We start from the raw sequence: 80,782 nt of genomic DNA on the forward strand, positions 1-80,782 counted from the left end.
ACCAGGACAGACAGGGAAGACCGTGAGTAGAGAGCAACTGCTGGACCAGCCCGGAAGCCGGGTGATCGAGCTGGACATCGAGGGCATGACCTGCGCGTCCTGCGTCAGCCGCGTCGAACGCAAGCTCGGCAAGCTCGACGGCGTCACCGCCACCGTCAACCTGCCCCTGGAGTCAGCCCACGTCACCGTCCCCGCGGCCGTGACCGACGACCAGATCACCGAAACGATAGCCGCCGCGGGCTACAAGGCCACGATCCGCACCCCCCTGTACCCGGCCACCGTGATCGAATCAGGCGCCGCCAGTGCGCCGGATGTAACCGCCGGTGAGGGTGACCACAGCGTCGCCGCCGGGGACACGCGAAAGCGTGCGTCTAAGGGAGGGCCCCGCCGGCAGGGTTCCCTGGCCGAGCTTGCGAGGTCAGGGGGCCGGCGGGGAGGAACGACCGAGCACGCGGAGCGTGTCTTCGGTGGAGTCGCGGTTGGTGACCACACCGCGAGCCACCCGGCGTCGGCGTCGGCCAAGCTCCGCCCGCGCCTGATCGTCGCGGCCATCCTCACCGTCCCGGTGTTCCTGATTTCAATGTTCCCGGCCTTCCAGTTCGCCAACTGGGGCTGGGTCGCAGGAGCCCTGGCCCTGCCGGTGGTCACGTGGGCGGCCTGGCCGTTCCACCGGGCCGCGGCCGTCAACGCCCGGCACCTCGCCTCCACGATGGACACGCTGGTGTCCATCGGCGTGACCGCGGCCTACGCCTTCTCGGCCTGGCAGCTCTTTGCTGACCCGCGGATGACCGAGCATCCGGGCATGGAGGGTATGGGATCCGGCGGGCTGTACTTCGAGGTTGCCGCCGTCGTCACCACCTTCCTGCTGCTGGGCCGGTACCTGGAGGCCAACGCCAAACAGAAGGCCGGGGACGCCCTCAAGGCGCTGCTGAATCTGGGCGCCAAGGATGCCACGGTCCTCCGCGGGGGCCAGGAGCAGCAGATCCCGGCCGACCAGCTGGGGGTGGGCGACCTCATCGTGGTTCGCCCCGGCGAGAAAATTGCGACCGACGGCGTCGTCGTTGAAGGGTCCTCCGCCGTCGACGCCTCGCTGGTGACCGGCGAGTCCGTGCCGGTGGAAGTCGGACCGGACAGTCCGGTCACGGGCGCCACCATCAACACCTCCGGCCGGCTGCTGGTCCGCGCCACGCGCGTCGGCGCCGAAACCACCCTCGCGCAGATGGGCCGGTTGGTGTCCCAGGCCCAGACCGGCAAGGCGCCGATCGCACGCCTCGCGGACCGGATCAGCTCCGTGTTCGTGCCGGTGGTCCTGGCCATCGCCGCGGCCACCTTTGGCGCCTGGCTGCTGGCGGCCGCCCCGGACATCAGCGACGCCGACCTGCGCGCAGCGTTCACCGCCGCCGTCGCCGTGCTGGTCATCGCCTGCCCGTGCGCCCTGGGCCTGGCCACCCCCGTGGGGCTGCTCACCGGAACCGGCCGCGGAGCGCAGCTGGGCATCCTGATCAAGGGGCCGCAGGTCCTTGAAGACACCCGGACCGTTGACACCATCCTGCTGGACAAGACCGGCACCGTGACCAGCGGACACCTGGCCGTCGACGGCACCGAGGCGTTCGGCACTTTCAGCCCGGCCGAGGTGCTGCGTCTGGCCGGCGCAATCGAGGCCGCATCCGAACACCCGATCGCCCGCGCCGTCGCCGCGGCGGCACTCTCGGCGGAGCGCCGCGACAACGACGCCGGCGCCCTTCCTGTCGTCGCCAGTTTCCGCTCCGCCCCCGGCGGCGGAGTCCAGGGGACCGTCGAAGGCCGGCTCGTGACGGCCGGCCGCACGGGCTGGCTCCAGGAGAACGGCATCGTTCCCACGCCGGCGCAGCTGGAGGCCCTGGGCAAAGCGGAGGGCTCCGGGGCCACCGCGGTCTGGCTCGCCGTGGACGGGGAGCCGGCCGGAATCATCAGCCTGCGGGACACACTCAAGCCGGGCTCTGCCGCCGCGATCCTGCGGCTCCGGGGGCTCGGGCTCCGTCCGATCCTCCTGACCGGGGACAACGCCGCGGTCGCCGCGCAGGTGGCAGCCGCTGTCGGCATCGCTCCGGAGGACGTGTACGCCGGGGTGCTGCCGGAGGGCAAGGTCGAGGCCGTGCGGAAACTGCAGGCCGCCGGCGCCACCGTGGCCATGGCCGGCGACGGCGTCAACGACGCCGCGGCGCTGGCCCAGGCGGACCTCGGCATCGCCATGGGGTCCGGGACTGACGTCGCCATCGAGGCCGCTGACCTGACAGTCATGGGCAATCAACTGGGTCAGGTCGTCCAGGCGATCGAGCTGTCCCGACGGACGCTCACCACCATCAAGACGAATCTCTTTTGGGCCTTCTTCTACAACGCCATCGGGATCCCGGTGGCGGCCCTGGGCCTGCTCAACCCGATGATCGCCGGCGCCGCTATGGCTGCCAGTTCCGTGCTGGTCGTGGCCAACTCGCTGCGGCTGCGCAGCTTCGGCAGGTAGGTCCCCCGCCGGACGCGCCTCAGGCCGCGCCGAAGCGGACGGCAGCCCTGGCTTTCGCCTTGGCGGCTTCCTCCCCGCGGTCCCTTGCCGGGGCGTGGGTCACCAGGGAGTCCAGCAGGTGCTGGGTGGCGTGGGCAATCTCGTGCACCGCCCGGTTGAAGGCCTCCTCGTTGGCCTTGGACGGCTTGGTGCTGCCACTGATCTTGCGCACATACTGCAGCGCGGCGGCTTCCACCTCGGCAGTGGTGGCGTGAGGCTCGAAATTGTGGAGGGTACGGATATTTCGGCACATAACTCCATGCTAGGTGCCATGGCGCCCGGGATCGAGGGCATGGGGAGGCCTGCCCATCGACACTATTTCGCCGGGCAGGATAGTTTGGGTGCATTGGATCTTCCGGAGCAGCCGGGATCCGCCGGGGGGAGCCCACAAGGGTCCGGGTCCGGTTCTACGACTTGAGGAGATTTTTCGAATGGCTATTTGGGGTGCAGACATTGCTCAGCTCAAGACTCTTGGGACGAAGCTGCAGGCGGGTTCGTCGGAGATCGACAAGCAGAAGTCGCTGCTGACCAAGGTGCTTGAGGGCACCGACTGGAAGGGTCCGGACGCCGACAAGTTCCGCAGCGAATGGAACGGCCAGCACGTTGCCGCCCTGGCGAAGGTCTCCCAGGCGCTGCAGGAGGCCGGCAAGCAGGCCAGCCGCAACGCCACCGAGCAGGAAAGCGCTTCGCGCTAGGCAGAAGCCCGCAGAATCGAACCGGCCCGGACGCTACAGCGTCCGGGCCGGTTTCGTCGGACCCCGCCTACGGCACGGGTTCGACGTCGTTCGCGTGGTCGAGGGCCGCCGGACCGGCCCCGGAAGGGGTCCGGAGCTCGTCCAGCCGGACCAGGACGACGCCGCCGACAATCAGCAGCCCGCCCATGAGCTGGATGGGGCCCGGCAGTTCACCCAGCAGCAGCCACGCCCAGACGACGGCGAACAGGACCTCGGTGAGCGAGACGAAGGATGCCACTTTGGAGCCGAGTGCGCGCGCCGCCACAATGCCGGACACATAGGCGAGCACGGTGGCCAGCACCACGAGGCCGCCCAGGGCCACCCACCAGGGGGTGACCCAGGGGCCCAGCCGGGTGTCGGCCGTGCTGAAGCCCATCGGCAGCAGGCCGGTTGCCGCGGCAAGCCACATGGTGACGGCGCCGACCATGAGCCCTCCGGAGGCGAGGACGATCGGCGGGAGGGTGTCGTTTTCCCTGGCCGTGATGAAGAAGTAGATCGCCAGGCAGACCGCGGCCGCGATCCCCCACAGCACGCCGATGAGGTCGATCTTGACAGCCCCCGTGAGGTCCAGGACCAGGACCAGCCCGCCCAGGGACAGCAGGGTTCCGGCGATCGTCAGGGGACGCGGACGTTTGCGGCTGGCGGCCCAGAGCCACAGCACGATGATCACAGGAGCCAGATATTCCAGCAGCAGGGCGACCCCTACCGACAGGCGGGCCACCGCGTTGAAATAGAACAGCTGGCAGGCCGCGACCCCGATGAGGCCGAAGAGCAGCACCGTGAGCCAGTTGTCCCTGAGCTGGTGCCAGCGTCCACGCAGCGCCGGAATGGCGGGAACCGCCAGGATGATCGCCGCCCCGGTGAGGCGGGCAGTGACCGCGGCCCCGGGGGTCCAGCCGGTCTCCAGCAGTGCCTTGGCAAAGGAACCCGAGAGACCGAACACGGCCGAGGAAAACAGGGCTACTCCCAGGCCCGATGCCATAAAAGCAGATGCCGCACGGGGCCTGCCGGCACTGGGTTTTCCGGGGGCGCGCATTCCGGACTCGGTTGTGGCCGGTGCTTCGGCGGTGCGGCGTGCGGCAGACACGGGCTGCCTCCTGTCAGGAGTAAAGTAGGGTTATGCTCATGACAGTACGCCACGCCGACGTAAGGAGTCAAGATGCTTTTTGCCCCTGACACAGAGGTGGCCCTGCGGTCCGTGGTCAACCTGATCAACTCGGCGGCCAACGGGGATGAGCACCTGTCCACGACCGAGGACCTGGACCGCTTTCTGGAGGCCGAGGGATTCACCGGTTCCCGGACCCGGGACGCGGCCGAGCTGGCCGGCGTGAAACGCCTTCGCGCGGAGCTTGCCGGCCTTTGGCTGGCGGACGAATCCGCCGCCGTGGATACTGTGAACCGGCTGCTGCGGGAGGCGCGTGCGCTCCCCCAGCTCGTCAAGCACGATGAATGGGACTGGCACCTGCACGCCACGACCCCGGATGCACCCCTGGCGGACCGGATGAGCACGGAAGCCGCGATGGCCCTGGTCGATGTCATCCGCAGCAAGGAAATGGACCGCATGCTGGTCTGCGCCGCCGAGGACTGCGACGCCGTCGTGCTGGATCTCAGCCGGAACCGCTCCAAGCGCTACTGCGACACCGGGAACTGCGCGAACCGCGCGCACGTGGCGGCCTACCGGGCCCGGAAGGCGGCGTCCTGAGCGGCACGAAGCGCACTGCCGCGCCCCGGACGGGCCCTCCCTGCGGGACGAGTGGGTAGGGCGGCGTTCGAGGCTTAGCGGACGTCGTCGCCCGACGCGCGGGGGCCGGCATCCGGGGTGCCGGCGTCCGGCCGGGGCTGCGCCGGGTGGCCGCCGTGGCCGGAGTGTCGGGAGCTCAGGTTGACGCCGGACCCCTTGCCGAGCTGTTCATCGTTGGGCTTGTGGCCCATCGAAAGCATGGCAAGAACGACCAGGATCACAATGAAGGCGATGCCGGCGGCGGTGAATGCCAGGTCAAAGCGCGGGGTCTTGGCGCTGCCGCCGGAAGCGAACATCAGGGTGGCAACGAAGGCCAGCACTGCCCAGAAGGCGGAGAACATGAGCGGTCCCTTGACCGAGGTGCGCAGCTTGCGCGGTTCTCCAGATTTCTGCTGTGCCAAGGTGCTTTCCTCCTGCAGCCGACGCCGCCAGGCGTGGCAGTTGTGATGCCGCGATCGTTCTACGCAAGGTAGAACCTGTCGGTACTAGTTTACGGCCTTCGCGGATTCGGCCCGTGCATCGTGCCGCAGGGTCAGCCCGGCCAGCATCCAGAGCACGCCGCTGATGATGGCACCGCCGCCGGCGACGCCGAGGAGTGCATGCGGACCGAGGTCGATGAAGAACGGCAGCAGGCCGGCGGTGCCCACCCCGACGACGCCGGAAGCGATCCAGTCGCGGGCCAGCACGGACCGGCCGCGGTTGGTGATGCCGAGGTAGAGCTCGGCCGCTCCGGCCAGGCCCAGGCCCAGGGCGGCGAGGACCCCGAAGAGCAGGTTGCCGGACATCAGCCCGACAGCGGCGCCGGTTCCGGTCAGCACGGCGCCGGCGGCTGACAGGACCTTGCTGGACGCGGACCCGGCGCGGAGTCCGGTCATATTCACACTCCAGAGCAGCACCACGCCGGTGGCCAGCAGGTAGATGCCGCCGGCCCAGCCCATGCCCGCGGTGGAGGGCGCGGCCCAGAATACGGTCACAGCACCGAACGCCAGCGCCACGGCGGCCCGGACCAGCACCGGCTTCCAGAGATCCGCCGCGGCGGGCTGGGCGGTGGAGGCGTCGGGGTCTGCGGGAAGAGTCACCCGACCAGTTTAGTGCGAAGCCGCACCGGCGCGTGCCGGTATGCCGTGCGGAGCCGGAGGTACGGCGTGAGGGCCGGGCGGCAGGACTCAGTGCGAGCCGAGCACCATCCACCGGTCCGTCCGCGCGCGGAGGCCGAGGGTTAGAGCCCTGGCGGCCATGTAGCCCAGCGAGAACGCCGCCCACAGCCAGAGCAGGCCGGCGCCGCCGTCGGCCCCGGACTGACGGACGGCCAGCAGCAGCGGCAGATACACGGCAAGATTCACGACGCCGGCCAGCGCCAGGTACTTCGCGTCGCCCGCGCCGATCAGCACGCCATCGAGGACAAAGACATAGCCGGCGAGCGGCTGCCCGGCAGCGAGCACCCACAGCGCCAGCGTGAGGGCGGCCCGGACTTCGGCGTCGGACGTGAAGAGTAGGCCCGCCCACGGCGCCGCAACGGCGAGCAGGATCCCGGCGAGCACCCCAACACCGAGACCCCACCGGACCATGGTCCCGGTGAGCTCGCGCACCGCCGCGGGGCGGGATGCGCCGAGTTCCTTGCCGATAAGCGCCTGTGCGGCAATGGCAAGGGCGTCGAGGGCGAAGGCCAGGAACGTGAAGATGGTCATGGCGAGTTGGTGGGCGGCCAGGTTGACCGGCCCTTGGGCCGTGACCACCACGACCGTTGCGAGGATCGCAATGCGCAGGCTGAGCGTCCGCAGCATCAGCCACGAGCCCACTTTGGTCAGGGCCCTGATGCCGTGCCAATCGGGCAGCAGGGACACGCCATGATTGCGGGCATTGCGCTGGACCATCACCACGTAGACCAGGGCCATGGCCCATTGGGCGATGCTGGTGCCGATGGCGGAGCCGGTGACGGACAGCTGCAGCCCGTAGACCAGGATGAGGTTCAGCACCACGTTCAATGTGAAACCGGCAGCCGCGACGAACAGCGGCGTGCGCGTGTCCTGCAGGCCCCGCAGCACGCCGGTGCCGGCAAAGATGAGCAGCATCGCGACCAGCCCGGGCATCGACCAGCGCAGATAGTCGACGGCAAATGTCCGCACGTCGCCGGTGGCGCCCATCAGGTCCAGGAGCGGTTCGGCGGCGAGGAACCCGGCGGCGGCGAGGACGATTCCGAGCAGCAGTGCCAGCCAGACGCCGTCCCGCCCTGCGGCCAGCGCCCTGGGCAACTGACCGTTACCGATCGCCCGTGCCACGGCCGGGGTGGTGGAGTAGGCCAGGAACACCATGAGGCCGACCACGGTATGCAACACTGCGGATGCTAGTCCGACACCGGCGAGCTGGGCCACCCCGAGGTGACCGACGATTGCTGCATCCGCGAGGAGGAACAGCGGTTCGGCGATGAGCGCACCGAGGGCAGGGACTGCGAGGCGCAGAATTTCCCGCCGGCGGCCCGCCGCGGACGGGATGGCTGCGGGAGTCGGGACGGAGGCTGGCACGGAACCACCCTAGCGCCAGGGCCGGCGTCGCATGGCTTCGCATTAGTTGACTTTTCAACTACGTGGCGGAAGACTTTAGGTTGAATCTTCAAGTAAATCCGGGCGGTACGCACACCGCCGCGGCCCCCACGTCAGAACGGCACCCCCATGAACCAGCCCACACTCACCACCACGGCCCGCACCATCCTTCGCATCGTCACCGGCTTCCTCTTCGCCGCCCACGGCTGGCAGAAATTCAACGAGTTCACCATTGCCGGCACCCAGGCCGCCTTCGCGCAGATGGGCGTTCCGGCCGCCAACCTCGTCGCCCCGGTCGTCGCAACGCTGGAACTCGTCGGCGGCGTCGCGCTGATTCTCGGCGTGCTCACGCGTGTGTTCGCCGCCCTGCTCGCGGTAAACATGCTCGGCGCGCTGTTCCTGGTCCATGCCACGGCGGGAATCTTTGCCGCCACCGGCGGCTATGAACTGGTGCTGATCCTGGCTGCCGCTGCCCTGGCCGTGGCCCTGGTCGGCGCCGGCAAGGTCTCCGTGGACAAGGCCGTCTTCGGCCGCCCCGGATCCAGGCTCAGCGTCCTGGCCTAAGGACCTCTCCGCGCCAGGCGGCGCGTCGCGGCGGGCGGTCACCAACAGGTGGCCGCCCGCCGTCGTTGCCTGTGTGGCGTCCCGGACAGCGTTTGTGTCCTCGCCCGCGACGCTTCGGCGGCCCGTCAGTAAAATCACACCATGAGTGAGACTGCCGCCAATGCCGTGACCCTGCGTTTCCTCGCCGCGCCCACCGACGTCGGCCACAGCGGTTCGGTCGACGCCGGCACCGTGCTTGAGTGGGTGGACAAGGCCGCGTATGCGGCCGCGGTCGGCTGGGCCAAGTCCTACTGTGTGACGGCCTACGTGGGGAACATCCACTTTGCGGACCCGGTCAACAGCGGAGACATGGTTGAGGTCACGGCCACGATTGTCTACACGGGCCGGTCCTCCATGCACATCCGCACGGTGGTGTCCTCGGGCGATCCGAAGGGCGGCCCGGCCAAGATGCGCAGCCAGTGCATGGTGATCTTCGTGGCCGTCGGCGCGGACGGCAAGCCCATGCCGGTGCCGCAGTTTGAGCCGACCACGCCGGAGGAGATCGAACAGCGCGACCATGCGCTGGCGCGGATCAAGGTCCGCGAGGACATTGTCCAGGCAATGAGCGGGCAGGAATATACCGACGCCGGAACCGCCGAGAATGTTGTCCTCCGCTTTGTGGCCGCGCCCACGGACGTGAACTGGGGCGGCAAGGTGCACGGCGGCATCGTCATGAAATGGATCGACGAAGCGGCCTATGTCTGCGCCTCGCGGTACTGCGGAATGGACACGGTGGCCGTCTTCTCCGGCGGTGTGCGGTTCTACCGTCCGCTGCTCATTGGCCACGTGGTGGAGGTCGAGGCCCGGCTCGTCTACACCGGAACCAAGGGCATGCACATCGCGGTCCATGTCCGCTCGGGGGACCCCAAGGGACGCGAGCTGGACCTCACGACCTACTGCCTGACCGTGATGGTGGCACGCGACGAGCACGGCACGTCCGTCCCGATCCCGCAGTGGGTGCCGGTGTCCGAGGAAGACAAGCGGCTGCATGCCCACGCCCGCGAACTGCTGGAGATCCGGGGCCGGGCACCGGGGAACCGGCTGCCCAACCACCTGCTTCGGTCCGGCGGCGAGTAGCCCCTAGAAGCCGCCGCCCCCGGCGTCGGCCGCCATGTTGGCGAACCGGGAGTAGTGGCCCTGGAAGGCGACCACGATGTCCTTGGTGGGCCCGTTACGGTGCTTGGCGATGAGGATGTCGGCCTCGCCGGCACGCGGCGATTCCTTGTCGTAGACGTCTTCACGGTGCAGCAGGATGACCATGTCGGCGTCCTGCTCAATGGAGCCGGATTCGCGCAGGTCAGAGACCATCGGGCGCTTGTCCTGGCGCTGCTCGGAGCCACGGTTCAGCTGCGACAGGGCAATGACGGGGACCTGGAGTTCCTTGGCCAGCAGCTTCAGCGCGCGGGAGAACTCGGACACCTCCTGCTGGCGGGACTCCACTTTCTTGCCGGAGCTCATCAGCTGGAGGTAGTCCAGGATGACGAGTTTGAGATCGTGCTGCTGCTTCAGGCGCCGGCATTTGGCCCGGATTTCCATCAGCGACATGTTGGGGCTGTCGTCGATGAAGAGCGGGGCGTCATTCATCCGGCCCATCGTGGTGGCGATCTTGGACCACTGCTCGTCCTTGATCGTGCCCTTGCGCAGATCCTGAAGGCCGATCGTGGCCTCCGCGGACAGCAAACGCATGGCGATTTCGTTCCGGCCCATTTCCAGGGAGAACATCACGGTGGCGAGGTTGTTCTTGATGGCCGCGGAGCGGGCGAAGTCCAGCGCGAAGGTGGACTTGCCGACGGCGGGGCGGGCCGCGATGACGATCATCTGGCCGGGGTGCAGGCCGTGCGTGAGCTCATCAAGTTCGTAGAAACCCGTGGGAACGCCGGTCATGCCCTCCTCACGGTGGCCGGACGCTTCGATCTCGTCCACGGTGGACTCCATCACGTCCTTCAGGACAACGTAGTCCTCCGCGGTTCGGCGCTCCGCCACAGCGTAGATCTCGGCCTGCGCCTGGTTCACCAGGTCTTCGACCTCGCCGTCCTGGCCGTAGCCGAGCTGGACGATCTTGGTGCCGGCGTTGACCAGACGGCGCAGGACCGCGCGTTCGCCCACGATTTCGGCGTAGTACCCGGCGTTGGCGGCGGTGGGAACAGTCTGGATGAGCTCGTGAAGGTAGGCCGGGCCGCCGATCCGGTTGATCTCGCCGCGCTTGGTCAGTTCATCCGAAACGGTGACGGCGTCGGCAGGTTCGCCGCGGCCGTAGAGATCGATGATGGCTTCGTAGATCGTCTCGTGCGCCGGGCGGTAGAAGTCCACGCCGCGCAGGATTTCGACGACGTCGGCGATGGCGTCCTTGGACAGCATCATGCCGCCCAGCACGGATTGCTCGGCGGGAATGTCCTGTGGCGGCTTGCGGCTGCCTTCGGCTCCCCGAGTCCCCTCGACTGAGTCCAGATGCGTAACTGACAAAACTGCCGTCCTCCATTGTGTGCCTCGGCGGATGTCCGTGCGCCGGCGACGCGTGTGCCATGGGCCTTGGTGCCCGCTGGCGTCGACCCCGGCGTAAACCCGACAGGTTAACTACTATCAGCGGGCCCCGACACTCTGGCCGCCTTCCGGAACTGCCGGTTTTCCACAGCCCGGACCCAGGCCTGAGGGGCCGGGGTTGGAAGGGAAGCCAGCATCGGATTTCGGTATCCAAGGCTCGATATCCAGCAACGTTATCCCCCGCCGGGGCAGGCACCAACCCGGCCGGCCACCCCTCCTGTGGATAACCTGTGCACTACTGCCCCCTGCTTGTGCACAGCCTGTGGGAACAGCTGTGGATAGAAAGTTTCTTGTCCCCACAATCAGCGCCTGACGTGGGGAAACGCTGCTCTTACCGTGTGGACACAAAAGAATTTCCGGCCGCGTTCATCCACAGCGGCCGAGTCGTGGCTGGGGATAGCCGGTGGCCAGCGAGGGCACACAAGGCCGGAAATATGCACATTTCGTGATGGTCCTCACGGGGATTGGCCCGGCATTGACGCCACCGGCGCCGCACGGTATGCCGATCGCAGAATGTGCTGTGGATAACTGTGATCTGGCATAAGCTCTTCACATGGGCGATGTACTGCTAGTCATACTGCCTGCCCTCATCCTGGCAGCAGTCCTCTGGGCGTTTGCCACGGCCCTGAGACCCCGCGACTTCGGCATGTCCGACGCGGAGCGCTACCAACAGGAGCTGGCCGTCCGCTCCCAGGCCCACTATGCGGCCCAGGTCCAGGCCGCCACCGCCGCCCGGGCCCGCGTGGACGCCGTCACCCGTCCCAGCCAGAATGAACAGCAGCAGTCGCAGCAGGCGGACCATGCCCGCAGGGCGTTGCGCGCCCAGGTGGGTTCCGCGCCTGCCGCCGGGCAGCCCGGATATCAGGGGCACGTGCTCCCCGGCGGCCAACTAAACCCACAGTTCGCGCTACAGCTCCAGTCGATGGCACGAAACGGCAAGAAGCTTCAGGCCATCAAGCTGCTGCGGCAGGCGACCCATTCAGATCTTTTGACCGCCAAGAAATATGTAGATCGGCTGTAGTTTTCATGGAATCCCTGCTTATCCCCCTGCTAATTCTGGCGCTCGTCGGTGCCGGTGTCCTGCTCGGCGCCCGCGCCCTCGGCCGCCGCGACACGCAGCCGCGGCGGGAAGCCGCCCCCCAGACGGGGCGCGATCCGGTCGAACTCGCCCGCGCCGCCGCGGCCAAACTCACCCAGGAGCAACACCGCCGGCTTTACGCCCTGATCGCCCAGGGGCAGGCCATGGCCGCCATCAAGTTGTACTTCGAGGCCACTGGAGACGGACTGCGGGCCTCACGGGATGCCGTGGGGGCCCTGGCTGCCCACCCGCAGCCCTTCCGGCCCGAGGCACCCGAACAGGGTCCCGGGGAGGACGACGACGATGCCCCGCAGCGTTTTGCCTACCGCTACCGGGCGATCGCCAGTAAGGGCGATGTCACCCGCGAGGTGAGCAGCAACATGCTCAACGACGAGATCTACGGCAGGATCCGCACCCTGGCCAGAAGCGGCCAAACCGAGGCGGCGGCGGAGGCCCTCACCCGCCACTCGGATATCTCCATCAAGCAGGCGCGCGAGTTCATCGCCCTCCTCGAGGACTGACCCGGCCCTTGGGGAATTAGAAGTCGAACAGCTCCCCGAGCCAGCCTTCCTTCTTCTTGGGACGGCGGCGGTCGTCATAACGCGGCTGGTCATAGCGCGGCCGGTCACGCCGTTCGTCATAGCGGCGGTCATCCGGACGCCGCTCGTCGCGGCGCGGGTCCACGTTGTAGAGCGGCGGCGGGATGTGCCCGGGCGTCACCGTCGGCAGGGGCGGCGGCGGCGCCGAGACTCCCGGGCCCATGGTCTCCGCCACGCGGTCCAGGATCTTGTCCAGCTCGCCCCGGTCCAGCCATACGCCGCGACACTGGGGGCAGTAGTCGATCTCGACACCGCTGCGTTCGCTCATGATCAGGTCAATTGAATCCACAGGACATTTCATGTCCCGCACAACGACCCGGCGCCAACAATAGTTCGAATGTTACGCAGGCGCGTGAAACCGGGTGTTGGTTCCAGGACTCCGATTGTCGCCGTCCCAGCTTCGACCCCTGTCGGTCCGCGCACGTCATCCCAGCGGCTCCCCGGGATGCGGAGGAGACTTTCCTGCCCTGCCGTCCGCCGCTGCTTCATGGGGCCGCGTGCCGTGCGGCGCCGTCGTCAAGTGCCGGTCCGGCCCGTCTGCGCCCTGCCACCGGCCGGGAATTGAAATCCTCGGCTGGAGCGGTCCCCAGGACCCGACGTACCCGCCTCACCACCTCGTACGAGGCAAATCTGGCGAGAGCTGCCGCCTCCGGACCGGCGGAGACGTCCACGCCCGCTTCGGTGGCCTGTGAGTAGAAGTCCTCGAGCACAAGGGCCCCGTGCGTCAGCGAGAAACGTTCCTGAACCGTCGATAGCCCGAAACCACCAAGCGTCTTCCGGCGGGACTCGTCCGGCAGCAGGCCGCGCAGCAGCTGCGCCAGCCGCTCTGCCCCGCCCTGCGTTCCGGGTCCAACCCCGTACCATCCCTGTTCGAGGAAAAGGGGAAGGCTGTGCGGAGTTAGAAGTTCCCAGAACCCTTGTTCGCCTTGAACGATAAGTGGTTTTGCAAAGGCCAGCGCCCGCAGGGCCGACCCGCCCATTCCGAGGGCAACATCGGCCGCAGCATAGGCCCCGCGAGGATCCTCGAGCTCGCCGGTAAGCACAATGGCCTGCCGACCGCTTGCGGCGTTGACCCTTTGGGCATGGCTTTCGACGATCCCCCGCGCTGCGCCGTCACCGGCGATGACAAGTTGTACGCGGAGTTCCGGGGACAGCAGTCCCACGCATTTGATGGCGGCCAGGATGCCCTCGAGTTTCAGCTCTTTTGCCAGGCGTGACACGAGAACCACCGTGTAGGCTGCTGGTTCGAGGCGCCACGAAGCCCGGAAATCCTGCTTCTGGTCGTCCATCAAGGGATTGTTTGCATCAAGGTCCACCGGCGGCTCGAGCAACGCAGCCTTGGTCCGGCCAAACTCCAGTTCCGCCTCCAATATCTCCTGGGTGCCCACGAGAGTTGGCATTGACTTGGGAATGAACGGTGCCACCGCCATTGACATCACCGTTGCCACGGCGGCAGTGCCTGGAGACCGTCGGGATGCGATGAGGCCTTCCAGCGCCGGAGGCCATTCGTAGCCGTGGATGAGGTCGATCTTCCGCTCCCGGGCCAGTCGGACCAGTGCCTTCACCACTGCCGGGGACGGCCTGCGGTGCGGTTGCGGAGACGGAATGAACTCCAGCCCCAATTCCTCGATGCGCCGGTTTAGCGGCCCAGGCTGCCCGAAGACGATAACCTCGTGACCCAACCGCTGCACGGCTGCCGCGAGTTCGATGGCGTTGAGTTGGCTGCCGCCGATCCCCAAGTCATGCGGGTAGACAAGGATTCTCATGCTGCCGCCTCCACCGCGGAGGCCGCGCCGATGGACCGGAGCTCCCGGATGCTGTCCCGCTGCAGGTACAACAACCAGGCTGTCACCAGAGCCGCAATCGTCCCGGCGGCGAAAAGCGCAAGCAAGTGATCGGCCACCGTGATTGCCAGGATGCGCGCTGCCACACCCGTCGCAATTCCCGCTGCGAGGGGTAACCGGATTTTTGCCAGTATGCCGCTGAGTGGCAGTCCATGCTGCCGGAGTTTCCATACGTACAGAGGGAGGACCACGCATCCCGTCACGGCCGCCTGCGCCGCCGCGAGCCCACCAAGACCTCCCCAGGATGCACCCGCCACCAGTGCGGGAACCAACACCAGCAGACTTCCGGCCTGCACCGTGAAGACCGTCCCGGACCGGCCCAGGACAACGAGGTAGTCAAAGGCAAGATCGCAAAATACCTTGCAGGTCGCAACGATGACCAGCCAGGAAATGGCGGTCGCTGCTGCCACCCAGGCCTCACCATAGACGAATTCCACCAGTGGCACCGCGATCCCCGCCAAGGCGAGGATGATCGGGAGTGCTGCTGCTGCTAAAACCGCCACAATGGCCTTCATGGCGGAATTCATGCGGGGCCGGTCCCCCTGCAGCGCGGAGAAGGCGGCGGGCGCAACCCTGCGGAGCGGTTGGGCCAAGATGCTCACGGGCCAGTTCGAGAGGTTGAAGGCCAGCACGTAGAACGCCAGAACCGTTGACCCCAGGACCGCCCCGGCCGTGACTTGATCCGCGTAGGCGACCGCGAAGAAGATGATGCTGGTCCCCGCCAGCGGCAGCCCGAAGCGTAACAGGGGGCCCAGATGCGAGCGGTCCAGTCCAAAGCGGTACGGCAACGGCGAGGCAGCCAGGAACATCACTCCGGAGACCAGACTGCCCGCCAGCCGGCCGATCGCCAGCGCCATGGCACCCATGCCCGCGAGGGCAAGGACGACGGACAGGATGGCGCCGATCCAGACATTGGCCTGGTCGATTCCAAGGCGTTCCTTCTCCCGGAAGTCGCGCTGCAGCAGGGCCGCCGACGAGGCGACAACCCCGTTGATGAAGACGCTCAGAATCAGCATTCGCACCACATCAGTGGCGCCCGGATCTCCCATGGCTGCGGTGAAGACCGGGGCTGCGACGATGGCGGCAGTGCAAAACAATGTGCTGCCGAGGACGGATATCGTGTTTACCGTCGGCACGATCGTCGCCGGGTCTTCGGGCCAACGGACAATGGCGAGGGAGACGCCGAGTTCGTTGAAGCTCAGTACGGCCATGAGGGCAACCATGGCGACGGCGAAAGTGCCGAAGGACTCGGGACCCAACACACGGGCCAGGACTATTCCGATACCGAGCGTCCCGAGCCGTGAGACGACCGTATTGAGCAGGCCCCAGGCGAAGGCATTCGAGGCGCCGTCTGTCCGACGCATCCGGGGGGCTGGCATCACTGCCGTCCCGCTGCAGGCGCTAATTTTCGGCCAAACGAAATCAAAGGTGCCTCATTTCATCCCAGGTGACCATTCAGCCAGGCTTTGCACGTTTGAGACGGGAAAACAGCGGGTCCCGAACGGGCAAATTCATTCCCCACGCCGACACTTATTGCAAGACTCATGCCTACAGCAGGACAAATGCCTACAGCGAAGTTACGGCCCAACTGCGCCCCGGCTTGGAGCGAAACCCTGACTACGTGGCTGTGCTTTTGCAAATATAGGCCGGGGTTTTGCCGGGGGCCTAGGCCGCGTGGATAGTCGAGTAGGCCGTCGACTGAAGTCGAGTAGTTTGCGTGTCCAGTACTCGGATTTCGCCCCGGAAAGCCACCAGGAAACGGCATCCTGCGGGTTAGGGAGGGGCTGTCCGGCCCTCGCGTCTAGAACGCCAGGCTGATAATGAGGCTGATCGTCGCGGCCAGACCAACGGTGCCAAAAGCCGCAGAAGCACTGAGTCGCAGCCGGTTCAGCGCTGGCCCGAAATGCCAGCCAGCAACTGCTCGAAAGGCAGCGACTCCGGGGTGGCCTGCCGCTGGCGCGGCTGCGCACCCTGCAGCAGCGCGGCAAATTCCCCAGCGGCCCGGTCGATCCGCGTCGAGAGGGGCGAGCCGCCGTCGTCGTTATTGCCCCAGTCCTGCGGGCCAGCAAAGACGGCAGTGCTGGCGATCCGGGTGCGGAGGTAGCTGAACAGCGGGCGCATGGCGAAGTCCAGGACCATCTGGTGCCGGTCGGTTCCAGCGGTGGCGCCGAGCAGGACTGCCTTGCCCTCGAGCGATTTGGGGTCAAGGACGTCGATGAAGGACTTGAAGAGGCCGCTGTAGGAGGCGCTGAAGACCGGGCTGACAGCGATAATGCCGTCCGAGGCCTCGACACCGGCGATCACCTCGGCCAGCTTCGGCGCGGCGTAGCCGGTCACAAAGTTGTTCGCGATATCCACGGCGAGGTCGCGTAGTTCCAGCACCTGGATATCGACGGCGTAGCCGGCCGCGGCCAGGTGGTGCTCCGCGGAGGCGGCCAGCTGGTCCGCCAGCAGGCGGCTCGACGACGGGACGCCGAGTCCGGCGGAGAGAACGGTGATGCGGCGGGATTCCACGGGGATGCTCCTCAGGTTGTGCCAGGCCACAAACGCTAGTACATGCGTTTGCATCTAACTAGTGAAGCGCGGGCCCGTGCGGTTTATTCCCGGCCCCGGTTGCGCTGTCACCTTTGGGCCCCAAATGGACGGAATAGCCACCAGACCTGACAGGGCAACGAGACCGGCCGCTCAGAGCAGGACAAACCCCTCGATGCAGCTCACCGAGCTCCCGCCAACCCAGATGTCGTCCCCAGCCGCCTCGATGTGCACGCGGCCGGCACGTCCCAGCGCCCTTCCCTGCGCCGCCACGTAGGATTCCGGGGCCCGGCCGCTGCGGATCAGCCATTGGGCCGCGCCGGCGTTGAAGCTGCCGGTGACGGGGTCCTCCGCCGCGGCGTCGCCCGGGATGAAGGTGCGCACCTCATAGCCGACCTCCGATCCGGCGGGGTGGGGCCCGATCACGCCGACCTTGAGTCCCGCCATGGCCGCGTAGTCAGGCCTGATGGCGAGCACCTGCTCTGCCGATTCCAGCAGCACGCCGATCCAGTCCGGGCCGTTGACCAGCCAGGACGCGTCCAGCAACGCCTCCCGCGGCATTCTGAGGCCCGCGGCGATGCGCGCGAGGTCCTCCTCCGCCACCGGGCCCGAGCGGGTCAGCGGCGGTGCCGCGAACGCCAGCCGCCCGCCGTCGCGCTTTACCCGCACGAGTCCGGCCCCGCACTCCTGGACCAGCATCCGGTCCTGCCGGGGGATGCCGCCGGCTTCCAGCCAGGCGTGCGCCGAGCCGAGGGTGGGGTGGCCGGCAAAGGGGAACTCTTCGCTGCCGGTGAAGATCCTGACACGGTAGTCCGCCCCGGGGTCGGTGGGCGGCAGCAGGAACGCGGTTTCAGCGAGGTTGGTCCAGTTGGCGAACTGCTGCATCCCCTCCGCCGTGAGGTCCCCGGCGTCGAGAACAACGGCCAGCGGGTTGCCCCGGTACGGCTCGGCCGAGAAGACGTCCACCTGGGCGAAGGGGCGGAGGCGGGGTGCGGGTGCGGTATGTGAGGTCACTGCCGCAGGCTATCACCGGCGCCGGTGCGGCTGACATGGCTGCCGCGGTCTGCGAGACTTCCGGCATGGCTGTGAACAAAACCGAAAACAAGACCGCAAACAAGACCACCGCGACCGGTGCGTCGGTCGAGGAGTTCCTCGCCGCCGTCGAGCATCCCGTCCGGCACCGGGACGGGCTCCGGCTTATGGAACTGATGGCGGCGGCCACCGGGCAGCCGGCAGAGATGTGGGGGCCGACGATTGTGGGCTTCGGCCGGTATCACTACAAGTACGCGACCGGCCGGGAGGGAGACGCGCCTGCCGTCGGCTTCTCCCCACGGAAAGCCAGCCTGTCCCTCTACGGGCTGAGCTACGGGCCGGAGTCGGCAGGGCTGCTGGCGCGGCTGGGAAAGCACAAGACCGGAGCGGGGTGCGTCTATGTCAACAAGCTCGACGACGTCGACGAGGCGGTGCTCACCGAGCTGATCCGGAACGGCTACCGGCACGTGACAACGGTCCTGCACCACGCCTAGGCAGCTGGCAAAACCCTACCAACGCCGGTCACTTCGAGCCGGCGGCACGTCCCGCGGTGGGCCGTGGGGGATCCCGCGGTGGGGTTAAAGCAGAAGGCCCCCGCGTCCGGTTCCTCAGAGAAATCCGAAGGCGGGGGCCTTCCAGCAGTACAGGACTGCGCAGCCGGTGAGGGCTACTTGCCTGCGACTACGTCGAGTTCGATCACAGCGGCAACGTCGGCGTGGAGGCGGACGTTGGCCTGGTAGGAACCAACCGACTTGATGTGCGTCGGCAGTTCAACCTTGCGCTTGTCGATGCGGCCAAGGCCAGCGGCCTCAACTGCGTCGGCCACGTCGCCCTGCTTGACGGTGCCGAACAGGCGTCCGGTCTCGCCAGCCTTGACAACGAGCTTGACCGGCTTGGCGGAGAGTGCAGCGGCCTGCTTCTGAGCGTCTTCCAGGGAAGCGTGCTCGCGGGCGGCGCGGGCAGTCTTGATGGACTCAACCTGCTTCTCGCCACCCTTGGACCAGGTCAGAGCGAAGTTGCGGGGCAGCAGGTAGTTACGTGCGTAACCGTCCTTGACCTCGACAACATCGCCCGCAGCACCGAGACCGGTTACTTCGTGGGTCAGAATGAGCTTTGCCATGTTAGTTAATCCCTTCCTTAGCCGCGGCCAGCGCCGGAGTAAGGCAGCAGAGCAACTTCGCGGGCGTTCTTGATTGCCTGGGCGATCTTGCGCTGTTCCTGCACCGTGACGCCAGTGACGCGACGGGCGCGGATCTTTCCGCGGTCGGAGATGAACTTGCGCAGCAATGCTACGTCCTTGTAGTCGATGACAGTGATGTCAGCGGCCTTCAAGGGGTTGGACTTTGGTTTGGGCTTACGGAGTTCAGCCTTAGCCATCGTGGAGCTCCTATTCGATGGAGCCCGTGGATATTGATCCACGGGATGGTGGTGATCCGACGCCGGTCAGCGCCCGTCCGCCTTGCGGCGTTCCGGCGGGTTCCGTCGTCGAACCTTAGATGTTGTTTAGAAGGGAGGTTCGGAATCCGGGCCGTTGCCCCAGCCGCCGCCTGCATTGCTGACACCGGGCGTGGCCCAGGGGTCATCCTGCTGTGCGGGCTGGTTGCCGCCCCAGGTTCCGCCCGAGTTGCCGCCCTGGTTTCCACCAGAGCCGCCACCGAAGCCGCCGCCGCTGTTGCCGCCGCCGCCACTGCCGAACCCGCCCTGGGCGCCGTTTCCGGCACCCCCACCGCCGGAGCGCTGGGTGCGGTTGACCTTGGCGTTGGCGTAGCGCAGGCTGGGGCCGATTTCATCGACCTCAAGCTCGATAACGGTGCGCTTCTCGCCTTCTTTGGTTTCGTAGGAACGGCTCTTCAGCCGGCCGTTAACGATCACACGCATGCCCTTGGTCAGGGATTCGGCAACGTTTTCGGCTGCTTCGCGCCATACCGATGCGCGGAGGAACAGGGTTTCCCCGTCCTTCCACTCATTGGACTGGCGGTCGAAGGTGCGGGGAGTAGAAGCGATGGTGAAATTCGCTACTGCCGAACCTGACGGTGTGAACCTCAGTTCGGGGTCACTGGTGAGATTACCGATGACCGTAATAGTGGTTTCGCCTGCCATCTACTGCCTCCTTGTGCGTTCCTGCGGGGTGAAGAGTGAAAACCGGGAGCTGAAATTACTCAGCAACGACCTTCTGTACTTCGGGGCGGGTGATCTTGGTGCGCATGATGGTCTCATTGAGGCTCAGCTGGCGATCAAGTTCCTTGGCGGTAGCCGGCTCAGCGGTGAAGTTCACCACGGCGTAGATACCTTCAGACTTCTTCTGGATTTCGTAAGCCAGGCGACGACGGCCCCAGATGTCAACCTTCTCGATGGTTCCACCATCGGTCGTGATGACGTTCAGGAACTTCTGAAGCGTTGGCTCAACGGTACGCTCTTCGACCTCGGGGTCGATGATTACCATCAATTCGTAAGGACGCATATGTGAACCCACCTCCTTTGGGCTAAGCGGTTACGGCATTTCCGTAACAGGAGGTTCATTTGCGGTGCCATGTGTCCGCATCACCCCCAGGAACGGGGGCAGGGCGCAGCACAGACTTCAATAGCTTAGTGCATCGGGGCAGGATTCCGCGATTCCAGGCCTGCCCAGCGTATGCACGGCCGGCAGGGTCCGGGAAGCGCCGCCGCCCTCCATGTGGGCAACCCTGTGCCAAGATCGGGGAATGAACAACGGTTCCCCGGCCCGCGGCGACTCCCGGCCGGTCCGGCGCAGCCGATTGCGCCTGGCGGTCATGCTTCTCGCCGGGGTGCTCGCGGCCACGGCAACCGCCGTGGGCGGGTACTGGGTCGCGGCCCCGGCTGTCGGCTGGGGGACCGCTTCGCTGACCTACGTCGTCTGGGTCTGGCTGGCTGTCGGCCGCTTCAGCCCGGCCGAGACCCGGGCGCATGCCACCGCGGAGGATCCGTCCCGCAGCATCACCGACCTGCTGATCCTGGCGGCCAACGTCGCCAGCCTCGGTGCGGTGGCCGCCGTCGTCGTCGATTCCCATGCCGGCGGCGGCGGGTCCCGCTTCGGCGGCGGGCTCCTGGCGCTGGCGTCGGTGGCCCTGTCCTGGATGCTGGTGCAGACCCTGTTCACGCTCCGGTACGCCGAGCTGTACTACGGCACGGGCGGGAAGGCCGGGGCGGCGGTGGGCGGTATCGACTTCAACCAGGAACGCCCGCCGCAGTACACCGACTTCGCCTATCTCGCGACGAGCCTCGGCATGACCTACCAGGTCTCGGACACGGCCCTGCAGAGCCACGGAATCCGGGCCGAAGCGCTCAAGCACAGTCTGCTGTCGTACCTCTTTGGCACCGTCATTCTGGCCACGACGATCAGCCTCGTTATCAGCCTGGCGTTCTGAACGCGAGGGCCGGACAGCCCCTCCCTAACCCGCCGAATTCCGGTTTCTGGCGGCATTCCGGGACGAAAAACGAGTACTGGACACGGAAACTACTCGACTTCAGCCGATGGCCTACTCGACTATCCACGTGGCCTAGGCCCCCGGCAAACCCCCGGCCTATATTTGCAAAAGCACAGCCACGTGGTCAGGGTTTCGCTCCAACCGCGAGCGACCCGGGCCGTCGTCTTTCAGATGAGGCGCGGGCGTGCGGCATTGAATACGTCAGTCAGGGTCTGTGTTTTCTCACTGAAAACCACTCCCGCTGAAGAGTCTCTTTGGGATGGAATGGGGACACCCATGGTTTTGTTCGGCCGCAACAAGGAACTTGCGCGCATTCATGCTCTGATCCGGAGCCGCAGCGAAGGTGCGCTGACGGTTACGGGAGGTCGCGGGAGCGGCAAATCATCATTGCTCGCGGAGATACCGAACCTGCACGATCACCGGACAGTTTTGCTCCGGGCAAATTCGTCGGAATCCAAGTGGCGTTTTTCTGGCATCACCGCCCTGCTCCATGGCATCGATGACCCCGCCCTCGCACCACTGGTCGACTACATGGCATCCTCACCGCGCGGAGACCTTGACTCTGCGGAACTGTCAACCATGCTGCTTGGCGCGCTCCGACAATGGTCTGCAGACCGGACGGTTGTAGTTATTGACGACGCTGATGAACTTGATCCTGCCAGCCAGACTGTTCTGGGCTTCCTGTCCCGTCGCCTCGCAGGCACAGGCCTCGTCCTGATTGCGGGCATGCGGGATGAGGCGCCGGGAAGCCCTTTTGCGCGACTTTCCAGCCTTCGGCTGGAAAATCTGAACGTTGGCGACACTGTAAAAATGCTCGACTCCTTGACGCAGGGCCACGGAAGCAAAGCAACGATGCATGCTGTTGCAGCGGCTACCCACGGCAATCCGCTGGCATCGATTGAACTCTGCAACCAGCTGACGGAACGGCAACTACAGGGGCAGTGCACCCTCCCCGTCCCCCTGCACTGGAACGGAAGCTTCGAACCTGACCTTGCGGCATCGGTTTCGGCGCTTTCACCACACGCACGGCGGGCAATCAACCTCCTCTCCCTTTCGTGCAGAACTAGCACAAGTCTTCTGAAGGAAATACCGGGGGACGTCTGGGCAGGGGTGGATGAAGTTGTGTCAGTCGGGATGGCCGTCCGTTCCGGGTCGCACGTCAGAATCCAGAATCAAATGCTTCGTGCGCACGTTTTTTCAGCCATGCCACCGACGGAAAGAACCGCGCATCACCACGCGTTGGCTGCTGCTGCCGAAACTGTGGATCGTCAGGCGTGGCCGTGGCACTTGAGTTACACCGCGGCCGCGCGGCGCGACACCTCCTTCAGGCTGCTCCGCCAGGCCATTGAACTTGTGCGGGCGGAGGAAACCCCGTCTGCGGTCGAATACATTGAGCGGGCCCTCGCCATTAACCCGTGGGAGGCGGAGACGGCTGCCCGGCTCGGCACGGTCGCGGAGGTGCTGTTCAGCAGGGGTGAATTCGTTCACGCGAAACGCTATCTGGATTGGGCACTACGAATCACCAAGGACCGGTCCCTAACCCTTCGCCTTACAGGGCTCGATGTTCAATTGGAGCTTCTGCAGGGCAATGCGGTGAGGCCGAGCTTGATGGCCCGGTTAGTCGAGGAATTCGGGCATCACGATCCTGGACTATCAGCCTTTTTTCTGTCCATCTGCGCTCTCCACCTGGCCGACCGCTGGCAAGTTGGAGACGTTGAGCAATTGCTGGAGTCGGCGGAGCCGTTCCTTTCCGGGGCCCCCGGCGGGGCCTTGGCCGTAAACCAGCGCGCAAGACTCCTGGCCAACGCCGTCAAGGGGGTCGTTGGGCGAATCTCTCAAGCGGCCGACGGCGGCAACAGTTCCCCAGCGTCGCTGCTGCTCCGCGGGCGTGCCATGACGTATGCCGAGGATTACGAGGGGGCCCGCGACCACTTTGCTCTCGTCCATAATCTGAGTGCCGTCAGCGACACGAACTGGAGTGAGACCGCCCGCTACTTCGCGGCCGACAACGAAATCCGTGCCGGAAACTTTCGTTCCGCCTTTGCACTCATAGCCGAAATTGCCGGTTCCGCGACCAGCCGGCAGTATCACCGTGGGATGCGCGAATACTTGCTCCTCTGGCGGGCCCACTCAACCGGGAACGTCCAAGAGGCTCAGGCTTGCCTTTCAGAGGCCCGGAAGTTCGTCGGTGTGGGCGCGCCGCCGCAGGTTGCAGCGCAACTGCTCGCCTGCGAGGGGCATTTTGCGCTGATGCGGGGCGACCTGGAGGAGGCCTGCACACTGCTTTCCAGGGCCGCCGAGTTCGGAATGGACTTCGGCAACCCCGCCCTGCTGCGCTGTGAGTCGGATCTGGTCGAGGTCCTGGCTAGGTTGGGTCGCCGACGCGAGGCCGTCCGCGCCCTCGCCAGGATGGAGCAACGGTCAGCCGGGCTGACATCCCGATGGCTGCTGATGGCGGTTTCCCGTTCCCGGGCGCTGGTAGCGGGTGGCGATCATTCCTTGGAACTCTTCCACCAGGCCCTTGATTTGTGGCAGAAAGGTGATTCCTTGTTCGAACGGGCCCGGACATTGCTTTGCTTCGCGGACCGGCTGGAGACCTCCGGCCGGTCCAAAGAGGCCAGGAACTCCAGGCTGCGAGCAAGGGCGCTGTTCGAAGAGGCCGGCGCCGAGTCGTGGACACAGCAAGCAGACGCACTACTCCTCGGCGACGGCGCGGCGGATGTTTCGGAGATCCAGAGCCCGGCCCTGCTGCTGCTCTCGAACCAGGAGCGCGAACTCGTGCAACTCGTGGCCCGTGGCTGGCGCAACAAGGAAATTGCGGCGTCACTGTTCGTATCGGTGAGGACCGTCGAAGTGCGCCTGACTGCCATATATAGGAAGCTGGGCGTCCAGTCGCGTTCCCAGATGACCTGCCTTCTATCCACCGGTGCATCCGCGGCATCTGGGGTGCTGGACCGCGCGGCCACCCCCCTGGCGGTGAGCTGCTGATTCCGTGGCGGACATTCCGCGCGGTCATCAGGCCCACCGGCGCCTACTAACCACTCTCCAGGCCTTCTAATCACACACCAGGAAAAGGAAGAATCATGAGAGCCTTCCCCCCTCCGTTCCACGGCGCCACCCACCGGCAGCCCACAAACAAATTGAAGATTGCGGTCGTCGGGGCCGGGTACTGGGGGCCCAACCTGGCCCGCAACCTGCAGGAAAGTCCGGACTGGGACCTGGTGGCCATCTGCGACCTGGACATCGAGCGGGCAGTCAGGCTGGCCGCCATGCTGGGCGACATCGCCGTCGTCGAATCCCTCGAGGAATTGCTGGATACGTTCGACCTGGACGCCGTTGCGATCGCGACGCCGGCCCGCACACATCACAGGACGGCAATGACGGCATTGCGCGCCGGTAAGCACGTTCTGGTGGAAAAACCGCTGGCCGACAGCCGGGCGCACGGCTTGGAAATGGTGGCGGAAGCCGAGACAAACGGCCTGGTGCTGATGGCTGACCACACCTACTGCTATACACCTGCCGTCCAGAAAATGCAGGAAATGGTGGAGGCAGGATTATTAGGTGAAATTCTCTTCGTGGATTCCACCAGGATCAATCTGGGCCTGGTTCAACCGGATGTTGACGTGTTCTGGGACCTGGCCCCCCACGATCTCGCGATCCTCGACTTTGTCCTACCCGGCGGTCTGAACCCAGCCGAGGTTTCAGCGTCCGGGGCGGACCCGCTGGGCACGGGCCGGGACTGCGTGGGTCACCTGAACTTCAGGCTTCCCAACGACGCTACAGCGCACTTGCATGTGAACTGGCTGAGTCCCACCAAAATTCGCCAGATGGTGATCGCTGGATCGCTGCGGACCCTGGTGTGGGACGACCTCAACCCGCAGCAACGACTCAGCGTCTATGACCGGCGAGTGAGCATGGACCGACAGGCTAGGTCGACCGGCGAGAGGACAGCGTGCGCCGTTTCGTACCGGCTGGGCGACACCTGGTCCCCGGCGTTGCCCGAACGGGAAGCCCTCGGCCAGGTGGTGGAGGAACTGGCCTCTTGCATCCATAACAGGCGCGAAGCCCGCACGGGGGGTGCATCCGGCCTGCGGGTCCTCTCCGTGCTGGAAGCGGTATCACGCAGTTCGAGTAACGATGGCCAGTCCTCCCCTGTGGGCGGCGACGGCCTTACGGGAACCGGAATCAGTAGCCTAGGGGTCCAACTGGAGCGTGCACGGTGAGCGATCTCCAGGGGGCCAACGTCCTGCTTACATACGGTGCGGAAACCATCGGTTCACCGTTCGTGGATGCATTTCCAGCAACGCCGGCGGAGCCGGCGCCATGACAGCGACTGGCGCCATCGTTTGGATAGCCGGAACCAGCTGGGATGGAGTCTCGGGGACGGACAAATGTCTGGTTTCGGAGATCGCACGCTCACGTCCCGTGCTGTGGGTGGACCCACCGGAGTCTCTTACGCTGACTTCGGCGAGGGATTCGGTATTCTCGTTCGTCTCCGGCCGCGTCAAGGCACGGGACCGTGCACTTTCCCAGGTAACCAAGAACTTATGGCGGCTCAAGGTTCCACCCATGAGGGGAGCCGCGCGGCCCGTACTCCGCGGAGTCAAGGCGGCCCTACTGAACCGAGCAACGAGTGCTGTTCTAACGGAGCTGAATTGGGCTCCAGCGGCAGTTGTCGTTGCCCACGCGTTCACCCCGTTCCCGCGGGGTCTGGGCGGGCGCCGAGTGTTTTTTGTTACGGACGACTGGCTGGAAGGATCTGAGCTGATCGGTGTCCCGCAGCCGGAACTGCGGCGCGTGCTTCAACTGAACCTAGCCCGGGCCGATGCGGTTGCAGCCGTTTCCGACTCACTGCTGGTGCGGCTGGTAGAACTGCTGCCGGACTCACCCGATTCATCGTCCGGAGGCCCTGTTTTTGAGGTACTACCCAACGGGTGCGCGCAAATTTCACCGGCGCCGCCTTTCCTGAAACGAGGGCCAACCGCTTGCCTGGTGGGCCAGCTAAACGAACGGTTGGACATCGGGGTGTTGGAGGCTTTGCAGGCCTCCGGAGTGCCCTTGGTCGTGATCGGACCACGGACCGACCGTGACCCGGTTTTCGGACGAAGATTGGATTCCCTTCTTGCGGCCGAGGGCGTCGACTGGCTGGGACGACTTGAAACTGACGAGGTGCAGCAACAACTTGGGCTTGCGGGGGTGGGAATAACCCCGTACGCGGATACCCCTTTTAACCGCGCCAGTTTCCCGCTCAAGACACTGGAGTATCTTTCCGCGGGACTGGCTGTGGTCTCCACCGAAACGCCGTCGGCTCACTGGCTGAATACGGACCTCATATCCCTTAGCCCCACCCCCGAAGATTTCGTCAGCAGTGTCATCAGTGCCTTGGCTTCGCGGGACAACAAGGATATGGACAAGCTCCGGCGGGACTTCGCGTCCCGTCATTCCTGGGCAGCACGTGCAACACAATTCCAGCAAATGCTAGCTCGGTAACCAGAAGGAGGAACCAAATCGTGACTAATCTGAACGCTGGCCACAGCGACGAAGTTGTCGGAGGAATGGGGGTCAACGAGTACATCCGCGTAGCCCGGATCTACTGGAAGTCCATTGCCGTGGTGACTATCATCGTCACCTTGCTGGCTACGTTGTGGGGTGTCCTTCAACCGCGCATCTACGCAGCCGAAGCCAGCGCGATTGTGCTCACGGTGGGATCGGAGAATGTTGACGTACTGCTCTCCGGCGACACCCTGGCAAAGTCAAAGATCAAGAACTACGAGTCCATAGCTGAATCCAGGCTCCTGGCCGACCGGGTCATTGAAACCGCGAACCTGGACACTTCAGCGGATGCGCTGCTCAAAACGATCACGGTGAGCGTCCCTTTGGAAACGGCTGAGATTCGTATCAGCGCAAAATCGCCGGATCCGGCGACGGCTCAGCGCGTGGCGGACGCCTGGATCACCGAACTGGCGAAGCAAGTCCAGCAGCTTGAGACGTCCGCGGCTGTGGGGGCCCCTAGAGCTGTCCCACTTCCCGCGGTGGGCCTGGTTGCGTTGGATATGGCCACCCTTCCCACCTCCCCCATTTCGCCGAACGTCGGTCTCGCGGCGCTTTTCGGAGTGGCCGGGGGACTGTTGCTGGCATATGCCGCCGCACTCTTTCGTCATCACCTGGATCGTCGCCTGCGGAGCGTGGCGGAGATCGAGCGCCTTTTCGACGTACCCGTGATTGGCAGGCTTCCCCTCGATGAAAGGCTCAGCAGCGCCGGCGCAGCCACCTTGCTTGATACGGAATGCCTCGAACTGCCGGTATCGGGCGGCCGGAACCATGCTTTCACAGAGGCCCTCCGCGCGCTGCGCACCAATATGAAATTCCTCGACGTCGACAATCCCCCTCGGGTCATCGTTGTCACAAGTTCGGTGACCTCTGAAGGCAAGTCAACAGTCGTCGGAAACTTGGCCCTTACCATGGCCGCTGCGGGGGATCCTGTGGTCGTCGTGGACGGAGATTTAAGGCGTCCCAGGCTTGCGGCGATTTTCAATGTGGTCCCCGGGGTCGGCGTCACGAACGTACTCAGTGGGCAGGCAACGTTGTCCGAAGTCCTTCAGGACTGGGGCGAACTTGCGAACCTGTCCGTTCTGGGCTCTGGCCCGACCCCGCCAAACCCAAGCGAACTGCTCGGCTCCGAGGCGATGAAACAAATGCTTAAGACGCTTTCGGCGCACGCTACCGTGCTCATTGATGCACCGCCGCTGCTCGCGGTGACCGATGCCGCGATCCTGTCGCAACTGGCTGATGGCGTGATCGTGGTTGCGAGGGCGGGCCGCACAACCCGGGACGAGCTGGCACAGGCGTACGCAAACCTGCGGAGAGTCAAAGCTTCGATTCTGGGCACGATTGTGAATTGCGTCCCAACAAAAGGCGTGGATGCCTACCCCTACTACGGAGCGTATATAGGTGAACCTGGCGACGTCAGTTCCACGGCGTCGGAGGAGTCGTCCCAGTCGGAACTCTCGAATGCCGTCACAAGAATCGTCGAGGATAAGGCCCATGCCCGGTCCGCACATCTCGTTGGGAAACCTGCGGACGGCGCCGGCCCCGATACAGGTCCCGCCGCGGATCACCTAGAGGCCTCCAGGCAGCACTAATTGAGTGTTTGGCACTGAACTGGCTTGAACATGCAAGGAGGATGAGATGGCCAAGACTGTCGCTGTTATTGGTACGCGCGGTTACCCAAGTTACTACGGAGGATTTGAGACTGCCGTCAGAAAGATCGCGCCATTTTTGGTCGCGGCGGGCTGGGATGTCAACGTCTATTGCCGGGCTGGTGCGACTAAAGACAACGATGAGTCACGGGACCACCGCATCCGCACGACAAATACCGTAGGACTGGAAAGCAAATCACTCAGCACTCTCTCGTTCGGTCTCTCCTCAGTGCTTCATTGTCTGTGGGAGAAGCCTGACGTGGCGCTTGTCATGAATGTCGCGAACGGTTTTTGGCTCCCGTTGCTTCAGCTCCGCGGAGTCCCGAGCGTCGTAAATGTCGACGGCATCGAATGGGAACGCGCCAAGTGGAATCGCTTTGCGAAATTTGTGTTCAAGTTGGGCGCACGCATGACGGCTCGGTTTGGCACTGTCCTGGTGGGCGACTCTGTTGAGATCCAGAGACGATGGAAAGAGGATTTCGGCAGGGACTGTGTCTTCATCCCGTATGGTGGGGACGTTTCCCGTCCCCTCGAGGTTGTTCCAGGACTGGAACACGATTCCTACGTCCTGATGGTTGCCCGATTCGTCCCCGAGAACACCGTCACGGAGTTCTTTGAGGCAGCGGACCTCCTGGCCGATGACTATCCAGTAGTCATTGTGGGATCCGGTGGATATGGGGGGGTCCTGGACGAGAAGGCCAGGGAGTTGAGTGAGCGCCATACGAACGTCACCTGGCTCGGACACCTCAGTGACGACAATAAATTGCACTCCCTCTGGCAACACGCCGGAGCCTACTTCCACGGTCACAGTGTAGGTGGAACAAATCCTGCACTGGTCCAGGCAATGGCGTGTGGGGCTCCCGTCGTGGCACGCCTCACGCCGTACAACGCCGAAGTACTCAACAGCCAGGAACACTTGGTCGCTCCGGATTCAGCTGCGATTGAGCGCGGACTCCGCCGCATGTTGACCGATGCGGACCTGCGGGCAAAAGCGCGGACAGCAAACAAGGCACGCGCGGTCTCCCATTACGGCTGGGACGGCGTATGCGGCAATTACGAACTGGCCCTCGAAGCGGCCATTGATTTGGCTGGCAAAACGACGGCTCAGGTCCCCAGCGGGCATCCCTCATGACTTTTTCGAATCTTCGGTAATCGTCTGGACGATGTGACCGGAGGGGCGCCGGTGTGGTCGCTGGTTCCCCTGTAGTTCGGGACGGAACCGGACCGACGGCCTGGTGCGGTTTGCCCGGGGTGTGGTCCGTCAGGGCGCCCCTGTTCCTTGGTCCCGGCGGCGACGGTCTCCGCCGGAGGGACGGAGCGGTTGTGGGCCGCCGGGGCCATCTCGCGCCAGACGTCCGGATGCAGGGAGGCGGTGCGCGCCAGCCCGGACATCGTTCCTGCGGGAACGCAACCGGCGTATATGGTCTGACCAGGCTGTCGCCCGCGACATCGTGGGCCCCCGAACATTCGGGCCGGGGAGGGGGCCGGTCAATCCGGCCCGTGGCCCACGCCAAAGATCTGCCCAGCTCCAAATCAGCCCAGGGCTGCTTCCGTCCGTCTGCTTGAGAGCATCCGCGACAAGTTAGGATTCGGGTGGGGGCCAGCCTGCAGTTTGACCGCCAATGGCACGGTGTTCCATTCTGTGCCGCGGCCGTTTCTTCAGTCGGTCCAGGGGTCGCAATATCGCTGCCCCGGAACCGCGTAGAAAGCTTGAAACTTGGCCGGTGCCAGTTGTCGTGGCACGGATGAGAACCGAAGTGGCCGTGAATCCTCCGACGGGATGGGGATCGGGAGTTAGTGCCGGCAGGGCAGGTGCCTCCGGCAACTGGCTGCGTCCCGGTGGCCGGACAGCGACGATCGCCAACCCCACCAGGAACCAGGTGACGGGAAAGAAAAAAGCATTGGAGAACAGGCTGCAGACGAGGGTGAAAAGTAGGAGCTGCCCAGGGATGGTCTGTACGCGTGCCAACGCAAGACCCATGAGATACACAACCAGGGGAACGGCGAACCAGGCGCCGTCGACCCACATTCCCAGTACCCAGTTGCTGGCGACATTGTTCTCAGATGCACCTTCGGTGTTGAGCTGGCCCCAGACCCCGACTCTTCCTGCGGCGCTGAGTCCATGCCCGTAGACGGGGACCGACTCGGCCAAAGCGAACAGGGAGTCGTTTTGCCTGATGCGTGCCTGCCCGGAAATATCGTCCGCTTGGACGGTCCCCAGCAGAGTGGAAACCCTGACAGAAAGGTCTTCCTGCAGCTGAGGAACGGCCGACAGCACGATGAACGTCGCCAGCGAAGCCACCACCACGGCAGGGACACGTCCACGACGCCCGCCCTCGCTGCCGCTCAGGGGCAAGTTCTCCCGCTTGAATATGGCTGCCGCGATCCAGGCGGCACAGATGGACACCAGGAGCGCCACCCATGATGCCCGCGCCATGGCCAGGACGAACACGGAGAGGTTTATGACAACGAAGCTGACTTTCAGCGGCCGCGACATGGCTAGGCGCCAGGCCAGGAGCACCCCGATTCCAGAAAACATGCCCAGCCAGTCTGGCTCCGGATAGATACCGGTCGGACGCCCGACTGTACTGACGTCCAGATGCCAGAGATCCATCGGGATGATTCGGAACACCTGTAGCAAACCCACAGCGCTTCCGATCGTCGAGATGACTAACAGGCCCCACAGCATGGCCTTGGCATCCCGGCGGCTGGCCCTCAACGCCACTATTGCAGCTGACCCGGCGAGCCCAAGGAGCTGAAGACCAAGCGTCGGACTGTTGACGAGTTCGCCGAGAAACGTGGTTGACGCGAGCAGGAGCGCTGCGACTGCCAGCACTGCAACATGCTTCGGAGCGCTCTTGTTCGTAGTTTCCTGGGGAAGGCAGGCCCAGAGGACAACCAGGATTGTGAAGGCGTGGATTCTGAAAATCTGGAATCCCACAAGTCCCGCAGAAACCCCTAGCAGGAAGGACAATATGTTCCGGCGATTGGGATGGGTAAGGACCGCGACGAGACCGAGCACGGCTGCGGAAATCCCCAATCCCACGCTGAGAGTGTCCACCCGCTTCAGCCTTTCTCCGAGGTTCCTGACAGGGTGAAAACGGGGACGCCTCGGCGTCACCGGTATTCTCCCCTGCACTCCAAGCAGGTACGGGGAAGCTCACTCCCCTATAGGCCCCGAACCAAGGGCCCCATAACTGCAGAGCATCCGATGCTTTCAACCGTAGGCGCGGCCCAGCGTCGCCAGTACCGAGGGGGCGTGACTATGTGGGTATCCGCACCAGTTTTGTGGTGCCCGCCAGTATGCCGGGCTCCGCGCTAGGCTGCGGTCCGGAAGAACAGCTCTGTGACTTTGGCCAGCCGGTGCGGGTCGTCGACGCCGCAGAGCTCGCGTGCGGAGTGCATCGACAGCAGGGGCACGCCGACGTCGACCGTCCGGATGCCGAGGCGGGTGGCGGTGAGCGGACCGATCGTGGAGCCGCAGGGCATCACGTTGTTGGAGACGAACTCCTGGTACGGGATGCCGGCGTCGGCGCACAGCCGCGCCCAGAGGGCGGCGCCGGCGGCGTCCGTGGCGTAGCGCTGGTTGGCGTTGATCTTCAGCAGCGGGCCGCCGTTCAGGGCCGGCCGGTTCGCCGGATCGTGCCGTTCGGCGTAGTTGGGGTGGACGGCGTGGCCGGCGTCGGCGGAGACACAGAACGACGCCGCGAAGGCCTGCCGCCGCTGGCTCTCCGAGGCGCCCAGGCCGTCGGAAATGCGCACCAGCACGTCCTCGAGGACGGGCCCGCTCGCGCCGGAACGGGAGGCCGAACCGATCTCCTCGTGATCAAACGCGGCCAGCACGGCAATCGGAGTCCCGGCCGGAAGCGGCGCGGCGGCGTGCGCGATCAGTGCGGTGAGCCCGGCGTGGGTAGCCGACAGGTTGTCCAGCCGGCCGGACGCGAAGAACTCGCCCTTCGCGCCGAACACGGCGGGAGGCTGGGTGTCGGCGATGACGACGTCGTAGCCGCCGATCAGGGCAGCGTCCACATCCGCGCCGGCAACCCGGTCCGCCAGCAGGCCCAGCAGGTCTTCAACCGCCGGATCGCCGAGGCCGTAGACCGGGTTCATGTGCTGCTGCTTGTCCAGGGTCAGCCCCTCGTTCACGGCGCGATCCAGGTGGATAGCCAGCTGCGGGAACCGCAGAAGCGGTCCGGTCGCAGTGAGGTGCTGGGTCCCGTCCCGCATCACCAGGCGCCCTGCGAGTTGCAGTTCGCGGTCCAGCCAGGAGTTGAGGAGCGGACCGCCATAGACCTCGACGCCGGCCTGCAGCCAGCCGAACTTGCCCGTGGTGGGCCTGGGCTTGAGCTTGAATGACGGCGAGTCGGTGTGGGCGCCCAGGATGTTGAAGCCGGTGGTGGGACCGGCCGTTTCCGGTGTCACCCAGGCGATGATCGCCCCGTCGCGGACCATGTAGAACTTCCCCGTCCCGGCGGTCCCGTGCCAGGGTTGCAGCTCGTCGAGGGCAGTGAATCCTGCCTCGTCCAACCGTCGGGCGGCCTCGTGGACGGCATGAAAGCTCGACGGCGACGCGGTGACGTACGCGCCGAGGTCCTGGATGTGGGCTGCGGCGTTGGACTCTGAAGGCATGGCTCCGAGTCTAGCGCCGTGCCGTCGGCCGGAGGGCTCCTACACGGTGACGTTGAGTCCGGCCGTGTACCCGCCGGACACCGACCCGGACATCGTGGCGAGCTGGTAGATGCCGCCGTCGTCACCGAACACGTTGTCCGACATCAGCGTGGTCCGGGGGAAGTTCCGGGCGCTGGATTCGTAGCCGGCCGAGGCGTAGACCTCCTTGCAGGCGGCGTCGGTCAGAGCGATCTGGGACACCGCGAGGACCTGCCCGGCCGCCGTCGCGTTGCCCATGGACTCGAAGACTTCGAAGTGGATGTGCGGCCAGCGGCCGCTGTAGGCACCCGGGAAGATGGTCTGGAAGGTGACCTGGCCGTTGGCGTCTGCCTCCTGGACGCCCCGGAGGTAGTTCTCGTTCTTGAGTCCGGCGTCGTACATGGAGTACTTGCCGTCCTTGTCGCAGTGCCAGGCGTAGACGGCGGCCCCCGCCAGCGGCGCGCAGCCGTTGGCGTTGTCGAGCAGGGTCAGGGTCACGGTGAGCGGGACGCCGTCGACCTTGGTACCGGACGTGCCGAAGCTGGTGGTGATGTCCTGCCGGACCACGCCCGAGGCCGCCAGAACGTTGGGCCCGTTGGAGCCATCGCCGGGATACGGTCCGGCGGTTTCCGTCGGGATTTCGACGCCGCATTCCGCGATGGCGCGGGTCAGGGTGGGCGAGGCGGATGAGGGCGTGCCGGTGGCCGCGGCGCTTCCGGAGGTTGCCGCCGTCGACCCCGCCGAAGCCGTGGCGGACGCGGCACCGGTTGAGGAGCCGCCGGGGGTGCAGGCAGCCAGGGCGGCGGCCGTGCCGGCCCCGAGGAACATGCCCAGCGCCCGGCGGCTCATCAGGGTGGAAAGGTCGAACTCCAGGCCGCGGTCGTGGTTGGGGTGCGGCTCATGCGGTGGCTGCGGGGAAAGGGTCATGCGTCCATGGAACCCCGGGGCACTATGCCCTGGCTAGGCCCTCCCTGTGAACCCGCTGTGGCCTGCGAGGAGCGGGCCCGGCGCGGACGGGGCGGGGACATGCGCCCCGCGGGCACCTAGGACCGGGCATGTGCCACCTGGGCCGCTGGACATGCCCTCCCCGCCGGCCCAGGACTGGGCATGTCCCACCTGGCCCGCCAAACATGCCCTCCGCCGGCCGCACCGAGTGGACACAATGCCAGTATGTCCACTGCAGCGCGGGTGGGGAGGGCATGTCCCGTGGTGCTGGAGGACCCGGGGCCGGGCGGGAGTTAGGAGGCCGGGCCGGCACCCACGGTGGCTTCTTCGGCGGCCGCCACAGTCCCGGAACCAGCAGTGGCACCGGCGTCGCCGATTGCCGCGGGCTTCCCGCCGTTCTTGCGGTAGCGCCAGACGCCGATACCGACCACGACGGCGGCGAGGGCCAGGGAGAGCAGCAGGGACTCCCGGGTGGACTCCAGGACCACCATGCCGATCAGCAGCGCGACGATGCTGATGATGGCGACCCAGGTCAGGTAGGGGAACAGCCACATCTTCAACTGGAGGTCCTTGGCCGCGGCGCCCATCCGGCGGCGCAGGATCAGCTGCGAACCGGCGATCACGAGCCAGACGAACAGGGCGATGGCGCCCGAGGTGTTGACCAGGAACAGGAACACGGTGTCCGGGGCGATGTAGTTCAGGCCGACGGTGATGAAGCCGACCACGGTGGAGGCCAGGACGGCGGCGGCGGGAACGCCGCGCTTGGAGATCCGCATCCAGGACCGCGGCGCGTCGCCGCGGCGGGACAGCGAGAACAGCATCCGGCTGGCGGTGTACAGGCCGGAGTTGAGGCAGGACAGCACGGAGGTGAGCACCACGATGTCCATGATGGTGCCGGCGCCGGGGATGCCGTACAGCTCGATCACGGCAACGTACGGGCTCTTGGCCACGGAGGCGGAGTTCCAGGGCAGCAGCGTGACCACGATGGCAATGGAGCCGATGTAGAACACGAGGATGCGCCAGACGGTGGACTTCACGGCTTTCTTGACCGCGTCGACGGGGTTTTCGGATTCTCCGGCCGCGATGGTGGCGATCTCGGCGCCGAAGAAGGAGAAAACGACCACGAGGATGCCGGCCAGCACGGCACCGGGCCCGTTGGGCATAAAGCCGCCGTTTTCCAGCAGGTTGCTCACCCCGGGGGCCGGGACGCCCGGGATGAGGCCCAGGATGGCAGCGGCGCCGAAGAGCAGGAACAGCACGATCGCCGCGACCTTGATGGAGGCGAACCAGAACTCGAACTCGCCAAAGGACTTCACCGAGCTCAGGTTGGTCAGGGTCAGGACCACCATCAGCAGCAGTGCCCAGATCCACTGGTCGATCCCGGGCACCCAGCGGTGCATGATCGCCGCACCGGCCGTGGCCTCGATGCCGAGCACAATGATCCAGAACCAGGCGTACAGCCAGCCGATGCTGAATCCTGCCCACCGGCCCAGGGCCTTGTCCGCGTACGTCGAGAACGATCCGGTCTCCGGATTGGCCGCCGCCATTTCGCCGAGCATCCGCATGACCAGGATGACCACGAGTCCCGCCGCCGTGTAGGCGACCAGGATGCCGGGACCGGCCTGCTGGATCGCCGCGCCCGAGCCGACAAACAGGCCGGCACCGATCACGCCCGCGATGGCGATCATGGACAGATGCCTGGGTTTCAGGGATTTCGAGAGCTGCTGGTCAGCCTGCATGAAGCGCCGTCCTTCGTGGATTGTTCGGGTCCGCGGATAAACCGTGAAAACTTGTGCGGCGGACCACATTGACGTTTCACCCTAGACCGGGCGGGGAAGCGCCTGTTCTGTGCAATCCCACAAATGACGGAGCACGAAGAAGGGCACAACTCCAGCAAAGAGGCCCATAGAGCAAGGGAAGTTGCCTCACGGGCAATTCGGTAATGTGCCTGAAACCACTGCTTCGGACTCCGCGGGCCGGCCAGCCCGTGGCCGGGCTAGTAGTCCGGGTTGCTGGGAACCACGAGCCCGGTCTCGTAGGCGTACACCACGGCCTGGACCCGGTCGCGCAGGTGGAGCTTGGTGAGGATCCGGCGCACGTGGGTCTTGACCGTGGCCTCGGAGAGGAAGTACCGGTGCGCAATCTCGGCATTGGACAGCCCCTCGGCCATCGCCCCGAGCATCTCGGTTTCGCGCGGGGTGAGGTCCTCCAGCAGCGGATCCCGGGCCGGCCGGACTCCGGCGGGGGTGCCGCCGGACGCCTCCTGACCGGGGGCGCCGCCGCCGGCCGGGCCATTTCCGTTGCCCCGGACATACGTTTCGAGCAGCCGCCGGGTGATGCGCGGCGCGACCACCGCGTCACCGCTCGCCACAACCCGGACGGCACTGATCAGTTCGGCGGGTGCCACGTCCTTGAGCAGGAAGGCCGAGGCGCCGGCCTGGAGCCCGGCGAACGCGTATTCGTCCAGGTCGAAGGTGGTGAGGATGATGATCCTCGCGGTGGCCCCCGCCTTGGTGATGGCCCGCGTGGCCTCGATCCCGTCCAGCACCGGCATCCGCACATCCATCAGCACCACGTCGGGCGTGAGTTCGCGGACCTGGCGGATCGCATCGGCACCGTCGGAGGCCTCGCCGACAATCCCCAGATCGTCCTCGCCTTCCAGGATCAGGCGGAAGCCCATCCTCAGGAGCGGCTGGTCATCCACCAGCAGGATGCGGATCGGTCCGGTCTCGCTCATCGGTTCCCCTTGACTCATGTGCCCTTACTTCCGTTGTCGCCGTTCCAGTGCAGCTCGGCGTGCACACGCCAGCCGTGATCCGCGATCGGCCCTGCCTCCACGGTGCCCGCGTAGATTCGTGCCCGTTCCAGCATTCCGGCGAGGCCCCGGCCCGTGCCCACGGATCCGGGGGATTGCCGGGCCGCCGCTGCGGAGCCGCCGGAGTCCACGGTGCCCTTGCCGTCGTCGACGACGTCGATGCTGACCGTAGGGCCCGTCCGGGCAATGGCCACGTCCACCCGCCCCAGCGATCGGCCGTAGCGCAGCACATTCGTCAGGGACTCCTGCACGATCCGGTACACCGTCAGCTGGAACGCGGCGTCGTCCGGCAGCGAGGGGCCGGTGTGCGTGTAGTGCAGCGGGAGCCCCGCTGTGCGGAAACCCTCCAGAAGTTTGCCCAGGCTGTCCCCGCCCGCGAGCGGTTCGCGCGGAGCCTGCCCCGGGGCCGAGTCCTCGCGCAGCACGCCCAGGACGCGCCGCATGTCCGCCAGGGCGGTGCGGCCGGTGCGGGAGAGTTCCCCGAGGACCTCCGCCGCCCGCGCGGGGTCCTTTTTGACCACGACGGCGGCCCCGTCCGCCAGGCTGACCATCACCGTGAGCGAATGCGCCACGACGTCATGCATTTCGCGCGCGATGCGGTTGCGTTCGGTGACCGACCCGAGGCGAGCGGCCCTCGCGGCCCAAGCGGCAATCTCGTGCTCGTGCTCGCGCCGCTGCCGGACGGAGACGCCGAGGCCGGTGGCGATGACGTTGGAGAGGGTGATGCTGACGGCGGCGGCGATGCTGGTGATCAGCTGGAAGTTCTCCGGCGTGTTCACGCCCATGTCCGGCAGCCGGCCGTCCAGCGGACCAACGGCCAGCAGGAAATACAGGAACACCAGCGGTGCTGTCGCCGCCGCCAGGCAGACCAGCGCGAACCCGCGGCTGCGCGCCGCCGCCACGGCGTAGAGCGCAAACCACAGCCCGGCGGAGACGCTGGAACCCCAGGGGTGCAGCACGGCCACGCCCAGCTCCAGCACCGCCACGACGGCGACCACCTGTACCGGACGGCTCCGCCGGAACACCAGCGCCGCCGCGGCCAGGACGAGCAGCACAACGACGGGCCACACGCCGTCGCGCACGGCTTCCGCCGCGGCGGGGGTCACCAGCAGCAGGTAGCAGGCCACGACCACGGCATCCATGGCCCGCGGGTGCTGGAACAGGTAACGCCGGATGCGCCCCCGGCGTCGGGCGGTGATTTCCGCGAAGGACGCGTCAGCCTGGCCGGCGGGCGCGTCCTTCACGGGAACTGCATCGATCATGCTCTGAGCCTAGACGGGGGCCGGGAGCCTAGATGTCCCGCTTCTTCAGCAACACGGCGGCCAGGACCACCGGGATGACGACCCAGGCGCCCAGCACCATCGCGGCCTGCCAGGCCTCCAGTGTGTCCGGGACGTGCTGCACGGCTGTCATGGGTTCGACCGTGTTGCCCGGCAGGTATTTGCGGGCCTCGACGAAGAAGTCGCCCGGGATCAGCTGGAAGGCGATCGGTGCCACGAAGAACAATCCGACAAGGCTCATGATGCCACCGGCGGAATTGCGGATCAGCGAGCCCAGGGCCATGCCGATGGCGGCAACGGCGGCAACGTAGAGGCTGTTGACGAGCAGCATCTTCACCGACTGGGAGCTGGCGAGGTCCAGGTTGAGGTTGTAGTTGTCCAGAATCGGCAGCGCCACCAGGCCGGCCAGGTACACGGAGGCCGCGGTGAGGACGAACGCCGTCACCATGACCACGAGGAGCTTGGCGGCGTAGGCCGGGATCCGCTGGGGGACGGCCGCGAAGGTGGAGCGGGCCATACCGGTAGTGAACTCGGAGCTCATCAGCAGCACCCCGAGCGAGCCCAGGATCAGCTGGGCGAACGCGATGCCGGACGTGGGGACGCCGACGGCGAGGTCCCCGCCCTGGGCGGCGAAGGCAGCGGCCGCTTGCGGATCAGTGGCCGCGGCCTCGGCGAACTGTCCCGTTCCCCAGGCGGAGAGGGCACCGAAGCCCACCACGACCAGGACGGTGCAGCCCAGCAGGATCAGGGTGGACAGGAGCGTGCGGAACTTAATGAATTCGGAGTTCAGCACCCGAAAAAAGCTGGGGCCCGGGCCGGTGCTGGTGCCGGACATCCCGCCGGCCGGGGCGCCACCGGTGCCGGCGTGTGCGCCGCGGCGGGAGGGATCGAGAGTGGTTGAGCTCATGGCTTAGTTGCCTCCGGACTGGACGGGGGCGGCAGCGCCCGTGGTGATCAGTGAGTGGTATTCGACCTCATCCTTGGTCAGTTCCATGTAGGCCTCCTCGAGGCTGGCCTGAAGCGGGGTGAGTTCGTAGATCATGACGTGGCTGTCGAGGGCTGCGCGGGCGATCCGGCGCGGGTCGAGGCCGGTGACCTCGAGCAGTTCGTTCTCCTGCAGCTCCACGGAAACGCCGTCGCCGGCGAGCAGGTGCATCAGCCGGTCCGGCTGGTCGGTGCGGACTCGGGTGCGGATCTGGCCCTTTCCGGTGATGATGTCCTGGATCGGCGCATCGGCGATGATCCGGCCGCGGCCGATCACGATCAGGTGGTCGGCGGTGACGGCCATCTCGCTCATGAGGTGGCTGGAGAGGAACACCGTGCGTCCCTCGGACGCCAGGTACTTGACCAGGTTGCGGACCCAGACGACGCCCTCCGGGTCCAGCCCGTTGACCGGCTCATCCAGGATGACCGTCTGCGGGTCGCCGAGCAGCGCGGCGGCGATCCCGAGCCGCTGTCCCATGCCGAGGGAGAATCCGCCGACCTTCTTTTTGGCCACGTCGGCCAGACCCGTCATCTCGATGACGTCGTGCACGCGTTTTTTCGGGATGCTGTGCGTGGCGGCCATTGCCAGCAGGTGGTTGTAGGCGGAGCGGCTGGTGTGGACGGCCTTGGCGTCCAGCAGCGCGCCGACATCGCGCAGCGGCGCGGCGTGCCGGGCGAACGGGGTGCCGTTGACGGTGACGGTGCCCGACGTCGGCCGGTCCAACCCCATGATCATGCGCATGGTGGTGGACTTGCCGGCTCCGTTCGGGCCCAGGAAGCCGGTGACCCGGCCGGCTTCGACGGTGAAGTTGACTCCGGCGACGGCGGTCTTGTCGCCGTAAACCTTGGTCAGGCCTCGTGCTTCGATCATGGAAGCGTTCCTTTACCTAGCAATGGGGGTTGGTGTACACACCACGCTACCGAGGCGGGGAGCCGGTTTCGCCGGTCTCAGGGATGATTCAGGGTCGAATCAGGGTAGTCCGGGAGGATGACGATGCCGGCGTCAGGATGCCGGCGAGTAGTAGGTCAGGGCGCCGGGCGTGACCGAGAAGACGACACCGCGCACCCCGGGCATGACCTCGCCGTCCACGGCCAGGACCATGCTGGTGTCCCCCGGTTCCACCCGGATGCTGCTGGATTCGCTGAGGTGGGTAATCCGGGAGGTGGCGACGGTTCCGGTCAGCACGGACCACAGCAGCCGGAGCCGGGCGAAGGATTCGTCGGCGGTGATCATCCTGAGGTCGAACACCCCGTCGTCGAGCACCGGGCGGACCAGCGGGGCGTGGTCGCGGGGGTAGTACCGTCCGCGGCCGATGTACAGGATCCACAGTTTGTGCCGCACCCCGTCGACGACCAGGGCGGTGGGCGTCCCGGCGGCGAACGTCCGCAACATGGCGACCACGCCGGCCAGGGGTTTGCCGAGGGCCGGCTGGAGCAGTTCGCGCCGACGGACCAGGTTCGGGTAGAGGCCGATGCTCGCGGTGTTGAGCATGGTCAGGTGCAACAGCTCGGGGCTGGCCCGCAGTCCGCGCTCCACGGACACCCTGCCAACATCAGCCCGCGCCGCTTCGCCGCGCGTCGCGGCCTCGACGGCGGCCGCGAGGTTGGGCGTTCCGGCGTCCCGGGCGAAGTGGTTGAGGGTGCCGCCCGGCAGGACCAGGAGCGGAAGGGAATGCTCGACGGCGGCCGCCGCCGCCGTACCGACCGTTCCGTCGCCGCCCCAGACGCCCAGGGCAACAATCCCGGGCCGGCCGGCCACCCGGGCGATCTCCTCCGCGAGGTCCTCGTCCGGGGCAACCTCCTTTATATACGCCTTGGGGAATACTTTTTGGAGCGCGGCTGCGGTTTCCTCCGCGTAGGAACCACCCAACGTGTTCACTGCAATGCCGAGGCCCTCACCCTCCGGGAGCTCTGCGGCTTTCACCGGAGTGCGGCGGAGCTCGGGAACCGGCGGCCGGACGGGCCACCACTTCCGGGTGACCAGGGCAGCCCCCGCGCCGATCGCCGACCCGAAGAACACATCCGAGGGCCAGTGGGCTCCGGTGTGGACCCGGGAGTAGGCCACACCCGCCGCGAGGGGGGCCAGCGCGGCGCCGAGGGCCGGCCGGACAAGTCCGGCGCCGAGGACGAACGCCACGGCCGAGGCGGAGTGCCCCGAGGGCATGGAGGAGCTCTTGGGCTGGGGGTGGACGAACCTGAAGACCGGCAGGTGCTCCGGCAGCGGGCGGGCCCGCGGCAGCAGGGTTTTGAACCCGAGATTCGTGACCGCGGAGGCGACAGCCTGCGCCAGCACGCCGTGGAGCGCGGCGCGCCGCGTCCTGCCGGGAAAGAGGGCCATCACGGCGGCGATGCCGAACCAGAGCTTGCCCTTGTTCGCCGCAGCGGAAAGCCGCCGGAAAAAGTCGTCATGAGTGCCCCCGGGGAGGCCGGACACGGCGCGTACGAGTTTCCGGTCGAGTTTCCCCACCCGACTCGGCGCCTTCCTCAGCATGCTGCGCATGCGACCACCTTACTGCCGGATCGGGACGGCGCGATCACGTCCCTTTGCAGTCCGTTCAGCGACGCCTCTACGACGCCGCCGCCTGCTTAGCTGGAGCGCAAGGGCTTCGCGGCGCCGGCGAGCAGGAGCGCACCCAGGATCGGGATCATGATGGCCAGCAGGGCCAGCCGGATTCCGATCAGGTCGCCGAGGTAGCCCAGCAGCGGCGGACCGGCCAGGAACGCGACGTACCCGATCGTGGAGACCACCGAGACGCGGGCGGGTGCGTGCTTGGGGTCGTCGGCCGCTGCCGACATCCCCATCGGGAATGCGAGGGCGGCCCCCGCTCCCCAGAGCACCGCGCCGGCCGTGGCCGTCCAGATGTCACCGGCCAGGACGAAGAGCCCCAGCCCTGCGGCGGCGGCAGCCATGCTGGCACGGAGCACAGGCACCCGGCCGTAGGCGTCGATCGCCCGGCCGCCGAAGAAGCGCACCGCGGTCATGGCCAGGACAAAGGCCGCGAACAGTAGTGCCCCGGTCGATTCCGTGGCGTCCAGGCCGTCCACGGCGGCTTTCGCGATCCAGTCGTTGCCGGCGCCTTCGGTGAGCGTCGCGCCCAGCACCACGACGCCGATCAGCAAAGTCCGTCCGTCCCGCCAGGCCGAGCGGCCCTTGGGTTCCCTGGTTTCGCCGGCCACCGGCACGGGCGCCGGGAGGTGCGGCAGGAAGTAGCGCGGCGCGGCCAGGGTCACGACGGCAACGATGGCGGCGATCACCAGCAGGTGCGCCGGGAGCCCGACGCCGAGGCCCGCCAGTCCGGCGCCGATCAGGGCGCCCAGGAACGCACCTCCGCTGAAGGCGGCGTGGAACTGCGGCATGATGGTGCGCCCGAGCTGGTGTTCGACGTCGGCGCCTTCGATGTTCTGGGACACGTCCCAGAGCCCGATGCCCATGCCGAAGAAGAACAGCGCGACGGCGGTCGCGGGGACGGACTCGGCCAGCAGTGCCAGCGCGACACCGACGCCGGCCAGGGCGGCGACAAAGCCGGCGGCCCGCACCGCATTGGCCGTCCCGATCCGGCCCACTACATGGCCGGCGGTGGGCAGTGCGATCAGCGAGCCCGCCGCCACGCACAGCAGCAGGGTCCCCATCTGCCCCGAGGAGATGTCCAGGATGTCCGTCACCGCAGGGATGCGGGCGGCCCAGCTGGCGAACACGAGCCCGTTGATCCCGAAAATCAGGAACGTTGCCGCGGCTGCGGCGTTGAGCTGCGGGCGGGTTGCCGTCTTGGTCATACGATCACTACTTCCACCGAGTGTTGGGTGAGCTGGGCAAGTTCTTCGGTACTGAGCTGTTTGTCGGTGACCAGGACATCCACGGCATCCAGCGGCGCGACGAGCGCGACCGCGCTGGCGTTCCACTTGCTGCCGGAGCAGGCGACGATCACCCTGCCCGCGGATTCCAGTCCGGCACGTTTGACGGCCGCATCGTCGAGGTCATGGGCCAGGAGCCCGTCCCCGAGGTTCAGCGCGCAGGGCGTGAGCACGGCTGTATCAAACCGCAGCGAACGGATGTTGGATTCCGTCATGGGCCCGCGGAAGGACAGCTCCCCGGCGATCAGGCTTCCGCCGGGCAGCAGCAGTTCGGGATGCCGGCCGGCGGCCGGGCCGCCCTCGGTCAGCGCGTTGACGGCCCGCAGGGACATCGGCATCAGGGTCAGGTCGCGCTGCCGCAGCTGCCGGGCCACCTCGGTGGCCGTGGTGCCGCTGTCCAGCCAGACGTGGCGGCGGTCCTGCAGCAGGGCGGCGACGCCGGCCGCGATCCGGATTTTGGCGTCGTGGTCCTCGATCTCGCGTTGCCCGTATTCCGGGTTCTCGCCGCGCAGCACCAGGCTCCGGGCCCCGCCGTGGACGCGGCGGAGAACGCCATGGAGCGCCAGGACCTCCAGGTCACGACGGATCGTCGCGCCGGAAGCGCCGCATTCGGCCATAAGCTCATCCACCGACACCTGTTCCCGGTGGCGCAAAAGCTCGCCGATGCGGCGGTGGCGCTCCTCAGTGCTCATGAACAAATGCTAACGGATCGTGATCACTTAATCATTTCCTGCGCGAATGTCGCCAACCCTCTCTCATCAGCTGAGGGAGGGTTGGCGTTTTCCGTGCAGGATCTGAGGAAGCGTCCGGTTTCAGCGGGTGACTTCCTCCAGCAGTTCCAGCACGTGGCGGTACTGGGCGCCCGTGGCCCGGGTCATGCCCAGTTCGCACGTCCGGTTGCACGAGGCGTGCGCGGCGGCGCCCATGTCCGCTACTTCCGCGGCCTGTTTCGCCGTGGCCGACGCCGTCAGTTCGGGGTGCAGCATGCCCCGGTCGCCCGCGAACGCGCAGCAGCCCCAGTTTTCCGGGACCTCGACACGCTCGGCCACGGCCCCGGCGACGGCATCGAGGGCCTCGTTGAGGCCCATCCGGGTGGAGGAGCAGGTGGGGTGGAGGGCCAGCGACTCCAGCTTCCCGTGGGCGGGAAGCCGGGGCAGGATCCGTTCCGCGGCGAAGTCCACCGCGTCCACCATGCGCAGGGCACGCTGCCCGGCCGCGGGCACGTCCGACTCCACGGCCTGGCGCAGGCCCTCGGTGCAGGAGGACGCGTCGCAGACGATGGGCAGCTCGCCGCCCCGGGTTGCCACCCGGAGGGCGGCCAGCGTCTTCTCCCGCATGGTCTCCTGGCCCGCGGCCATGCCCTTCGAGGACCAGGGTGTGCCGCAGCACAGGCCGTCGATGCCGTCCGGGACCAGGAGCGTGAGCCCGGCCCGGGCACAGAGCTGTTCGAAGCTGTACTGGACGCCGTGTCCCCCGGCGCCCTGGGCTGCCCCGGCGGGCCCGAACATGGTGCCGACGCAGGCCGGGAAGTAGACAGCGTCAACCGCGCCTGCCGGCGTCGGACGCTTCCGCACGGATCCGCCGCCCGGCAGCTCGGCGGAATACAGCGGCACGGTGTCCGCTCCGAGCACCGCCCGCGCGGCCTTGTTGGGCGGGGCGACGGCGGCGATCGGGAGCTTGTCGATGACCGTCAGCGCCAGCGAGGCACCCCGGGTGACGCCTTCCCAGTACTTGGCGGCGGCGTTCCACGCCCCGTTGGCGACCGGACCGGCGTCGGCCTTCCGCAGACGCTTCACGAGCGACCCGGTATTGATGTCCACCGGGCAGGCGGTCTGGCACATCCCGTCCACGGCGCAGGTGTCCACGGACTCATACTCGTAGTCCTTCTCCAGTTCCCTGACCAGCGCCGTGTCCCCGGCCAGCCGGGCCGATTCGATGGCGCGCAGCGTGACGATCCGCTGCCGCGGCGTGAGGGTGATGTCCTTGCTGGGGCACACCGGCTCGCAGTAGCCGCAGGAGACGCAGCGGTCCACTTCCTCGGCGACGGGCGGCGCCGTCTTGATGTGCCGCAGGTGCGCCAGCGGATCCTCATCCATCAGGACACCCGGGTTGAGCATCGCGGCAGGATCGAAGAGCCGCTTGATGCTGCGCATGACGTCGTAGAGTTCGTCGCCGTACTGCCGGCGGACATATGGGGCCATAACGCGCCCGGTCCCGTGCTCGGCCTTCAGGGATCCGCCCTCGGCCAGGACGAGGTCCACCATGTCCTCGGTGAAGGCGCTGTAGCGCTCCAGCTCGGCCGCGGTGGCGAACCCGTCGGTGAGCATGAAGTGGACGTTGCCGTCCTTGGCATGGCCGAAGATCACGCTGTTGCTGTAGTTGTATTTGTCGAAGAGCCGGATCAGTTCCCGGCACGTGCGGCCCAGCACCGGGACCGGGACCACGATGTCTTCCAGCAGCGCGGTGGTGCCCTGGGGCCTGGCCCCGGCCACCGAGGCGTAGAGGCCCTTGCGCAACTGCCAGAGCTGCCCCCGTTCCCGGGCGTCGCCGGTGAACCGGGCCGGGGCGGACAGCCCGAGGCCCGGGAGGATGCCTTCGCCGTGGCCCCGGAGTTCCGCCAGGTGTCCGGCGCTGCCGGCGGAGTATTCCACGAGCAGGCCGGCGTGGTCCCGGACCGCGAGGTCCTGCACGACGGCGGGCGTTCCCTTGAGTGTCTGGCCCACCTTCAGTGACAGGGCGTCCATCAGCTCGATGGTGGCGGCTCCGGTTTCGACGAGCGCGGGCAGGGCCGCGTTGGCGGCCTCCAGGTCCGGGAACACGAGCAGGCCCGCGGCCGCGTGCTGCAGCCGCGGAATGGTGCGGAAAACCGCTTCGGCCACGAAGCCCAGGGTGCCTTCGCTGCCGACGATGAGATGGGCCATGATGTCCACCGGGGCCCGGAAGTCCAGCAGGGAGTTCAGTCCGTAGCCCATGGTGTTCTTCATGGAAAACTGCTGCCGGATCCGGTGCACGGAGTCCGCGTTGGCCCGGACCCGCGCGGCCAGCCGGGCCAGTCCTTCGTAGAGGTCCGGCTCGAGGGCGCGGAGTCTCTGGTCGGCGTCCGCCGCCCCGGTGTCGATGACCGTGCCGGAGGGCAGGACCACGGTGAGCGACTCCAGGGTGCGGTAGGTGTTGTCCACGGTGCCGCAGTTCATGCCGGAGGAGTTGTTGGCCACGACGCCGCCGACCGTGCACGCCGCCTCGCTCGCCGGATCGGGGCCGAACTTGCGGCCGTAGCGGGCAAGCCTGGCGTTGAGGGCCCGCACGGTGACGCCGGGCTGCACCCGGACCCGGGCGCCGTCGTCGAGCACCTCGATGTCCCGGAAGTTGCGGCGGACGTCCACGAGCACGCCGTCGGTGACCGCCTGGCCGCTCAGGCTGGTCCCGCCGGAGCGGAAGGTCAGCGGCACGCCCTGGGCGGCGCTGGCGCGCAGCAGCCCGCCGACCTCGGCGGCGTTCCCGGCCGTGACGACGGCCTGCGGGATGAGCAGGAAATGCGAGGCATCATGGGCGTTCGCGTGCAGGTCGATGGCCCGGGTCTTCACCTGGGCGGGGTCGTGCACCGCCGAGCGGAGGGCCGCCAGATCCAGGGGGGCCATCAGGGGACCATCCAGCCCAGGACGGGGGTGGACTGCAGGAAGATCAGCACGGTGATCAGCGCCAGCAGGCCCAGGCTCCAGCCGATCAGCTTGCGGAACAGCGTGCCCTCCGCACCGTCCAGGCCGACCGCGGCGGCGGCAACGGCCAGGTTCTGCAGGGACAGCATCTTGCCCATCACGCCGGCGGAGGAGTTGGAGGCGGCCATCAGCACCGGGGACAGGCCGGTCTGCTCCGCTGCGGTGGCCTGCATCTGGCCGAACAGGGAGTTGGAGGACGTGTCGGACCCGGTGAGTGCGACGCCGATCCACCCGATCAGCGGTGAGAGGATGGCGAAGAAGCCGCCCGCGGAGGCCAGTGCGAAGCCCAGGGTGGTGGTCTGGCCGGAGAGGTTCATCACGAACGACAGGCCCAGGACGGCCGTGACGGTGACGATCGTCCAGCGCAGCTGGACCAGGGTGTCCCGGTAGATCCGCAGGCCCTGCGACGCGCTGACCTTGTACAGCACCATGGTGAGCAGCCCGGAGAACAGCAGAAGGGTGCCGGTCGCCTTGAGGTGGTCGAGCTTGAACTTGGTGGCCGCGACCGGCTTGCCGGCCGAATCGGTGATCTCCAGGCCGGGCCAGGCGAACGTCACGCTGCCGACCTGGCTCAACCAGGTCTTGACGAACGGAAGCTGGGCCACCGAGAACACCGCGATGATGATCAGGTAGGGGGCAATCGCCATCCAGATCTGCCGGGGTTCGGGCCGGGAGTTGTCGGTGGGCACCGTGGTCCCCGCGGCACGTCCGGCGTCGGCGCCGGACCCTGCGCCGGAGCCGGAAGTGTGTCCGGCGGACCCGCCGCCAGGCGATCCGGCCGTCACGGCGACGGCGGCGTGGGCAGCTGTCGGGGCGCCCTCGACCGCACCTTCGACGCCACCATCGACCCCTACGATCTCCTTCGGCTGCCAGACTTTCAGCATCAGCAGCACGGCGGCCACGGTCACGACGGCGGCGACAACATCGGTGAGCTCCACGGCGAAGTAGTTGGAGGTGACAAACTGGGCCACGCCGAAGGCGACGCCGGCCACCAGGGCCACGGGCCACGTCTGCTTCACGCCGCGCCGTCCGTCGACGATGAACACCAGCAGCAGCGGAACGATCAGGGCGATGAACGGCGTCTGGCGTCCGGCCATGGAGGACAGATCCTGCAGCGGCAGGCCCGTGACACCGTTCAGGGCGATGATGGGCGCGGCCATCGCGCCGAAGGCCACAGGTGCGGTGTTGGCCAGCAGCGAGACCACGGCAGACTTCATGGGTTTCATGCCGGCAGCCATCAGCATGGCGGCGGAGATCGCCACCGGGGCGCCGAACCCGGCCAGGGACTCCAGCAGGGCGCCGAAGCAGAAGGCGATGAGGATGGACAGGATTCTGAGGTCGTTCGAGATGGAACGGATGGTGCGTCCCAGCACTTCGAACCACGGGGTGGCCACGGTGAGCCGGTAGATCCAGAGCGCATTGACGAGGATCCACAGGATCGGGAACAGGCCGTAGAAGATCCCGGCCGCGGTGGCGCTCAGCGCCTGGTTCACCGGCATCTGCCAGCCGACGATGGCGAGCACGAGCGAGAGGGCCAGGCCGGCCAGGGCAGCGACGGGGGCCTTGACCTTGAAGACGCCCAGGAGGACGAAGAGCAGGACGAGGGGAAGGGCCGCGCAAAGGGCTGAAATCACAAGGGACCCGGCTATGGGGTCGAGTATCTGCTCAAACATGAGTTCTCCAGATTGTGTTAGGCGTCACAACACCGTGGCGCCCCTTGATTGTCTAACAAGTACACATGATCGTCAAGAGAGACTTGTTGGCTTGTCTGGCAAGATTGGGAGTGAATCAAGAAACTCTTGGCGGGAAGGGAGCTCCGGTGGCCGGGCGAATTGCAGCAGTCTCGATCGTGGACGCGGTCGCCGCGGACCTGCGGAGCCGGATCTTTGCCGGCGAACTGGGATCCGGGGATGCCCTGACGGAGTCCGAGGTCGCGTCCTCCTACGACGTGGCGCGGCCCACGGCGAAGGCCGCCATCGAGAAGCTCGTGGCCGAGGGACTGCTGGACCGGGGGACCCACAAAACCGCCCGGGTGGTCGAACTCGGCCCGGACTCGGTGCGGGACATCTACCTGGCCCGCGCGTACCTGGAAAGTGAAGTGCTCCGCCGGCTTGCGCGCACCCGGGACGTGCCGGCAGCGGCGGTGCAGGCCAACCGCGACATCGCGGCGGTGCAGTCCGGCGCTCCGCTCGACGTCGTCGAACCCGACATGCGGTTCCACACCAGCCTGATCGACGCCGTGGGCAACGAACGGATCAGCAGGATGTACCGCTCGCTCGTGGGCGAGGTGCGGCTGTGCATGGTCCGGGTCCAGTCCCTGCACCTGCTGGACACCGCGCTGATCCGGGCCGAACACCAGAAAATCCTTGAACTGATCGAGGCCGGGCAGGGCGAGGCCGCGGCCGAACTGCTCGACGAGCACCTCGGGCGCGCCCGGGAACGGCTGGTCGCCGCCATGGGGGGAACCGCCGGGCCGGAGGCCGAGCAGCCGTCCGGGCTGCTGCCGGAGTAGCCCGGCCCGCCCGGCAAGCACCGCGGGGTCACGTACCCCTTCCCGAGCGATTCATAGGCGGCCGGTGACCCTGCGGTGTGTGTTGGCTAGCGGACGCGTTCGACGCGCTTTTCGTCCCAGACGGGCTCGGCCGATTCGTAGACCCTGCCGTCGGAGCCAAACACCAGGAAGCGGTCGAAGGTCCGGGCGAACCAGCGGTCGTGGGTGACGGCCAGGACCGTTCCCTCGAAGTGGTCGATGGCGCGCTCGAGCGCCTCGGCCGAGTGCAGGTCCAGGTTGTCCGTGGGCTCGTCGAGCAGCAGCAGGGTGGCGCCGGAGAGCTGCAGCAGCAGGATCTGGAACCGGGCCTGCTGCCCGCCGGAGAGCGATTCGTACTTCTGCTCCGACTGCGGCGCCAGGCCGTAGCCGTCGAGCGCGCCGGCCGCGGCCTCCCGCCCCATGCCCGAGCGGTGTTCGTCGCCGCGGTGCAGAATTTCCAGCAGGGTCTTGCCCAGGAGGTCGGGCCGGATGTGGGTCTGGGCGAAGAAACCGGGGCGGATGCGGGCGCCGAGTTTCACGGTGCCCTCGTGCGGGACTTCGGCGATGTCGACGTCGGACACCGGCAGGTGCTCCCGTTCCGGGTCGGTGCCCCCGGTCGCGAGCAGGCGCAGGAAGTGGCTTTTGCCGGAGCCGTTGGAGCCGAGGACGCCGACGCGGTCGCCGAACCAGACCTCGGTGGAGAAGGGCTTCATCAGCCCGGTGAGTTCCAGCTTTTCGGCCACGACGGCGCGCTTGGCGGTCCTGCCGCCCTTGAGCCGCATCTGCACGTTCTGTTCGATCGGCAGCGCCTCGGGCGGGCCGGCTTCGAGGAACTTCGCCAGGCGGGTCTGCGCGGCGTGGTACCGGTTGGCCATGTCAGAGCGGAACGCGGCCTTGTTCTTGTACATGTTGACGAGTTCCTTGAGCTTCACGTGCTCCTCGTCCCAGCGCTTCCGGAGCTCCTCGAAGCGGGCGTTCCGGTCCGCGCGGGCGTCCACGTAGGAGCCGAAGCCGCCGCCGTGGATCCAGGCGCCGGCGCCGTTGATGCCCGGTTCGAGGGTCACGATGCGGCCCGCGGCATTGTTCAGCAGTTCCCGGTCGTGGCTGATGAAGAACACGGTCTTCTTCGACTCGTTGAGTTTGGCCTCCAGCCAGCGCTTGCCCGGGACGTCGAGGTAGTTGTCCGGTTCGTCCAGGAGCAGCAGCTCATCGGGGCCGGCGAAGAGCGCCTCGAGCACCAGGCGCTTCTGCTCGCCGCCGGAGAGGCTCGACGCCGGGCGGTGCTGCGCGCGGTCAAAGGGCAGCCCGAGCGCGGCCATGCAGACTTCGTCCCAGACGGTCTCGACGTCGTACCCGCCGGCGTCGCCCCAGTCCACGATGGCCTGAGCGTAGGCCATCTGGGTGGGCTCGTCGTCGTGCTCCACCATGGCCAGCTCCGCGGCATCCACGGTGCGGGCGGCGGCCGCCAGGGCGGGCGGTGCGGCGGAGACCAGCAGGTCGCGGACGCTGGATTCGTCGCGGACCTGGCCGACAAACTGGCGCATGATGCCCATGTTGCCGGATCGGCCGATCACACCTTCGTCGGCGATGAGGTCGCCGGAGATGATCCGGAACAGCGTCGTCTTGCCGGTTCCGTTGGGTCCGATCAGCGCCGTTTTGGTCCCGTCGGGGACCTTGAAGGTCACGCCGTTGAGCAGCTGCGTGCCGTCGGAGAGGAAGTAATCGATGTTGGAAACGTCAATATGAGCCACACTTCCATCCTCCCACGGCCGCCGCTGCGGCCCGTCGGCGGCGTCAGCCCGCGGCGGTGAGGAACTCCTTCAGCAGCGGGCCGGAGACGGTGGCGCCCAGCCCGCCTTCCTCGACGAACACGGCGACGGCGAGGTCCCCGTGCACGGCCACGATCCAGGCGTGGGTCTTGGGCGGGTTGTCGCTGCCGAACTCGGCGGTTCCCGTCTTCGCGGCCACCGGGGCGCCCGGGACGGAGGCGAGGAAGCCGGTGTGCCCGGAGGTGACCACGGCACGCATCATGTCCGCCAGGGCGGCGGCCTCAGCGGCGGTGACTGGGGTGCCGGAGGCCGGGGCCGGGGCGGGAGCTGACGCCGTAGAACCGGCGGAGGCGCCGGCGGACGGGGTGGCGGAGGTGCCGGCGGCTGCCGCCTCATCGGCTCCCGGGTTCAGCACGAGCTGCGGCGACACTGGCGCCCCCTTGGCGACCGAGCCCGCCATGATGGCGGCGGCGAGCGGGGACATGAGCACCTTGCCCTGGCCGATCATCGAGGCGGCATGTTCGGTCCCGGTGGCCTCACCCGGAACCGAGCCCAGGAACGCGCCGGCCCCCAGCGCCGGGGCTTCCACGGCGACGCCGAGGGACGTGGCGGCGGCTTCCAGCTGGGCCTGGCTGACGGTGTCGCGGGCGTTGATGAAGGCGGTGTTGCAGGAGTGCGCGAAGGCATCGCGCAGCGTCACGGATCCCAGCGAGGAGGCCGGGTAGCCTTCGGCGTTCTTGAAGGTCCGGCCGTCGACGGTCAGGGTGGCCGGGCACTCCACCGTGGACTCCGGGGTCATACCGTTGCGGATCATGGCCAGGGAGTCCACGATCTTGAAGATCGATCCGGGGGCGTACTGCCCCAGCAGCGCCGTGTCGTAACCGTTGCTGCCCGGTCCCGAGGCGGCGGCCAGGACGGCGCCGCTGGAGGGCCGGAGCGCCACAATGGCCGACGCCGGGCCCACCTTCCCCAGGATGTCCTCGGCCAGCTGCTGAAGGTTGGGATCCAGCGTTGTTTTCAGCGGCGTTCCCGCCTTCATCTCAAGCTGGAAGAGCGCCCGGCGCCCGCCGTTGGGCAGGGCCTGCCGTTCCTCGGCCGTGAGGCCCGCCTTTTCGGCGTAGACCTGGATTCCGTTGCTGCCGCGCAGCTGCGCGTCGTATTGCTGCTGCAGGCCGCCGGTGCCCGTGGTGTCCCCGGCGTTGAGCGCACCGCCGGATTTCTCGATCTGTTCGGCATTCGCCTCGGCGGCGGTGCCCAGCAGGGCGCGGGCGAAAGTGCGGGTGGGCGCCAGGGGGAGGAAATCGCTGATGGCCCGGGCGCCGGGAATCTCGCCGATCTGATCGTCGGTGATGGTCCGCCCGTCCTCGCGCAGGGTGATGGCGGTGACGAAGGCCTCCGGGCCGGCCGCCTGGACCTGCTGGGTGTAGGCCGCGGGGTCCACTCCCACCAGCTGGGCGAGCTCGGCGGCGGACGCCGCCGGATCGGCCGAAGCCAGCAGGGGCTTGTCGATGCCGACGTTCACGACCGGCCGGTAGGTGACCAGTTTGGCGTCGCCGGCGCCCAGGATCTCCGCCCGCGCCGGGGACTGGGACAAGGTACCGAGGACTTCCCCTGCGGCCAGCCCGGGGACCAGGGTGGCCGGGTTCCAGACGGCCAGCCACTGGTCGCCGGACTTCTTGAGCTCGGCGGAGGTGGTGTACTTCCACTCTCCGGAGCCGATTTTCCAGGTGTAGTTCAGCGGGACCGTGGCTGTGCCGGAATCCAGCGTCAGCTCGCCGCTTTCCGCCGCGGGCTTGGCCGGGTCCAGCGCCTTGAACACCTCGTTGAGCTGCTCATTCGCGGCGCCGGCGTCCTTGCCGTCAAAGGCGACGGAGCCGACGTCGAGCGCCGAAACGGCGGACGCAAGCTGCTTCGCGGCATCGCGCGCGCCAGCGCTGCCGTCGTCACAGGACACCAGCGAGGCGCCCAGAATAAGACCAACAAGGACAATTGAAATTCTTGATATTTTCCCCACCGCGCCATTATGCCCCGAGCCGCAGACAAACCCGCTGTCACAAAGTTCTCCTGGTCCGACGCTCCCGCCCGGATACTCCGGAGTGGACTCCACCGGAGGCCGGCAGGTCCGCGGAATTCCGGGGATTTCCCGCCGCGGACCACACCGCCCGACGGGGTAACTGGGCAGGAACGCGACGAAGGGGCTCAGAAGCGCCGGATGATCCGGCGCTGCGCGGCCACGGAGATCGCCGCCGTCCGGTTGTCCACGCCGAGCTTCCCGTAGATGTGCACAAGGTGCGTCTTGACCGTTGCCTCGGAGATAAACAGCTGCTTCGCGATGGCCCGGTTGCCCAGTCCCGTGGCAAGCAGCTCCAGCAGCTGGATTTCGCGGGCGGACAGGGCAGGTTCGGGATTGCGGATCCGCCCCATCAGCCGGGCGGCCACCTCGGGGGCCAGCGCGGTCTGGCCGGCTGCGGCGGAGAGCACCGCCTGGCGGATCTGCTCCGGCGGGGCGTCCTTGAGCATGTAGCCGCTCGCTCCGGCTTCCACTGCTGCGAGGATATCGGCGTCGGAGTCGTAGGTGGTGAGGATGAGGACAGGAGGGGCGGGCTGGCCGGCCTCGCCCGCCTTGATCCTGCCCGTCGCCGTGACACCGTCCATGCCGGCGCCCATCTGCAGATCCATCAGGACGACGTCGACCGGCTCGCCGAGGGTGTGGAGCCGGGAGAGCTCGGCGAGGGCTGCGCCGCCGTCGGCCGCCTCGGCGACGACGGTGAGGCCCTCGAAATCGCCCAACATGGCCCTCAGCCCGGCCCGGACCACCGGGTGGTCATCCACCAACAGGACGCGGATGTCGTTCACGCCGGGTTCCGCCCCGCGGAGTCCCCGAGCGGGAGCCGGATGGCCACCACCGTGCCTTCTCCGGGCGCGGACTCGATGTCCAGGCTGCCGGACAGCGCGGCCACCCGTTCCTGGAGCGATTTGAGCCCGTAGCCCGAGCCGTCGGGGCGCCCGGCGGCATCCGTGACCGCCGAGGGGTCGAAGCCCGCGCCGTCGTCGAAAATATCCATCGCCACTTCGCTGCCCAGAAAGGACAGGGTCACGACGGCGGTGCCCGCCCGGGCGTGCACCCACACATTCGCGAGGCTTGACTGCGCGGCCCGCAGCAAGGTGGTGCGGTACGGGTTGGGCAGATCCACCGGGGTTCCCTCAAGGTCGAAGCGGCAGCGCAGCCGGGTGCCGCGGGCGGCCGCCTCGGTTTCGGTCTTTTCGCAGAGCCTGCGCAGGCTGCTGACCAGGGGATCCTCCGGCGGGTTTCCCGCCGGGGTCTCCGCCGGGGTCTCCGCTGGCTTCGCCGCCGGATGCTCCGCAAGGGCGGGGGGCTGCAGGCCGCGGACGAAGTTTCGGGCCTCGGCCAGATTGGCCGAGGCGGTCTCCTGGACCGTCCGGAGCCGGTCCCGGGCCGTGGCCGTGTCCCCGTCATCGAGGGACTTTTCCGCCGAGCGGCCCATCAGCACGATGCTGGAGAAACCCTGGGCCAGGGTGTCGTGGATTTCGCGGGCCAGCCGTGCCCGCTCAGCCAGTGTGCCGGCATCGTGCTGGCTGCGGGCAAGTTCGGCGCGGGTGCGGCGCAGCTCCTCGGCGGCGAGCCGCTGTTTTTCGGCTTCAAGGTAGAGCGCCCGGTACGCCAGCCCGGTAACGACGGCAAAGGCCGCCCCGAACGCCGGTCCCAGCACCATCGGCAACTGCAGGGCGCCGCCATCCGCCCCGGAGTTGTGGAACCAGAGCGCCACGATGACCAGCACCGTGCTCAGCGCGATCGCCGGCAGCGCCAGCCGCAGCGGGAGCACGTGCAGCTGCAGGAAGAAGAGCGGGAAGGCCAGCCAGACGAAGTCGGCACTGGCCCAGATCAACAGCAGCCAGAGCAGGCAGACGGCCCCGAGCCACAGGTGCGCATAGGGCCGCGGATCGAACCGGGACGGATCTGTGGAGTGGCGTTTCTCCAGGACGGTGCCCAGCAGGTAGACCGCCGCCAGAATCAGCGCCAGGCCCAGGGCGAGCCAGCCCGTGCCCTGCAGACCGGCTCCCAGCAGCCGCACCACGGCAACCAGGAGCAGGACAGCGAAGCCGCTGTGCAGGCACACCCGCAGGACGCGCAGTATCACCGCGGCATCCGGGGTGCCGGCGGTGGCGGTCCCTGCAGGTGCGCTGCTGGCCTTGTCATCCATGCTTTCAGCGTAGTGCCGGGGCGGGCCGATTCCGGTCGGACCGACGTCCGGCGGGCCACGATCAACCTTTTGGTTGACCCGCCGGTCACCCATTCCGGCCGGCAGTCCCCACCGGGCGGGCGATGCCGGCGGCGTGCTGCAGCGGGAGGCTTGAAACAAGGCCTCAAACCCTAAGAAAGGGACTGCCATGTATCTCGCTCTCCGAGACCTCCGCTTCGCCAAAGGACGCTTTATTCTGATGGGCGGAGTCGTCGCACTCATCACCCTGCTGCTCGTGCTGCTCTCCGGACTCACCGCCGGCCTGGGCAACCAGTCGACATCGGCCCTCGCCGCACTCCCTGCGGACCAGATTGTCTTTGGAGCACCCGCCGGAGACAGCGCCAAGGCGTCGTTTACCGAGTCCGAGGTCACCCGCGGTCAATGGTCCGAGTGGGACTCCCGGGAGGGCGTCGCGCACACCGAGCTGCTGGGCATCAGCCAGAGCCGGTTCCAGGCGATCGGCCCCGCGGGCGCCCCTTCCGGGACGGCCAGCGTTGCTGTCTTCGGCACGGAGGGCGCAGGTCTGGCGCCGGCCCCCGTCGCCGAGGGAACGGTCGTGATCGGCAGCAGCCTCGCCGAGGAACTCCAACTGAATGCCGGCAGTCTCGCCACGGTGGGCGGAACCGAGCTCACTGTCTCCGCCGTCGTCCCGGACCAGTGGTACTCCCACACCGGTGTTGTCTGGACCACTCTCGGCGACTGGCGGACGCTGGCCCGCATCTCCGGCACTGATGCCGCCGCTACCGTCATCGCGGTCACCGCCGACGACGGACAGGCGCTCGACGTCGATGCCGCCAACGCAGCGGCCGGGACCGTCAGCACCACCCGGGACGGGTCCTTCCAGGCCCTGGGATCCTACAAAAGCGAAAACGGCTCCCTGCTGCTCATGCAGGCGTTCCTGTACGGGATCTCTGCCCTGGTCATCGTGGCCTTCTTGACGGTGTGGACCGTGCAGCGCACCCGGGATATCGCGGTCCTCAAGGCCCTCGGGGGATCCTCCGGCTACGTCCTCAAGGACGCGATGGTCCAGGCGGCGTTCGTGCTCCTGGCAGGAGCCACGGCCGGGGGTGCCGCCGGCGTGGCCGGCGGCGTCGTCGCCGCCGGGGCGGCCCCGTTCCTGCTGACCCCGCAGACCACCCTGCTGCCCGTGGCGGGCATTGTGGTGCTCGGACTGGCGGGCGCTGCCGTGGCGGTCCGGAGCATCACCCGGGTCGATCCACTCCTGGCCCTGGGCGGCAACTAGCCCCGTTCCGCACCGCACTCAAACATTCCATGAAAGGCATACACCGTGAACACCGCCCTGAATCTCGTCAACGTCACCCTCGAATACCCCGATGGCGACGGCACCCTCAAAGCACTTGACGACGTCACCCTGAAGCTCGCCCGGGGGGAATTCCTTTCCCTTGTCGGCCCCTCCGGGTCGGGGAAGTCCTCCCTGCTGGCCGTTGCGGCTACTCTCGTCAGGCCCACGGCAGGGCTCGTGATGATCGGCGGGATCGATGCGGGCGGACTGTCCGGGGCGGAGCGTACGACGCTGCGCCGGGACCAGATCGGCATCATCTTCCAGCAGCCGAACCTGCTGCCGTCCCTGACCGCGCTGGAGCAGCTGGTGATCAGGGAGCACCTGCGCGGCAACCCGGCGAGGGCGGCCATGGTCCGTGCCGCCGCGCTCCTGGATCTCGTCGGACTGGCCCCGGCGGCCGGGAAACGGCCCCACCAACTCTCCGGTGGCCAGCGCCAGCGGGTCAATATCGCCCGGGCCCTGATGGGGGATCCTGCCGTGCTGCTGGTGGATGAACCAACAGCCGCCCTTGACCACGACCGCAGCGAGGCGATTGTGCGGCTGCTGCGCCGGGTCACGGACGAGTTCGGCGTCGCGACGGTGATGGTCACCCACGACACCGGCTTCGTCCCGCTGACGGATACGGTCGCCAGCATGCGTGATGGCAGGCTCTCCGCCCTGCAGCCGGTCAGTCCTGCCCTGGCCTGAGGCCCGCGCCCGGGATGCAGCAGACGCCCCCTAGATCCGGAGGGACGGCACCCCCAGGCCAAATATGTCCCTGAGGGCATATCTGGCGGCGTGGAATCCTGGCATGCCTGTCACGCCGGGCCCCGGCGGGGTGGAGGAGGAACAGAGGTAGACGCCGCGCAGCGGGGTCCGCCAGGGGACCGGGCTGAGGACGGGCCGCCGGATGATGCCGCGGAGGTCCATCAGGCCGGCACTGAAATCCCCGCCGACATAGTTCTCGTTGTACTTCCCGAGTTCAGCCGCCGTTGTGACGTGATGGCCGAGGACAAGGTCGCGGAATCCGGGCGCGAAGCGCTCCAGCTGGGCCGTCACGGCCTCCGCCATGTCCACGGTGGATCCGGCCGGCACGTGGCAGTAGCTCCACAGGATGTGCCGGCCCCCGGGCGCCCGTCCGGCGTCGAAGCCCGACGGCTGGGAGACCAGGACATAGGGCCGTTCCGGATGCCGCCCTGCGGCGACGAGGTTTTCCGCCTCGGCCATCTCCGCACGGGTGCCGCCCACGTGGACCGTGCCGGCGTCGGCCAGCCCGGGTGCCGCCCACGGCACGGGGCCGGACAGGATGAAGTCGACCTTGCAGGCCGCGTTTCCAAAGCGGAACGACTCAAGGGCGCGGCGGTAGCGGTCGGGGAGCCTGCCTTCCGCCATTCGCAGCAGCCCGGGCGGCGCCACGTCCAGCAGCGTGGCGCGGACCGGGGGCAGCTCCGCCAGGGATCCGATCCGGGCGCCGGTTTCCACCGCCCCGCCGTGCGCTTCAATGTCCGCCACCATGGCCTGCGCAATCGCCGCGGAGCCGCCGACCGGGACGGGCCAGCCGACCGTGTGGGCCAGAGTCCCCAGCATGAGCCCGGCTCCGGCCGGAGCGGGGGCCGGGAGCTGCCCCACAGCGTGCGCGGCGACCCCGGTCAGCAGCGCGGGCGCCAGCTCCTCCCGGAACCGCAGCCCCCAGAGCGGTGAGCCCTGCTCCAGGACCCGGGCTCCGAACAGGGCGGCCGCCACCGGGTCGTGCGGTATCCGCAGGAGCTGGTTGAGCGTCAGGTCCGTAATGCCGTCCGCGCGCTGAACGAGCGGGGCCATCAGCCGCCCGAAGGCGCGGCCGTCGCGTCCCAGGCCGGCTACGGTGCGTTCGAGGGAGCGGTACGCCAGCGCGGCCCGGCCGCCGTCCAGCGGTGTTCCGTAGGAGACCTCGGGGATCTCCAGGCGGATCCGCCGGGACAGCTCGAACTCCCGGAAGAACGGCGAGGCCAGGGCCATCGGGTGCACCGCCGAGCAGACATCGTGAAAGTGGCCGGGCTCCATGAGTTCCGTGGTGCGCAGTCCCCCGCCCGGGGTGGCCGCCGCCTCGTAGACGTGCACCTTCAGTCCGGCGCGGGCGAGGGTCACCGCCGCGGCGAGCCCGTTCGGTCCTGATCCGACGACAGCGACATCAGGCATCCGCGGACGCCCTCCGCCAAGGGAGCACGGATGCCGCGGGCCGCAGCAGGTCCACCCGCAGCCGGTCCGGGACCCCTTCGAACGGCCCGCCCTGGGGATCATCCATCCCGTACCGGCGGACGACGTCGTGGCTGGGGTCCCAGATCTCCCAGGCCACCCGCGCCATGAGGTAGCCGGTCGCAATCATGTGGGAGACCACGGCCAGGACGTAGTAGGGCATATCAATATTGTGCTGGGAGACGCCGCCGCTCGTCACCTGTCCGAGGTACATCCAGACGGCCGCCCAGTGCAGCGCCTCGAAGGTCTGCCAGATCAGGAAATCGCGCCAGCGCGGCCGGGCCAGGGCAAGCAGCGGGATGAGCCAGATGACGAACTGGGGTGAGTAGACCTTGTTGGTCAGGATGAACGCGGCAACGATGAGGAAGACGAGCTGTGCGAGCCTGGGCCGCCGGGGCGCGGCCAGGGCCAGCGCGCCGATCAGCCCACAGGCCAGCACGAAGATGTTCAAGGCCAGGGTGTTGATCGCCTCGGGCTGCAGGGGGAGCCAGCCCAGCCGCCCCGCGACGAGGTTGTACGCAAACCAGGGCGAGCTGTAGCCCGCGGGCCGGTCCTCGGTGAACTGGTAGAAGTATTTCCAGCCTTCCGGGTTGACGGCGGCAACCGGGAGGTTGATGGCCAGCCATGCGGCGGCGGCGGCGCCGGCTGTGACCAGGACCGCCCGGATCCTCCCGGTCCGCAGGGCCAGCAGCAGGACTGCGCCAAGAATCAGCACCGGGTAGAGCTTCGTTGCGGTGCCCAGCCCGATGAAGATCCCGGCCAGCACGAGTTTGTTCCGGGAGAAGAAATACATGCCCAGGGCCAGCAGCCCAACAGCCCACATGTCCCAGTTGATAGTGCCGGCCAGAATGAGGCCGGGGGCCACCGCCACCATGGCCGCGTCCCAGGGCCGACGGCGGGCCATCCGTGCCGTGGCCAGGACCGTAACGATCCAGACGGCCAGGATCAGGGCGGCGTTGACGTCGAAGTAGGCCAGGATCCGGCTGGCCGAGACGCCCTCGCCGGGCACCAGCAGGGCCGTGGCGCCTGCGATAAAGCCCATGAGGACGGGGTACTCGAAGAACGTTCCCTGTGTGACGAAGGGGAAGGCACCTTCGCCGAGGCCGCGGTTCTTGAACAGTTCCGGGAAGTCCGAATAGCAGGTCGCATAGAACTGGCCCGGGGTTTCCCAGCCGTTGCCGCGGCAGTAGGACTTGAGCAGGACGCCGATCGCGGCTGCCAGAACGGTAAGCAGGATCAGGACGCGTTCGACGGTGAAAAATCCGGGGGAGACGATGCCGGGGGCAGAGCGGCGGCCCATGGGTCCACCGATCAGCTCCGTGAAGTTCCTCAGCAGGGGGTCGCTGCGGCTTGGAATGACCAGTCGGACACGTCTGCGGTGCTCCGGCGGCTTAGTCTCCTGCATGTCCCCGAGCTTACCGGGGCGGCTGCGGGTGCCGGTGCTGCGCCGGGCGGGCGGCTGAACGGGTGCTTAAGCGGGGGAGCCCACGCGTCGCCGCGTGGGCTCCTTGCGGATCGGTTCCAATGTCAGTCATCGGTTCCTCCTTCGATGCCGGGACCTGCCTCAGCGGATGAGGCCCATCTGGTGCATGACAACGTAGACGTCTTCACGCTTCTGGTCGAGGAGTTGTCCGTTGAACAGCGTTGTGTGCCGTGGGGCCGGTTTGAGGGCCCGGCGCAGTATGCTCTGGAGTTTCTGCTTCATGGTGGTCACCTCCCGCCGCCGGTTCGTGCTGCGCGGTCGGGCTGTGGTGCTGGCAATTGTCACGATGGACCTTTCATTGGTACTGCGGGAACGGGGGTAATTGGGCATGCCAATTAGGGCCTCTGTGAATTGAGGAAGAAAAGGCCGTAATTGGGGAGGGAAATGCCCGGCGCTAATTAAACGGTTTCGCAAAAGCGAAGGGAGGCCCTTGGACGCAGGGTGCCGCAACCCCAACAAGAAGCTGGGTTCCGAACTTTGGGGATGCTGCGCAACCGCGTGGTTCCGCCTGGTCAGTCCACTGTCACGGAACTCCCGGGAAGGGGAGTGCCGGTATCGCCTTGGCTTCGCTTCCTAGGTCAGGGACCTGGCGGCGGCGGGAAGGGTCAGGAGGCAGTCAGACTGAAATTTGGGCGCGATTCAGCGTCAGAGGCCGGGGTGACGGCGACGAAGTACATCCATCCGCTAGTCAAAGTAATCATTTATCCCAACCTCCTTTTCTGTTATGCCGTGGCTCCGGCTGACTGGCCGTGCGACGCGCGCCTCGACCCCGGCAGGACGCTCTGGGGTCAGAAATAAAAATACACCAACAATGCAGCACTTGACTACCGCATTCATAAACTTTCTTGAAGTTATTTTCTAAACCGTGTTTATAGTCCCCAGCGGACCACTGCCGGGGTCTTCTTGTCCCAGCCGAGGGTGCAGACTTTCGCGGTCCCGAGGATAAAGTGCCGGCCCTCGTGGGGATCGAGCCCCAGCCACCGGGCGGTGAGGATCCGGGAGAAGTGTCCATGGGCCACGATGAGCACATTGTCCAGGCCGGATTCCAGCACCCGTGCCACGATCTTGTCGGCGCGCGCGGCGACGTCATCGAGGGCTTCGCCGTTCGGCACCCCGTGGGTCCAGATCAGGTACTCCGGGTTGTCCTTGCGGATGAGGTCCGAGCTGATGCCCTCGTAGTCTCCGTAGTCCCACTCGACCGCGAGCGGCTCCAGCTGGGCGTCGGGGAAGCCGGCGAGTTCCGCGGTCCGGCGGGCACGCCGCAACGGGGACGTCAGCACCAGGTCGAAGTCGACGGCGTCGAGCACCTTGCGTGCCTCCACGGACTGCTGCTCCCCCTCGACCGTAAGCGGAAGGTCGGTGAGGCCGGTGTACTGGCCGCTCTTGGACCACTCCGTTTCGCCGTGCCGCAGGATCCACAGCTGCGGGCGGGGGGCGTTGGAAGGTGCAATCACTTAGGACTCCTCGGTTGAGAGTGCGACGGCGGACTCGGGCTGTGCTGCCCACCATTCGTGCAGTTTGGCCTCGGCGACGGCGGGTTCGAGCGGGCCGTGCTCCATCCGTTCCTCCAGCAGGAATTTGTAGGCGCGGCCGACAACAGGGCCGGGCTTGAGTCCCAGGAGTTCCATGATCCGCCCGCCGTCGAGGTCCGGGCGGACGGCCTCCAGCGATTCCTGCTCCCGCAGGGCCGCGATCCGGGCCTCGAGATCGTCGTAGGCGAAGGCGAGCCGCTCGGCCTTGCGCTGGTTCCGGGTGGTCACGTCCGAGCGGGTCAGCCGGTGCAGCCGTTCCAGCAGCGGACCGGCGTCGGTGACGTAGCGGCGGACCGCGGAATCGCTCCAGCCGGCTTCGCCGTAGCCGTAGAAGCGCATGTGCAGTTCCACCAGCGTGGCCACGGCCTTGATGGTGTCGTTGTCGAAGCGCAGCGCCTTCATCCGTTTTGTCGTCAGTTTGGACCCGACCATGTCGTGGTGCCGGAAGCTCACCGCGCCGCCCGGTTCGAAGCGTCGCGTGGCCGGCTTCCCGACGTCGTGCATCAGGGCTGCGAACCGCAGCACAAAGTCCGGCCCGGGCACCGGGCCGTCGGGATCCGTTTCGAGTGCGGCGGCCTGCTCCAGGACCTGGAGCGAGTGCTGGTACACGTCCTTGTGCCGGTGGTGCTCATCCGATTCGAGGCGCAGGGCGGAGACCTCCGGCAGCACGAAGTCAGCCAGGCCGGTGTCCACGAGGAGATCCACGCCGGCCCGGGGGTGCGCCGCGCAAATGAGCTTGACCAGCTCCTCGCGCACCCGTTCCGCGGAGATCATGGTGATCCGTTCCGCCATCCGGGACATCGCTGAGCGGACGTCCTCATGCACCGTGATCCCCAGCTGCGCGGCGAAGCGGGCGGCGCGCATCATCCGCAGCGGATCGTCGGAGAAGGACGATTCCGGCGCCCCCGGGGTGGCAAGGATGGAGGCGTGGAGGTCGCGGACGCCGCCGAAAGGATCCACGAGCTCCAGCGCGGGCAGGCGCAGGGCCATCGCGTTGATCGTGAAGTCCCGGCGCAGCAGGTCATCTGTCAGCGACGTTCCGAACGCCACTGCGGGTTTGCGGGAGTCGGGGTCGTACGCCTCGGCGCGATACGTGGTGATTTCGATCTGGAAGCCGGCCTTGCGCATCCCGATGGTGCCAAAGGCGCGCCCGATTTCCCAGTAGTTGTCGGCCCACTTCCTGATCAGGGCGACCGTTTGGTCCGGGGTGGCGTCGGTGGTGAAGTCCAGGTCGGGGGACACTCTGCCCAGGAACAGGTCGCGCACGGGCCCGCCCACCAGGGAGAGTTCGTGGCCGGCGTCGACAAACCGCTGCCCAAGCTCCAGGACCACAGGGTCCACCTGGAAATCAACAGTGTGCGAGTCAGTCTTGTGATGTGCGTGCGCCATAGTTTCTTAAGCTTGTCAGAAATCCCGGCCAGCACCACACCGAATGCTCGCCAAGTCCGGCTCCTGGCACCGAACCCGGGGACGGATCGGGCGATCCACTTTCCCGGCCGTCCACTTTCCTGCCATGTTTAGGTCATCAAGTGCGGACAAGAGTCGTTAGAGTGGACTTCATGGCCCATCCCATACCGAGCGCTCCCGGCAGGAGGACAAACGCACCGTTGCCGTCGGCAATCGGTGCCAATGTCGCGCCGGTGCAGCACTCCGGGCAGGCCTCGCTCCCCACGGTGGAGGAAATCTCCGCCGGCGGCGTTGTCGTGGACACTTCCGACGGCGAACTCCGGGTTGCGATCATTGCCCGCCTTAACCGCGGCGGGCGGCTGGAATGGTGCCTGCCCAAGGGCCATCCGGAAGGCAAGGAAAGCAACGAGGAAGCCGCCGTGCGGGAGATCGCGGAGGAAACCGGCATCGAGGGCAAGATCCTCGCACCGCTGGGAAGCATCGACTACTGGTTCACGGTCAGCGGGCACCGCGTTCACAAGACCGTCCACCACTACCTGCTGCAGGCCACGGGCGGGGAACTGACGATCGAGAATGATCCGGACAAGGAAGCCGTGGACGTCGCCTGGGTTCCCATCCTTGAGCTGGCCCGGAAGCTCTCCTTCCCGAACGAACGCCGCATCGCCGACCTCGCCAAGGAAGTTCTGCCGGAACACCGCTAGGCCCCCACAGTCGCCCTTAACAGACGCGGATAGCGCCTAAAGCCGTGCCCGGATGAGACGATGAAGACGATGTCATCAGCCAAACCCACCCCCGCGCACTCCGGCCCCGCCGATTCCAACGCCGTCCAATCCGGAGAAGTCCGTTCCAGCGCCATCATGGCCGCCGGAACGCTGGTCTCGCGTTTTCTGGGCTTCGCCAAGACCTGGATGCTGGCGGCCGCCCTCGGGCTGGGCTCCACGGTCAACGACACGTTCATCAACGCGAACAACCTGCCGAACCTGATCTTCCTGCTGGTGGCGGGCGGCGTCTTCAATGCCGTGCTGGTGCCCCAGATCATCAAGGCCAGTAAGGCTCCGGACAAGGGAGCGGACTACATCAGCCGGCTGCTGACGCTCGCCGTGCTGGTGCTGCTGACGCTGACGCTGACAGTGACGCTGCTGGCGCCGTGGGTCATTGAGCTCACGACGCAGGGGTACTCGCCGGAGCAGAAGGCCCTCGCGGTGTCCTTCGCGTTCCTGTGCCTTCCGCAGATCTTCTTCTACGGGCTGTACGCCCTGCTGACCCAGGTGCTCAATGCCCACGGAGCGTTCGGGCCCGCGATGTGGGCGCCGATCCTGAACAATATTGTCGCGATCGCCGGCCTCGGCATGTTCATCTGGACCTTCGGCGCCAACGCCGGCAACCCGCACACCCTGGACACCTGGGGCTCTACCCAGACTTTCCTGGTGGCCGGATTCTCCACCCTCGGCGTCATCGCCCAGACCGCCATCCTGCTGGTCCCGGTGTTCCGGCTCCGGCTCGGACTGCGGCCGCGCTTCGGCTGGCGCGGGGTCGGGCTGGGCCAGGCCGCCAGGCTGAGCGTCTGGACCCTGGCGACAGCCGCCGTCGGGCAGCTGGCCTTCCTGTACGTCATGCGCATCGCCACGATCCCGGGCGCGGAGCGCCTCCGGCTGGAACAGGCAGGGGATCCTGCCGCCGATACGCTGCCCGGCAACGCGGTGCTGGAGGTGGCCAGCCAGCTGTACCTGCTCCCGCACTCGATCATCGCGCTGTCGCTCGCCACAGTACTGTTCAACCGGATGACCCGGGCCTCGCAGGACGGGGACCACGCCGCGCTGCGCAATGCGCTCTCCCACGGGCTCCGGACCATGGCCGTGGCCACGGTGTTCGGCGCCCTGGCCCTGTTCGCGCTGGCCGGGCCGCTGGGCATGTTCTTCTCGGGCGGGGTGCCCCAGGACGGCGTCATGCTGGCCCAGACGCTGACCATCCTGGCCCTCAGCACACCCTTCATGAGCGCCAACTTCATGATGTCCCGCGTGTTCTACGCCAATGAGGACGCCCGGACCCCGTTCTTCATCCAGCTGGTGCTGGCCCTCGTGAACGTGGTTGCCGCGTTCACCATCCAGTTCCTGCCGTTCGATCAGATCATCTTCGCCATCGCCGTCCTCTACACCGGCGGCAATATCCTCTCCGTGATCGTCAGCGCGATCTTCCTGCGCCGGCTCCTGGGTCACCTGGACGGCCCGCGGATCGCCAACGCCTACATCCGGATGGGCTACGCCGCGCTGGGTTCCGCCCTGGCCGGTGCGGCGGCGTTGTGGCTGATGGGCAGCTACAGCCGGGACGGCTTCGCCTGGAGCACCCCCGCCGCCGCGCTGGTGACGATTGTCGTCGTCGGGCCCGTGATGCTGGCGGCCTACCTGCTCCTGCTGAAGCTCTTCCGGGTGACCGAGCTGAGCGACCTGCTGCAGCCCCTGCTGGGACGGCTGCGCCGCCGGTCGGCTGCGGAGCCCGCTGCCGGGACTCATCCTGACGGCGCCGCTGCAGGCCATCCGAGGCCGGAACGCGCCACTGTCGCGGTGGACACCGGACTCATTCCAAGGATTTCCGGGGAATTCGACGCCGCCTCCTTCCGTGCCGGTCCCGACCTGTCCGAACAGGACGAACGGGCCGGACGCACCGGCCCGGAAGGCGGCTACCTCCCCGCCGAGGATCTGCCCAGCACCGCGGAGGGCGGCCTGGGCGGCGACGTCCCCCTGCCCGGGCGCAGGACCTACCAGGGCCCCGCAGGGCGCAACCCCTACTTCCCGTTCGGCGGCAGGAAGAAAAAATAGTATCCGCCCGCGTCCGAGGCGCCGTGCTTCCGTGGCCGGGACCGGCGCATCGGCTAGGATCGAAGACTAACAAGGGGAGTTGCAGACCAGGGGTCCACCGGCTTTACCGGACGGCCTGCGGTCACTGATGAAGTGATCAGCTCGGCAGCACCCGGACAGTCTAGGAGGAGCCCGTGTCCCACCCGATCGATGTCGGATCAGTACTAGGTGGCCGTTACAAGGTCACTGCCACTGTACTGACCTCACATGACCAGGATCTGGTGCTGGACGGTGTGGACCAGGTACTCAACCGTGCCGTGAGCATCCTGGTGGCCGGCCCCGACAACGCTGATCAGGTGGCCCAAAGCGCCCGCGAAGTCGCCACAGGGGAACGTCCCGGCCACGTACAGATCCTCGATCTGGGGGTCAGTGAGGACACGACCTACCTCATCACCAATCACACTTCAGCCGCTGACCTGCTGGACCTGGTGGTATCGTCCCACCCGCCCTACGTCGAACCGTTCTTCACGGACACGCTGGGCAGCGAAATCTTCGGTCAGCCGCGCTCCCACGAGCCCGAAACCTACGACGGCCTCTACGACGAAGAAGAGGTGGACGCGGGGTACATCAACTACGGGCAGAACCAGAAGCCGGCCGCGCCGGCGCAGAAGGCCAAGCCGGCGGTGCCGCCGGTTTCCCCTGCCCGCCCGCCATTGCGTCCGGCCACGTCGACCCCCGCCGCTGGCGCCGCGGGCGCTGGGGCCGCGGGCGCTGGGGCCGGCGCCGCTGGCGCTGGGGCTGGGGCCGCCGGCGCTGCGAAACTGGCTGGCGGTGCCGCAGCGGGCGGTGCCGCAGCGGCCGCGTCATCCAGCGCGAAGTCCCCCGACACCGCATCGCAGGAGACCGCCCCCCACGTAACGGCTCCCCAGCCGGTCCAGGGAGGCTCACCGAAACCCGTTGCCCGTGATTCCACGGCGCCAACACCGGCGGAAAAACCCAAGGTGTCGCTGTGGTCAGACGAGGACTATGACCAACCCGCACCCGAGAGCGGGCGGACTTCCCAGCAGGGGCAGGCACCGGCGTTTGCCGCCGCGGCCGGGAGTGCCGCCGCGGATCGCGCCCCGGGGTTCTTCCCGGGCTCGGCCCGGACCAGCCACTCCGCCGCGGATGATGAGTACTACGGCAAGGACGAGGAACCTCCGCGCGAGCCCCGCTCCATGCGCTGGCTGGTCGGCGGACTGCTGGCCGCGGTCCTCGTGGTGGGCCTGGTTCTGGCCGTGACCAATCTCGGCAGTCTATTCACGACCACTCCTGAGCCCATCGCCGGCACTACGTCCCCCGGCGCGCCCGGTCCGACGTCGGCAAAGCCGTCAGGTACCGCCAGCGCCGCGCCGGCCTCCGGCCCGCCCGTCATTGAGGACGTCACGCGGCTAGGCAACTTTGATTTTGCCGGCACCTATGACGGTGACCTGGTCAAAACCTTTGACGGCAATGCCGCGAGCTACTGGTCGGACATGGAATTCGCCACGGACAACTGGGGTGGCCTGACCACCGAGGTTCCGCTCGTCGTCAAGCTCGAGAACCCCGCCGAGGTCTCCTCGGTGACACTGAGCCAGCTGGGGGCGTCCGGCGGCAGCATCAGCGTCTTCACCAACGACCGTCCGTCCCTGGACGGCGCCAAGCAGGTTGGCAGCAACAGCTTCACCTCCCCGGACCTGACGATGCCCCTCCAGGAGCCCACCACCGCGGAGTATGTCATCGTCTCTATCAAGACCCTGCCCAAGCTCGCGGCCCCGAAGACCCGGTACGGGTTTGGCCTCCGTCTGGCCGAGATCAAGGTCCAGTAGCAGGCCCTTCACCAGGCCGGTCTCCCGGCGGCCCTCAGGACCAAGACGGTATCCTGAGTGCTGGTGTCCTCCCGTGATGCCCAGTCCGACCGGAATATTCAGCACCAAGTAGTAGTTGTGCCATGTGGCCGGCCATCCAGGCGGGTGCATCGACAAAGGAAGAGGTTCACCGTTCAGTGAGCAACGCAGAAAACACCGCGTCCGAAGTACGTGATGTCATCATCGTCGGCTCCGGGCCCGCGGGCTATACCGCCGCGGTGTACACGGCGCGCGCCAACCTGAAGCCGCTGCTCCTGGCCGGATCGGTCACCGCCGGCGGCGAGCTGATGAACACGACGGACGTCGAGAACTACCCGGGCTTCCCGGATGGAATCATGGGTCCGGACCTGATGGAAAACTTCGAGAAGCAGGCTGCCAGGTTCGGTACCGAAATCCAGTTCGAGGACGTTACCGAACTGGAGCTCGACGGCGACATCAAAACCGTGACGATCGGCTCAGGGGAGACCTTCCGGGCGCGCTCCATCATTCTGTCGACCGGTTCGGCCTACCGTGAGCTCGGCTTGCCGAACGAAAAGCGCCTCTCCGGGCACGGTGTCAGCTGGTGTGCAACCTGCGACGGTTTCTTTTTCAAGGGCCAAGACATTGCCGTGATCGGCGGTGGTGACTCTGCCATGGAAGAGGCGCTGTTCCTCACCAAGTTCGCCAGCTCCGTCACCGTCGTGCACCGCCGCGACGCGCTGCGCGCCTCCAAGATCATGGCCGACCGAGCCCTGGCACACGAGAAAATCAACTTTGTCTGGAACACCGGCGTCGAAGATGTCCTCGGCCAGGACAAAGTCACCGGCCTTAAGCTGAGGAACCTCGTCGACGGAACCGAAACCGAACTCGCCGTCACCGGCGTCTTTGTGGCGATCGGCAACGATCCGCGCACCGATCTCGTCAAGGGCAAGCTGGACCTGACTCCCGAGGGCACTATTGCTGTTGAAGGCCGCACCTCGCAGACCAGCCTCAAGGGTGTCTTTGCCGCCGGCGACGTCATCGACCCCACCTATCGCCAGGCCATCACGGCTTCGGGGTCCGGCTGTGTAGCCGCCCTCGACGTCGAGCACTACCTCGCAGATTTCCACGCCTAACCGGCGCAGCATCCAACCGAAGAGAGACAGGGCCAATGAGCAACGCAAAAGACGTAACAGACGCTAGTTTCGGCACCGACGTACTGGCTTCTTCCAAGCCGGTCATCGTGGACTTCTGGGCCGAGTGGTGCGGCCCGTGCCGCAAGCTCGGGCCGATCCTCGACGAGATCTCCGTGGAGTACAGCGAGAAGGTGGACGTCGTCAAGGTCAACGTCGACGACAACCCGGCGATCGCGGCCCAGTACGGCATCACCTCCATTCCCGCCGTCTACCTGTTCCAGGACGGGGAAGTGAAGGGCACCGTGATCGGGGCGCGCCCCAAGCAGTTCTTCGAAAAGGAATTCGCGGACGTTTTGTCCTAGTCTCGGCGCGGTCTGTGCTGAGCGCAGACCAGGCGCCAAAGTGGTCCCACTTCCTCCACGGGAAGTGGGGCCACTTTTTTGTCAACTGAGCAGGTGCCGCGCCCTGTGTAGCGGGCCACCCTAGTCACTGATCAGTACGATGAAGAGAGCCAATAGGTAAAACAACTTAATTGTTTTGTTTTACTCAGTGCAATTGTCAGGTTCGTCTTTACCGCTGTCGGACTATTTTGGCGTGACCTGGGGTACGTGACCAACTGACGCAGAGGAATCGCGGGCGGGTGCGCCGTGCAGCGAACACGTTTCACGTGAAACAACACGCACCGCCGACAGCCAGCCGCCCACAATTTTTGTTGTGTCCCTTGATGGGGGAGTAAAACGGCGGCAACCTTGTTTCACGTGAAACATCGGCAAGGAAGCGGTCGCCTGTACTGCCCATCATCTGGTGGCAAAAGCCCCCATACTGATTCTTCCACCCCACCCCCAACACCAACGCCCGGCCCGGTTTCCGGAGTTGGGGGACAGGGGACGGTTCTCAGGCCCTGCTGAAAAACGGGCCGGACGCGTCCCCCGCCGCCGCTGGTATGCCGCTGAGAAGGCAGGTCGGGGGGCCTGACCATTCCTCTTCCGGAACGAGACCCTCGACCGCGGTGGCCGCTACGGTCGACGGGCAATTCCTTCGAGGCCACACCGATCATCCGGGGAGACGGAGTCCGCGAATCGCTTATCAAGCGGACGCCAACAAGGCATGATTGATACTCCCAATACTTTAGTCCCTGGCACCTTGGCGCTTCCGCGCCCCAAGATCCACGTTGCGCAGGGCGCGAAGGACGCCGGCTCGTTGGGGGCGCAATGTTTCACGTGGAACATCAGCCTTGAAGTGGAACAGGCGGCACGGATTGGGCTCATCGTGAAGCGTCGCGGAGGGATGACCTCGACCGCTTGCCTGCCAGGTTTGCAGATTGTGTTTCACGTGAAACATGGCATCCCATCCCGACCCCGCCGATCCTCCTTCGGTGCACCGGAACCATTATGACGCTGCACCCACCGGCGCGATGAAGGCACCTCATGTTTCACGTGAAACATGGCATCCCATCCCGACCCCGCCGATCCTCCTTCGGTGCACCGGAACCATTATGACGCTGCACCCACCGGCGCGATGAAGGCACCTCATGTTTCACGTGAAACATGGCATCCCATCCCGACCCCGCCGATCCTCCTTCGGTGCACCGGAACCATTATGACGCTGCACCCACCGACGCGATGAAGGCACCTCGTGTTTCACGTGAAACAAACTATGCAAAGGGGCCAAGCATGAGCAGCGTTGCGGGTGACCACGTGAAGCGCTTCGGCCACGAACCGTTTGTTTGGGCACTGCGTAGTGAGTTTCGAATTTCTGTCCCATGATTCGATAACCAACTCTCGTCTAAGCCTCACACCAAACCCCTGGGGCATGAGGCCGTGACGGCCGGAAGCTCTTCGTCTTCCTTGGCGCGTTCGAGAGACGTTTGGGGCGGCATCCAATCCGGAAAACGCCGGCGGGAAACCGGGACCCGTGGACTACTGCGGATGCAAAGCCGGGATGACTCGTGTCGCGATACCTGCACCGTACATGGGGGCATCGAAGTTGGCATCACAGTAGTGAGGAGAAGGTTCCACGTGAAACATTATCGTTGGCATCCCCGGCGTCACCGCCCGCCCGAATGGGAAATTCCAGCTGCAGACCAAGGCCGCGCTCGTGCCGGAAACAGCCCTGGACGCCTCCACACCGTCCTATCGCGTCAAGGAGGCGCACACTCCGAACCTCCACCGCAGAGGCTGCCGCATGGTCGTCCAGGCCGCAGCGGACCGGGGTAGGAGGAGGACCATCACAGATGTCGGGCCTGCTTGATTCGCGGTCCTACGCCGTCGTGATCCAACTACCGCCGGGGTCATGGTCGTGGACCTGACATTCCTGGTTGGACCGGGCCACGCCCAGGGTGTTGTGTCCCGGCTATGCCGCGCACGAAGGTCGACAGCAGGCCTGGCCGGAATGCCGACCGGGGAAGGGAGCACCAACAGGTCCCGGACCCAGCACCTGCGCCGGCGCCCGGGACAGGGGGCATCAGATTGCTCGCTAATTTCTGCACCGGTCCGTACGCCGCGACCCTCTCAAGCAGCCTGGCGGGGGACTTACGCCCCCAGAGATCTGCAACGTGGTCACTCAGCGAAGGCCCTGCAATGGACAGCGTGCTGTCTCTGCGTCCCGCATGCTGTCCGTCACGAGGAGAGTGCCAAAATCGATCCGTCGAAACTTCCCTGGGGACCCAACAGCCATCTGGCAAGAACGGTCGGCCCGGGATTCCGGGGGGGCCACGTCACGTGTCCCGGCTGCAGTGTCCGCGTCCGTGCATCGAACGAGATGCTGTGCCGGGTGATGCCGAAGCAAGAACCCTGGGCTCAACCTAATGGCCAGTCCGGGATTTTCCTGCCCGCCCGGGGAACCTTCGTGAGGGCCCACAGAGTCTTGCATGTGCCTATCGTGAACCTCCTGCGGCCTACGCGAGGCGCCGACTGACGTCTCAGCAGTCCCTGAACTTAGCCAGAGGACTTTTGAGATCGTGGCGGCAGCTCCCCAAAGAGCGGGGTATACAGGTCACAGAGGAGCTGGCCAGCTGTCAGCGCGCTGCTAGAGCTGTGGCGTAACGGTGGAGGATTCTGGCGCTGCTTGTGTATCGAAACAGAGTGTCGGGTATTCGATCCAGCCGGTTCGAGCGGATCCCCGATCGCCACTACGCACAGGTTTCTCCACAGATGTTATGCACATAGTTATCCACAGACTGTGAGGGATTTCTCACAGGCCCGTTCGGCGCACCTGCAACGCGGCAGGAGGGGCAGTCCATCTCCCGCATCAAGGCGCTGGTTCGGTACGCTGTCAGTAGCTGGGGATTCACCGCTGCCGGCATCATTCCATCCTGAAGTAATCGGGTAAATCCTGCATAAATAGGCGGAAATTTAACCGTCGGCGGGGGATTTAGAAAGTAATGGTTTGCGTGAATCACATCACGGTTCAGGAGCCGCGATTGTTTCACGTGAAACGCGGCATGCCCCGTCGCCGAACAGATGGGTCCACTGTTCACGTTAGGTCCACACGCCCAGCGGCGCGGCGTTCCTCCGAACGAGCGCGGCTGACTAATCCACAAAGTTATCCACAGCAGTATCCACCGGGATATCCACCGGGATATCCACCGGTCTATCCACCGTCCCTCCGCTCGTTCGAGACGCCTCGTTTGAGCCTGTGCACCCGCCTGGTCACCGCCCCCTGACATGATCAGCACCGTCGAAGGAAGCCTTGGATCAGCAGGGAATCCCCCCAAAGCCATACGTCCATTGCTCTTGACGCGGCGAGGGACCAGGCGCGGTGCCGCGTGCTCGCAGCTTCCCCCGCTGTCGCTCCCTAATGGAAGCCTCGAGAGCCAACGATCTCCGTCCCGGTACAGAATGTCTTCCCGGGGGAGTGCACCGTCCGGCATCCGGGACCGAGTCGAAATACACCGACCACCAAGAGCCTCTACCGCTCAAAGTCCGACGTCCAAAAACCCCCAGCCGCTGCGGTCGTTCAGGCTCACTGCCCGTCGATGGCAGGCAGACCCTCCACCGAAACCGTGCGGGGGGAAAGTGCCTGGGCAGACAGGGTCGGGGTCAGACTTCGAAAAGTCTCCATCCGAACCGCCCCTTAACACGGGGAGAGCAGCGGGGACGCGCCTCAGTTGCGTAGCTCCAGAAGCGGGGCCAATCCTGCGGCTGGTCGGAATCCCCGAAAAGTCCAACGTCGGACCCGGTCCGAGGGCCCCTGCCACTGTCAGGGGCCCCTGGAGCCGACCCAACGCGCCAAACAGACCCGCAATGGCCTCGCCCACGGCCAGGCTCCGGGCGGCAGCCACGCCGCCCCTGAAGGCCGCGGAGCCCTGGTGGAGGTCGGCAGAGCGGCGTCGGCGGGAGGCATCTCGAAGGCGGTCAGGCGTCACGGATGCGATCAGCCAGCTTTCGGTCTGCGGCACGGCCCGCGCCACCGCCACAGTCCACGAAGACCCACACAGGGGCCTACGGCTCCGTGGCGTCCCTCGGGGGAATCATTAGCTCCACCCCGACCGCTACGGCGTAGGAGACCATCCCGGTCGGCAGCGGGCGCGTGGCAGAGCCCAACGCAATGACCGCGTGGCAGCGCCCGCCGCTATGACACCGACGGCGGACCCAACTCACGCCCCTTCTAGGAGCATTAGGGCTTGCGGCACCCAACTCCCATTGAGAGCCGGAACCACCGGACGTTTCACGTGAAACCCAGGCTGCCCACACGATCCAGCACCCCACCATTCCCATGTTTGATGCCGATCGTGAAATTCGTCCTGTACGTGCGAACGTGCGCGCATACGGCGTGACTGGCCGGCCGCACCGTGTCGAACCTCGTTCCGGACCCGGAACGAAGGATCGTTTCTTGAGCGGATAGGAACTGCGCTGCAGGCTCCTCCGACCAAGCTCAGTGGAGTGTTTGCACGTCTACCCCTCGGCGACGCGTCTCTATGACCGCTTCGACTTGTCGTGCCAGAACCGGAATTACGCGTCGGGGTGCCACCGTGTTTCACGTGAAACACTCGGGTACCCGTTCGTCACGGGCAAACCGATTCGACGACGACCAGGAGAGAGACTCTGCACCTTTTACGCTGAACGAAGAGTAAAACTCAGGGGACTGGCGGGCAGGGCTAGGCGCCCCGACAGTGCTCCCGCACAACGGTCGAGGATAACGCCGAGACTGACCCTCTGGATGTACAACCTGTAGTGATGCCGGCAATTCCCTCACGGTTAGCGGTGTATTCCGGTAGTTGACGGCCACGCGACAAGGAATGAATACCGGCAGGGATCAACCCATGTGCCGGAATCTTGGATGACGTTAGCTTCTGGTTCCGGTTCCCGGAAGGCGGATACTCCCGAACGTTCCGAAATGCGGCTGCCACCCCGTGCATAGCTTCTGGTTTCACGTGAAACGTACGGATCCCTGTTCCTTGTGGAAAACCAGATGAAGGGGTGAGAAGAACAACCAGGTCTCCAGCCTGCTGTTATGCCGGCTCTTCGCCTGATTGGCCGTGGACTCCACCGGCACCAACTACGGTGCCAGGAATCCTTCGGAATCAGCGGAGCGGTTCCTTTGGTACCGCTTTGGTACCGCACGGCATCCAGCGTTTACGAAGATGAGTTTGGGCGGGCTGACACAACACCGCCAACAACAAAGGGACCTGTTTCACGTGAAACAGGTCCCTTCGCCGACGTTCCGGGGGCTAGCTCGGGGACCCCGGAGTCAGGACATCCATGATCCGGTTGAGGTCCTCCACGCTCGCGAATTCGATACTGACTCGTCCCTTGCGTGCTCCGAGGGAGATTTTAACGTTCGTATCGAGGCGGTCAGAAAGCGAGGACGCCAGGTAATCGAGTCGCTCGTGCCGCGCCCCGGGGCGCGGAATGTTGTTCTTCGGAGTCGCCGAGGGATTCTGGTAGAGCGTCACGGCCTCCTCGGTTGCGCGGACAGACATGCCTTCAGCGACGATCTTCTGCGCCAAGCGTTCCATGGCGGCCGCATCCGGGAGTGCCAGGAGTGCGCGGGCGTGTCCGGCCGAGATGACGCTGGCGGCCACACGGCGCTGGACCAGCGGCGGAAGCTTGAGCAGACGGAGCGTATTGGACACCTGGGGGCGTGAACGTCCAATGCGGTCGGCCAGCTGTTCGTGGGTGGTGCCAAAGTCCTCCAGCAGCTGCTGGTACGCGGCGGCCTCTTCGAGTGGGTTCAGCTGGCTCCGGTGCAGGTTTTCCAGCAAGGCATCGCGGAGGAGGTCGTCGTCGGTCGTATCCCGGACAATGGCGGGGATGGTTTGAAGGCCCGCGGCCTGCACCGCCCGCCAGCGACGCTCGCCCATGACGAGCTCGTACGGTTCTCCACCTTCTTCAGTTGAAGTTCGGACAACAATTGGCTGGAGGACACCGATCTCACGAACCGAGTGAACCAGCTCCGCCATGTCGTCCTCATCGAAGACCGAGCGCGGCTGCTTGCGGTTCGGGTGGATGTCGGTGACCAGGATTTCCGCAAAGCGGACGCCGGGTACCTCCACGAGTTCGACACCCTGATGCTCAGTCGAGGGGACCGGTTCGTCGGCAGCCGGCGGCCGGGCGGCCGCAACAGCTGCTGCTGCGGGCGTCTCACCCTTGGCCGCGGATGTCTTCCGGGGCGTTGCCTTCTTGGCCCCGGACACAGATTCCGCGTCCGGCCCGTCAGAGGGACCAGCCGGTGCCGGCGAGGACGTGGGCGACTGCGGCTTTGCAGTTTCCACCGTCCCGGGACGTGTGGCCTTTTCTTCCGTAGCCGCGGCCTCGACAGCCGGTGTCCGCTTTCGAGCCTCCGGAAAGAAAAGATCCACGGGACGGGACGGCGCTGAACCGTTGCCGGCAGCCGCAGCGGAACTTGGAATGAGTGCCCCAAGCCCACGGCCGAGGCCGCGTCGCTTATCGCTCATGGATAAATCCCTCCATTGGTAGAGCCTGGCAGCACCGGGCTCTAGCTAGTGCAATTCTCGAAAAGATTCTAACGTTCCGCGATTTCGGCTGCGGCTTCCAGATAGGACAGGGCACCGCTGGATGAGGGATCGTAAGTCATCACGGTCTGCTGGTAGCTGGGAGCTTCGGAAATACGCACCGAACGGGGGACGACGGCGCCGAGAACCTGCTCGGGGAAGTGTTCCCGCACCTCTGCCGCCACCTGGGCGGCAAGGTTTGTGCGGCCATCGTACATGGTCAACAGGATCGTGGAGACGACAAGATCCGCGTTCAGGTGCTTCTGGATCATTTCGATGTTCTTCAGCAGCTGGCTCAAACCCTCAAGGGCATAGTACTCGCACTGGATCGGGATGAGCACCTCGCTGGCTGCACAGAAGGCGTTGACGGTCAGCAGCCCCAGGCTCGGCGGGCAGTCGATGAAAATGTAGTCCAGCCGCTCTTCACCGTTCTTCGCCCGCTCCTTGGCGTACACGTCAATCGCCCGGCGGAGACGCTGCTCGCGGGCAACGAGGCTGACCAGTTCGATTTCGGCGCCGGCGAGGTGGATGGTAGCGGGCGCGCAGATCAGCTTGGCGATGTCCGGGCAGGGCGCCACAACGTCCTGCAACGGGATGTCGTTGATGAGCACGTCGTAGATGCTGTCGACGTCGGCGTGGTGTTCAATTCCCAGGGCAGTTGAGGCATTGCCCTGCGGATCGATGTCGATGACCAGCACGTTCAAGCCTGCAGCGGCCAGGGCGGCGGCGATGTTGACCGTGGTGGTCGTCTTGCCCACTCCACCCTTTTGGTTGGAGACGGTGAAGATGCGCGTCTTCCCCGGCTTCGGGAGGGGGCGGCCCAGGAGGCGTTCCCGGCGTTTGTTCTCATGGGCGAGCTCGCGGGCGATGGGGCTGGAGTCGTCGATAGTGTCCAGGACGTTCCCGGTCGCAGCAGATGTTTCACGTGAAACGCCTGCCATTCCGGTTGTCTTCGCAACCGATGTGGTGCGATTTCCGGAGTGGGCGGGAGCGACTGCGGGCGCAGTGAAGGCCCGTGCGGACCCCAGGGACACAAACGGGGGAATCCGTTGTGTGGAGGCTTCGCTACTGGTCACTGTGACACACTCACTCTCGTTCGGCTCTTTCTGCCGGTTACTAGCCTAACCTCTTACCCTTGGCGTCCGAGGGCAACGGGCTGATGCTAGGAAATCTTTTGAGGCTTATTCACAACGATTCGGACTACGGTTGTGGGTTCTTCGAGGAGGTCCTCGCCCACCAGTACAACGGAAGTCTGCGTACCGCCAAGCTTCCGGATCACCTTGGCGGCTTTTTCGATTTCCTCGCCGGCGCTGCGTCCTTTGATCGCGACAACTTCGCCTTTGCCGGCCAGCAGCGGAATGGTCAGTCCCGCGAGGTTGGAGAGGGCGGAAACGGCGCGTGCCGTGACGACGTCGGCGTTCACCATACCAACCGCAAGCTCGGCGCGGGTGCGCATGATCGTGACGTTGTCGAGGCCGAGGTCGTCCACGACTTCCTGGAGCCAGATGACGCGGCGTTCGAGGGGTTCGATCAGGGTCAGTTCCAGGTCCGGTCGGGCAATGGCCAGGCACAGTCCGGGAAGGCCGGCGCCGCTGCCGACGTCGGCCACATGGCTTCCCTGGGCAATCTGGCTCTCGATGACGGCACAGTTCAGCACGTGCCGGCTCCACAGCCGGGGCACTTCGCGGGGCCCAATCAGGCCCCGCTCCGTTCCCGATGTGGCCAAATGTTCCACATAGCGCTTGGCCAGGTCCAGCCGGTCCCCAAAGATCTTCTCGGCGGCCTGCAGTTCGGCGGGGCTAATTTCAACCATCAAGCTATCCGGCGGCTTCAGTCTGCGGAAACGACGATGTGGCGGTCGGCGCCTTCGCCTTCGGACTCGCTGATGAGCCCCAGGTCGGCAACGGCGTCGTGCACAATCTTCCGTTCGTAGGCGCTCATCGGTGCCAGAGCCACGGTCTCGCCGGACTCTTTCACGGAGGCGACGGCGTCTTCGGCAATCTTCTGCAGCTCGCCGGCACGCTCCGAGCGGTAGCCGTTGATGTCCAGCACGAGCCGGGAGCGGTTCTCCGTCGCGGAGAGCACAGCAAGCCGGGTCAGCTCCTGCAGGGCTTCGAGGACTTCGCCGTCCTTGCCGACGAGGCTGTCGAGGCCGGCTGATTCTTCCTCAGCCACGATCGAGATGTAGGTGCGCCCGTTGCGTACTTCAATGTCGATGTCGCCGTCGATGTCGGCAATGTCCAGCAGTTCCTCGAGGTAGTCCGCCGCGACGTCGCCTTCTTCTTCCAGGCGGCTGGCGGAAGTGCCCTTGTCCTCGGAACCCTCGGAATCTTCGGCTCCGGCGTCTGACTCAACGTCCTGCTCGGTATCCTGGACTGCACTCAGGGCGTCGTCCTGCTCTTCGATGGCTTCGGCGGAAATAGCGTGTTCGGTGCTCTCGGCGGACATTACTTCCTCTTCCTGTTCTTGCGTTGTGGCTGGACGCGCTGGCTCTTGGCCACCAGGGCCGCGGCGGCGGCAGCTTCAGCGGCCTCGGCCTCGGCTTTCTTGGCGCCCGTCAGCGGCAGCGCCGGCAGGCCCTTGGCGGCACGGCGCTCGGCCAGGGCCTTGGCCGCCGGGGATCCCGGCGTCGGCATGCGGCGGATCACGAAGAACTGCTGTGCCATGGTCCAGAGGTTGGTGGTGGTCCAGTAGATGAGGACGCCGATGGGGAAGTTGATGCCGCCCACGCCGAAGACGATCGGCAGCACGTACAGCATCATCTTCTGCTGTTTCATGAACGGGCTGGCCATGGCCTCTTCGGACATGTTCTTGGCCATGATCTGCTTCTGCGTGATGAACTGCGAGGCCGTCATGGCCAGGATCATCACGATCGAGAGGATCCATACCGCGACCACGTTGCCGCCGGGAGGAGTGCCGTGCAGCAGGGTGGCGGAAAGCGGGGCGCCGAAGATGCTGGATTCGTCGAACTGCACCACTTGCTCGTGGCTCATGGCGCCGATGCCCTTGCCGCTGTCCGCCGCCGTCGTGATGCCGGAGAGCACAGTGAAGAGGGCGAAGAAGAACGGCATCTGGATCAGCATGGGAAGGCACGCCGAGAACGGGTTGGTGCCGTGCTTCTTGTACATGGCCATCTGTTCCTGGGCCATGGCCTGGCGTGACAGCTGGTCGGTCTTGCCCTTGTATTTGTCCTGCAGCTTCTTCAGATCCGGCTGCAGGAGCTGCATGCCGCGCTGGGCCTTGATCTGCTTGACGAACACGGGAATCAGGGCGGCGCGGATCACCAGCACCAGCCCGATGATGGACAGCGTCCACGTCCAGCCGTTGGCGGCGGGCATGCCGATGGCGCTCAGGCCATCGTGGAAGACCACCATGATGGCGGACACAAGCCACTTGAACGGAAACATGATTGTTTCAAAGAAATCCATACGATATCCCTATTCGTTAGGCCGCAGAGCGGCCTTCTCCATCAGTCTGAGCAGCCAGGTACTTGTCCGGATTGTTCAGCACAACAATTGTGGGGGTTCGGTCTGCGGGCCACTCGCAGTTACCGGCGGGGACATGGTCCACACCGCCGGCATTCCAGGGATGGCAGCGCACCAGACGCTTGGCCGCCAGCCAGCTTCCCTTGACCGCGCCGTGGACCGTGATCGCCTCAAGGGCGTAGGCCGAGCAGCTGGGGAAGAAGCGGCAAACCTGGCCGTAGAGCGGTGAGATCACCTTGCGGTACGCCAGGAGCAACAGGATGAGGATATTGCGGGGCAAGTTCCAGAGTGCCCGGCCCAGCCATACTGCTGCGGATTTTGCAGGAGGGACGACGGCGGCAGTTAAGTTACGCACGCGGGGTCCCTTCCTGTGTTGTCTCGTAAGAAACTGAAGAAGCAGCCTTTGGAAGGCGGCTGCCCAGCCGTTTCATGTTGCTTTCCAAGGCGGCGTCATAGTCTGACTGCAGCTGCTGGAAGCTGGCACCCGCCGCGGCGGGCAGGGCCCGGACCAGGATCGCGAACCCGCTGCCGTACTGCTGCAACGACAAGGCGCCGACTTCTCTCAGTCTCCTCTTAACGAGGTTCCTGACAACAGCGTTCCCGACACTCTTGGAAACGATGAATCCGATCCGGCTTGGTTCATCGGCAGCGAGAGCTGCCGTATATAACACTACGTTCCGGCGTCCATTGCGGACACCGGAACGTACGGTTGTTGAAAAATCGGTTGATGTCCTCAGACGGTTGCGGGTGGCCAGCACCTTTACACTCGCACAGGGATGTGGACCGACGAGTCAGTTATTTAGGCCGACAGCTCGGTGCGACCCTTGCCACGACGGGCTGCCAGGATGGCACGGCCGGCACGGGTACGCATACGAAGGCGGAAGCCGTGCTTCTTGGCTCGACGGCGGTTATTCGGCTGAAAAGTCCGCTTGCTCACGTTAGTTACTCCAGTGGGATCAAAGGTGCGCCCACCCGATCAAGGGGAAGAACTGGTCGACGCTAAGTTTTGTATGTGCCGCTTCCCTCGACTCGCAAGACGCTGGGCGTCGGGTGAGATTCAAATGAGGCGAAAAGCGTACACATGGGACTTCACAACGTTAGGGCTTGCCGCCCTCCCGAGTCAAACCGGGGGTCGCGCCGCAGACTTTCCACAGTTGTGGCTAAGTGCCGCCCCGGCCTGTGGATGAACTGCGTCACGGGCCCCGTTTTCGAACTACACCAGTGTGATTATCCACAGGACAGATCCCAGCTATCTTCTAGCCTTTTGATCCCCTACAGTGGCTCAGTAACCCATTATCCACGGACTGTGCATAACCCTGTGGATTATCCGGGGGTCCAGTGCGCTGGATCGACCGCGCGGCTGCAGGTAATGAAGGCAAGCAAGTTTGAGGAACTGATTG

The 80,782-nt window shown here is 66.4% G+C and carries 67 protein-coding genes; 22 read left to right on the plus strand and 45 right to left on the minus strand.

Features of this window, described 5'->3' with window-relative positions; all coding sequences use genetic code 11:
* Positions 1-85: 85 nt before the first annotated feature.
* Positions 86-2,500: a heavy metal translocating P-type ATPase gene (locus AC06G6_RS19890; RefSeq protein WP_479828780.1), complete on the plus strand. Its 2,415-nt coding sequence runs from the start codon at positions 86-88 to the stop codon at positions 2,498-2,500.
* Between the two features lie 19 nt (positions 2,501-2,519).
* On the opposite strand, the gene AC06G6_RS19895 is transcribed toward AC06G6_RS19890, so the two are convergent.
* Positions 2,520-2,792 (minus strand): DUF2277 domain-containing protein, encoded by a 273-nt coding sequence (locus tag AC06G6_RS19895; RefSeq protein WP_307456977.1) that lies wholly within the window; start codon positions 2,790-2,792, stop codon positions 2,520-2,522.
* 178 nt (positions 2,793-2,970) lie between these two features.
* On the opposite strand from AC06G6_RS19895, the gene AC06G6_RS19900 reads away from it, so the two are divergent.
* Positions 2,971-3,234, plus strand: a complete 264-nt coding sequence (locus AC06G6_RS19900; RefSeq protein ID WP_056432770.1) for a hypothetical protein — start codon at positions 2,971-2,973, stop codon at positions 3,232-3,234.
* Positions 3,235-3,301: 67 nt separating this feature from the next.
* Here the strand turns inward: AC06G6_RS19900 and AC06G6_RS19905 are convergent, their stop codons facing one another.
* Complete coding sequence (locus AC06G6_RS19905) at positions 3,302-4,309, minus strand: EamA family transporter (protein ID WP_479828783.1); 1,008 nt, start codon at positions 4,307-4,309, stop codon at positions 3,302-3,304.
* 123 nt (positions 4,310-4,432) lie between these two features.
* Here AC06G6_RS19905 and AC06G6_RS19910 point away from each other — a divergent pair, with 123 nt between their 5' ends.
* Positions 4,433-4,975 carry a CGNR zinc finger domain-containing protein gene (locus AC06G6_RS19910; RefSeq protein WP_479825033.1) on the plus strand — a complete coding sequence of 181 codons (543 nt, stop codon included), beginning with the start codon at positions 4,433-4,435 and terminating at the stop codon, positions 4,973-4,975.
* Positions 4,976-5,049: 74 nt separating this feature from the next.
* Here AC06G6_RS19910 and AC06G6_RS19915 read toward each other — a convergent pair whose 3' ends face one another.
* The 3 genes from AC06G6_RS19915 to AC06G6_RS19925 all read right to left on the minus strand — a co-directional run bounded on the left by AC06G6_RS19915 (position 5,050) and on the right by AC06G6_RS19925 (position 7,536).
* On the minus strand, positions 5,050-5,415 hold the full coding sequence (locus tag AC06G6_RS19915) for a hypothetical protein (RefSeq protein ID WP_479825035.1): 366 nt from the start codon (positions 5,413-5,415) through the stop codon (positions 5,050-5,052).
* 84 nt (positions 5,416-5,499) lie between these two features.
* Positions 5,500-6,093 (minus strand): hypothetical protein, encoded by a 594-nt coding sequence (locus AC06G6_RS19920; protein WP_479825037.1) that lies wholly within the window; start codon positions 6,091-6,093, stop codon positions 5,500-5,502.
* An 87-nt stretch (positions 6,094-6,180) separates the two neighbouring features.
* Positions 6,181-7,536: an MATE family efflux transporter gene (locus tag AC06G6_RS19925; protein WP_479825039.1), complete on the minus strand. Its 1,356-nt coding sequence runs from the start codon at positions 7,534-7,536 to the stop codon at positions 6,181-6,183.
* Positions 7,537-7,683: 147 nt separating this feature from the next.
* Between AC06G6_RS19925 and AC06G6_RS19930 the strand changes: the two genes are divergently transcribed.
* Both AC06G6_RS19930 and AC06G6_RS19935 read left to right on the plus strand, forming a co-directional pair.
* Positions 7,684-8,118 (plus strand): DoxX family protein, encoded by a 435-nt coding sequence (locus tag AC06G6_RS19930; protein WP_479825041.1) that lies wholly within the window; start codon positions 7,684-7,686, stop codon positions 8,116-8,118.
* Positions 8,119-8,259: 141 nt separating this feature from the next.
* On the plus strand, positions 8,260-9,234 hold the full coding sequence (locus tag AC06G6_RS19935; protein WP_479825043.1) for an acyl-CoA thioesterase: 975 nt from the start codon (positions 8,260-8,262) through the stop codon (positions 9,232-9,234).
* A 3-nt stretch (positions 9,235-9,237) separates the two neighbouring features.
* Here the strand turns inward: AC06G6_RS19935 and dnaB are convergent, their stop codons facing one another.
* Positions 9,238-10,620 carry a replicative DNA helicase gene (dnaB, locus tag AC06G6_RS19940; protein WP_024367946.1) on the minus strand — a complete coding sequence of 461 codons (1,383 nt, stop codon included), beginning with the start codon at positions 10,618-10,620 and terminating at the stop codon, positions 9,238-9,240.
* Between the two features lie 631 nt (positions 10,621-11,251).
* On the opposite strand from dnaB, the gene AC06G6_RS19945 reads away from it, so the two are divergent.
* Together AC06G6_RS19945 and AC06G6_RS19950 are read left to right on the plus strand one after the other, a co-directional pair.
* Entirely contained in the window at positions 11,252-11,719 is a 468-nt protein-coding gene (locus tag AC06G6_RS19945; RefSeq protein ID WP_479825045.1) for a hypothetical protein, read from the plus strand.
* A gap of 5 nt (positions 11,720-11,724) precedes the next feature.
* On the plus strand, positions 11,725-12,297 hold the full coding sequence (locus AC06G6_RS19950) for a hypothetical protein (RefSeq protein ID WP_479825047.1): 573 nt from the start codon (positions 11,725-11,727) through the stop codon (positions 12,295-12,297).
* 16 nt (positions 12,298-12,313) lie between these two features.
* On the opposite strand, the gene AC06G6_RS19955 is transcribed toward AC06G6_RS19950, so the two are convergent.
* The 5 genes from AC06G6_RS19955 to AC06G6_RS19975 form a co-directional block, all read right to left on the minus strand.
* On the minus strand, positions 12,314-12,664 hold the full coding sequence (locus AC06G6_RS19955; RefSeq protein ID WP_479825049.1) for a TFIIB-type zinc ribbon-containing protein: 351 nt from the start codon (positions 12,662-12,664) through the stop codon (positions 12,314-12,316).
* A 196-nt stretch (positions 12,665-12,860) separates the two neighbouring features.
* Positions 12,861-14,114: a glycosyltransferase gene (locus AC06G6_RS19960; RefSeq protein WP_479825051.1), complete on the minus strand. Its 1,254-nt coding sequence runs from the start codon at positions 14,112-14,114 to the stop codon at positions 12,861-12,863.
* A 23-nt stretch (positions 14,115-14,137) separates the two neighbouring features.
* Positions 14,138-15,583 (minus strand): oligosaccharide flippase family protein, encoded by a 1,446-nt coding sequence (locus tag AC06G6_RS19965; RefSeq protein WP_479825053.1) that lies wholly within the window; start codon positions 15,581-15,583, stop codon positions 14,138-14,140.
* Between the two features lie 523 nt (positions 15,584-16,106).
* On the minus strand, positions 16,107-16,733 hold the full coding sequence (locus AC06G6_RS19970; protein WP_479825054.1) for an FMN reductase: 627 nt from the start codon (positions 16,731-16,733) through the stop codon (positions 16,107-16,109).
* A 171-nt stretch (positions 16,734-16,904) separates the two neighbouring features.
* Positions 16,905-17,765 carry a PhzF family phenazine biosynthesis protein gene (locus AC06G6_RS19975; RefSeq protein ID WP_479825056.1) on the minus strand — a complete coding sequence of 287 codons (861 nt, stop codon included), beginning with the start codon at positions 17,763-17,765 and terminating at the stop codon, positions 16,905-16,907.
* A gap of 65 nt (positions 17,766-17,830) precedes the next feature.
* Between AC06G6_RS19975 and AC06G6_RS19980 the strand changes: the two genes are divergently transcribed.
* Positions 17,831-18,277 carry a DUF1801 domain-containing protein gene (locus tag AC06G6_RS19980; RefSeq protein ID WP_479825058.1) on the plus strand — a complete coding sequence of 149 codons (447 nt, stop codon included), beginning with the start codon at positions 17,831-17,833 and terminating at the stop codon, positions 18,275-18,277.
* A gap of 173 nt (positions 18,278-18,450) precedes the next feature.
* Here the strand turns inward: AC06G6_RS19980 and rplI are convergent, their stop codons facing one another.
* The 4 genes from rplI to rpsF form a co-directional block, all read right to left on the minus strand.
* Positions 18,451-18,903 carry a 50S ribosomal protein L9 gene (gene rplI, locus AC06G6_RS19985; protein ID WP_307457021.1) on the minus strand — a complete coding sequence of 151 codons (453 nt, stop codon included), beginning with the start codon at positions 18,901-18,903 and terminating at the stop codon, positions 18,451-18,453.
* Positions 18,904-18,920: 17 nt separating this feature from the next.
* Positions 18,921-19,160 (minus strand): 30S ribosomal protein S18, encoded by a 240-nt coding sequence (gene rpsR / locus AC06G6_RS19990; protein ID WP_003800144.1) that lies wholly within the window; start codon positions 19,158-19,160, stop codon positions 18,921-18,923.
* A 126-nt stretch (positions 19,161-19,286) separates the two neighbouring features.
* Positions 19,287-19,883 (minus strand): single-stranded DNA-binding protein, encoded by a 597-nt coding sequence (locus AC06G6_RS19995; protein ID WP_479825060.1) that lies wholly within the window; start codon positions 19,881-19,883, stop codon positions 19,287-19,289.
* Positions 19,884-19,938: 55 nt separating this feature from the next.
* Positions 19,939-20,244 carry a 30S ribosomal protein S6 gene (rpsF, locus tag AC06G6_RS20000; protein WP_024366241.1) on the minus strand — a complete coding sequence of 102 codons (306 nt, stop codon included), beginning with the start codon at positions 20,242-20,244 and terminating at the stop codon, positions 19,939-19,941.
* 241 nt (positions 20,245-20,485) lie between these two features.
* On the opposite strand from rpsF, the gene AC06G6_RS20005 reads away from it, so the two are divergent.
* From AC06G6_RS20005 to AC06G6_RS20030, 6 genes are all read left to right on the plus strand, one after another.
* Positions 20,486-21,169: a DUF1345 domain-containing protein gene (locus tag AC06G6_RS20005; protein ID WP_479825062.1), complete on the plus strand. Its 684-nt coding sequence runs from the start codon at positions 20,486-20,488 to the stop codon at positions 21,167-21,169.
* A gap of 336 nt (positions 21,170-21,505) precedes the next feature.
* Entirely contained in the window at positions 21,506-24,217 is a 2,712-nt protein-coding gene (locus AC06G6_RS20010; protein ID WP_479825064.1) for a helix-turn-helix transcriptional regulator, read from the plus strand.
* A gap of 95 nt (positions 24,218-24,312) precedes the next feature.
* Positions 24,313-25,452 (plus strand): Gfo/Idh/MocA family protein, encoded by a 1,140-nt coding sequence (locus AC06G6_RS20015; RefSeq protein ID WP_479825066.1) that lies wholly within the window; start codon positions 24,313-24,315, stop codon positions 25,450-25,452.
* A gap of 502 nt (positions 25,453-25,954) precedes the next feature.
* Entirely contained in the window at positions 25,955-26,719 is a 765-nt protein-coding gene (locus AC06G6_RS20020) for a glycosyltransferase (protein ID WP_479825068.1), read from the plus strand.
* A 20-nt stretch (positions 26,720-26,739) separates the two neighbouring features.
* Positions 26,740-28,371, plus strand: coding sequence for a tyrosine-protein kinase domain-containing protein (locus AC06G6_RS20025; RefSeq protein ID WP_479825070.1), 1,632 nt, complete (start codon positions 26,740-26,742; stop codon positions 28,369-28,371).
* 46 nt (positions 28,372-28,417) lie between these two features.
* Positions 28,418-29,560, plus strand: a complete 1,143-nt coding sequence (locus AC06G6_RS20030) for a glycosyltransferase (protein WP_479825072.1) — start codon at positions 28,418-28,420, stop codon at positions 29,558-29,560.
* A 450-nt stretch (positions 29,561-30,010) separates the two neighbouring features.
* Here AC06G6_RS20030 and AC06G6_RS20035 read toward each other — a convergent pair whose 3' ends face one another.
* The 13 genes from AC06G6_RS20035 to AC06G6_RS20095 form a co-directional block, all read right to left on the minus strand.
* Positions 30,011-31,489, minus strand: coding sequence for a hypothetical protein (locus AC06G6_RS20035; protein WP_479825074.1), 1,479 nt, complete (start codon positions 31,487-31,489; stop codon positions 30,011-30,013).
* A 257-nt stretch (positions 31,490-31,746) separates the two neighbouring features.
* Complete coding sequence (locus AC06G6_RS20040) at positions 31,747-33,057, minus strand: M18 family aminopeptidase (RefSeq protein ID WP_479825076.1); 1,311 nt, start codon at positions 33,055-33,057, stop codon at positions 31,747-31,749.
* A gap of 39 nt (positions 33,058-33,096) precedes the next feature.
* The gene (locus AC06G6_RS20045) at positions 33,097-34,002 is read right to left on the minus strand and encodes an intradiol ring-cleavage dioxygenase (RefSeq protein ID WP_479825078.1); all 906 of its coding nucleotides are present in this window, start codon (positions 34,000-34,002) and stop codon (positions 33,097-33,099) included.
* A 311-nt stretch (positions 34,003-34,313) separates the two neighbouring features.
* A complete protein-coding gene (locus AC06G6_RS20050; protein ID WP_479825080.1) occupies positions 34,314-35,759 on the minus strand; it encodes an amino acid permease in 1,446 nt (481 codons plus the stop codon).
* Positions 35,760-36,016: 257 nt separating this feature from the next.
* On the minus strand, positions 36,017-36,757 hold the full coding sequence (locus AC06G6_RS20055) for a response regulator (RefSeq protein WP_479825082.1): 741 nt from the start codon (positions 36,755-36,757) through the stop codon (positions 36,017-36,019).
* Positions 36,758-36,771: 14 nt separating this feature from the next.
* Positions 36,772-38,097 carry a sensor histidine kinase gene (locus AC06G6_RS20060; protein WP_479825084.1) on the minus strand — a complete coding sequence of 442 codons (1,326 nt, stop codon included), beginning with the start codon at positions 38,095-38,097 and terminating at the stop codon, positions 36,772-36,774.
* Positions 38,098-38,125: 28 nt separating this feature from the next.
* On the minus strand, positions 38,126-38,950 hold the full coding sequence (locus AC06G6_RS20065) for an ABC transporter permease (RefSeq protein WP_479828785.1): 825 nt from the start codon (positions 38,948-38,950) through the stop codon (positions 38,126-38,128).
* Between the two features lie 75 nt (positions 38,951-39,025).
* Positions 39,026-39,970, minus strand: coding sequence for an ABC transporter ATP-binding protein (locus AC06G6_RS20070; protein WP_479825086.1), 945 nt, complete (start codon positions 39,968-39,970; stop codon positions 39,026-39,028).
* 132 nt (positions 39,971-40,102) lie between these two features.
* Complete coding sequence (locus AC06G6_RS20075; RefSeq protein WP_479825088.1) at positions 40,103-41,599, minus strand: bifunctional phosphatase PAP2/diacylglycerol kinase family protein; 1,497 nt, start codon at positions 41,597-41,599, stop codon at positions 40,103-40,105.
* A gap of 86 nt (positions 41,600-41,685) precedes the next feature.
* Positions 41,686-42,873: an MFS transporter gene (locus AC06G6_RS20080; protein WP_479825090.1), complete on the minus strand. Its 1,188-nt coding sequence runs from the start codon at positions 42,871-42,873 to the stop codon at positions 41,686-41,688.
* Positions 42,870-43,643: a DeoR/GlpR family DNA-binding transcription regulator gene (locus tag AC06G6_RS20085; protein WP_479825092.1), complete on the minus strand. Its 774-nt coding sequence runs from the start codon at positions 43,641-43,643 to the stop codon at positions 42,870-42,872. Before AC06G6_RS20085 ends, AC06G6_RS20080 begins: the two co-directional genes overlap by 4 nt.
* A 120-nt stretch (positions 43,644-43,763) precedes the next feature.
* A complete protein-coding gene (locus AC06G6_RS20090) occupies positions 43,764-46,589 on the minus strand; it encodes an FAD-binding and (Fe-S)-binding domain-containing protein (protein ID WP_479825094.1) in 2,826 nt (941 codons plus the stop codon).
* Positions 46,589-48,340: an L-lactate permease gene (locus AC06G6_RS20095; RefSeq protein ID WP_479825096.1), complete on the minus strand. Its 1,752-nt coding sequence runs from the start codon at positions 48,338-48,340 to the stop codon at positions 46,589-46,591. The genes AC06G6_RS20090 and AC06G6_RS20095 overlap by 1 nt, the downstream gene beginning before the upstream one ends.
* Before the next feature lie 146 nt (positions 48,341-48,486).
* On the opposite strand from AC06G6_RS20095, the gene AC06G6_RS20100 reads away from it, so the two are divergent.
* A complete protein-coding gene (locus AC06G6_RS20100; protein WP_479825098.1) occupies positions 48,487-49,179 on the plus strand; it encodes a GntR family transcriptional regulator in 693 nt (230 codons plus the stop codon).
* 86 nt (positions 49,180-49,265) lie between these two features.
* Here AC06G6_RS20100 and AC06G6_RS20105 read toward each other — a convergent pair whose 3' ends face one another.
* From AC06G6_RS20105 to AC06G6_RS20120, 4 genes are all read right to left on the minus strand, one after another.
* Entirely contained in the window at positions 49,266-50,948 is a 1,683-nt protein-coding gene (locus AC06G6_RS20105; protein ID WP_479825100.1) for an ABC-F family ATP-binding cassette domain-containing protein, read from the minus strand.
* Positions 50,949-50,991: 43 nt separating this feature from the next.
* The gene (locus tag AC06G6_RS20110; protein WP_479825102.1) at positions 50,992-52,980 is read right to left on the minus strand and encodes a penicillin-binding transpeptidase domain-containing protein; all 1,989 of its coding nucleotides are present in this window, start codon (positions 52,978-52,980) and stop codon (positions 50,992-50,994) included.
* Positions 52,981-53,165: 185 nt separating this feature from the next.
* Positions 53,166-53,822 carry a response regulator gene (locus AC06G6_RS20115; RefSeq protein WP_463900534.1) on the minus strand — a complete coding sequence of 219 codons (657 nt, stop codon included), beginning with the start codon at positions 53,820-53,822 and terminating at the stop codon, positions 53,166-53,168.
* The gene (locus tag AC06G6_RS20120; protein WP_479825104.1) at positions 53,819-55,189 is read right to left on the minus strand and encodes a sensor histidine kinase; all 1,371 of its coding nucleotides are present in this window, start codon (positions 55,187-55,189) and stop codon (positions 53,819-53,821) included. The genes AC06G6_RS20115 and AC06G6_RS20120 overlap by 4 nt, the downstream gene beginning before the upstream one ends.
* A gap of 187 nt (positions 55,190-55,376) precedes the next feature.
* Here AC06G6_RS20120 and AC06G6_RS20125 point away from each other — a divergent pair, with 187 nt between their 5' ends.
* Together AC06G6_RS20125 and AC06G6_RS20130 are read left to right on the plus strand one after the other, a co-directional pair.
* Positions 55,377-56,471: an ABC transporter permease gene (locus AC06G6_RS20125; protein ID WP_479825106.1), complete on the plus strand. Its 1,095-nt coding sequence runs from the start codon at positions 55,377-55,379 to the stop codon at positions 56,469-56,471.
* Positions 56,472-56,516: 45 nt separating this feature from the next.
* The gene (locus AC06G6_RS20130; RefSeq protein ID WP_479825108.1) at positions 56,517-57,218 is read left to right on the plus strand and encodes an ABC transporter ATP-binding protein; all 702 of its coding nucleotides are present in this window, start codon (positions 56,517-56,519) and stop codon (positions 57,216-57,218) included.
* 30 nt (positions 57,219-57,248) lie between these two features.
* Here AC06G6_RS20130 and AC06G6_RS20135 read toward each other — a convergent pair whose 3' ends face one another.
* From AC06G6_RS20135 to AC06G6_RS20155, 5 genes are all read right to left on the minus strand, one after another.
* Entirely contained in the window at positions 57,249-58,688 is a 1,440-nt protein-coding gene (locus AC06G6_RS20135) for a phytoene desaturase family protein (RefSeq protein ID WP_479825111.1), read from the minus strand.
* Positions 58,681-60,150 (minus strand): glycosyltransferase family 87 protein, encoded by a 1,470-nt coding sequence (locus tag AC06G6_RS20140; RefSeq protein WP_479825113.1) that lies wholly within the window; start codon positions 60,148-60,150, stop codon positions 58,681-58,683. The genes AC06G6_RS20135 and AC06G6_RS20140 overlap by 8 nt, the downstream gene beginning before the upstream one ends.
* A 159-nt stretch (positions 60,151-60,309) precedes the next feature.
* Complete coding sequence (locus AC06G6_RS20145; RefSeq protein WP_479825115.1) at positions 60,310-60,450, minus strand: hypothetical protein; 141 nt, start codon at positions 60,448-60,450, stop codon at positions 60,310-60,312.
* A 647-nt stretch (positions 60,451-61,097) separates the two neighbouring features.
* Positions 61,098-61,682, minus strand: coding sequence for a histidine phosphatase family protein (locus AC06G6_RS20150; protein ID WP_282378878.1), 585 nt, complete (start codon positions 61,680-61,682; stop codon positions 61,098-61,100).
* Positions 61,683-63,149: a CCA tRNA nucleotidyltransferase gene (locus tag AC06G6_RS20155; RefSeq protein ID WP_479825117.1), complete on the minus strand. Its 1,467-nt coding sequence runs from the start codon at positions 63,147-63,149 to the stop codon at positions 61,683-61,685.
* Positions 63,150-63,319: 170 nt separating this feature from the next.
* Between AC06G6_RS20155 and AC06G6_RS20160 the strand changes: the two genes are divergently transcribed.
* The 5 genes from AC06G6_RS20160 (at position 63,320) to trxA (ending at position 69,304) form a co-directional block, all read left to right on the plus strand.
* A complete protein-coding gene (locus tag AC06G6_RS20160) occupies positions 63,320-63,868 on the plus strand; it encodes an NUDIX hydrolase (RefSeq protein ID WP_479825119.1) in 549 nt (182 codons plus the stop codon).
* A gap of 69 nt (positions 63,869-63,937) precedes the next feature.
* The gene (gene murJ / locus AC06G6_RS20165) at positions 63,938-65,983 is read left to right on the plus strand and encodes a murein biosynthesis integral membrane protein MurJ (RefSeq protein ID WP_479825122.1); all 2,046 of its coding nucleotides are present in this window, start codon (positions 63,938-63,940) and stop codon (positions 65,981-65,983) included.
* Between the two features lie 173 nt (positions 65,984-66,156).
* Complete coding sequence (locus AC06G6_RS20170; protein WP_479825124.1) at positions 66,157-67,809, plus strand: ABC transporter substrate-binding protein; 1,653 nt, start codon at positions 66,157-66,159, stop codon at positions 67,807-67,809.
* Between the two features lie 176 nt (positions 67,810-67,985).
* A complete protein-coding gene (gene trxB, locus AC06G6_RS20175) occupies positions 67,986-68,942 on the plus strand; it encodes a thioredoxin-disulfide reductase (RefSeq protein WP_479825126.1) in 957 nt (318 codons plus the stop codon).
* Between the two features lie 35 nt (positions 68,943-68,977).
* The gene (gene trxA / locus AC06G6_RS20180; RefSeq protein WP_282378867.1) at positions 68,978-69,304 is read left to right on the plus strand and encodes a thioredoxin; all 327 of its coding nucleotides are present in this window, start codon (positions 68,978-68,980) and stop codon (positions 69,302-69,304) included.
* A 5,309-nt stretch (positions 69,305-74,613) separates the two neighbouring features.
* On the opposite strand, the gene AC06G6_RS20185 is transcribed toward trxA, so the two are convergent.
* The 8 genes from AC06G6_RS20185 to rpmH all read right to left on the minus strand — a co-directional run bounded on the left by AC06G6_RS20185 (position 74,614) and on the right by rpmH (position 80,319).
* Positions 74,614-75,840 (minus strand): ParB/RepB/Spo0J family partition protein, encoded by a 1,227-nt coding sequence (locus AC06G6_RS20185; RefSeq protein ID WP_479825129.1) that lies wholly within the window; start codon positions 75,838-75,840, stop codon positions 74,614-74,616.
* Positions 75,841-75,908: 68 nt separating this feature from the next.
* Entirely contained in the window at positions 75,909-76,973 is a 1,065-nt protein-coding gene (locus AC06G6_RS20190) for a ParA family protein (RefSeq protein ID WP_479825131.1), read from the minus strand.
* Between the two features lie 86 nt (positions 76,974-77,059).
* Positions 77,060-77,710 carry a 16S rRNA (guanine(527)-N(7))-methyltransferase RsmG gene (gene rsmG, locus AC06G6_RS20195; RefSeq protein WP_479825133.1) on the minus strand — a complete coding sequence of 217 codons (651 nt, stop codon included), beginning with the start codon at positions 77,708-77,710 and terminating at the stop codon, positions 77,060-77,062.
* Positions 77,711-77,727: 17 nt separating this feature from the next.
* Positions 77,728-78,345 carry a Jag family protein gene (locus AC06G6_RS20200; protein ID WP_479825135.1) on the minus strand — a complete coding sequence of 206 codons (618 nt, stop codon included), beginning with the start codon at positions 78,343-78,345 and terminating at the stop codon, positions 77,728-77,730.
* Positions 78,345-79,325, minus strand: coding sequence for a membrane protein insertase YidC (gene yidC, locus AC06G6_RS20205; protein ID WP_307457150.1), 981 nt, complete (start codon positions 79,323-79,325; stop codon positions 78,345-78,347). Before yidC ends, AC06G6_RS20200 begins: the two co-directional genes overlap by 1 nt.
* 16 nt (positions 79,326-79,341) lie before the next feature.
* Positions 79,342-79,737 carry a membrane protein insertion efficiency factor YidD gene (gene yidD, locus AC06G6_RS20210; protein WP_479825137.1) on the minus strand — a complete coding sequence of 132 codons (396 nt, stop codon included), beginning with the start codon at positions 79,735-79,737 and terminating at the stop codon, positions 79,342-79,344.
* Positions 79,730-80,140 carry a ribonuclease P protein component gene (rnpA, locus tag AC06G6_RS20215; protein WP_479825139.1) on the minus strand — a complete coding sequence of 137 codons (411 nt, stop codon included), beginning with the start codon at positions 80,138-80,140 and terminating at the stop codon, positions 79,730-79,732. The genes yidD and rnpA overlap by 8 nt, the downstream gene beginning before the upstream one ends.
* Positions 80,141-80,181: 41 nt before the next feature.
* On the minus strand, positions 80,182-80,319 hold the full coding sequence (gene rpmH / locus AC06G6_RS20220) for a 50S ribosomal protein L34 (protein ID WP_003800212.1): 138 nt from the start codon (positions 80,317-80,319) through the stop codon (positions 80,182-80,184).
* Positions 80,320-80,782 lie beyond the last annotated feature (463 nt).

Source organism: Arthrobacter sp. CJL-S3 (assembly GCF_056711635.1).

Bases quoted from the DNA above. Each gene is read 5' to 3' on its own strand.
- AC06G6_RS20160 (WP_479825119.1), top strand. From the start codon at position 63,320: ATGGCCCATCCCATACCGAGCGCTCCCGGCAGGAGGACAAACGCACCG.
- AC06G6_RS20200 (WP_479825135.1), bottom strand. From the start codon at position 78,345: ATGTCCGCCGAGAGCACCGAACACGCTATTTCCGCCGAAGCCATCGAA.
- AC06G6_RS19950 (WP_479825047.1), top strand. From the start codon at position 11,725: ATGGAATCCCTGCTTATCCCCCTGCTAATTCTGGCGCTCGTCGGTGCC.
- AC06G6_RS20060 (WP_479825084.1), bottom strand. From the start codon at position 38,097: ATGATCGATGCAGTTCCCGTGAAGGACGCGCCCGCCGGCCAGGCTGAC.
- AC06G6_RS19930 (WP_479825041.1), top strand. From the start codon at position 7,684: ATGAACCAGCCCACACTCACCACCACGGCCCGCACCATCCTTCGCATC.
- AC06G6_RS20155 (WP_479825117.1), bottom strand. From the start codon at position 63,149: ATGGCGCACGCACATCACAAGACTGACTCGCACACTGTTGATTTCCAG.
- murJ (WP_479825122.1), top strand. From the start codon at position 63,938: ATGTCATCAGCCAAACCCACCCCCGCGCACTCCGGCCCCGCCGATTCC.
- AC06G6_RS20090 (WP_479825094.1), bottom strand. From the start codon at position 46,589: ATGGCCCCCCTGGATCTGGCGGCCCTCCGCTCGGCGGTGCACGACCCC.
- yidC (WP_307457150.1), bottom strand. From the start codon at position 79,325: ATGGATTTCTTTGAAACAATCATGTTTCCGTTCAAGTGGCTTGTGTCC.
- AC06G6_RS19900 (WP_056432770.1), top strand. From the start codon at position 2,971: ATGGCTATTTGGGGTGCAGACATTGCTCAGCTCAAGACTCTTGGGACG.
- AC06G6_RS20005 (WP_479825062.1), top strand. From the start codon at position 20,486: ATGAACAACGGTTCCCCGGCCCGCGGCGACTCCCGGCCGGTCCGGCGC.
- AC06G6_RS19995 (WP_479825060.1), bottom strand. From the start codon at position 19,883: ATGGCAGGCGAAACCACTATTACGGTCATCGGTAATCTCACCAGTGAC.
- AC06G6_RS20040 (WP_479825076.1), bottom strand. From the start codon at position 33,057: ATGCCTTCAGAGTCCAACGCCGCAGCCCACATCCAGGACCTCGGCGCG.
- rplI (WP_307457021.1), bottom strand. From the start codon at position 18,903: ATGGCAAAGCTCATTCTGACCCACGAAGTAACCGGTCTCGGTGCTGCG.
- AC06G6_RS19945 (WP_479825045.1), top strand. From the start codon at position 11,252: ATGGGCGATGTACTGCTAGTCATACTGCCTGCCCTCATCCTGGCAGCA.
- AC06G6_RS20135 (WP_479825111.1), bottom strand. From the start codon at position 58,688: ATGCCTGATGTCGCTGTCGTCGGATCAGGACCGAACGGGCTCGCCGCG.
- AC06G6_RS20030 (WP_479825072.1), top strand. From the start codon at position 28,418: ATGGCCAAGACTGTCGCTGTTATTGGTACGCGCGGTTACCCAAGTTAC.
- AC06G6_RS19980 (WP_479825058.1), top strand. From the start codon at position 17,831: ATGGCTGTGAACAAAACCGAAAACAAGACCGCAAACAAGACCACCGCG.
- AC06G6_RS20050 (WP_479825080.1), bottom strand. From the start codon at position 35,759: ATGCAGGCTGACCAGCAGCTCTCGAAATCCCTGAAACCCAGGCATCTG.
- AC06G6_RS19895 (WP_307456977.1), bottom strand. From the start codon at position 2,792: ATGTGCCGAAATATCCGTACCCTCCACAATTTCGAGCCTCACGCCACC.
- AC06G6_RS20120 (WP_479825104.1), bottom strand. From the start codon at position 55,189: ATGGATGACAAGGCCAGCAGCGCACCTGCAGGGACCGCCACCGCCGGC.
- AC06G6_RS20055 (WP_479825082.1), bottom strand. From the start codon at position 36,757: ATGAGCGAGACCGGACCGATCCGCATCCTGCTGGTGGATGACCAGCCG.
- AC06G6_RS20125 (WP_479825106.1), top strand. From the start codon at position 55,377: ATGTATCTCGCTCTCCGAGACCTCCGCTTCGCCAAAGGACGCTTTATT.
- AC06G6_RS20145 (WP_479825115.1), bottom strand. From the start codon at position 60,450: ATGAAGCAGAAACTCCAGAGCATACTGCGCCGGGCCCTCAAACCGGCC.
- AC06G6_RS19965 (WP_479825053.1), bottom strand. From the start codon at position 15,583: ATGCGTCGGACAGACGGCGCCTCGAATGCCTTCGCCTGGGGCCTGCTC.
- AC06G6_RS20095 (WP_479825096.1), bottom strand. From the start codon at position 48,340: ATGTTTGAGCAGATACTCGACCCCATAGCCGGGTCCCTTGTGATTTCA.
- AC06G6_RS20185 (WP_479825129.1), bottom strand. From the start codon at position 75,840: ATGAGCGATAAGCGACGCGGCCTCGGCCGTGGGCTTGGGGCACTCATT.
- AC06G6_RS20015 (WP_479825066.1), top strand. From the start codon at position 24,313: ATGAGAGCCTTCCCCCCTCCGTTCCACGGCGCCACCCACCGGCAGCCC.
- AC06G6_RS20140 (WP_479825113.1), bottom strand. From the start codon at position 60,150: ATGCAGGAGACTAAGCCGCCGGAGCACCGCAGACGTGTCCGACTGGTC.
- AC06G6_RS19905 (WP_479828783.1), bottom strand. From the start codon at position 4,309: ATGCGCGCCCCCGGAAAACCCAGTGCCGGCAGGCCCCGTGCGGCATCT.
- AC06G6_RS20070 (WP_479825086.1), bottom strand. From the start codon at position 39,970: ATGATCGAAGCACGAGGCCTGACCAAGGTTTACGGCGACAAGACCGCC.
- AC06G6_RS20075 (WP_479825088.1), bottom strand. From the start codon at position 41,599: ATGCGCAGCATGCTGAGGAAGGCGCCGAGTCGGGTGGGGAAACTCGAC.
- AC06G6_RS19935 (WP_479825043.1), top strand. From the start codon at position 8,260: ATGAGTGAGACTGCCGCCAATGCCGTGACCCTGCGTTTCCTCGCCGCG.
- AC06G6_RS20085 (WP_479825092.1), bottom strand. From the start codon at position 43,643: ATGAGCACTGAGGAGCGCCACCGCCGCATCGGCGAGCTTTTGCGCCAC.
- rpsF (WP_024366241.1), bottom strand. From the start codon at position 20,244: ATGCGTCCTTACGAATTGATGGTAATCATCGACCCCGAGGTCGAAGAG.
- rsmG (WP_479825133.1), bottom strand. From the start codon at position 77,710: ATGGTTGAAATTAGCCCCGCCGAACTGCAGGCCGCCGAGAAGATCTTT.
- AC06G6_RS19910 (WP_479825033.1), top strand. From the start codon at position 4,433: ATGCTTTTTGCCCCTGACACAGAGGTGGCCCTGCGGTCCGTGGTCAAC.
- rpsR (WP_003800144.1), bottom strand. From the start codon at position 19,160: ATGGCTAAGGCTGAACTCCGTAAGCCCAAACCAAAGTCCAACCCCTTG.
- AC06G6_RS20045 (WP_479825078.1), bottom strand. From the start codon at position 34,002: ATGACCCTTTCCCCGCAGCCACCGCATGAGCCGCACCCCAACCACGAC.
- AC06G6_RS20010 (WP_479825064.1), top strand. From the start codon at position 21,506: ATGGTTTTGTTCGGCCGCAACAAGGAACTTGCGCGCATTCATGCTCTG.
- AC06G6_RS20065 (WP_479828785.1), bottom strand. From the start codon at position 38,950: ATGTCCGGCACCAGCACCGGCCCGGGCCCCAGCTTTTTTCGGGTGCTG.
- AC06G6_RS19890 (WP_479828780.1), top strand. From the start codon at position 86: ATGACCTGCGCGTCCTGCGTCAGCCGCGTCGAACGCAAGCTCGGCAAG.
- trxA (WP_282378867.1), top strand. From the start codon at position 68,978: ATGAGCAACGCAAAAGACGTAACAGACGCTAGTTTCGGCACCGACGTA.
- AC06G6_RS20080 (WP_479825090.1), bottom strand. From the start codon at position 42,873: ATGACCAAGACGGCAACCCGCCCGCAGCTCAACGCCGCAGCCGCGGCA.